Here is an 84,259-nt window from a genome sequence, read left to right on the forward strand (position 1 = left end):
GATCTGAACTGCATTTATCGTCATCTTATCGGTATCGGAAACAGCTCGTTTCTAGAAGCATATTGAATCGTGTTGCGGCAAAAATAAGATAGGCACTTTACATGAATGAATTACTGACGCAGTTACGTCGTACAGCCCACACTTTTGGCGAGCGAGTGGCACTCTCTGATAGAGATGGAAAATATACTTATTCGGGCTTGGTGACCGCTGTGGATAGCCTTGCTGAGGAGTTGAGTCAGCGAGGAATTAGTCGGGCCGCATTATTGGCAGATAATAGCCCGGCATGGGTCATTGCTGACCTTGCCTGCTTAAGAGCCGGCGTCACGCTGACGGCTATTCCCCATTTTTTCAGTGCCGAGCAGGTGGTAAATGCATTAAATAACTGTGCTGCTGAGGTTTTGATCAGTGACCGCGCTGCGAGTGATCCGCAATTGCGGGGGGTATTGTTCAGCGCGGGTGCTGTAACTGAATTTAAAAGTGTCGGTATGTTGCGAGGATTCCCGCTTACGGTGTCTGGTACCTCGACAATGCTGCCTATTAATACGGTAAAGATTGCTTATTCGTCTGGCTCGACGGGAGCGCCAAAGGGTGTTTGCCTATCTGTCGGAAATTTATACGGCACAGCTGAAGCCATCAATGATGCCCTAGCAAAGGTTTCGCTGAAAAAGCATATGGCAGTCCTGCCGCTGGCGACACTGCCAGAGAATATATCAGGAGTTTATGCAGCCTTGCTACGCGGTGCTGAAGTGGTAGTGCCGAGTTTGCAAAGTTTAGGTTGGGCCGCAGGCTCTGGTCTTGATATGAGCCTTTTCACCGATAGTATTAGCCTCTGGCAGCCTGATAGCCTTGTGATATTGCCACAAATCTTAAAAGAACTCATTGCGGTGGTCGAGCAAGGTGGCTGGGAGCCTCCGGTGTGTTTACGCTATGTGGCAGTTGGTGGTTTGCGAATATCATCGGATCATGTTCGCCAAGCACGGGATCTAGGTATACCCGTTTATGAAGGTTATAGCGTATCGGAATGTGGTTCTGTTGTTAGTTTGAATACTCCAGAGGCCGAGTGCCTAGGTTCGGCTGGTAAGATCTTGTCCCATCAGGTAGTAGATATTGTCGATGGCGAAGTGGTCATTAAGGGTAGCCTTTTCTTAGCTTATTTAGGTGGCGAGGCATTAGAGCCTGGTAAGGAATTTATGACAGGGGACCTCGGTGAAGTTGATGACGCTGGTTTTCTTTGGGTGAAAGGGAGAAAAACAAACTTGATTACGAGCAGTTATGGTCAAAAAATATCTCCAGAGTGGCCGGAGAGTGAGTTGCTTGCTTATGCTGGTGTAGCGCAGTGCGTAATAATTGGTGATGCTGAGGCCTATTGCAGTGCCTTGGTTTTTGTAAACCCCGGATATAGTTATGATGATATTGGGCGTTATATTCGTGAATGTAATCAACGCCTACCTGATTACGCACAAATCCGACGTTGGGCTGCATTGCCTAAGCGCCTAACGGCGGCGGATGGTTTGCTTACCGCCAGTGGCCGCTTACAGCGCGAAGCGATAGTTAGGGCCTACCCCGAATTGGTAGCGCATTGTTATCCTGGTATTGTCTATCCTATTGGTGGTGCTCAGCGCGCTTTTATTCCTTCAGAAAAGAGTGGTGATTGATTTGATAAAAATAATGACAAGAATTATTTTTTGAAATGTTTAATAAATTCATTCTAAGCCATGTATATATTTTTATAGCAGAATAAATTATTTTTTGAATTTTTCTATTTGTTAAAATAATTGTGGGTATTTCTAGGGTGAGATAGAAATATTATTTGTCCGAACTGATGTTTTCTTTAACGGTGTAGCGGAAAAAGACGGGGAAGGCGTTTTTAACAAAAACTTGTTGCTTCATCATGTGGCGCGCACTAACCCCCTTGCTTAATTGTATGACAACTCCTCGGGTATCTAAGCGATAAACTTCACCTTCAACTTCTTCGCTATCTTGATCATGAAATAAAATGTTGCCGCTAATTTTTTCACCTAGTGTCAGTGGTGCCTCAGGTTTATACGCTAATATAATGCCCAGCTCTGAGATTTCTAAAATACGGTAAGCCGTATCTTTATCTATCTGCAGAGGTGGTTGGGCAGCTTTCGGATAAGGTAAGCGAAAGAACCGGCGTAAATTATTAATTTTAGTTGTCATCTTTCCGTTTTACCGGAATTTTTTCGGTGTGTCGACAAAACGCGCTTAATTTATATAGGTATTTCTGCTGCACGCAATGCACGACGTAAGTTGGAGTAGTCGCTAGCTTGTGTTAGCACAGGTGGGTTTTCGCTTTCAGGTATGCAGCCCATCTCGACTAGCGCCCATTTAATAGGAATAGAGTTTGGATCTTCTAATAACGCTGAGTACAGTGTTTGAAGGTGAGCATCTAGGGCTTCTGCCGCTGCTGAATCGCCCGATTGGGTCAAGGTAAATAGTTTGTTAAGCAATACTGGGTTGACGTTGGCAGATATTGAAACACTACCACCGTATCCTGCTAAGAGTTGCTGGCAAGCACTTGCGTCATGGCCTGCGTAAAGGGTGAAATCTTGAGGCAGGTTTATCCCTAATAAAGTTGTGGCATCGCTGTTATCCATTGAGCCATCAATATAACCATTTATGCTGGATGATTGTGCCAGTTCAGCGATACTTTCGGGAGCCAGAAGATTATTAAGATTTGATTCAGCCCGAATAATGGCGGGGCATTGTGATGCTTTGGCTAAGGTCTGAAAATGTTCGATTAATTCGTTTTCAGAATAGGTTTTGTCTGTGGGCGCGGTGATCAATACTGCGCTGGCACCATATTCATTGGCAACGTCTGCTAGCTCAAAAGCATGATCGATGGTGTCACTACTTAAGTCGGCAATAATGGGTATGCGGCTGTCCGCTTGCCAGATAGCGCGACGCAGAAGCTCGGTGCGCTCTTCTGTATTCATATAAGCTGGGTGACCTGTGGAGCTACCAATAATCAGGGCGGTACTGCCGTTAGTTACATGCCAGTCCACCAAGATTTCCACCGTTTCATAATCTGGGGAGCCATCGGCATGGGTGGGTGTAATTAGGTCGACAATAATTCCATTAATCATGCTTTAAAGCCTTTTATTTTGAATGCAGGAATAAAGTATAGTCGTGAGAATAAGGCTTGTATAGTAAGTTGGCTGAGCTAAGTAAGATAGATTTTAAATGCGATATGTTGGTGCAAAAAATATTATTTTTGCTATTTTAGAGCACGCAGCAAATAGGTATAAAATACTTAGACAGAAGCATAAATTGTACGGTTGGACAACCATCGTTGTATGAGAGGTTTCACTCGTTCGGGGTGTTGTTGCATGATAATTTCTGCTTGCTGACGAACGCTATCTAGTAGTTCTGCGTCTCTTTGTAAATCCGCGATTTTAAACGTCATTAAACCAGTCTGCCGGGTGCCTAATACTTCGCCGGGGCCACGTAGTTGTAAATCTTGTTCTGCAATAACAAACCCATCAGTGCTGTCGCGTAACGCCGCTAATCGCTGTTTGCCGTTGCGGGACAGCGGTGATTGGTATAACAAAACGCAATAGCTTTGCCGACTACCACGGCCAACTCGACCGCGTAATTGGTGTAATTGGGCGAGCCCTAAGCGTTCCGCATTTTCGATGATCATCAGTGATGCATTGGGTACATCTACGCCCACTTCAATAACCGTCGTGGCCACCAATAAATGTAGTTTAGCCGCTTTGAATTCTGCCATGACGGCGGCTTTTTCTTTTGGCTTCATTCGGCCATGCACCAAACCGACCTTTAACTCTGGCAGTGTTTCTTTTAATAATTCCCAGCTAGATTCCGCTGCTTGGGCCTGAAGTTTGTCGGACTCTTCTATCAGTGTGCAAACCCAGTAGGCTTGTTGGCCGCTGGCGCAAACGGCGCGCAGGCGTTCCATTACATCGTCACGGCGGTCATTGGCTAGCACCACGGTATTCACCGGAGTACGTCCGGGAGGGAGCTCGTCGATAATCGAAGTGTCTAGATCAGCGTACGCGGTCATGGCCAAGGTGCGTGGGATCGGCGTGGCGGTCATAATTAATTGGTGTGGCTGACCAACATTGGCAGCGGCTTTTTGCTTTAGAGCGAGACGCTGATGAACACCAAAGCGGTGTTGTTCATCAATAATGACTAAACCCAATTTGGCAAATTCGACATCGTTTTGAAACAGGGCGTGGGTGCCAACGGCAACATGAGCTTCATGGCTGGCGATGGCATCACTTTGTAGCTGCCGCGCTTTTCCTTTTAGTTTGCCGGTAAGCCAGGCAACGTTGAGTTCTAATGGCTCAAACCATTGGCTAAAGTTTTGATAGTGTTGCTCTGCAAGAATCTCAGTAGGGGCCATGATGGCGACTTGATAGCCACTGCTTATGGCGCGTAGTGCCGCTAATGCCGCCACGGCAGTTTTACCGCTACCAACATCGCCCTGTACCAATCGCAGCATGGGAATTTGGCTGTGTAAGTCTTTGGCTATTTCTTTGGCGACACGTTGTTGAGCGCCGGTTAGGGTAAAGCCAAGTTGCGATAGAAATGTCTTTTGAAGTGCACTGGGGCCATTCAATGGTGGGGCACCAAAACGCTGGGTTTCTCTGCGCAATTCTTGCAGGGCAAGGTTATGGGCAAGAAGTTCTTCAAACGCAAGGCGTTGCTGGCTTGGGTGGCAACCGTCGTGTAATTGGCTTAATGACGCGTCAGTTGGCGGATGGTGTAAATAGCGTAAGGCGTCCGCTAAGGTCCAGTTATTTTTACTGATGTGTGACGGTAAGGCATTGCTAGGTAGCCACTCAGTGATGGGGTGCTGGTCTAAATACTGAAGGGCTTGATTACATAGTTTGCGCCAACTGGTTTGTGCAAAACCTTCGGTGCTGGGGTAAATGGGTGTTAGCCGTTCCTCAACGGCAATGGCGCTCCCGCTTTGAATAACTGTGTATTCGGGGTGATAAAATTCAAGGCCTCCGCTGCCACGCCTAGCCTCACCATAGCAGCGTATTTTGGTGCCAGGAATGAGCTGTGCTTTTTGTGCCGCATTAAAATGGAAAAAGCGTAGCGTGGTAGTGCCGGTATGATCTTGTAGTTTGCAAACCAAGCTGCGGCGGCGTCCAAATACAATATCTGACAGCAGTATGGTGCCTTCAAAGACGACATCGGCATTAAGTTGTAGCGCGGCTAATGGGGTTATACGGGTGCGGTCTTGGTAGCGTAAAGGCAGATGAAATAATAGGTCTTGCACACTAAAAATACTTAGTGCTGCTAGCTTCTCTTGTAAGCGCGGCCCCACTCCTTTAAGAGTGTTCACGCTAAGCTGGTGGAGTGCTTTGTTGGTCATTAGCTGCCGACCGACAACTGAGGCACGGCAGCTTTAATGGCTTTGCTGACAATATCTATGGCTTGGTGTCGAGGAAAGCTGGTACGCCAAGCCAAGGCCACGGTACGGGTTGGTGGGGTGGCGAAGGGGCGGGTGCATAATATGCCATCGCCATAGGGTGCAACCTGTGCCGCAGACCGCGGCAAAATAGTAATGCCGAGCTTAGATACCACCATATGCTTTAAGGTTTCGAGTGAGCTGCCCTCAACAACAGATTGTAACAGTCGGTCGCCATTGGCAAAGGTTTGCTGTAAGCCTGGGCAGGCCGCCATAACTTGATCACGAAAGCAGTGCCCTTCACCTAATAACAGGATATTTTCATGGATTAGATCATCGTGATGTAGCTCTGACTTGCTACTCAATGGGTGATCGTAGGGCAGTAATACCACAAAGGGTTCTTCGTAGAGTGCTTGTGTGACGACATCGGTTTCATTAAAAGGAAGTGCAACAATGATGGCGTCTAATTTGGATGAGCGTAATTTTTCTCGCAGTACCCCTGTTAAATTTTCTTCAATATACAGTGGCATATCGGGTGCATACTCTCTAATTAAAGGAATGCAGCGGGGGTACAGATAAGGTCCAACCGTATGAATGGCGCCAATAGCGAGGGGCGTGCCAAGCGGGTCTCGACCTTGATTGGCTAATTCGCGAATATGACTGGCTTGCTTGAGTACAACCTTCGCTTGCTGTACCACCTGCTTACCCACAGGTGTACTTTGGATTTTGCCGCGGCTGCGCTCAAAGAGTGAGATGCCCAAATCGTCTTCTAACTTTTTTATGGCGACGCTAAGCGTGGGCTGACTGACAAAACACTTTTCAGCAGCCCTTCCAAAATGACCAGTCTCTTGAAGGGCGATAATGTATTTTAACTCAGTTAGCGTCATTAATTATCCGATCTGTAATTGCGCCAACTATCTGGCGTGTTTTACTGCTGTTTTGATGCCCGTTGTTAATCGTATCTATTTTAGCGAGCATTAGGATTAAAACGTAACAACAATTTTCCCGACGTGGTCGCCGCTTTCCATGCGCTCATGGGCTTTGGTGATTTCTTCAAAGGTAAATACCGAATCAATAAGCGGCGAAAATTTGCCCTCGGCGATGAGTGGGTAAGCCTGCGCTTCAATTTCTGCCGCTATATTAGCTTTTTGCTCAGTGCTTTGAGCGCGAAGTGTTGATGCGGTAATGGTGAGTCTTTTCATCAATACGGGAACAAAATTTAACTCGGCATTAAAGCCGGTTTGAAAAGCAATAAAGACAATGCGGCCATCGTTGGCAGCGAGTTTAATATCTTTTTGTATATAGTCTCCACCCACCATATCTAAAATGACATCCATACCCTTGCCGGTGGGAATATCATGCAGAGCTGCAACAAAGTCATTGTCTTTATAGTTAACCGCTTTAATGGCGCCCAGTGCTTCACATGCACTGCATTTTTCAGCGCTGCCTGCGGTGGTATAAACATTGGCGCCTATGGCTTTGGCTAGCTGGATGGCCGTTGTCCCTATGCCGCTGCTGCCTCCGTGAACCAAGAAATTCTCACCTGATTTTAGCTTGCCGCGTTGAAAGACATTGTGCCAAACGGTAAATAAGGTTTCCGGTAGGGCAGCGGCATGGGTTATTGATACTCCCTTGGGAATTGGTAAGCACTGGGTGGCGGGAGCAACGGTATAGTCAGCGTAGCCACCACCGTTGCACAGTGCGCAGACCTTATCGCCGACTTTCCAGCGACTGACAGCTAGGCCAATGGCCACGATCTCTCCGGACACTTCTAGGCCTAAAACGGGGCTGGCATCTACAGGTGGTGGATATAAACCGTAGCGCTGCATAAGGTCTGGGCGGTTAATGCCCGCCGCGGTGACTTTTATTAGCACCTCGTTGGCAGCGGGTTTGGGCATGGCTTCTGATGCAATGCTCATACTGTGGTCGTCTTGATTAACATCAACGATACGGCGGGTAGCGGGTACAGTCATGTTGGTTCTTAACCTTATTGGGTGTGCGAAAAAATTTATAAAATAGTAGCTTGGTCTGTTATTGATAGCTGAGCCGATTCTGCAATTTACATTATCTTACCCTTACAATGGTAAGATTCGCACCGAGTAAAAGGAAGGAGCTTACTCAGTTTACGGTATAGATTATGACCGACTCAAAGCAGCATTCACAGCGAGAGAGACCAAACGATGGCTAAGAAAAAATCACTTTTAATTATTGGCTGTGGTGATATTGGCAATGGCTTGGCAGAAATTTACATGGCGCGTGATTGGCGCGTACAAGGTTTGCGCCGTCAAACGTCTAAGTTAGCTGATGGGGTTGAAGGCTTAGCTGCAGATGTTTGTGACCCTAGCACGCTATCAGCGCTCGGCCCGTTGCAAGCAGATTATGTGGTAATAACGTTAACTCCGGCAGGTGCCGGTGCAGAGGGGTATCGAGCGGTATTCGAAGACGGCTTAAATAGCTTGCTTGCTGCAATCAGTGAACCGCCCAAATTAGTGGTGTTCGTGTCCAGTACTGGAGTTTATGCCCAGGCCGAAAATGAATGGATAGACGAGCAAAGTGTAACGGAGCCTGACCGATACTCTGGGCAAAGCTTGTTGCGAGCAGAGCAGGCCATTGCAGCGACAGGCTGGCCCTATACCAATATTCGCTTTGGCGGAATTTACGGTAGTGGCCGTTTGCAAATGCTGAAGAAGGTTATAAGTGGTGATTGCGCGCCGGCAGAGCCACGGCATTACACCAATAGAATTCACCGCGATGACTGTGTTGGTTTTATAGGCCACTTAATCGACCGTGTTGAGGCCGGGAATGACGTTGCGCCTTGTTATCTTGGTGTAGATAACGAGCCAGCGAGTATTCAAGATGTACAAGCGTGGTTGGCCGCTGAATTGGCGGTAGAGTACGCAAGTAAAGGCCAGCCGATTACGCGTACGGGTAGTAAACGTTGTTCGAATAAGCGCTTATGCGATAGTGGTTATGTTTTGAAATACCCTACGTTTCGAGAAGGATTTTTACCGGTACTTGCCGAGTGGCGTGTGACCGAAGAGGCTTGATCAGCGCGGGCTAAATTAGATGGCTCCGCGCTTTAATAGTAAGGAAGTGCTAAGCCCTTTACAGGGCTAGAATGACTTCGACTTCAATCATCGCATTGCGTGGCAACGCGGCAACTTGCACGCAGGCGCGAGCGGGATAAGGTTGCTCAAAGAACTGAGCCATGACGTCGTTAACCTGCGCAAACACACCTAAATCAGTGAGTGAAATATTGACTTTGGCGGCGTCATTTAAGGTGCCACCAGCGGCAGATGCAACGGCAGATAAATTCTTAAATACTTGGGTGGCTTGTTCGGTAATACCACCCTCTATCATTTCCATGGTGGCGGGAATAAGTGGAATTTGGCCAGATAAATACACCGTGTTGCCTACCTTAACGGCTTGCGAATAGGTGCCAATCGCCTGAGGTGCATTGCTGCTTGAAATGATTTCTTTATTACTCACAAGAGTGTCCTTTAATAAGCGGCTAAAAGGGTCGAATAGCGCAGTGTTAATTCCGTTCTCTGGTCACTTTAATCACTGCTGGAATATTGCGGATTCGGCGCATGACATTGGCCAAATGCACGCGTGATCTAACGCCAACTATCAGGTGAATACTGCTGATTTTTGGGTTTTCATCTTCAACGCTGATCTTTTCTATACTGCCGTCAGCGCCATTCACTCGCGTTGCCAGTACAGCAATAATGCCGCGCTGTTTGGTGATCTCAATTTTCATTTCTACTGAGAAATCTCGATCGATACTCTCTGCCCAGCTCAGTGGTACAACACGCTCTGGTTGGCTGCTGAGCTCAATGCTGTTGTGGCAGTTTTCGCAATGCACCACAACGCCTTTTTCAGAGCTGATAATGCCGACAATATGGTCGCCGGGTATGGGGTAGCAACAGCGTGCAAAGTTAACCAGAAAACCTTCCGTGCCGTGTATCACCATTGATTGTCTAGTCAGCGGCGCGCGGAGTTTTTCGTCGTCGTCGCGAATCTCATCACGCAGGTTAACTAGCTGCCGAGCTGTTAAATAAGCAACGCGGTTACCCATGCCAATTTGCTCATAAATATTATCGGTAGACTTGGCGTGGGTGGAGTCGACAAGCTGATTTAAATATTTGTCGGGGATCGCAGCGAGATCTTCATCCATGCTGGCAAGGGCGCGTTCCAACATGCGTCGACCAAGGGTAAGCGCTTCTGTTTTGCGCTGATGCTTAAGGTAATGGCGAATACCGGTGCGGGCTTTTGCCGTTACCACAAAGTGCAGCCAAGCCGGATTGGGTTGGGCGCCAGGTGTGGTAATAACCTCTACCGTTTGGCCGCTTTGCAGCGTTTCTGACAGCGGTGCTAAACGGCGGTTTATCCTGCAAGCCACACAGCTATTACCAATATCGCTGTGTACAGAATACGCAAAATCAACCGCAGTGGCGCCAGCGGGTAATTCCATAATGTCGCCACGAGGAGTGAAGACATACACTTCGTCAGGGAATAAATCGATTTTGACGTTTTCGATAAATTCCAGCGAATCACCGGCGCGTTCCTGCATTTCTAAAAGGCCTTGTACCCATTGACGGGCGCGGGCATGGCTAGAGTTGCGCTTGGGCTCTTGCTCATTAGATTTGTATAGCCAGTGAGCGGCAATGCCGTTATTGGCCATTTCTTCCATTTCTTGGGTGCGAATTTGAATTTCAATCGGCACGCCTTCCAAGCCAAACAAGACAGTGTGCAAAGACTGGTAGCCGTTTGCCTTGGGAATGGCGATATAGTCTTTAAACTGCCCCGGCACGGGTTTGTATAAGCCGTGAACACAGCCCAATACCCGATAGCAGGAGTCAACGGAATCAACAACAATACGGAATGCGTAGAGATCCATAATCTCTTTTAGCGATTTCCGTTTATTGCGCATTTTGGTGTAAATGCTAAATAAATGTTTTTCGCGGCCAATCACATTGGCATTGTGGCCTTCTTCAGTAAGGCAATTTTCAATGTTTTCACGAATACTGGAAATGGCTTTTTTACGATTGCCAAAGCGTGTGCTAATGGATTTGCGAATACGTCGAGCGCGCATGGGATGCATCGACATAAAGCCTAAATCTTCAAATTCAACACGAATATTATGCATACCCAAGCGCTGGGCTATGGGCGCATAAATTTCCAGTGTTTCACGGGCAATACGGCGGCGCTTATCAGGGGGCATGGCGCCCAAGGTGCGCATATTGTGCAGTCGGTCGGCTAGCTTTACCAAGATAACGCGAATGTCTTTGGCCATCGCCAAAGCCATTTTTTGAAAGTTTTCGGCCTGTTGCTCAGCTTTAGATTGAAACTCAATACGGGTCAGCTTAGAAACGCCATCAACCAGTTCGGCGACCACATCGCCAAATTGATTGCTCAAGCCCTGTTTGGTGACGCTGGTATCTTCAATGACGTCATGGAGCATTGCCGCCATAAGGCTTTGAGCGTCCATGTGCATTTCAGCAAGAATGGTGGCAACGGCCAGAGGGTGCGTTACGTATGGCTCGCCACTTCGGCGGTTTTGGCCTTCGTGGGCTTGCTCGGCGTAATAGTAGGCGCGCCGAACCTGATTAACCTGTTCGGTGGCGAGATAGTCAGAGAGAGATTTTGCTAGGGCGTCAATTGATCCTGCAGGCACATTTTTGCTTGGGCTAGGATTAAAAAAACTGTATTGATGCATTGGCGCCCCTGTTAGACGCAGAATTACAGTGCTGCGGCGCCTAACTCAGCGCTGAGGTCCAGCTCTGGTTCTTCTACGGCGGCGTTGGCGGCCATCACTTCTTCGCGAGTAATTTTGCCATCGGCAAGCTCACGTAAAGCAAGTACTGTTGGCTTATCGCCTTCTTCAGGTACTAGCGCGTCTTTTCCGCCAGTGGCAATTGCGCGAGCACGTTTGCTTGCTACCATTACTAATTCAAAGCGGTTATCGACGGCTTCAAGGCAGTCTTCAACAGTAATTCGGGCCATGATGTATATCCTGCGTACTAAATAAAATCAGCGCACAAATTGTGCGCTGTCAATTAACTAACAGTCTAACAAATAGCTGGCGCTTATGACAGTAGTGCAGAAAGTAAAGCTTGGTGACGTAATTGCTGATTGGCAAGGGTGAGGCGGTGGCTGCGAATAATCGCGCCTAAGTCAGCTAGGGCAGTGTCGAAATCGTCGTTAATTACCACATAGTCACTCTCAACATAATGTGACATTTCCGCAACAGCAGCATCCATGCGCCGTTGAATGACGGTGTCGTCGTCTTGGCCTCTGCCGGTTAATCGTTCATTAAGCGCCTCTTTAGAGGGGGGCATAATAAAAATAGCGACGGTCTTGGGCATTAAATGCTTCACTTGCTGGGCACCCTGCCAGTCTATCTCCAGAATCACATCCTCCCCAGCGGCGAGTTGCGACTCAACCCACTGTTGTGACGTGCCATAGAAATTATCAAATACCTGCGCGTGCTCAAGAAAAGCCGCTTTATCTAGCATTGCCTGAAAATCGCTATGGGAGACAAAGTGATAATTAACACCATCTTGCTCGCCAGGTCGCATAGCGCGAGTAGTGTGAGAAACTGAAACCCCAAGCTTGGGCGTACAATCTAGCAACTTGGCAACCAAGCTGGTTTTACCCGCGCCAGACGGGGCTGAAATGGTGTAGAGCGTACCTTGACTGAGCATAGCGAAGGGGCGTCCTTTGTTATCGTGTTCGCAATGGAATGGCGTTAAGCAGCTTAGCGATTATACGGTTTGATCGTAAGGGCGTCACGGCCTATCAACTAACACGCTTAGGCATGGCAGTATTTGTTGTTGTAGTGAGCATGGGGGTAAGTCTATTTGATGCTTTGGATCTAAGCGGTCTAGACCCTAACAGGTGCAATAGGATTACAGGGTGTTACCCAATTCAGTAAAAACGCATGGGCGAGTAGCCAAGTCTGAGCTTTTAGGCGCGGAAAAGTGCGAAGTTTTACATTTTTAAGCGCATAAAAGTGTATTTTGGCGGTTTCTGGCACTCAGTTGCTCGTAGCATCCACCGAACTCTCCAGCGGTACATGATATGCCTCAATACTGGATATTAATCCTATTTCGATCATAAAAATGGGAATATAGTCCCTTTGGTTGGTGTTATGGCAAAGTGTGATTTACACAATATGCTGTTTTCAAAGCAGCGAAAAATTCTCGTCCATTTAGGTGAGGACTTTTTATTAGCTATGAAGCAACGTGGTTTTACTAAAAAGCTATTGTGTGAGCGAACTGACTTTGATCATAAAACCGTAAACAAAGTCTTCGCAGGTGATCCGGGGATTACTATTGGCACTTATTTGTAGATCATGGCCGTATGGGAAAGTACAACCTATAAGCGAAGTAAAATTCACTACGTCGATTAGCGATGAAATAGCAATATCAATCGATGTTGCTATTAATCCAGCCATTAGTATAAAAGGGAAAGTATGCAACAGGTCGGGATTTACGAACAGCTAATAACAGAGCTAATTTCAAGCAGGATAGATCGTGAGCATTTTTATGTTGGCGAGCGAGAGTTAAATGGTAGTGAAGCATCAATCTGGTTATCACGTTTTTTATCACATATTCTTGAATACGCTATAGACTCTGTTCATGCTGGCGATGACCGTCTCCAACAACAAATTAAACTATCGAATGAATTATTACTTTGGTTAAAGACACAGATTCAAGATAAAGACTTTATTGACGATAATTTACTTGCTAGCCAAGGTAAGATCCTAACGGCATTGTATGAGCTAGAAAACCCCGTTTCTGCTGATCTAAAGAACTATATTAAAGACATTTTTCCTTTAACCGGATTGACACAAAGCGAACTTTTTTGTGGCAGTAACGCCGGATTGTCGCTTGAATCTGAGCTAAAAAGGGAAATTTTATCGGCGGATAAAATATATTGGTTAGTCTCTTTTATTAAGTGGGCGGGGATTCGGATATTTCGTAAAGAGCTTGATGAATTTACATCAAGCGGCCGTGAGTTAAAAATCATAACGACTTCTTATATGGGTGCTACTGACGCTAAAGCCGTTGAGTATTTGGCGAGATTACCTAATACCGAAGTCAAGCTAAGCTATAACACCGAGCGCGAGCGCTTACATGCAAAAAGCTATTTGTTTTTGCGCGATACTGGCTTCCATACAGGTTATATAGGTTCGTCAAATCTTTCCCATTCTGCCCTGACTAATGGCTTAGAGTGGAATTTAAAAATCACCTCCCAAGAAATTCCACATATTATTAGTAAATCATTGAGCACATTTGAAACCTACTGGGCGTCAAATGATTTTGAGATATTTAATGGGGATGCCAAAAGTACTGAAAAACTAAATCGAGCGTTGAGGCAACAGCGTGGAAGCTATGAGCAAGAAGCTACACACTTTTTTGATATAACACCGTTCCCACATCAAAGTGAAATATTAGAGCAGCTTGCAGTGGAGAGAAGTATTCATCGGCGATTTCGCAATTTGGTTGTGGCAGCGACGGGCACGGGAAAAACGCTTATCTCTGCCTTTGATTTTGCTAATGTTCTGAGAAAAAAGCCGGATGCAACTTTCCTGTTTGTGGCCCACCGTGAAGAAATTTTGAAGCAAGCAAGGTCCGCTTACCGAGGCGTGTTACGTAATAGTACTTTTGGTGAGCTGTGGGTTGGAGGTCATACACCAGACCATTATCGTCAGCTTTTTGTTTCAATTCAGACCCTTAATAATCAACTAGAGAAACTGACCTTAACCGCAGATTATTACGACTACATAGTTATGGATGAGGTACATCATATTGCAGCAGATAGTTATCGAGCGGTGCTAGCACATTTTTCACCTTCAATATTGTTAGGCCTCACAGCCACCCCAGAGCGTCATGATGGCGGCGATATTCTGGCTGATTTTGGTGGGGTTGTTGCGGCGGAAATCCGTTTGCCGGAAGCGATTAATCGTCGTCATCTTTGTCCGTTCCAATATTTTGCTATTGATGATGATACTGACTTACGAGCTGTTTCATGGAGTCGGGGACGTTATGATATTGCTCAATTAACTAAGCTTTATACTTATAATCAGGCGCGCTTTGATAAGATTCTCTTGAGCTTACGCGACATCATCACCGATATAACGGACATGAAGGCGCTTGCATTTTGTGTGAGTAGAGAGCACGCACAATACATGACAAAACAGTTTTTGCTGAAAGGGGTAAAAGCCGATGTGCTGACCAGTGATAACAGCAATGAGCGTCAGCGAAAGCAGCAAGCGATTCGTTCAGGCTCAATCAATGTTCTTTGTGTGGTGGATATATTTAATGAGGGCGTCGATATTCCAGAGGTTGATACCTTGTTGTTTCTACGCCCGACAGAAAGTTTAACTGTCTTCTTGCAACAGCTTGGTCGAGGTTTACGATTAGCTGATGACAAAGAGTGTTGTACGGTTCTAGACTTTGTTGGTAATTCTCGCCCTGAGTACGACTTTGCCAACAAATTTAGAGCATTGGTGGGTAAGGGGCCTCGGGCGATCAGTGATGAGATCAAGCAAGGTTTTCCTCATGCACCACTTGGTTGTCGTATTGAGCTAACTAAACGGACTCAAGAAATAGTTCTGAGTAATATTCGTCAAGCGTCGCTAACGTTGAATCGGCTGGTAGCTATGATTCGACAATACCCCCAGCATTCAACATTGCCACTAACTTTGGCGAACTTCTTATTGCAGCATCCTCATATTGACCTGAATGAGCTTTATAAACGGGGAAGTTGGATGGAGCTTGTTAAGCAAGCGCAAGATCAAGTCAATGAAAGTACGCCAGATGAAAATCTATTAAAAATGCTCAAAAAGGCAGTCCACAATCGTATTTTGACTTGTGATGACCACATCTACTTAAACTTCTTAAAGCAACTTTGCCAAGCCGATTTTTTAGTAGCGGATGTTGCTCATCGGTATGCCTTGATGTGCCATTACGACTTTTGGCAGAAACCTGGTGTAGAGAGTGGTTTCGATTCGATTGTTCAGAGTCTTGCTGCCCTAAACTCTCTGGGTATAAAGGCAGAATTACTAGATATGCTTAATTGGCAGCTTGCACAAACTAAGCATGAGCAGGCAATGATGGATAATTTGCCTGATGTACCTTTGAGGCTTCATGCTCGTTATGTTCGTGAACAGATATTAGTAGCATTTGGTGCGACGACGTTTGAACGACAGTCGCCAGCACGTGAAGGTGTGCTGGTGATCAAAGATCAAAATATTGAGTTGATGTTTGTCACCTTGAATAAAAATGAAAAGCAATTTTCACCTACCACTATGTACCACGATTACGCGATCAATGAAGAGCTTTTCCATTGGCAATCTCAGAATAGCGCGAGACCTGATAAAGGGCGTGGTAAAGATTATATTCAACATAAAGACGTTGGAAAGCGTCTATTTCTATTTGTGCGCGAGCAATCCAAAGATGAATATGGGCGCACAATGGGCTTCGTCAACTATGGCGAAGTCGACTATGTGTCTCATACCGGTTCTCAGCCGATGAACATTACATGGAAACTCAAAATTCCGATGCCACATTTTATGTGGCAACAAGCGGCCAAGTTGGCGGTAGGATAGGTTTGTTTATGATGTAATAACTACTAGTAACGGGTCTCTGTAAATCGAATTGGGCGAGGAAAATAAAAAAGCCCTACATTTACAGGCTCTTCACCGGCAACACAGGGCTTCTTGGTCATTTTCGGTATACCGATTTTCTTACTTGTCGAAATCTATTCAATATTCTGGATCTGCTCTCGCATCTGTTCTATCAGTACTTTGAGTTCAACGGCGGCCTGGGTGCTTTCGGCAACCACCGCTTTTGATGATAGGGTGTTGGCTTCGCGGTTGAGTTCTTGCATAAAGAAGTCGAGTCGACGGCCGTTGGCGCCACCTTTTTTAAGGACACGTCTTACTTCTGTGACGTGGGTGTCTAGCCGGTCAAGTTCTTCGTCTACGTCAGCTTTTTGAGCAATGAGTGCTACTTCGGCTTCGAGGCGGCTAGGGTCGAGTTCGGTATTAAGGTCGGCGATACGTTGCTGAAGTTTGTCGCGTTGGGCTATGACGATAACGGGCATCTTCTCGCGAATGTCAGCCACGATTTTATTTATGGATTCTAGGCGCTGTTCGATAAGGCCAGCCAGTGCTTCACCTTCGCGTTGGCGGGTGGCGAGGTGTTCATCCAGTGCATTGCGAAAGCCTTCTAGCAATTGTTTGCTGAGGGTGTCGTTGTCGAGGCTTTGCGGCTCGAGTACGCCGGGCCAGCGCAGTAGTTCTAATATATTGACGGGTGCAGTGTGTGCTATGTGGGCTTTGAGCCCATTGGCGGCCTCTAATATTTGGCTTGCGAGTTTGTCATTAAGTTGAAGAGACTGTTCTTGGTTTTGCAGTTGAACGCGTAAAGCGCATTCTACTTTACCGCGTTGCAGTGCTTTGCGCAGCGCATCGCGAAGGCTGGGTTCTAGCTGTCGCCAGTTTTCAGGTAGTTTGAATGAGAGCTCTAAATAGCGGTGGTTAACGGATCGTATTTCCCATGTGACGCTGCCCCAGGAATATTCAAAGCGCTGGTGCGCAAAGGCGGTCATACTGCTGGTAGTCAAAGGATTCCCCTGCTTTTATTAACGTTTAGGTGAGTAGTGTAAGCCGAAATGACCTGTGAAGGCGAAGCGTTCAGGTCAAAATTTGCTGTGTGTGAACTGGGTGCAGTGATGGTTTGGTGTTCGGCTTTTTATATTTTGCGTTATTACCGAGAGGCGCTGTTCCAATTTTTGGGTTCTTTGTGGGAGTTTTAACCAGTTGTTGGCGGCTAAAGGTTATACTGTTGGCTTCAGATAAGGAGAAGTTTATGACTGTAGTCCGGCCGAGCGAGCGAGCTTACGACGAGAAGCGCGCTGTGCGCATAACCCGCAATTTTACCTGCCATGCCGAGGGTTCTGTTTTAATTGAAATGGGCAATACCAAGGTGATTTGTACTGCCTCCGTACAGAATAGTGTACCGGGCTTTTTACGCGGTAAGGGCCAGGGTTGGGTGACGGCGGAATACGGTATGTTGCCGCGCTCTACGGGCAGCCGTATGGATCGCGAGGCGGCGCGAGGTAAGCAAAGTGGCCGTACCCAAGAAATTCAGCGCTTGATTGGTCGTTCTTTACGCGCGGCGATCGACCTTAATATGCTGGGTGAGAACACCATTTATTTAGATTGTGATGTTATTCAGGCTGACGGCGGTACTCGCACGGCATCGATTACCGGTGCCTATATTGCGCTGGCTGAGGCGGTTGGCAAATTACGCGCCGATGGCTTGATTGATGATAATCCACTCCAGCAACAGGTGGCAGCTATTTCAGTGGGTGTGTACCAGGGCGTGCCGGTTTTAGATTTGGATTATGCCGAAGACTCTACCGCAGAAACCGATATGAACGTGGTAATGGATGATAACAATGGCGTTATTGAGGTTCAGGGCACGGCAGAGGGTGCCACATTTAGCCGTGATGAAATGAACGCAATGATGGATTTGGCTGAGAAAGGAATTGCTGAGCTGGTTGCAGCACAGCGTGAGGCACTAGCCTAGCGTGGGCTGATAGAGAGCCCTAGAAAGGGCTCTCTGGTAGTTCAAAATCATAGTCCATGATCAGCGGTGCGTGTTTGCCAAATTGTTGGACTTTATAAATGGCACCGTATTCTACCCGTGGAGTGATGTGTTCTGAGGTGATCTGCATGTCTACGCGCCAGCCGTTGCTGCCGGGTTCGCCGTCAGGCCACCAACTAAACTCGTCGGCATCATTGTTTACCAGGCGGAAGGCATCAGCGTAATGTTGCTCGCGGAACAGTCTATCAAGCCATTGTTGCTCTTCTGCTAAGCTGCCGGGTTTGCCGTGATTGCCCCTCACATCTTGAATGTCGATGGCGCGGTGGGCGATATTCCAGTTGCCGCAAATAATAAAGTCACGGCGCTTGTTACGCACTTTGGTTAGGTGATTTAGATATTGCTCAAAAAACTGATTTTTACGAATTAATCCGGCGCTATCACCTTCGTCGGCAGTGGGGGCAAGCAAGCTGCCAATGCTGATGTTGTCGAAGTCGGCTTGGATGTAAAGGCCATCCATGTCGAAGTCTAAAAACCCTAGACCGGTCATAATAGCTTTGGGTAAGTTGCGACAATAAATAGCAACGCCATTATGTTTGCCGTCGGCAGCATCAAAGAAGTAGGGGTTATAGTCGCGGGGGAAATAAACGTCATCGCGGAGTTTATACTCGGCAATGCCAATATTTTGGATGCAAATTATGTCTGCATCTTGCTTGGTGACCCAGTCAAAAAAGCCTTTTTTAGCAGCATCTACAATGCTGTCAGCGCAAAAGCTGATGATTCTCATGTGTTTCCTATCGCGTCGATAATAGCCGGTGGGTTGGCTAAAAGATTGCAGTCGCCGAACTGGCGGGGCCAGCCCTAGATGCGTAAATACTTTAAAATTAGCGTGTGCTGGATTTTAGGTATAACTAAGTGGTTAGACTACAATGAAACCCCAGCGACAACAATCGCAGCGGTTAATATCTACCAAAAAACTCCTTATTTTTTAGTCCTGACGTGTGTAGATCAGCACATTTGTACGCACTTTGCGTCAAATCTACGGTTTTTAGTAGTAGCAACCTAAAACACCCGCGTAAAATGGCAAGTTGAAACGATCATCGAAATTTTGAGGGTAAAGATGAGTATCCAAGAGTACCAGCAACAATTTATCAAACAAGCCATTGCCAGTGAGGCACTTTGTTTTGGTGAATACACACTTAAATCTGGTCGTGTAAGCCCGTATTTTTTCAATGCAGGCCGATTCTACAGCGGCGTAGCGCTGGCAGCCTTGGGGCGCTGCTACGCGGATGCGATTGTGGCGTCGGGTGTCCAGTTTGATGTCTTATTTGGCCCTGCGTATAAGGGGATATCGCTGGCGGCGGTAACGGCATGTGCTTTGGCCGATCACCATCAGCGCGATGTGCCCTATGCCTATAACCGTAAAGAGAAAAAAGATCACGGTGAAGGTGGCAGTCTTGTTGGCGCGCCCTTGCAGGGTAAAGTGCTGATTATTGATGATGTGATTACTGCCGGCACAGCGATTCGCGAAGCTATTGCGATGATTGAGCTTGCCGGTGCCAATGTTGCTGGTGTGGCTATTGGCTTAGACCGACAAGAGCGTGGCCAGGGTGAGCGTTCTGCAATTCAAGAATTAGAGCAAGATGCATCTTTAGCGGTTATTAGTATTGTTGGTTTGAATGATATTGTTGATTATTTGTCGACTGCAGCGAGTGATCAGGCTTTGGTGGCGCGTATTAATGCGTATCGAGATCGATACGGTGTTGAGGTATAAGTGCATGAGGCATGTTGTACAAAAAAAATGATTGGGAGTGGATAGGTGTCGTGGCTGTGAGTCCATGGGCGGTATTGGTTGTGTTGCTATGTGCGGGGGCGTCTGAGGTGTCTGCGCAAGCGCTCTATTACCGCTACCCCAACGCTGATGGCACTGTTGTTATTGATAGCAGTGTGCCACCAGAGGCGGTGCCCAGAGGTTATGACGTCATTCGTATAGATGGCTCCGTGGTAAAAACAGTGGCGCCCAAGTTGAGTGAGGCCGAGAGTCAGGCGCGCGCTCAGGAACTGGAAATTGCGGCTGCAAGGGCAGAGGCCGAAGAAAAAATACGTAAATGGGATGAGTCTTTGCTGCTGCGCTATAGCAGCGCTCAAGATATTGAAGTTGCCAAAGTGCGCGCGCTAAATGATATTAAAGTGCGCGTATCCATTTTGAAAAGTAATTTAACCACCATCAAGCAGCAGATCTTAAAAAATCAAAGTGAAGCGGCAGAACTGGAGCGGCGAGGCCAAGTTGTGCCGAGTGAGCTTGTCGACACCTTGGCGTCATTGCGACGTGAGGTGACAACAACAGAGCAGCATATCAATGGTCGCCTTGTGGAGCTGGAGGAAACCACCAGTAATTACGAGCGAGATAAAGCGCGTTTCCAGCATTTGCAGAGCCGAGCCGAACAGCGGCTACGCTACTACTCACCAAATAATAAGTAAGCGGCGGGTATTCTTGGTCTTTAGCGGCTAGCGAAATATCGCGGCGCTGAGTTGCTGCCACTGCTCATCCCAATGCTCGGTAGGGCGACGTTTAAAATCACTGCGCACAAATTGGCCAATGCGTCCTTCTGCCGCAGAAAGTAACAAGTTGGCGGTGCTATTGGCGGTGATTGTGGTGCGTAAGCCTTCGCGAATTTCAGCTTCTCGTAAAATGGTCTTTAGCTGAGTCTCTAAGCGGTCGTAAAATTGCACTACGCGGCCACGTAAACGTTCGTTTTCTCCTGCTAGGGCATCGCCATTGAATATCCGGGTAATGCCGGGATTGCGCTCGGTGAAGCCCAGTAAAAGCTGCAAAATATGGCTTAATTGCGCCATGCTTTGGCTCTCTTCTTTCATTATCAGCGCTACGCGGCTGAAGATGGCATCTTCGACAAACTCGATGAGACCTTCAAACATTTTGGCTTTACTAGGAAAGTGCCGATAAAGTGCTGCCTCTGATACGCCAACTTCTGCGGCTAGTTTGGCGGTGGTAATGCGGGCGCCGGGTTGGGTTTCTAGCATGGTGGCTAGGGCTTGCAAAATTTCATCGCGTCGTGATGGACGTTTGTTCATAGGGTGTAAATAACCTTATTTGCCGGTATGGCCTTCGTGGTGCTTAATCGAGTAGTTGGCTGACATTGGTGATGAGCGTACCCACACCCGTGTTAGTAAAGATTTCTAGTAGTACCGCATGAGGTACGCGGCCATCAATAATATGCGCGCTGGTAACGCCAGCGTTTACTGCTTCTAAGGCGCAGCCGATTTTGGGGAGCATGCCGCCGTAAATCGTACCGTCAGCAATTAAGGCGTCAACTTGTTCTGTGCTGAGGCCGGTAAGTACTTCACCAGATTTGTCCATTAGGCCAGCGATATTGGTCAGCAGCATGAGCTTTTCAGCTTTTAAGACTTCGGCTACTTTGCCGGCAACTAAGTCGGCGTTGATATTGTATGAGGAGCCATCCGGTCCTACGCCAATAGGGGCAATAACGGGGATGAAGTCGCTATTGGTTAGCATGTTTAATACTTCGGTGTTGATTTCTGCAACTTCGCCCACGTGGCCAATATCAATGATTTCAGTCTTGGCTAAATCTGGGGTGCGCTGAGTTACTTTGAGCTTTTTGGCGCGAATTAATTGGCCGTCTTTGCCCGTTAAGCCAATGGCTTTGCCGCCGTTGCGGTTTAAAAGTGACACAATTTCTTTGTTGACTGAGCCGCCCAATACCATTTCTACCACATCCATGGTGGCGGTGTCGGTCACTCTCATGCCGTCGACAAAATGGGATTCAATCGCCAGGCGTTTTAGTAAGTCGCCAATTTGTGGGCCGCCACCGTGAACGACGATAGGGTTCATACCGACGAGCTTCATCAAGACGATGTCGCGGGCAAATTGCTCTTTGAGCTTGTCGTCGATCATGGCGTTACCGCCAAATTTAACGACGATGGTTTTGCCGGTAAAGCGCTGAATATACGGTAGTGCTTCGGTAAGAACGCGGGCAATATCGCCTGCGGCGGAGCGACTCATGGACATAACAAGGTTCTCGAAAAGTCGGTGGTGTTAAAAAAAGACGCCTATTAAAGACTATCTGCCAGCGTGGGATCAATCCTTAGGAGCAAATCCTTAAACTCATTTTGTATTCGGGCCATAGATGCTTCGCTATCGGCCTCAAATCGCAGGGTGATTGCTGGGCCGGTGTTTGAGGCGCGAATAAGTCCCCAGCCGTGTCTAAATTCAGCCCTTAGGCCGTCGATGTCAATGAGGGCAGCATCACTGAAGTTTTGATGTTCAATGAAGGTTTCTATCAGGGCAAATTTACGATCATCGGCGACAGGAATGACGATTTCTGGGCTACTAATGAGTGTTTGCAGGCTGTTTAGGGCGTCATCCATGGTTGTGCCCGATAGCGTTAGTATCTCCAGCAGACGTGCAGCGGTGTACATTCCGTCATCAAAACCATACCAGCGTTCTTTGTAAAAAATATGCCCAGAAAACTCGCCACCCAGCAGCGCGCCGGTTTCTAGCATTTTCTGTTTCATATAAGAGTGGCCGCACTTCCAAATGGTAGGTCGGCCACCGGCGTCAACGATAAGCTCTGAGAGTAAGCGGCTACATTTGATGTCGAAAAGAATTTCGGCCCCGGGATTGCGCGAGACCATGTCGCGGGCGAGCACCATAAGCAGCTGATCTGCCGACGGGCACTGGCCTTGTGCGGTCACAATGGCAACCCGGTCACCGTCGCCGTCAAAGGCGATACCGAGGTCTGCATTGTGCTCGCTTACCGCCGTTTTAAGGGAGTCTAAGTTGCTGGCTACGGTGGGGTCGGGGGCGTGGTTGGGGAAGTTACCGTCTATTTCGCAGAATAGCGGTATTACCTCACAGCCCAGCTCTTCAAATAATATTGGCGCAATATTGGCAGTTGCGCCATTACCGGCGTCAATCACAACTTTGAGCGTTTGGGCGATGACCACATCACTGGTTACTCGGTCAATATAGCGCTGCTCAATACTGTCGTTAGTTAATGTGCCTTGACCGCTGTCAAAATGTTGGGCTTCAATGCGGCGGCGCAAGGATTGTATGTCGGCGGCGCTAAGGGATTTGAATTCTAGGCTAATTTTCATGCCATTGTAGTGGCTGGGGTTATGGCTGCCGGTAATCATAATGGCATTGCCAATGTTCAAGTCTTGGCAGGCGTAGTGAATCATTGGCGTGGCGATTAGGCCTAAGTCGGTCACGTCAATGCCAGTGCTGAGCAGGCCTTTGCTGAGGGCGTTGTGAATGCGAGGGCTGCTTAAACGGCCATCTCGACCTAGTAATAATTTGGTTTGGCCACGGCTTAATGCTTCGCTGCCCACTGCTCGGCCCACGGCAAAGCAGGTGTTGTCATCTAATTCAGTGTCGGCGATGCCGCGAATATCGTAGGCGCGGAAACAGTTTTTGGCGACGCTAGATGTTGGTGGTGGGCTTGTTTTGGCAGGTTTGCCACTACCTAATTCGGGGAGCGGTGGCGCGTCGTTTGGCGCTGGGAAATTGTCCCGATTGGAGCGACTTTTTTGTTGTGTGGCGGCTAATTTTTTGGCCAGTGCCTGTTCAAGGCTAGGTGGTTCTGGCGCGGCTTTTTTCTTTGCGGCTTTTGCTTTTTCAGTACTAGAGATGGCTGGGATTTGATAGCTACGCACAAAGAATATGGCGTGACTGGCGGCAATAAGGGCAAGGCAGAGCGCGCAGATTAGCCATAGTAGCGTGGTGTCTGAGCTTAGATTGAGTACAGTAATTTCTTGCGGGTAGACTTGCAGTGTCCAGCCAGGGACGGGCAGTGAGCGACGCTGCATTGCCTCGGGGTAGCTAATAGATGACGGTTTAATCACGCTGTCACGACGTGTTTTGTAGGTTTGAATGAGCTCATTGCTGACCGCATTTCCCGCTAGGCTGCTCAGCATTTTCTCAAAAAATTTGGCGTCAAACGTGACGTATATGGCGCCCTGATTACCCACAACGTGAACGAATGAGATTAACCACTGCTTGTTGTGTTTATAGGCTTCGATAATGAGAGATTGTTTGTCGATGCTTTTACGCAACATATCAATTTCAATATTATTGCGCAGGCGTTGGGTTTCGCTGCGTTCGTCAGCGATGCCCTGCGAGCCAAGATAAATAATTTTACTGTCTTGTGCCTCGGGAAACGCGCGCTGTAAGCTTTGTGCAAAAATACTGTCGTCGGCAATGCTGCCTTGCTTTAATGCGGCGATAAGTTCGGGGTTGCGTGTTTGCTCTGTTACGCGCTCGCCAAGTTGGGCGATGACGTCGCGCACAATACCGCGTTGGTGGTCAGCGATATTTGAGGTGACGGTATCTATACGCTGGTTAAGCGCGCGGGGTTCTTCAACAGATTGAATCCAATAAAACGCCCCACAGACTAAGCCGATGCAGAGTATTGCTGAAATGACGATGTCGCGCTGATTGGCAGAGAATCGAGGTGCGCGTTTAACATTGTTGCTGTCGGCAGCGGATGTCTTTTTTCTCATGTTGCTATTAATCTGACCCTTGGCGAAGTAGCGTCTACGTTTATGGTGAAGACCTTGATTACCTTATAATGGTAGTGCTTGCCTAGTCTGTCTAGCTTTTCGCAGCAAAGAATTTCTCTGCTATAAGGTTGATAAGTTGCGCTGCGAGCTGACTCTTACTCATTTGTGGAATAGTGTGTTGTCCCTCTTGCCAGATTGCCGTTACGGCATTTTCGCTAGAGTTGAAGCCGATATCGGTATTAGAAACGTCGTTGGCGATAATTAAATCGAGGTTTTTTCTTTCCAATTTGCCACGGGCGTAGCGTAGCAGGTCTTGTGTTTCGGCGGCGAAGCCAATGGTGATCGGGCGCTTGGCGTGGTTGGCGACGGTGCTGACAATGTCTGGATTGCGAACCAACTCAATATGCATGGTGTCATTGTCTTTTTTGATTTTTTGGTCTGCAGCTATGGCGGGGCGATAGTCTGCTACAGCGGCGCAGCCAATAAACAGTTGGCAATGATCAAGGGTCGAGGTGGCGGCCTCTAACATGTCTTGGGCGCTGGTCACATCAATGCGGGTGACTCGCTCGGGGCAGGCTAGGTTTGTAGGGCCACTAATCAGCGTTACGATAGCGCCGGCGTCGGCTGCCGCTGACGCGAGCGCATAACCCATTTTGCCAGAGCTGTGATTGCTGATGTAGCGCACCGGGTCAATGGCTTCACGAGTTGGGCCAGCGGTTATAGTGAGCTGTATGCCGTCTAAGCGTCGCGTTTTAAATACACTGGCAGCGTGTGCGGCCAGCTCTTCGGCCTCTAGCATTCTGCCAGGGCCAATGTCGCCACAGGCTTGTGCACCAGCCGCAGGGCCAAAGAGGGAAATATTGCGCTCGATTAATACCTTGGCATTCGCTTGCGTGGCAGGGTCGCGCCACATGCCGTGATTCATCGCAGGAGCAAGGGCAACGGGGGCAGAAGTGGCAAGGCATAGGGTGGTGAGTAAATCGTCTCCTCGGCCATTAGCTAGCCTAGCCATGAAGTCGGCGCTGGCTGGGGCAACAAAGATAAGATCTGCCCATCTCGCCAATTCAATATGTCCCATACCGGCTTCTGCTTCGGGGTCGAGCAGTGTGGTGTTTACCGGGTTGCCAGACAGCGCTTGTAATGTCAGGGGAGTAATAAACTCCATTGCCGCTGAGGTCATTACCACGCGTACATCCGCGCCGTGGTCTTTTAGGCGTCTGATAAGTTCGGCGCTTTTATAGGCCGCAATGCCGCCGGTGACGCCAAGAAGGATGTGCCGATTACTGAGTTGTTTCATATCGCTGTGTCGCAATTGCTTTGTATGGCGTTATTATGAAGCTTATCGGCGTTGCAAACTACCGTGTGAGTTTTATGCTGATTATCCATGTTCACCAAGGAGGGTGTAATGGCGATTACAGATTGGCCGAAAGATGAGCGGCCGCGAGAGAAGTTGCTGCAAAGAGGCGCTTCGGCACTGGCTGATGCAGAGTTGTTGGCGATCTTTTTACGTACCGGTGTTACTGGCAAGTCTGCTGTGGATTTGGCGCGAGAATTATTGCAAGAGCATGGCGGGCTAAGTGGTCTGATAGCGGCTAGCCGCACGCAGTTTTGTGCTTCACATGGCTTGGGTGACGCAAAGTTTGTGCAGCTACAGGCGGTGGTGGAAATGTCGCGTCGGTATTTGGCTGAGGAGCTTCAGCAGCGGCCGGTATTCAGTAGTGCAGCGGCAACACGGCAATTTTTGGCAGCGCAGTTGCGGCATGAGGTTCGGGAAGTGTTTGCGGTGATGTACCTCGACAACCAGCACCAGCTGCTTTGCTATGAACCCTTGTTTTACGGCACGATTGACGGCGCAGCGGTGTATCCGCGTGAGATTGCACGACGAGCACTAGAGTTACATGCCGCCGCACTGATCGTGGCGCATAATCACCCTTCAGGGGTTGCTGAGCCTAGTGATGCAGATATTCGTATTACGCGGCGTATCCGTGAAGCCTTGGGTTTGCTAGATATGCGACTGCTAGATCACTGCGTGGTGGCGGGTCCAGAGGTGATTTCGCTGGCCGAGCGAGGTTTGTTGTAAGTAAAATTTTACGGCAAAACTTGCTTGCTTCTTGTTCTTCTGGTATAAAGTCGCGCTCCATTTGGGCCGTGTCCGGGATGCCATAATTTCTCAGGGCACCCGAGTATTGTCAGAAACACGCGGCGGCCCGGTTTGAACCTGATTTTATAAACCTTTGTAGCGTTACTGCGATTAAGGTTGAAGAGGCGACTATCATGTCTAGAGTATGTCAAGTTACTGGCAAGCGTCCGGTAACAGGAAACAATGTTTCACACGCAAAAAACCGCACTCGTCGTCGTTTTTTGCCAAACCTGCACAGCCACCGTTTTTGGGTTGAAGCAGAAAAGCGTTTTGTTACTTTGCGTGTTTCTAGCAAAGGCATGCGTATCATTGATAAAAAAGGTATTGAGACTGTGTTAGCAGATCTTACTGCTCGCGGCGAAAAATACTAAGGAGACTAATCATGGCTAAGAAAGGCGCAAGCGATAAAATCCGTTTAGTTTCAAGCGCGGGTACAGGTCACTTCTACACGACCACTAAAAACAAGCGTAACACTCCGGATAAATTTGAGTTTTCAAAATATGATCCAGTGGTACGTAAGCATGTAATGTACAAAGAAGCGAAGATTAAGTAAGGCTTATAAGCACACTTGATTCACTGCTTTATAAAATACCGCGCTTGTCGCGGTTTTTTTGTGCCTGTTATTTGAAAAGTTTCTATTCTCATTGCCAGCGTGCTGAGCCCCGTCCTTCACTGTGCGTGTTAGGGGTTAAACCCTTAAGCCAAGCGACACTTGCTGCATTATTGCTTTAGCCGGCAATATTTCAACGCAGGTGGTTTCGCTGACTCTCCCGTCGTTTTACCTACGTTAATATTCTTTCTGCGGTAACGTTTGGCGATTGTTGCTGCCGAATACCCGTCGGGTGTGGCTGTGCTCGCTATATTCCGCCGTCTTTTTTTGCGCTGAGCAAGTTCAGCGGTGACAACCGCTCGCAAAATGGGTTTTACTCAATACGTTGCAATGTAATTAGCGTATTGATGCCCTGTGCCGCAGCGGATATGGATCTCAATGTGAATAACAGAATGCCGTGCTTTTGTTGGCTCTGGTCTCTGTGTCTATTAAAGGAGTAACTTAATGATACGTTTTACCTTAAATGACAAGGCCGTTGAGCTAGACGCCGATGGTGAGATGCCGTTGCTGTGGGCATTACGGGATATGCTGCAGATGACCGGTACTAAATTTGGCTGTGGTATGGCGCAGTGCGGTGCCTGTACTGTACATATGGATGGCGCAGCTATTCGAGCCTGTGTTATGCCGCTGTCGGCGATCGCCAATAAAAACATTACCACCATTGAAGGTTTATCGGTCGATGCCAGCCATCCGGTGCAGCAGGCGTGGGTTCAACACAATGTGCCCCAGTGTGGTTATTGTCAGTCTGGACAAATTATGAGCGCAGTGGCGTTGTTGCAGCAAGACCCTAATCCAAGTGACGAGGACATTGATAATGCCATGCAGGGTAATATTTGCCGCTGTGGTACTTATCCGCGGATAAAAGCCGCGATTAAGTCCGTCGCTTCTGGGCAAGTGATGCCAGCAAACTACGAACTCGTTAGCAATGCGGGAGAAGATGCATGAAAAGCGTTAATAACGTGCAGCAGCTTTCGCGTCGCGACTTTCTAAAATTTACCGGTATTGCGGGCAGCGGTTTAATTCTGGCAACCACTTTGCCATTGGGCAATGTGGCCTTTGCCAGTGAGGCTGAAGGGCAGCAGGCTTTTAATTTATTTGTCAGTATTGCGACCAACGGCCGCTGTTTTATTATTTGTCATCGCAGTGAAATGGGGCAGGGTATTCGTACTGGGATTCCACAAATTATTGCCGAAGAACTTTGTGCCGACTGGGCGAACGTCGAGGTAGTACAAGGTTTGGCTAACGAGCAATACGGCAGCCAAAATACCGATGGCTCGCGTTCGATCCGAAATAACTATCAACGACTGCGTGAAATGGGCGCGGCGGCGCGCACAATGCTGGAACAAGCGGCCGCCACTATCTGGAGCGTTGAGCTAAGCAGTGTGTATGCTGATCAGGGCTATGTGATTCATAATGCCAGCCAGAAAAAACTGGGCTTTGGTGAATTAGCCGAAGCGGCGGCAAAGCTGAGTGCACCTGACCCCAGTACATTGACCTTTAAAAATCCCAAGGACTTTACCTTCATTGGCCAGGCGATGGCGTCGGTCGATCTTGAGCAAATGGTCAATGGCGAAGCCGTTTTTGGCCAAGATGTTGTCATTCCCAATATGGTTTACGCGAGTATTGAGCGCAGTCCCGTGACCGGCGGCAAAGTATTGAGCTTTGACAAACAGGCCGCCTTAAAAATTGCCGGTGTGATTAAAGTTATTAAAATGCCAGAGCAAAGTTTACCTGCGTTATTCAAGCCCATTAATGGTGTGGCTGTTATCGCGAGTAATACTTGGGCCGCGCTGAAGGGCCGCAAGGCCCTAAATGTGCAGTGGGAATTGGGTCAGCATGCTAGTCATGATTCCGCCAGCTACCTCAATGAGCTGCGTGAACGGATCACTAGTCCAGGCAAAATAGAGCGCAGCAAGGGCGATGCCTACCAAGCGTTAGACAACGCCGCAGTTAAAATTGATGCCACTTACACTGTGCCCTATCTCGCTCATGCACCAATGGAGCCACCTGCAGCCACGGCGAGCTACAAAGAGGGTTTCTGTGAAGTTTGGACATCGGTGCAAACCCCGCAGCGGGCGCAAAAAGTGGTCGCAGAGGCGCTGGGGCTCAATACCGAGCAAGTTAAAATTAACGTGACCTTTTTGGGTGGCGGCTTTGGTCGTAAATCCAAACCTGATTTTGCTGTTGAGGCCGCTATCTTAGCTAAGGGCATGGCTAGACCGGTGAAAGTGACCTGGAGTCGGGAAGATGAAATTCGCCAGGGTTACTACCATGCAATTAGTGCGCAGTATTACAGTGCCGGCTTTGATCAAAATAAACAACTAACAAGCTGGGTACAGCGTACAGCCTTTCCCAGTATCAGCTGGACCTACACTGGGCAGACGGATGAGCCCCAAGCGGGTGAGCTGGGCCTCGGTTTTATCGATGTGCCACTGGCAGTAGAGAATCTAAGCTGCGAGACGCATAAAGCAAAGGCTCACGTTCGTATCGGTTGGCTGCGCTCGGTGTGTAATATTCAGCACGGTTTTGCTATTGGCTCGTTTGTTGATGAAGTGGCAGCCGCTAGCGGAAAATCAACCCATCAAACATGGCTGGATCTGTTGGGGAATGAGCGTTATAGCGATACCGAGAATCAAGGCTTTGAATTTTTGAACTACGGTGAATCTGTCGACGAGTTCCCGCTTGATGTTTCTCGACTCAAGCAGGTCCTAAATTTAGTGGTTGAAAAGTCTGGCGCCACATCACAAGCAAAGGGAAATGAAGCGTGGGGTATTAGCGTGCATCGCAGTTTTGTCGCTTATGTCGCGGTGGCTACCAAGGTCCGGGTGGTTGACAATAAGGTGACTGTTTTAGAAATGCACAATGTGATCGACGCTGGCCGTGTGATCAATCCAGACCGGGTTGCTGCGCAAATGGAGGGTGCGATGATATTTGGTTTGTCACTGGCGCTGATGGGCGAAATTGCCTTTAAATCAGGTGCCGTAGAGCAATCCAATTATCATGACTACCCGCTGCTCAAAATGCCGCAAAGCCCCTATATTAAAACCTATATTATTGAATCTACGGAACCGCCCGCCGGCGTTGGTGAACCCGGTGTTCCACCGGTGGCGGCGAGCTTGGCGAATGCGATATTCCACGCCACCGGCACGCGTATTAGGGACTTACCGATCAATAAACATTTTGGTGTTTAGAGCTCGATAGCTTTTGTTAAAACATTGTAGCTATAAAATATCGTATTATATTGCGATATTATTATTTGAGATGGTATGGGTTGATTATTTTTTAAATATTAAAAAATCCGTAAAATGTGCTGTGTATTTTTAAATGTTTAGGTGGTCTGTTTTGTTAAAGCTTGGCAATGACTTGATGTTTAAACACAGCTCTCTTAGTGCGGTATTAATTTTAGGCATAAAAAAACCGCGCACTGCGCGGTTTTTTTATGTCTCTTCTCTTAATTTGCAACAATGAGGTTGTCTTTAACCTCTTTGACATGATCAAAGCCTTTGGCGATCTCAATAGCGAGATCATGTGCGGTATCATTGTTAACGCTGCCTGTTAACACCACAGTGCCATTCTTGGTGTCCACGTCAATACTGGTGGCCTCAATACTGTCGTTTGCCGCATACTCAATATTAATGCCGGCGGTGGTGCTTAAGTCATACCAGGTTCGACTAAATTTTTTGCCGGTCGCCTCTACCTTGCTGACATGGCGTTCATCTACCGTAATCTGGTTGTCGACCGAATCAACGCCGTCGACGTTCTGTGCAATTTGCTCTGCGAGTTCTTTCTTAAGGTCGCTATTAACGGTGCCGCTTAGAATGACCTTGGCTTGGCTAACGTCGGTATTTATCGCGAAGTTGTTGAGTTCGCTGTTTAGCATAAGCGCTGTTTCAACCTTGCCGTCGAGCCAGGCGTCCTTAGTTTTTCCTTGCCAGTCAGAAGCGATGGCTGGGGCTGTGATAATAGATGAAAATATGACGACAGTTGCAAATGTTTTTTTGGTTTTCATATCGTTCTCCATGATATTAGTAGATAAAAAGCGTATCTAATTTATTTCAAGAAGTACTTTTTTTGAGATTATCTAATTGCTTTTCTGCTTCGTCTTTTGCTAAGCCGTAACGCTCTTGAATGACACCGATGAAGCGCTCATTGTTAGCGCGGGCGTAGTTGATGTCATCGTCAGTGAGATCGGCCCACTGTTCCTTAATTTTGCCTTTTAACTGCTTCCATTTTCCTTCGGTAATGTCATGGTTCATAAACACTCCATTTGATAATGAATCAATCTGTTCTCAACGATATTGCAAGAACATTGTCGCCTTGCTTTTGTAAGTCAGAGCAATGCGACACGTATCGCGGCGTAGTTGTTTTGATTCTTAATCAAAGCAACTTTTATAGCCGCGTTACTAGTTCTGACTTTGTAATAAAGAATAGTTCACATTAAATTTAAATTAATGGCGTGGAGCAGGTTTCACGATGATGATTTTTAAATAATTATTATTTTGGTAAATAAAAGTAAATTTTTAATTTATTACGTATATTTATATTTTTAAGTGCTCTGTTTGATTGAAGCGAAGTAGTGATTTTGTGTTTAAACACAGCTCGCTAAATGCGGTGTTGCTTTTGCTGTATTTTGGCCACTGGGTTGTATCATTGTGGAGGAGGTGGGCGAGGGCAATGCTGATGGCCACGCCGTGAGACACAATGACAACCGTGTCTTTGTGATGTTTTTCTCTTATCTCATCAATGGCCGCGAGCATACGGTCTTTAACTGCATTTTGTGACTCACCATTTGGGCTGCAAAAATCTGGCTGGTGAACTAGGTTGTGCAAGGTATTATTGCCAGTGCTGCTCAGCGATTCATAGGTCTCTCCCTCCCAGTCACCAAGGTCTAATTCCATTAAACGCGGATCTAAATTTAGCGGGATGTCAAAGCGCTGGCTGATAGCTTCAGCGGTGATACGGGCGCGTTGCAATGGGCTGCTATAGATGACGGTTGGTGTAATATATTGCTCAAAGTAAGCACCTAATTTCTGAGTTTGTTCATAACCTTCCGGTGTTAATTCGGTATCCGTTTGACCGTGCCAGACTTTATCAATATTGGCATAGGTTTGTCCGTGACGGACAAAGCAAAGGCGGTCGGAGTGAATTAAGCTCATAAGTGCATACCTGTTTTGGGGAGGCATGATTATATCGTGAATTACAGTTTTAGGTTCACCCCAAATTGCAGTTCCAATGCGTTTGCGTTCTCCCAATCTAGCGAGTCGGTGCGCAGCGCAAGGTGAAGATAGCGGCCACTGAGATTAATGCCCCAGGCACTGCTGCGGAAATCGTAATTGAGTTGCCACTTGGTATTATGCCACTGGCTTTGGTAGCCGAGTCGGGGAAAAACCTGGCGGTCGTAGGCAAATATTTCACTGTTTAGCGCTCGCCCTGGTGCAAGTTGAAAGCTGCCGCTTAAGGTGTAGCGGGCAGCTAATCGTTGGGTTTGGTCGCGGTATCGTTCAATTCCGCTTACCGTGGGTTTGGTGTCTATATTGCCGTTTGGGTCAAAGGCAATATTATTAGTATCAGCGATGGCTGTGGTATAGGTGAGGTCGCGGTATTGAATATAGGAGAGTATGTCCCTGCCGCTAAAACCCAGGGAAATCTTATCTAATTGCCAGCTTAGGTCGATGTCTAGGGACAGGCCGTGTCCATCGCTATCTTCCTCGGGTCGCTCCAGTAATGTATCGCGGCTATAGCCATAATTTAGATAGAGTTGAGCTTGATAGCTGTCATCTACAGTATTTAACTGGCCATTTAAATAACCGTCTGTCGTGTGGGTGGCCCGTAAATAATTTAAGCGAGTTTTTATATTGAGCTGGGTATTGAACTGATATTTATATGCAGCGCCCAAGCCCCACGCACGTAGGTGATTGGGTCGTAGATATATATCGTAATGGGTGTTTTTGGGAAGAGCTAAATCATTACGCAATAAATAGGCTATTTGCCCAGTGTCTTTATTGAATTTCAGGTAATAGTCATAGCGATAAAAAAAACTAAATTCGACATTGTCTTCTCGAAATCCAATCTCAAACTGATTATGGGTAAACGCGTAGCTTCCAGACTTGAGTGGCGCACCCTCAAGATCGTGAATCATTTGTTCAATAGGAGCGGCTTGGCTGTAACTCAGGCTGTTAATAAAAGAGTAGTATTCGGTTTCTGTTGTGGCAAAACTAAGGAGTGGGCAACAGCTTAAAAGCGTTGCAATGATAGCTCGCATAGATAATTCCAAAGCTATGTTAATGACAAGTATGGTAATAAAAAAGGGAGGCGACTGCCTCCCTTATGAGCCCATTTTATCCCTTACATCAAGGTTTCAAAGCTGCCATCTGAGTAGCGAACAATAGGCGTGCCTGAGTCGTCACTCACATCAGCAAATTGCTCGTCATCAATGGAGATCGTGCCACTCACGGAGGTTTCATCATCCACGTCGGTCTCGGTTAATACAAGAACAACATCGTTGTGGTTGCTTAATGAAACTGAGTTTCCACCTTCATATACCAAGTTTAGCTGATTACCACCGTAACTTAGATCAAGACTACCTTCGCCCGTCTCAAGGCCGGTACGACTTGCGCTAAAGTTAATATTAACGTCATCGGCGACACCACTAAGGTTTATGTCAAAGATGATGCTCAAGCTGGCCATTGCATAGTTTGAGGCGGTTTCTCCTGTTTCACAATCGTAGGAGTAAGTGAACCCATTTGTGGTGCTGTAACTGTCGTCATAATCGCAACTCTCGGTCGCATTTGTCAGGCTCGCGGCCAGTGTCGCATTGATGGTATTGCCATCAGTGTCACTAAAGTTGCCTGATAGCGTTAAGTCGAGACCGTCTAGTGACGTCGATTCGGTGTAGTTTTCAGAATCTGAGTAAATCTGTTCGCTATAGCTATTCTCGTATGTGCCGTTATCCGTAAAGTTAAATGAGTCAAATTCAATACTCATGGCGCCGCTAAATGTAACGGGATTGTCGCCGTCTAATTGTTCTAGGGTGACGCTGAGCTCCGCGCTGGCATTTTCGACAGTGGTGGTGGAGTCCCAGGCCTCGCTCTCGCTGGTTAGTGTTTCGTTTTCGGTGATTTCTTCGCTATAGCTGAATTCAGCGCTCAGTGATGAGCCATCGTCAATGGAGAGTTTGGCTGCACTGCTTGCCACGCTTCCTGAGAGTGTTAAGTCGATGTTGGCATTACCCGAGTCATCGTATGTGGTGCTGCCATCATTGTTAACGGTTTCGGTGCTATTTTCAGTGAATGTAGTTGCGTTAACCGCATTTAAAGCGAGTGTCACCGAGGTTTCGCTAACGCTCAAGGTTTGGTCTACCTCATAAGTTTCTGTATCACCGGATACACTGATGTCTACGGTGATGCCGTCTGTGCTTGATGAGCTGGGTTTGGTGCCCTCAGCGTCTTCGTATTCAGCAACGGCATTGGCGATTGCGTTTAAGGCAAGGCCCATCGCCTCGGCGACGATATCACCGTCTCCTGCCAAGACCTCTGCGGTAAGCTCAATTTGGTCAGCAAATGCCGCTTGATTGTCGGTGATAACACCGGCGTTGGCGAGGTCGCGTACTTGTTTTACAAAGGCTTTGGTGGCGAGTAGTCCTTCACTACCAACATCGTCTGGGATATCACCTTGGCTTGCTGTGGTATCACCATTTTGCTCAGCATCCGCTTCGGCGGCGGCAATATCCGTACTAGCAGCATTAAGCTCTTCGTCGTCATCGTTAACGCCATCAACGTCTTTTATATTGTCGAGGAGGGCAATCGCTTCTTCTAACATCTCTTCGATGGTGATCGAGGCAGATGCTGTGGTTTCCTTGTCTGCGATGCCACCGTTTACAAATTGATCACTTAGGCTTGCAACGGCATCCTCTAGTGACAGACTGTTGTCGCCACTGAGGGCGGCAGCAATGGCAGCGGCTGCTTTCAGGTTGTATTCAAGTGCCGCTTTGGTGGCGCCGTTAACGGCATCAGCATTGGTAATGTCGACAATGGGTTGATCAATTAGACCGCCGCTAATACCTAAGCGGTTTGCTACCTGGGCATTTGAGGCAAGCGCAGCATCAGAAGCGTTTGCGCCACTGATGACCTTTTGTAAGGTTAATTTTGAGGCAATATCGGTAAGTGGAGTAATGTTGACGGAAATGGTGTCGCTACCCGCGGCCGCAGGCAGTGTCGCTGCCATCGCAAAGTCTGACTCCAAAGGGTAAGTGTCACCGAAAACGATTGGCGTGCCACCTGTGTCAGTGCCACATTGCGCGATATCGCAACGCATGGTTGCGCCATCTTCTGCCGTAATTTCAATATAAAGCGCCGTACCGGCCACATAACTACTATTGAGTGACAGGCTGTATGTGCCGTCTTCAATGGTGAGAGCGGGTGAGGCTAACGGCGTTGTTCTGTCGATACTACCGTCAGCATCAATGGCGTAGGCGTTAACGGTACCGCCGATAATAATACCCTTGGAAGCTGTGCCGCCAACACTGCTGCTAGCGCTTGATGAGCCGCCACCTCCGCCGCCACCGCACGCGGTGAGGCTGGCCGCGACAGCTAAAGAAAGTAGGTATTTTTTAAATTTAGGTTTTTGACGCATGAAGAGCTCCTTGTACACCTATATCGTTAGCATAACTTTTTGCCTTCTTCCTTGAAGAGCAGAGGGCTCCGCCAAAAAGTACTAATACTTCTGCTATGTCGCAGTTATCTAACTAGGCATTTAATAATTTTTATAAGTTGCGGTGCTATGTCATCAGGAGGAACAAGAATGGGCTACTTTTAAAAACACATTTTTATTCGCGACGGTGATAACACCTTAGGCACTATTAAGGTTTAGCGCCTAAGGTGGGGCATATCAAGTTTTTTGAGTAAATGAATTGAATTAACTTTGAATGCAATATTGTTTAATTACGGCTTGAAGCACATCAACAGTCGGCTGTATTTGGTCTAGCGCCATAAACTCATCTGGCTGATGAGCTTGGTCTATCGAGCCTGGCCCCATGACAATAGTTTGCATTCCCAGTTGTTGAAAAAATGGGGCTTCGGTTGCAAAGCCAACGGTAGCTGCAACTTGTCCTGTGAGCTTTTCTACTAGGGCGACAAGTTCAGAATCGGCGGGTTCTTCGTAGGCGGCAAGTCCAGGCATTAAGGCGCGTAAACCAATGTTGATGGCGCGGCGTTCCGCCACGGGGGTAAGTACTTTTTGAATTAGTCCATCAAGCTCGTTGTTGTCCATGCCGGGGGTGGTGCGGATATCAAAGTGAAGCTCGCATTGGCCGCAGATGCGGTTGGGGTTGTCACCGCCGTGAATACAGCCAAAATTCATGGTTGGAGTTGGTACTGAAAATCCGGGGTGCTGGTATTTTTCTGCCAGTTCTTTTCGTAGTTGCATTAGGCCGCTCATGACCTCGTGCATGGCGTCCATGGCATTATTGCCTAGCAATGGGTTTGAGGAGTGCCCAGAGCGACCGGTTATTGTAATCCCCTTCATGACGATACCTTTGTGGGCGCGCATGGGGCTTAGGCCGGTAGGCTCACCGACAATCGCATAGCGGGCGCCAGATACATCTGACTGTACTAGCGAACGAGCGCCATCCATGCTGCTTTCTTCGTCTGCGGTTGCCAGTATGATTAATGGCGCGCTGAGCGGTTTATCTAAAAAGGGTTTCAGGGCATCAATCACAATGGCAAAGAAGCCTTTCATGTCGGTGCTGCCAAGGCCGTATAGCTTATTGTCGCGTTCAGTAAGGGTGAAAGGGTCACTATGCCAAAGTGATTCGTTGAATGGCACTGTGTCCGTATGGCCAGCTAGCACTAAGCCACCGTTGCCGCTGCCGAGGGTGGCGATTAAATTGGCTTTATCTTTTTGCCCTGAGATGGGTTGAATGCGTACTTTAAACCCCAGGGGTTCTAGCCAGGAGGCGAGCTGTTCGATAACGCGAATATTACCCATGTCACAGCTGGGCATGGTTGAGCTAACAGAGGGGATTTTGACCAATTCTGTCATCATCGACAGAATACTGGGAGTGCTTGCTGATTTTGCCACGAAGAGTCCGCGCTATTTTGCCAAGTAACGGACCATTGTAGCGAGTCGCGCAAACAAAAGCAGTGGCTTTGTTTGCGCGAGGGCTTTATTTGAGGATTAGCTAAAGGCTGCTTTTAAGATAAAGAAGAAGACAATAGCGAGTCCTGCGCCCGCCGGTAGAGTGATGATCCACGACATGAAGATATTGCGAATCACACTGAGGTTTAGTGCCGCAATTCCCCGTGCTAAACCAACCCCAAGAACGGCACCCACTAAGGTGTGAGTGGTTGAGATAGGTAGGCCTGTTGCAGAGGCGACAACCACGGTAGATGCGGCGCCTAACTCGGCGGCAAAACCACGGCTGGGGGTTAGTTCCGTGATTTTGGTGCCAACCGTTGCGATAACTTTAAATCCGTAAGTGGCTAAGCCAAAGACGATACCGCCAGCTCCCACTAATAAAACCCAAGCGGGTAGGGCAGATTTGGATGCGATCTCACCGCCAGATTGAATAACACTCACTACAGCGGCGACGGGCCCGATGGCATTGGCTACGTCATTGGAGCCGTGAGCAAAGGCCATGGCGCAGGCTGTGAAGACCATTAACACGGCAAACATGCGCTCAACGCCAGCAAAGCGTGAGCTTTCCTCGCCTTGCGATGTGTCTTTAATCCGGCGCAAGAACATTTGCCCGATGCCGGCGACGATAACGCCGACTACCGCTGAGTAGGCTAGGCATTCATTGAAATTCAAACCTAGACCAATATGTTTTAAGCCTTTGGTCATGGTGACCATGGAGATCATAAAGCCGACTAAAAACAGATAATAAGGGATGTATTTCTTGGCGGCCTCAAAGGGTTTGGGGGCGTTTAGGATGAGGCGTTGCGCACTAAGAAATAAACCGAAGGACATGGTGCCAGCCAATACCGGCGATACGACCCAGCTAGCAACAATTTGCCCCACCTTACCCCATTCGACGGCATCGGTGTCAATGCCAACAGCGGCAAAGCCGACCAGTGCGCCAACGATTGAGTGGGTGGTAGAGACCGGCCACCCCATAAGGCTGGCTACAAAGAGCCAAACCCCGGCGGCAAGAAGCGCAGACAGCATGCCAAAGACCAGTAGGTCGGGGCTGTCAGCTATAAATCCTGGGTCAATTATTCCTTTGCGTATCGTGTCGGTTACCTCGCCGCCGGCAAGGTAGGCACCGCAGAATTCGAAGACCATGGCGATTAATATCGCTTGCTTGATGGTCAGTGCTTTTGCACCAACGGAGGTTCCCATAGCATTGGCAACGTCATTGGCACCGACACCCCAAGCCATGAAAAAACCAAATAGGCAGGCGAGTATCAGCAATATTTGCCCGTGTTCAGCAATGAGTGACATGTTAAATCCTTATCGTAAATACCGTGCTTTACGTGTTAGCGGGCGATAACAATTTGCAGGCGTGAACCTACTTTTTGTGATTTGTCGGAAAGTTCGCCAATTAAGTTGATGGTTTGATATAGGAACATGACGTCTACTGGAGGAAGTTCTTTTTCGATGCGGTAGAGTGCAGCGCGAATATCTATTTGAAGTTTGTCGGCAGAGTGCTCAAGGCGGTCTAGCTCTTCAATTAAAGTTTCTACCAATTTGACTTCTCTGCCGCGAAATCCGGTTTCCAGCAGCTCATCAAGCTCATCAATGGCTTTTAATGCCTGAGCGGATGTGGCAATGGCTAGGTCAACATAGTCGACCATCATGCTTGCTAATTCCTTGGGTATTGTCATTTCCCGGCCTAGCATTAAACCGGCAATATCTTTGCTGCAGTTGGCAATTCGATCTTGCATGCTGACAAGGTCGAGTAAGTCTGAGCGGGGTACGGGGAGGAATAAGTTGTTTGGTAATTGCAGGCGTACTTGCTTTTTGAGTTTGTCAGCTTCGTTTTCTAAATCAACGATAACTTGCTGTGCTTCGCTGGCTTTGTTCCAGTCGCCGTTAAGAGCAGCTTGAATAAAGGGTTGAAGCGCGGCAGCACAGGCTTGGGCCTGTTTCATGTGTTCTTGGATCGGTTCAAAAGGGGATTTTCCGAACAGATTATTAAGTGAATTTAGAGGCACGGTGCGACTCCTGCTTGTCGTCGGTCGTAAAGAAGTGCGAATTATACGGTGGACGCTTACGGCTAACCAGTAAATAAAGGCAGCATGTATCATTGCATTTGCTTGTTAAGATTGTGTGACTTGCCATAATGGTGTGGAAAATCTTGATAGGGTTTACGTTTTTATGTCCGGCAAAATAGTCAAAACAGGCCCGTTAGATACGTCGTTTTTATTGAAAAAATTGGTAGATGACGGCGTGTTAGATTCCGCTGTGGCCAAGCGGATTCGGCCTAATCCGCCTTCTGTAGGCGATAAAACTCAACATGTTTTGAGCTACCTTGTGAGCGCCCAATTACCTGATGCGAGCCGCGCTGGGCGACTGCTCAATATGGATCGCTTATTAGAATGGTTGTCAGGCTATTGTGATCAGCTACCGCAGCGCATTGACCCATTAAAGATTGATGTGCCCGCTGTTACCGAGGTGATGTCCTTTGCCTTTGCTCAGCGCCATCGGATTTTGGCGGTAGAGGTGACACCACAAGAAGTGGTCATTGCCGGTGGCGAGCCTTTTATTTCTGCATGGGAAAACGATTTACAACAAGTGGTGCGCCGACCAATTCGGCGGGTACTTGCAGACCCAGAAGCGATAGATCGATTTACGGTCGAATTTTATAGCTTGGCAAAATCCGTGCGCGGGGCTAGTGGTAATAGCAAGCAAAGCGGCCATGTTAACGCCAACCTTGAGCAATTATTAGAAATTAGCAAACTCAAAGATGTCGACGCGAATGATGGCCATGTCGTCAATATAGTCGACTGGTTATTGCAGTATGCCTATGATCAGCGTGCGAGTGATATCCATATTGAGCCGCGTCGTGATCAAGGTAATGTCCGTTTCCGAATTGATGGCGTGTTATACAATGTATACGAATTACCTGCGTCGGTCCTCACGGCGGTGGTGAGCCGCTTGAAAATTCTTGGCCGCATGGATGTGGCAGAAAAACGTCGGCCACAGGATGGTCGATTAAAAACCAAAAATTCTGCTGGCGATGAAATTGAGCTGCGCCTGTCGACCTTGCCCACCGCGTTTGGTGAAAAAATGGTGATGCGCATTTTTGATCCAGAAGTGTTGCTGCGCAGCTTTGATGAGCTGGGTTTGCGGGGCGATGATCGTCAGCGCTGGAACAGTATGATTCAGGCGCCTCATGGCATTGTCTTGGTCACCGGCCCAACAGGTTCAGGAAAAACCACCACGCTGTACTCTAGTCTTAAACAGATTGCGACCAGCGAGGTGAATGTCTGCACGATTGAAGACCCCATTGAGATGGTCGAGGACGCCTTTAACCAAATGCAGGTGCAGCACAATATAAACCTTGATTTTGCCGGTGGGGTGCGCGCCTTACTTAGGCAAGACCCAGATATTATTATGATTGGCGAGATTCGCGATCTAGAAACGGCAGAGATGGCGATTCAAGCAGCACTGACCGGTCATTTAGTCATCTCTACGCTCCATACTAATGATGCCCCCTCGGCAGTAACCCGACTTTTGGAATTAGGGGTTCCCGCGTATTTGATTCGTGCGACAGTGCTGGGCGTCATGGCACAGCGTTTGGTTAGAAGTTTGTGTCCGCATTGTAAAGAGCCCGTTGCCTTGGACGAGGCGGCATGGGCTACCTTGATAGCACCATGGAAAGTTAACCCTCCGGCGGAAACCTATCATGCTCCCGGTTGTTTAGAATGTCGAAATACCGGGTTTTATGGTCGTCAGGGCATATACGAAATATTGTCGGTTGAGGGGCAGATTCAGGCAGCTATTGGCGATGATGTTGAGCTTGAAAATTTGCGCAGAATGGCCATGAAAAAGGGCATGCGCACGCTCAGGTTGAGCGGTGCCCAAAAAGTAGCGAGGGGCGAAACCACCATTGCTGAGGTTTTACGGGTTGCGCCTCCAGTACAGATGAGTTGAATGAACAATAATAAACGCTAAGGGTTTGCGGAAATGACACTGCCAAGTGGGTATCAACGGTTAGAAATCTCGACAGAAGAATTGCCAGCAGTATTGGCCGAAGAAGTCGAGCTGCATTGGCTGAATCTGTTCGAGCGCTGTGAACCGGCGCAGCGAGCGTGGTACCAGACGTTTTCAGCGTCAGATTGCCGGCAGCAATTGTTAACGGCTTTTGCGTGCAGTCCGGCCCTGGCAGAGCTGTGTGCACGACATCCAGCATGGCTGCCAGAATTAATACTAAGTAAGGAGATTGAAACAGCGTTGCCAGAGAGTGCGTGGCGTGATGCGCTGCGTCGCTTATGTGCGGAGTGCGATAATGCTGATGCACTTGCCAAATGTCTTCGAGACTTTCGAAATCGGCATTGGTTGCGCATTGTGTGGCGGGATGTAAACCGCTTAGCGACACTGGAAGACACCCTAAGGGATTTGTCTGCGCTTGCCGATGCTTGTGTTGATGAGGCATTAACCGTATTGCATCAGCAGCTGGTAGCCGAGCGCGGCGAGCCACAAGCTGCCGATGGCACACCACAGCAGTTGGTGGTTATTGCAATGGGTAAATTGGGCGCAGGGGAATTAAATCTGTCCTCTGATATAGACCTTATTTTTGCTTACCCTCATGCCGGTAGTACTGTTGGCGCTAGCCGCAGCGATGATAACCAAGCGTTTTTTATTCGCCTTGGTCAGCGCCTAATAAAAGCGCTGGATACCCGAACGCCCGATGGTTTTGTGTTTAGAGTGGATATGCGTCTGCGTCCCTATGGGCAAAGTGGCCCGCTGGTAATTAGTTTTGATGCGCTTGAAGAGTATTATCAAAATCAAGGTCGTGACTGGGAGCGCTATGCCTTAATTAAAGCGCGATGTATTGCTGGGGATCGCGATGAGGGTGAGCGTTTACTTACTCAGTTGCGGCCCTTCGTTTACCGCCGTTATTTGGATTTCTCAGCCATCGAATCGCTGCGAGATATGAAGTCGATGATTCAGCGTGAGGTTGTCAGGCGTCAGCTCCAAGATAATATTAAACTCGGTTCTGGTGGCATTCGTGAGATTGAGTTTATTGCCCAGTGTTTTCAATTGATTCGTGGTGGTCAGGAGCAGGCATTACAAGCACTTCAGTTGCAAGTCATCCTTCCAGAGCTGGCCAATATGGCTTACCTTCCGTCGCAGGTTGTAGACGAATTGCAGCAGGCATATCGCTTCTTACGCAATACTGAGCACGCGATTCAAGCGTGGCGAGACGAGCAAACTCAGCAGCTGCCGGATTCTGGTGTCGCGCTAACAGCCCTGAGTGTGGCGATGGGGTTTGGTGATGATATTGAGGCATTCCAACAATGTTTGGCCCAGCATCGAGAGCGCGTTGCAACTCATTTTGCGAATGTGATTGCACCGCCGGAAGTGGAACCTAGCGTTCAGCATCTAAGTAATAATCGCTGGCGAGCCATGCTCGATGATCTAGATCAAGACAAAGTGCGTGACACCTTGGTCGAGGCGGGGTTTGGTGACGACGCCACAGAGGCGGCCCGCTTGCTGGTTGCCTTGCTAGGCGGTGCTAGCGTGCTGCGAATGCAGAATCGTGGTCGTGATCGCTTATATGACTTTCTACCGCTGATCTTAGAAGATTTGTGTGAGGCCGATTCACCTGCGGCCACCTTGCTGCGAGTGATTCCGCTCATCGAAGCCGTACTCCGTCGAACTGCTTATTTAGTGTTGCTTATAGAAAACCCCGGCGCGCGTGGGCGCTTGGTCAAGCTCTGTGATGCCAGTCCTTGGATTGCTCGGCAACTGTCCGCGCAGCCGGTATTGTTGGATGAATTATTGGATGCCGATAGTTTATACACCGTGCCGGAAAAAGCGGGTTTGGTCAGTGAGCTTCGGCAGCGTCTGCTGCGCATTGAAAAGGATGATTTAGAAGCACAGATGGAAGCCTTGCGACATTTTCGTTTGGCTCATGTTTTGAAAGTTGCGGCGTCAGAGGTCACAGGTAGCTTACCGTTAATGAAGGTGAGTGATTATTTGACTTATATTGCGGAAGTAGTACTTGATGCTGTATTGGATATTGCTTGGCAAAACTTAGTTGATAAGCATGGCAGCCCGGTGCCGCTGGGGGATGATCAGCGGCATTTTCTTATATTGGGTTACGGTAAGTTGGGTGGCCTAGAGCTGGGTTATAGCTCAGATCTTGACCTCGTGTTTTTGCATGACTTGCCTTCTGATTGTGTCAGTGATGGCGACCGGCCTTTGGATGCGGGCTCGTTTTTTACGCGATTAGGTCAGCGCATTATTCATATTCTTACCGCGACGACTCGGTTGGGGGCTTTGTACGAGGTCGATATGCGTTTGCGACCCTCCGGTAATTCTGGCTTGTTGGTGTCCTCCTTCACGGCATTTAGTGACTACCAGCACAGCCAGGCATGGACATGGGAACACCAGGCCTTGGTAAGAGTGCGAGCGGTGGCGGGGGACGAAATACTAGCTCAAAAATTCAATACGCTGCGGGCCGAAATTCTTGCTAAATCGCGCGACATTTTGGTGCTTAGGGACGAAGTCGTCGGAATGCGACAGAAAATGCGTGACCACCTGCTGTCTGCGAGTGATAAAAATGCAGAATTTGACCTTAAACAAGGTACAGGAGGTATCGTTGATATTGAATTTATGGTGCAATATGCCGTTTTAGCATGGTCACAACAACACCCACCGCTTACTCATTACACTGATAACATTCGCATACTGGAATCCTTGGCTGAACAAGGGCTGGTTTCAGCAGCGGATACCCGGATACTGATTGACGCTTACAAGGCGTTCCGCAGTCAGGCGCATCGCCTCAGCTTACAAGAGCAAAAAGGGTTGATAGCCGATACGGCACTGGGTACAGAGCGGGAAATTGTCAGCCGTTTCTGGCAGCAACTGATGTTGTCTCCATAATAGTAATTGCCTGTATTTGTTGAGGAGTAAGACGCGATGTCTATGGCTGATCGTGATGGCCTGATTTGGTTTGATGGTGAAATGGTTCCTTGGCGTGATGCGCGGGTTCATGTTTTAACGCACACGCTGCATTACGGAATGGGTGTGTTTGAGGGCGTGCGAGCGTATCAAACAAAAGATCAAGGTACCTGCATATTTCGTATGCAAGAACATACTGACCGTTTATTCCGCTCTGCACATATTATGCGTATGGACATGAACGTGACGAAAGAGCAGGTCAATGAGGCGCAACGTGCGGTTGTTCGTGAAAATGGCTTAGAGGAAGCGTATTTGCGCCCCATGTGCTTTTACGGCTCAGAAGGCATGGGTTTACGTGCTGACAACCTTAAAATGCACACCATTGTTGCAGCATGGGACTGGCCTAGTTATATGAGCCCTGAGGCTCGTGATATGGGCATAAAAGTACGTTGCTCATCTTACACGCGCCACCACGTAAATATTTCTATGTGTAAGGCCAAAGCAAACGGCCACTACATCAATTCGATGTTAGCGTTGCGTGAAGCCTTAGATAGCGGCTGTGAAGAAGCGTTATTGCTAGACAATGAAGGTTATGTTGCAGAAGGCAGCGGCGAGAATATCTTTATTGTTCGCAACGGAAAATTGTTTACCCCTGAGTTAACGAGCTGCTTGGATGGTATTACGCGCAATACTATTTTCGAATTTGCCAATGAACTGGGCTTAGAGGTTGAGGAAAAACGTATCACTCGTGATGAAGTATACGTGGCCGATGAGGCTTTCTTTACCGGCACAGCGGCAGAGGTCTTGCCAATTCGTGAGCTTGATGGGCGTGTTATTGGTTCGGGTTCCCGCGGTCCGGTGACTAATTTGCTGCAAAATATGTATTTTGATCAAGTTAAAGGGCGCCGTGAAGAGTTTCCTGAATGGCTGACAGCCGTACGCTAATTAGCCCCTTCATTACTTGTTGCCGCAGCTTTGCTGCGGCAGCTACTGCTTGTCTTCTTTTAGTTTGTATCTGCATTCACCGCGAATAAGTACTTCGTTTAGTACGGCGTAGTTATCCATGATTACATAGCCTGCGGGACAGTATTCTTTAAGCTTAGGGTTTTGCTCTAAATCGCGAAGTGCTTGCTGTATTAGTGATTCATTGTCTTTACTGGGCTTATCTGCGCCGTTGCCACGTCGATTCCTATTCGTTATTGCGCGTGTTTTTTCGCGAAATAAAGGTTGGCTATAAGTGAAGAGTCGAATATCGCCGGTTTTTATTGAGGAGGTAAATTTTCCTGCAGGTTTTGGCCTTTCAGGGTTGTTGCTGCAGCTTGTAAGCCCTAAAAAAACGACGAATATAAAAATATAGGGGTAAGAATTTAAGCGTCGCTGCATTATGAAAATATTCTCTATGGCGAATTTTGAGCAGTTTTGAGTTTAACATGACAAAGTCTTAATGCTAGATGATTGGCTCGTTAATCATCGTTGCTAGATTTATATCCACCTCGTGGTTAGAATCCTGTTACTACACGAACGGCATTCACCCTATTTAGTATCTTGCAGCACTAAATGTGACTCTCGATATGACCTCTGTAGCCATAAAAGGGTTCCGCATTTATAGCGCGGTGCACAGAGTTTTGAAATAGCCAGAATCCGAATAACCGTAATCACAATAATAGCGACATCGTTTTTATGCCGTCAGATTCAGCCATTGCAACCCAGTCTTCTATTCAGCCAGTCAAAGCTGATGTTACCCCTCTGAAAGAGGCGCGGCCAAGGCGGGCCCTAAAAGTATGCTTACTTGGCTATCGGAGTGCGCCTTACGGCGGTGGCCAGGGCATTTATCTTAAGTACCTAAGCAAGGCACTGGTGGACGCGGGGCATCAGGTTGACGTGATTTCAGGTCAGCCCTATCCGCACTTAGATTCGCGTGTGAACCTAATCAAAATGCCGGGGATGAATTTGTTTGAAACGGGCTTGGGCTCAATTCGTCCTCATCATCTTACGTCGTTAACGAATATTTACGAATGGATGGGCAAGCTCACAGGTGCATTCTCTGAGCCCTATTGCTTTGGTCGCCGGGTGCTGAAATATTTAAAAGAGCATGGCCGTCACTACGATATTATCCACGATAACCAGTGTTTAAGTTATGGCATGCTGGCTTTGCAAAAGCAGGGCTTTCCACTGATTACAACCATACATCATCCTATCACCAGTGATTTGAATATCGCCTTGAAGGCAGCTAATTCATGGACTGAGCGCGTACTAATTCGCCGCTGGCACAGTTTTTTGATTATGCAGCGTAAGGTGGCTCGTGAGCTGCATCATGTGGTGACAGTATCAGAGCGCTCCCGTATGGATATTGCTGCTGCATTTGATATGCAGCCTGCGGGAATTAGCTTGGTTCACTGCGGCATTGATACCGAAGAATTTAAGCCGCTCGATCATATTGTTAAGAACCCCAATCGAGTGATGGCGACGGTGTCGTCAGATCAGCCCCTTAAAGGGATGCGCTATTTGCTAGAAGCGGTGGCTGCCGTCGTACCAAAATACCCAGACCTTGAGCTGCTTTTAGTGGGAACACCAAGAGAAGACGGTGAAAGTGGCCAATTGATCCGCAAGCTGGGTATTTCAAAGCATATTCGGGCTGTTAGCGGTATTAGCACTGAAGACCTTGTGAAATATTATAACGAGGCCTCTGTGGTTGTGGTGCCCTCGGTATACGAAGGATTTGGTTTGCCAGCTGGAGAGGCAATGGCCTGTGGTACGGCGTTGATTTCTACCGACGGCGGTGCGCTACCCGAAGTCGTGGGTGATGCGGCGATACAAGTCCCAGTCCGCAATAGTGCCGCTATAGCTGAGGTTTTAGAAACCCTATTGGCATCACCGGCATGGCGGGATGAGTTGGCTGTAGCTGGCCGAGCAAGAATTGAAGAATTGTTTTGCTGGACACGCGCAGCTCAGCAAATGACGAACTACTACTGGCAGGTGATACAACGTGAAAACGGTTGATTTTCGTCATTTTAAACTTAATTCAGGCGATAAAATTTTAGATTTGGGTTGTGGTGAAGGTCGGCATGTTATTTCGGCCTATGTCGAGGCAGATGTCACCGCTATTGGTGTTGATTTGTGTTTGCGTGATTTGCAAACCGCGCAGAGTCGATTCACTGATTTCTGTGTGAATGATCAAGCTGATAGAGCTTTTGGTTTGGCTAATGGTGACGCCATGCAATTGCCGTTTGCGGATAATACCTTCGATAAGATTATTTGCTCAGAGGTCTTAGAGCATATTCCCGATTATCATGCGGTTCTGGTAGAGATCGAGCGGGTGCTTAAACCCGGTGGCTTATTCTGTGCCAGCGTGCCCAGAGCGTGGCCAGAAAAAATATGTTGGGCGCTCAGTGAGGCTTATCACAAAGTAGAGGGTGGCCATTTACGTATTTTTAAAGCCAGCGACCTGCGTAAACAAATACAGAGCTTGGGTTTTCGGTTTTACCGTCGACATTGGGCACATGCCTTGCATTCGCCATACTGGTGGCTGAAATGCGCGTTTTGGAACAACCAAGACGCTAATCCCATCATTAAGCAGTACCACCGATTTCTAGTGTGGGACTTGATGGACAAGCCACGGTTTACACGAACCTTAGAAGCTGGGTTAAACCCAGTATTAGGTAAGTCAGTCGTAATGTATTTTGAAAAGGCCAAAGTGCTATGAGTGGACTGTTTTTGAGCAAAGGCCTATTCCCAGAGGAGTTTTTTAGGCCGACGGTAGAGTTTTTGCTACGGGCTCAGCAGGCAGACGGCAGCATTCCTTGGTTTGATGGCGGCCATTGCGACCCTTGGGATCATGTTGAGTCGGCAATGGGGCTTAGTATTGGCGGAGAATACACGGCAGCAGAAAACGCTTACCGCTGGTTAAAGAATTCTCAACTTGACGATGGCAGTTGGTGGGCAGCGTATCGGGCTGGTGAAGTTGAGAACCAAGAGCGTCGTGAAACCAATTTTGTTGCGTATATTGCTACTGGTATTTGGCATCATTATTTAATCAGCAAAAACACGACGTTTTTACGTGAGATGTGGCCCTGTGTTCAAGGAGCGATTGGCTTTGTGCTCCAGCAGCAATCCTCCCATGGCGAAATAAATTGGGCGGTGAATGCTAAGGGCGAATCGATGGTTGATGCGCTTGTTACCGGTTGCTCATCTATTTATAAAAGCCTTGAATGCGCGGTGAATATTTCGGTTGTTATCGGCGACCCACGCGCAGATTGGCGAGATGCCAGAGTTGCATTGGGCAATGCTCTCCGTAACAAGCCAGAGCGTTTTGATCGCACTTGGGAAAGCAAATCTCGCTACTCCATGGACTGGTTTTACCCCGTGCTTACAGGCGCCGTGCCTGCGGCTAAAGCCGGTGCGCATTTGCAACATCGCTGGGACGAATTTGTAGAGCAGGGTATGGGTTGCCGCTGTGTATCAGACGAGCCTTGGGTGACTGTAGCCGAGTCCTGTGAATTAACTATGGCCCTGCTGGCTGCTGGCGATCACGCCCGTGCAGTGATGGTGTATAGCTGGTTACATCAGTGGCGCGACAGTCGCGGTGAATACTGGACTGGCTATCAATTTGTTGAAGACCTTTTGTGGCCAGACGAGCGGCCAACATGGACCGCGGCGGCTATTCTGCTTGCAGCAGATGCGCTCACCGAGCACACTGCCGCTCATCATTTATTTAATCAAGTTCGTCTTTTAGATGTGAGCGCGGCAAGTCGTCAACAACAAGCTGGTCGAGTACGGTCTTGGTGATTTTCTCAGTACGTCAAAAATAAGTGCCTGAGTGACGCTAGCTGGAAAGTACTTAGAAAATGGATTGTAGTTTGAGGTATAGGGATATCCGCAAGTCAATATGCGCCTGCATGCCTATTCTGCTTATACACTTTAGCGGTGTTATCTGAAAACAGATTGCCAATGCTCTACGACGAACATTATAGTTGCGGCAAAATATTACGGTAAGCTCCCTAGGCTGGCTTTCCACTTGCCCCGCCTCCCCGTAGTATCAACAAAGATTGTATTCAACGAAGGTCTGACTTTATTCATGAAGTATTTGATTACTGGCAACGCGGGCTTTATTGGTTTTCATGTTGCAAAAACACTGCTCGCGCGGGGTGATTCGGTTGTTGGCATAGATAACGTCAATGACTACTACGACACCAGCTTGAAGGAAGCGCGTCTACGTGAACTGGAAAAGGTTGCACAGCAGGGCTTCGAAGAGGGAGCAAAACCCGAATACGAATTTATACGGGCTAGTATTGCCGATAAACCGGCCTTGGATGCCTGTTTTGGGCGCCACCAGTTTGATCGAGTGATAAACCTTGCGGCTCAGGCCGGGGTGCGCTATTCCATTGAGCATCCAGAAGCCTATGTCGAAAGTAATCTGATCGGTTTCGCTAACTTGCTAGAAGCCTGTCGCAATGCCAAAACACCACACCTTACCTATGCCAGTACAAGTAGCGTATACGGCGGCAATACCACCATGCCATTCAGTGAAGATCACAGTGCAGATCACCCTTTGCAGTTCTATGCGGCCACTAAGCGTGCCAACGAATTGATGGCGCATAGCTACAGTCATCTGTTCAAGTTGCCCACCACGGGCCTTCGCTTTTTTACGGTGTACGGCCCTTGGGGTCGCCCGGATATGGCACTGTTCAAGTTCACTAGTTTGATCTTGCAGGGTAAGCCAATCCCCGTATTCAATCACGGGCATCACAGCCGTGATTTCACGTATATAGATGACATTGTTGAGGGTGTGATTAAATCTAGCGATCAAGTCGCAGATGCCGACCCCAATTGGTCGCCGGCTGCCCCCAACCCTGCCACTAGCAATGCGCCTTATCGTATTTTCAATATTGGCAATGGTAATCCCGCGCAGTTGTCAGAATATATTGATGCCTTGGAGGAGGCGCTGGGCAAGAAAGCTCAGCGCGAGATGCTACCCATGCAAGCGGGTGACATTCCTGATACCCACGCAGACACCCACAAGCTACAACAGGCGACGGGCTACAAGCCTGATACCAGTGTGCGTGAAGGCGTACAGAAATTTGTGGCGTGGTACCGAGATTACTATTCCGTTTAATCGCTATTGATGGCGCGCTGGTAAGCCGATGTAAGCGCTTGCCAGTTGTCTTCCGAAAAGCAGAAAGCGGGGTGGCGCCCTTGGAGTTTATTTAGCGAACGGTGCAGGCGGGCCACATTGGATTCTGCATCTTTGCGGGAAAGGGGGGTGCGAACTTCTCCTTTGTCAAAGTCGACCAGATAAAATTTTTCCTTGTCGGCCAGCAAAATATTGCTGGTATTTAGGTCGGCATGAAACACGTTCAATGTGTGGAAGCGCGCGATTAATGTTCCTAGTTTTCCCCAGAGCTCGTTGCTGAGCGGCTGTTCACAAAGTATTTCGGTGAGATTTTTTGAGCCCGGCACCCGTTCGGTGATGACCGCACCGCGATAGGCTATTGGAGTTATGCCGGTGCAGCACGCTGCCACGGGTCGAGGTACCGGCAGTCCTAGCTTGTGGGTGGCATCTAACATATGGAATTCTCGCCATACGCGAGTGTTTTTAAGGCGACAGTAGCGGTAAGTTTTTGCAATCCAACGTCCGATGAGACCGCCGCGATGATATTGCTTGAAAACTAGCTCCAGCCCGCCGTATTGGAACATCACAGCCGTACCCCGTTCTAGTTTCTGGCCGCCACTATTCGCATGAAGCCACTCGAGTTGAAATAGCTTTCCGCAGTTGGCATCCACTAGCTCATCATCGTAGATGACCGTAGCTAGCCCGCTTTTGAATAACCTATGCACCACGTGCCGTCCTTTAATTCTACTGGGTGTGCGCTTATTGTTATCTGCGGCGCCCCCGTTCCATGAAAGTTGTTGGTATTCTATCGTTAATCGTGTCTTCGTCCCAGCCCAGAAGTGAGCGAATGGGATAATCTTCGGGTATAATCTTTGGCAAGCGAAAAAGGGTCGGCTACCCTTATTTCAGGCTCATCAGGTTCCGCTAGCCACTAATTATCATGCATGGGGACCAACTGAGTTGGCTGACTATGCTTGCCTTGCCACCCACCGTATACAAGATAACGCCATGCCGAATACTCTCAATCCCGATTCAAAGAAACATTGGTCGGATTTTATCGTTAGTCGATTTCTGCGCCTCGCCGCCAGCGGCTTAGTGCCTGCCTCCCTATTCCAAAAGCCGCTGCCAAGTAAAACTCAGCGCGCAGCGCGCAGCGGCAATTTGAATATTGAAATTGTCAGCCACTGCTGGCAATACTCGCACTTTCTAAGTTATCAGTTGAGTTCTTTAGTTCTCTTCCCGCCGACTAAAGCCACGGTAACGATGACGGTGTATTACAACAGTGAAGACAGTCGGACAGCGGCCGTTCTCGAATTTTTTGCAAAACAGCAGGTACCGGGTGTGACTTGGCACTGGTGCGAACTGCCGAAAGAATCCTTGTTTCGCCGTGCTATTGGCCGGAATCAAGCGGCTTTAGCTACCAAGGCAGACTGGATTTGGTTTACCGATTGCGACTTGATGTTTCGTCAGCACTGTTTAGACCAATTGGCAGAATCGCTGCAAAGTCGCAACGACTGCCTAGTTTTTCCTCTGCGTGAGCGCATCACTTCGCTGCTGGAAGACGACGACCCAATGTTGAATCTCGATCCTAAGGATTTGCAGGTCATTGATATCGATGATTCCCTATTTATCGAACAAACCCGTGACCGCGCTACTGGCCCACTTCAGATTGCCCACGGCGATACCAGTCGCGCAGGAGGCTATTGCAATAGTTTAACTTACTATCAGAAGCCCGCCGCGAGTTGGTGTAAAGCCCATGAAGATCGCGCCTTCCGCTGGTTGTTAGGTACCCAGGGCGAGCCATTAGATATTCCCGGGGTATATCGAATTCGCCATGTCAGCAAAGGCCGCTATACAGGCAGCAAGCTAAACACACAGTTACGCAGCGGTGTTCGCAAGGCCACAGATAGGCATTAACACTCGCTCGAGTTTGTTACTTAGTACTAGCTAGGTGGTTTCATTTATAAAATGGGCTAAATGCATTGCGCATTTGGCCCTTTTTGTGTGGTGTAGAAAAAGAGGGCCTTTGTTGGGGTCTATTGCAGTCTGGCTCACCGATGCCAATAGACCTTAGGAGATATTGCTTGGCACCAGCGCTTCAATTTCATCCACTGTGCGCGCTAGGGCGCCATTGTTTCGTGACACCACTTTCTGCGCTCTGTCTCCAATGGCGATACGCTCATCTTTGTCTTTGAGCCAAGCAGCTACTTTATTGGCAATCTGTTGAGCGGATTCTGCGACGACTAGGCCGCCGGATTCTTGAATCAAACTGGATACTGTACTGAAATTATGTAGGTGCGGCCCGCTGACTGTAGGTACTCCCCAGGCGGCAGGTTCGATCATATTGTGCCCACCGATGGGTACCAAACTCCCCCCCATAAAGGCGACATCGCAAGCGCCGTAAAAATACAGCAGTTCACCCATGGTATCGCCTAGCAACACCTGAATGTTGGCATCGGGAGCAATGCCCTCGCTGCGGCGCACGGTATTCAGGCCTCGCTGACGGCATAGTCGAGCCACATTGTCAGAGCGCACCGGATGCCTTGGAACCAAGACTAATAGTAAATCGGGGAAGCTTTTGCGCAGAATGTCATAGGCATCTAAGACCTGCTCTTCCTCTCCTTCGTGGGTACTTGCCGCTAGCCATACTTGCCGCTTAGTTTGGTTACGCCATTGGCTGGCAATTGTTTGCGCTTCATTGATTACATTGGTGTCGAGATGTAGGTCGAACTTTATATTGCCCACGGTATTAATCCGTGCTGCAGGCACGCCAAGAGTGACAAAGCGCTCTGTATCTGCGGGGTACTGGGTGAGTACTCGACTGAAGTGGCGCAACATATTGCGGCTCAGGGCGGAAAAACGGGCATAGCCCTTGGCGGATTTGGCACTTAGGCGGCCATTTACAAGAACGGTAGGTATATTGTGTTTATAACAAGTTGCCAGCAGGTTCGGCCATAGCTCGGTTTCTATAATCAACAAAATATTCGGTTGTAAGGTGTTAATAAACGGGCGCAGAAATTCGGGTAAATCGAAGGGTATGTAGTAGTGGAGTAAGCGTTCGTTTAGAACGGGCTCTAGGGCTTCACGTACCCGCTGAGACCCAGTTGGGGTTGTGGTTGTCACCAACCATTGCCAATGCGGATGGCGTTCGGATAGGGCTTTTATCAATGGAATGGTGGCCAGGGTTTCACCAACCGATGCCGAGTGTATCCAGACTAGCGGCGCGGGGCTATTGTCAGGTGCGTTAGTGATATTTTCGCGGGAGTCCACTAGGCCAAAGCGCTCACGCCAGCGACTACGATACGTGGAATCAGTTCGTCCGCGCCGCCATAGATGCAAAAGCATCAGTGGCAAGGCTAGACGAAAACACCAAGTGTACAAAATGTGCATTAATTCAATACCAGCTTGGGGGTTTGTTGACGATTCGCTTTCACCCCTAATATCCGATTATGATCGGAGAGATCCTTTAAAAGCCTTATCAAAATGATAGGTGGCGTCAAAGATAACAGTTTTTTCAAGTCGCCAATTCTAACAGGAGGTAGCAAATATAAATATGCTATCTGTCTCGATCCAGAAAAAAGCTGACTTTGCATTAATGCCGATTTATGCAAAAACCACTGTCGATCAGAGAATGATAAGTCCAGGGGGATAAAGCGTTTTGAGTAGAAATTAATTGCTGATTCTGGCTAAATGCAGCGGTGATAAATTGACTCGGTGATGTTCTCGGAGAGATACCAACGTCTCAACAATAGCCAATACTAGTACTCATTATGAAATTTTCTCGTTCTGTTAAACCATCGCGCCAACTGCCAATTACTGTAAAGCGATATAATACTTTAGTGATTGATACCCATGCCAAAAAAGCTTGGCTTGATGGCAAAAAACAACCGCTAAATCTCGGCCGCTGGATGTTTTATTTACCGCGCGAGCAACTTAAGTGTTTTCACGCGACCGAGGGTATGACTGATTGCATACATGCCCTGCGGCCAAGCGAATTACAATTACTCAATACTGAGGCCAAAGTTGGCCGTTACACCATGGGCGAGTGGTCGCTAGCACTCCAAACCCCCATTAATCGCCGTTTGGCGGAAATATGGGTCGTCAGCGCGCGACTGTGGCAGGCAGGGCTAGGGCCTCAGCCACTGGGTGTTGTTAGGGTTGATCAGGTTACCCGCGATGGTGAGAATGTCGGGGCAAGCTGTGGGATTCTCAAACAAAATGTGGCGAAATTACCGAGAAAGTTAGATTGCCGAATTGAGCATATTCGCGATGCTGGTGTTCAACCCGATAAAATCTTGAGTTGTGTCAGGCAGCAACGCCGAGGTTATGTGATTGATTTATGTTCGGTGGTTGGCTGCCAGCCTAGCAATGCTGAAAATGAGGTTACAGAATTACTGACGGCCTTGAATGGAAGAGAAAAACGATGAAAGCTTATTACAATTGCTTGAGAAAACACTCAAAACACCAATTAATGAGAATTATCATTCCTTAACAAAAACTCGGCTTTTGAATGCGCTATGGTTGGTGCCATACATTGATACCCTTAGTCCTCTTGGTATTTGAGTGTAAGAGGAATGAGGGTGTTTTGGTTTACTGACTTTCTAGCTTACTTATTCGTGGTACTGATAAAACGATCGAATACCTGCAAGGCCTCATCTTCGCTGAATAAACCGTTGGTAACATTTGGCCAATGGCTTACGTCGTTTCTTTGTACTACCACGCTTGAACCCGGCTTACTGTTAAATACAACTGGGATACGTTCCAAGCCCAAGGCAAGAAGCGAGACATAGCGATGGTTGCCTTTGTGGCATACCCACACCCAGTCGTTTTCTGACACCAGAAATTGCCCCGTCAAGTGCCCGTGCATATAGGGTAAATAGCCATTTTTTAGTATCAATTGGTGGGTTTTAACGTGCCGTTGGTATTCCAACTCACCCACACCTTTTGATACCGGCCCGTAGAACTGACATCCATAATCTACATTGGCATCAAGTCCGTAGCGTTTAGGATACTTGTAGCGTAATCGCCGTTGTTGGGCATCCATATTACGCCAGTTGCTTTGATCAGCCGCAGCCCACCAGGGTAAAACCGCTGCATCCGGATGTAATTTAGAGGACTCACTATCGGCTAAACCGAGTACCACCGCCATAGATTGCGGTTGAAAGCTCGTATAATGCCGTTCCATTGCTGAGCCGGCGAAGTGCTGGTGGCCTTGATCGAACTCTCGCAAGGTTTGTACAAAGGGGTTGTTCTTGGGGTGTAGGCCCAGCAGGCTCGAACGGGTTTTGTCTCTGGGCACCAAGAAGACATCAGGTTTATTGGTAGAATTTTTTAGGTTTTGGTATTCGGCAGGGCTTTTTGTTGCAAGGTCGATTTCTGTACTTTGTTTGCGCCGGCCTTGTTCTCGCCAGAGGGTAAAGCGGTTAGATACGGAGCGTTGTGCCGGGCTATAAAAATCATCCATTGCTAGGGTTGGCGCCTTTGGTTTTTACAGGGGCAAGTTGACTTGCCAATTCTTCCATTGCCACGATGGGTATATCTAGTTTTTGGTAAATCTCAGCTAATTTAGATGAGGCGTCTTCATCTTGTGCTAAAGCAAAGATCGGCATAGTGGGGCGCAGCCATTTCGCGGTTAACAACACCGAAGACACATCGCCAACAATGGCGCATTCAGCGTTGAGTAATGGCACTAATAACTCCATCCCTACGCTGCTATCTAATACTTGAAAACCGGGGAAGGTTTCGCTGAGAAGTTCAGGCTTGCTAATACGGGGGTGGGGCTTAATCGCCATTTGATCAAGGGAAAACATAGTTTTAAGTTGCGTGGCAAGCTCGGCGTAACGATGGCGTTGTTTAATAAAATACGCTTCATAGGGTAGTGTCAGCACTAAGCTCACATGATCAAGCAGTGTTTGTTGATCCTTATCTAGGGCCGCGATAGTGCGAGCCATATCTAAGAATTTCTCATCGCTGAAGGCGGCAACATCGATGGGTAACAAGGTTTTTTCCTTCAGGCGCGGATGAACCAAATCAGGAAATGCCACGCAGGCGGTCGCAATCCAAGGTGATGAGCCGGTAGTTAAGGCATTCTTCCACAACTCTCCGTATAGCAACTTTTTAAGCAAGGGATCGATATAGCGATGCTGAATGGAATGCATAGACTTGTGGCCAATATACGTTACCGTGCCTTCATCCATATAGTAAGCATCGGGTTTTTTACCCTGGGTTACTAGCCAATACATGGCAGATTGAAACTCAGGTCTGCGGTCGTTGCCAGTATAAATGGCGACTTCTTGTTGATCGCCAAATAAGGTTTGATAACTCGCAAACCAGCTTTTACGCGCCGTAATATTAAGCTTGCCGGTACGCTCTGCCAGGTAGGCTACCTTGCCAAAAATGTCAGATGATTGCTCTGCAGCACCGCCGTATTTCTTTAAAAAGGTTTGTGAGCCGGGCACCATAACTGCAATATTAAGATCATCTTGGTGTTGCAGAGCAATACTGCTGGCCACGCAGAAATGCAAGGGAGAGGAAATAAAATAATAACGATGCATTAATTTCTCAGTTTATCAATCTAGCGAACACATGGATTCAACGTGTTGAGTCTCAGCTGCATACACCAACAACATGATCAAACATGGCTTCAATTTGCGCTTTGGCCTCAATATTAAAGGATTTAACGCACTCAGTGTAATCTGAATATTGCTCGACCACCTGCTGCAATTGAATTTTAAGGTTCCCTGGGCGTGAATTGTCGAATTTAAATAATGCTAGCGGCAGGCCGACTTCCTCAATCAAGGCTTCACTTTTATGTGAATTAGAAGAAACCAGAAGCATAGGCACCTGTTGCTGTAAGGCAAAGCACAAAGCATGGTAGCGTGCGGCACAAACACCGCGATACGATGCTAAAGACTGCAAAAACTCATCACCATTGTTAGTCGCTTTAGCCAACACTTTATAGCGCGCTGGCACATTGGTGTTCACACGTTCAAATAACCACGGATAAAGAGCCGACTTCAGTTGCCTTCCCCAATCTCGGCTGCCTCGGGAAAAGCTCGGTTTCCTTGTTAGTAGCGTTCTAAATTCACACTCGGGATCGGCTTGGCAAATCGACAAGGCTTTTTCATCCCACTCCTTTAGAACTGAGTCTGTAATCATGTAGCGTGAACGCTGGCTATTAGAGTAATCAGGGTAGTTATAAAAGGTAAGATCCGGCGCATAACCCGCTTCGATACCCATGGCAACAAGTTGAGCTTGGCTGCGTCGATCACGGGTAAAAACGGCAGAGAATTGTGAAAGTAAAGGCCGCCACTGCTCGGGATCGTTGTCTTGCCATAGAGCGTTGAGTAAAACAATTGGTCGTTTTTTGCACAGCAGCCCCATTATTTCAAACAAGCGATTGGTATTGCGGCTGTTGTGGTGTAGCGAACCTTCGCCATTGACCACTATCAAATTGGCTTCGGCAATGGCATTGCGGTGTTGTTTAAGATGTTGGGCTTGGGCGCTAACTGGCAAAGAACCACTGCACTGCCAGCCGCGTTTCTCCATGGCTAAATGAAGATTCGCCATTACTCGCCAGCCGCCATGGTGATTATCGTAGCGGGTGTCGTTGACAACAAAATAGGTTTTTTTCGACACGTCTAATTGCCCTTATGTACATGGTATTGATTGTACACAAAACCACTCTTGAGCTCGATTAATCAACCTTATCGGGGGTGCCATTGAGATTGTGTGGGTGTTCTGTCGCTTAGATACACTCTATCTTGATGAGTTTGTGAATATGTACGGCCATTAATCAGGGGGTAGTAACTTGGGGCATTCCAATATGGCACTCTGATTAGAGCCGTGCCATATTGGTTGGTAGGTCAGTGCTTTTAACCTAGTCGTTTTTCTCTTTGTCTTCAGTCACCGCCAGTTGAGCCTCAAGTTGCCTTGATACCGTGTGGGGTGACTTGGTGTTTTTGGCTAAAAGGCGATATGCCATTGGAATGACAAATAGTGTTAAGAATGTTGCTGAGCTAACCCCAAAGACCACGACAATACCGATAACATAGCGTGATTCGCTGCCGGGTCCTGACGATAATATTAATGGTACTGCCCCCATAATGGTGGTGAAGGCGGTCATTACAATGGGGCGTAAACGCTGGCGAGCAGACTGTAAAACCGCATCATCAAATGCTAATCCTTGATCACGTAATTGGTTGGCAAATTCCACCAATAAAATACCATTCTTAGCCGCTAAGCCAACCAGCATAATAAGTGCAATTTGGCTGTAAATATTTAGACTTTGCCCACTTAGGTAAAGTCCGGCTAGGGCGCCAGCGATGGCAAGTGGGACGCTAAGTAGAATAATAAAAGGGTGAATAAAGCTTTCAAACTGCGCTGCAAGAACCAGAAATACCACGAGTAGAGCAAGGGCAAAGGTAAAGTACACCGCGTTTCCGGCTTCACGATAATCGAGAGATTCACCTTTGAAATCAATGGTTGCATTAGGGAAGTTGTCTGCGGCAACTTTTTCTAGGTAGGTAAGGGCTTCACCAAGTGAGTAACCATTGGCTAGGTTGGCATCGATAGTGATTGCGCGTACTCGGTTATAGCGATTAAGTACGGCGGCATCGCCTCGTTCCTGCAGGCTGACAAGGTTGCCAAGCGGGATTAGGGTGCCGGTAGTTGCCGAGCGAACATAGATATTACTTAAGTCCTCTGGGCTGTGCTGAGAGCTGGGTTCGCCTTCTAGAATAACGTCGTATTCTTCGCCGCCCATCATAAAGGTTGTCACCCGCCGCGAACCAAGCAAGGTTTCTAGGCTGCGGTTTATTTCGCTGGCATCGACACCCAGTGTGGCAGCGCGATCACGGTTTATGGTGACAGCAAGTTGCGGTTTGGTTTGGCGGAAGTCGCTATCAATACCCAGTAAGCCGGGGTTGGTTTTCGCTTCTTTAATGAGTAGATCAGACCACTTGGCAAGGTCTTGGTAATTACTGCCGCCAATGACAAATTCCACTGGTTTACTGAAGCCGCCACTCAGGGATTGGGGCAAAATGGGGTACACGCTCAAACCCGTAAAGCCATTCAATCGCTGGCGAATTTCGGCAACCACTTTGGTAACGTTTTCTCGCTCACCCCAGGGACTAAGAACGATAACGCCATTCGCTTCGTTGTAGATGTCTGCACCGCCTCGGCCACCGGGTGCGCGAAGCAATAGGCGCTTAACAATGCCGGCATCAACCATGGGCATTAGGCGTTTTTCTATTTCGCCTAGTTGTCGAGTAACATAATTATAAGAGGCACCTTCAGGGCCACGAATGACCAAAAACATCACGCCGCGGTCTTCTTTAGGTGCAAATTCTGTGGGGACTTTTTGAAGGAAAAAGCCGCAGGCACCAATCGTCATGGCAACGGCAAGGGCGGCGATGATGGAGTGTTTCATACTGCCGGCTAAAAGTTTGCCGTAGCGGCTTTCCATACGGTGAAGAAGGCCTTCAACAAAATTACCTAGGCTGCCGTGGATGGCATCTTTACGCAGTACTTTAGAGCAAATCACCGGTGACAACGTCAGGGCGACAAGGCTTGAGAACACTACCGCAACCGCCATGGCGACGGCAAACTCGCCAAATAAGCGGCCCACATCACCATCGAGAAAACTAATGGGCACAAATACTGCAACGAGAACGGCTGTGGTTGCAAGGACGGCAAAGCCAACTTGGCGGCTGCCACGGTAGGCGGCAACAAGGGGTGGCTCGCCGTTTTGGAGGCGGCGATGGATATTTTCCAGAACAACGATACTGTCATCTACGACGAGCCCGATGGCGAGCACGAGGGCGAGTAGGGTAAGTAAGTTAATGGTGTAACCGAGTGCGTATAACACCGTGAATGTCGCAATTAGCGAGACCGGAACCGTAACGGCCGGAACCAGCATTGCGCGAAAATCACCTAGGAATAGAAAGATAACGAGCACAACTAAGACGGCGGCAATCGCCAAGGTGCTGTAAACCTCAGATATGGCACGGGCTATGAACACTGAGCTGTCAAAACTAGAGTGCAATTCAATGCCATCGGGGAGGGATTGGCGAATTTTGATGACTTCAGCGCGAACCGCTTCAGCTACGGCAAGGGTGTTGGATACGCTTTGTTTTACTACCCCTACACCGACCATGGGTATACCGTTACCCTGGAAGGATTGGCGATATTCGGCAGCGCCCAGCTCCACTCTGGCAACGTCACCCAATCTGGTGAGATAGCCTTGTTCGTCTCGCTTTACGACGAGGCCTTCAAAATCTGGAGGGCTGAGGTAGTGGCGATTAATTTTGACGACAAAGTCACGCTCTAGTGACTGCAAGGTCCCGGCGGGAAGCTCCACATTTTCACGGCGCAATGCGTTTTCAACATCGCTCACGGTGAGTTGACGAGCAGCGAGTGACTTTCGGTCTAGCCAAATTCGCATTGCGTATTCTGGGCCGCCACTGATGCGTACTCGAGCAACCCCGTCGAGCACAGCAAGGCGATCGACAATATGACGTTGAGCGTAATCAGCAAGCTCTAGAATATTATGCTGCTCCGACGATAAGTTGTGCCACATAATGACTTGTTCGTCGGCATCGGTTTTCTGAACCTCTGGCGGGTCGGCTTCTTCTGGGAGGTCTGCAACAACCCTTGCGACTCGGTCGCGTACATCATTTGCTGCGGCATCCACATCCCGAGATAATTTGAATTCAATATTGATGGAAGAAAAGCCATCGCGGCTACTTGAGTTAATGGACTTGATGCCCTCGATGCCGGCAATGCGTTCTTCAATAATTTGGGTGACGCGTGATTCCACTACTTCCGCAGAGGCACCGACATAAATTGTGCTAATGGAGATAATAGGCGGGTCAATATCGGGGTATTCCCGTAACGCTAATCTATCAAAAGCTAGCAAGCCAAAAGCCACTAATAACAGGCTAATTACAATGGCAAAGACAGGGCGTTTTATGGCGGTGTCAGAAAGCAACATCGGTTAGTTGCTCCCTGTTGTGTTGTCCGCAGACAGGGTAACCGTTGCGCCGGGTTGCAGGGTCGCGTAACCCTCGTAAATGAGTTGTTCTCCGGCACTGACGCCATTGAGAATTTCAACAAACCCCGGCTTTCTAATACCGAGCTCTACTGGACGACGCTCCGCTTTTTGTTCGTCAGTTAAGATCCAAACATAATGCTGAAGCTGTATGCTTTGCAGTGCAGACTCTGGGGCCATGATAGCCTCATGCTCGTCGGTAATTAAGGACACCAGCATGAGCATGCCGGGCTTTAGTAGCTTATTAGGATTGTTAATGAGTGCACGGGCGGTGATGCTTCTATCTAGTGGGTTAATGCGAGTAGCAATGGCCGAGATGGTGGCATTAAAGTCTTGTTTCAAGGCTTCGCTGTGGGCAACCACGGTTTGCCCGGTGGCAATGGCTGAGATGGCGAGGCTTGGCAACTGAAAGTCTAGGCGCATAACGCTGATGTCGTCTAGGGTAGTTATGCTCGTGCCGGGGCTCACGAGTGCGCCGGGGCTGAGAAGCCGCAAACCCATTACGCCGCTGAAGGGCGCTCGAATATTTCGTTCGGCAAGTAGTGCTTTTATTTCCTCAATTTTGCTCTCGGCGCGGAGCTTGGCCGTTTGTCGTTGATCGTATTCTGTTTGTGCCGCCGACTGTGTCGCAATTAAGCCTTGCAGGCGGCTTAGCTCGCGTTCTTGTTCTGCTAGGTCAGCCTTTGCGGAATTAAGCTGCGCATTTTCTACATCTTGCTGTAGGGTAATTAATAATTGTCCAGACTTGACGGTGTCACCGTCGTTAAAGTGCAGCGCGGTGATTTTTTCAGTCACATTACTGCTGATATCAATAGACTCTTTAGCGAGTAGTGTTCCCAGCGCTTGAACGTGATTTTGTATGCTTTCTGTTTTTAATGTGCTTACTTTCACGGATGGTGGTGGCTTGCTTACGGCGGTGGCATTGTCAGCTGGGCTGCAGGCAGCAAGAAAAATCGCGATGCTGCCAATAGCCAGCAATTTATAGTTTGCGCTAATCAAGACTGCACTCCATTGTGTGTATGTTAGTTGCGGGGAAGAGGGGTATAGACCCTTAATGTAACGGTTGATTCACTCAAAATCACTTTTTTATGAATTAAACTTACTGGGTACATTCTTGGTGCGAAAAAGCGCACTCAGCAAGTGCGTAAAGCATTGCCGAGGTGCGTTTAAATCTCTCTATATACTACAAGCTAGTATGTGTTTTTTAGCTGCGATTGTTTATACGGTTTTCAGCGCGCTTAGCTGCGCTAAGGACTTGTTCCGGCGCAGTGCCGCCAATGTGATTACGCGCATTCACTGAGCCTTCCAAGGTGAGTACGTCAAACACATCGGCACTGATATCACTGCTGAATGTGCGCAATTCATCTAGCGTCATTTCAGATAAATCTTTGTTTTCTGCAATGCCATAGGCAACAGATTTACCGACGACCTCATGGGCATCCCGAAAAGGCAGGCCTTTGCGAACCAAGTAATCTGCTAAATCAGTAGCCGTAGAAAATCCTCTCATTGCCGCTTCGCGAGTCACGTCTTCGTTAACGGTAATGGCGGGTATCATATCGGCGTAGGCTTTTAGGCAGTCTTTTACGGTGTCAATAATATCGAATACAGGTTCTTTATCTTCTTGATTATCTTTGTTGTAGGCCAGCGGTTGCGACTTCATCAGGGTGAGTAGGCTAATTAGGTGGCCGTTTACTCGGCCTACTTTGCCGCGGATTAATTCAGGAACATCCGGGTTTTTCTTTTGCGGCATGATTGACGAGCCCGTGCAAAAGCGATCTGGTAGTTCAATAAATTTAAATTGTGCAGAGGTCCAAAGCACTAGCTCTTCACTAAAGCGAGAAAGGTGGGTCATCAGCAGGCTGGCGGCGCTGGCCAGCTCAATGGCGAAGTCACGGTCGCTGACAGAGTCTAGGGAGTTTTCTGTTGGGCGATCAAAGCCGAGAAGTTCTGCGCTGTAATGGCGGTCAATTGGATAGGTGGTGCCGGCAAGTGCGGCGGCGCCAAGTGGGCACTGGTTTAAGCGAACGCTGCAGTCTTGAAAGCGGCTGTAGTCGCGCTCTAGCATTTCATTCCAGGCCAGCATGTGATGACCAAAGGTGACGGGCTGTGCAGTTTGTAAATGCGTGAAGCCGGGCATAATCGTGCTGGCTTCTCGTGTGGCCAGCTCAACTAAGCCCTGTTGTAGACGACTAAGTTCTTTGTTGATGAGAACAAGCTCGTCGCGCACGTACAGACGTATATCGGTGGCAACTTGGTCGTTACGTGAGCGACCAGTGTGTAGTTTTTTGCCGGTAATACCGATTTTGTCAGTTAGACGTGCTTCGATATTCATGTGCACATCTTCAAGGCTAACCGACCATTCAAACGAGCCCTCAAGTATTTCTGCGCGTATTTCTTCTAAGCCACTCTGAATGTCTTTAAGTTCTGCCGCTGTTAATACGCCGACTTTTTCAAGCATGGCCGCGTGGGCCAGCGAGCCATTAATGTCGTGATGATAAAGACGTTGATCAAAACTGACTGAGGCTGTGAAGCGCTCTACAAATTGGTCAGTGGGCTCACTGAAGCGACCGCCCCAAGGTTTGATGCTTGCTTCTTTATCACTCATTGCATTGTGTTCCTGTATGACTAATTGGCCTAGCGTGGTTGAGTTTATGACCCACGATGGAAAAGCTCGCCATTATAGCAGTTTTCCTGTGTTTCGCGCGCAGGGATTGGGTTGCCACTGGAGTGGTTAATACAGATGTCACAATCGCTAACCATACTGGCGAGCTTAAAAACGTCTGTTATCCGAGGAAGCAAAATGAGTGATGTCACGTCTCCCCGCGCCAAACTCGTCGAAATGCTTTGGCAGCTTAAAAAGACTTACGACAAGCAAGGTGATAAGGGCGTACGTTATATTCACTTTAATACCTTGTTGAACGACCCCGCATACCGCAAAGAACTCATCGATCAGGCTGCTATTAGCAGTAATCCTGATATTCAAGATCTGGGTTTGGCGTTGCTTAAAATCAACACAAATACCGCGCTTACTAATAGCCGCCACGAGCGTTCACCGGTGGCGGTTAATCCTGATATTGCAGAAACCGTAGGCTATAAGTCTGAGCGGGCAGAAAAGCCACCGCAGGGTTCTGGCCGCCAAGTGTTGATTGGTGTTGCCGCTTTGGTGTTTATCGCAGTGTTGGTGATGGCTATTTTCAGCGGCGATATTAAGAAGGCCATGGCGGGTAAGGAGGTGGTAAGTGGTTCTTTACGCGGTGAGCAAGTGTGGACCAGTGATAAAACGTGGGTGCTAGACGGTATTGTTTACGTTGAGGCGGGAGCGAGGCTTGTCATCGAAGCCGGTACGGTCGTTCAAGGTCGGCCCGGCAGTGCCTTATTAATTACTCGCGATGCACGTATTTTGGCGCGGGGTACGGCAGTAGCGCCTATTGTATTTACCAGCTCTGTTGCCGCTGGCAAGCGTCAAGCCGGTGACTGGGGTGGCGTAGTGCTATTAGGAAATGCACCTGTTAATTCAGCTGATGCTCAAATAGAGGGCCTAGATGCGGGTGATACGCGCGGTATGTTTGGCGGTAGTGATGTCAGCGACAACTGCGGAATTTTGGAATACGCACGTATAGAGTTTGCCGGCTATGAAGTGTATGCCAATAGCGAGCTAAACGGCCTTACGCTCGGAGGCTGTGGTAGCAAAACGATTATTCGCAATGTGCAGGTGCATCGCGCTTTAGATGACGGTATTGAGATTTTTGGTGGGACGGTAGATATGCGCCATATTCTCATAACGGGTGCGGCTGACGACTCCTTGGATTGGGATATGGGCTGGACTGGCCGTGTTCAGTTTATGCAAATTCAGCAATATGCCGGTATGGGCGATAATGCGATTGAGGCGGATAATCGCGAGGGTGCCTACCAGGTTGAGCCAGTATCAGAGCCCACGCTCTATAACGTGACTTTGCAGGGCATGAATAGCGATGAAAAATATCAGCGTGGTATGACGCTGCGCCGAGGCACCGGTGGTCACTTTCATAATATGATTATTACTGGTTTCTCTGGTGAAGCTATTGATATTAAGGATATTGAAACCGTGGCTCGGATTGAGGAAGCCAAATTAAGTTTCGGTGGCTTATTAATCAGTGATATTGGCGTTAACGGCAGCCGCTTTTTTGCTGAGGAGCTTGGCGAGCAAGATGACGATGGCGGTTTGGATGAAGCGATATATCTGTCGCCGTCAGCCAGTTTTAACGATAGCCCGCAATTTTTAATGCCGAACAAGCGTGAAGCTAGCCCAGATTTTCGGATCGCTGCGTCATCGGCTGCCAAAGATAATGCGGTTGCTGTTCCACAGGGCGAGTTTTGGGATGAGGCGGCCAATTATCGCGGGGCGATGCGGCCTGGTGCCAGCCCTACCTGGGCTGATGGCTGGACCGCTTTTCCAGAAAAGTAATTCCATGTGATTTCATTGCACCACTGAGCGGATTGCTTCGGCGTATCCGCTGTGTCTACAGCCTGCTATGCTTTACAAAACAATTGTAGGGTGTGTGTCGTGTTGGCGGGTAAAAACAAAACACAGCTAAATTCAACATTGCCTGAATCGGCACCGCGAGTATCGTTTATTGGTGACCTAAGCAGTCCGCAATCCCTATTGGTGATGGTGCTGTTAGGTTCGCTATTGGCGATTATGTACACCCTTCTAAAATCAGGCGTGCAGTATTTTGACTGGGTACTGCTTGGCCTCTCCGGTATGTTTACCATCTGGTGCTTGCTGGGTGCTGCGTTTATTTTGCATTTGTTAAAACCTGTTTTTAATAGATTAAGCACCGCGGCAACGGCGAGTTGCTGCTTTCTTATCTGTTTGCTTTGGGTCTCCTGTGTCGCGGTATTGGGGCAGTGGTTTATCCATGGCAATTTGCATGGTGTCACGTGGATATTCGACGGCTGGGCTATCCTTGAAGTATTAATTGTGGCCGCCGTGTTGCTGGGTGTGGGTATTCGTTACGCGTATATAAGTTTGCAGTATCGACTGCGTGAGCAAAGTAGTTTGCATGCCCGCCTAGATGCTTTGCACGCAAGAATTCGCCCGCACTTCTTATTTAATAGTTTAAATAGTATTAGTAGCTTAATTAGCTCTTCACCCGAAAAAGCGGAGCAGGCCGTCGAGGACTTGGCGGCGTTGTTTAGAGCAAATTTACAAAATGGTATGAGTATTGTGAGTTGGTCTGAGGAGCGTGACTTGTGTGAACGCTATTTACGTATTGAGCGCTCACGTTTAGCAGAAAGGTTGCAAGTAAATTGGCAGCATACTGATTTAGATGGCGATGTACTCGTGCCCTCCTTGTTGTTACAGCCCTTAATAGAAAATGCGATAGTCCATGGAATACAGTTATTACCTGCGGGTGGGGTGGTAAATATAGTGGCTTTCAAGAACGATGACATGATTGAAATAGAGGTGAAAAATCCCGTGCCGACAGCACTTTCTAGTGGAGATGGTAATGGCATGGCTAGTGAGAATATTCGCCTGCGCCTGCAGGCCCTGTTTGGTGATCGCGCGAATTTTAGTGGCCAATTAAGTAACGGCCAATATCGGGCAAAAGTGGTATTTCCAGCATTAAATGCAAGTAGCGAAGGCCTATTATGAAGGTACTTATTGTTGATGATGAGCCTTTGGCCCGACAGCGGGCAATACGCTTAATGCAGACCTTAGACGATATTGAAATTGTTGGCGAAGCTGCTAATGCAGAACAGGCAATCGTAGAGATAGATAGGCTTGAGCCCGACGCATTATTACTCGACATTGCTATGCCTGGAATGAGTGGTATTGAATTGGCGCAACGCTTAGCTGAGCGTGAGTCGTCACCGGCAATCGTGTTTTGTACAGCTTATGATGAATATGCGATTGCTGCATTTGATGCGCAAGCGGTCGGTTATCTATTAAAACCCATTCAGCGAGACAAGCTAACGGCGGTATTTGGTCGACTTTCTCGGCTTAACGCTGCGCAAATAGCTGCGCTAACGGCACTGGCCCCTGCGGCTCAACGCACCCAGCTTGCTTCCAACGGGCCGCAGGGCGTGAGCTTGCTGCCGATCGCGGTGGTACGTTATTTTCACGCCGATAACAAATATGTCAGCGCAGTGCATCCGGGAGGGGCGCTGCTTATTGATGATAGCCTGCGTGACCTTGAAGAGGAGTTTTCAGGGCAATTCATAAGAGTTCATCGCAATGCTCTAGTGGCGCTTAAATACATACAAGGTATTGAGCGTCAGGGCGTTAATAGCTATCGCGTGCTGCTGCAAGATATCGAGCAGGGGCCAAAAATTAGTCGGCGTTATTTGCCGGCTATACGGGCGCGCCTAGCTAACGGCATATAGTGAACGCCGTAAAGTAATGGTTTTCGGTTTTTTCAGCGCCATCGCTGGCGTATGATAGTGGCCCCTCATCGAGTTTTACGGAAATATTCATGTCCGACAATGTCATTCGCATCGCTACCCGCGAAAGTTTATTAGCCCTTTGGCAGGCTGAATTTATCAAAGCCGAGCTGCAAGCGGCACACCCCGGTTTAGAGGTGGAGCTACTCGGGATGACTACCCGGGGGGATCAATTATTAGATTCTCCACTCTCTAAAATAGGCGGCAAAGCGCTGTTTGTGAAAGAGCTTGAGCAGGCGCTTCTTGATGGCCGTGCGGATATTGCCGTTCACTCTATGAAAGATGTGCCAATGGCCTTTCCTGAAGGTCTGGGCTTGGCCATTATCTGCGAGCGTGAAGATCCCCGCGATGCCTTTGTAAGTAATCACTTTGCTTCGGTTGAAGAATTGCCGCAGGGGGCGAGGGTGGGGACGTCTAGTTTGCGCCGCGAATGTCAGTTGCGCTCCCAGCGTCCAGACCTAAAAATATCCAGCCTGCGAGGAAATGTGCAGACTCGCTTACGCAAATTAGATGAGGGTGAGTTTGACGCTATTATTCTTGCTGCAGCAGGTTTGATTCGTTTGAAGTTGGAAGACAGAATCGCATCATTGATGTCGGTTGAAACTAGCTTGCCAGCATGTGGGCAGGGAGCTGTAGGCGTTGAGACCCGTATTGCCGATGAGCGAGTGAATGCCTTGTTACAGCCTCTGCATCACAGCGTAACGGCAGAGCAGGTTATGGCCGAGCGCGCCATGAACGCTCGTCTAGAAGGTGGTTGTCAGGTGCCTATTGCCGGGTATGCGATTGCAGATCCTAAAAACCCTGATCAGCTTTGGTTGCGCGCTTTGGTGGGCGAGCCCAGTGGAAAGACCATACTTGCCGCTGAGCAGTGTGGCCCTAGAGAGCAAGCCGAAGCGCTAGGTATTGCGGTGGCTGACTCTCTTCTGGCGCAGGGTGCGGGCGCTATTTTGCAGGCAGTATATGGCGATAGCAAAGCTTAGTGACCTAAGAGTCTTAGTCACGCGGCCAGAAGATCGCAGTGCAGACTTTGCTGCCGCGTTAAGGGCTGCTGGGGCAGAGGTTGTTTTGCAGCCGCTGCTAAATATTGCGCCTTTGACTGCAGCAGAGCACGGTGCGGCAATGCAAAAAAGTCACAGTATTCTGCTGAATCTTGATGAATACCAGCGGCTTATTTTTATCAGTGTTAATGCTGTGCAGTTTGGTGTGGAGCAGATAGAGCAATACTGGCCACAGTGGCCGGTGGGTATCGAGGTCTATGCCATTGGTGCGGCGACAGCAGCGGCATTAGCAGATCGAGATGTCACGGTGCATCAGCGCGCTTTGGCAATGAATAGTGAAAGTTTACTCAGCTGTAGCGGGCTGCAAAATGTTGCGAAGTCTAAAATATTGATTGTTCGCGGTGTGGGTGGCAGAGAATATTTGGCTGAAGAGCTAAAGAAACGCGGAGCTTTGGTCGATTATGTTGAATGCTACCAGCGTTGCAAACCAAGTATCGATGGCGAGCAGTTGCGAGAGGTGGTGTCAGCTAGGCGCGTAAATATGGTCGCGCTGAATAGCGGTGAAACCCTTAGCTATTTTACTGAGTTAATGGGCGAGGAGGCTTTTAGCTATCCAATTTTAGTGCCTGGGGCTCGAGTTGAGGAGCTAGCGAGAGCACAGGGGTATTGTTCTATCGTGCAGGCAGAAAATGCCGGTACGGAGGCAAGCATTACTGCGTTGGAGTGCTATGCTAATAACAATACACCGATATAACATTAAGTAGATGTTGAGAGAACATAATGAGCGGCGAAAAACCGGAAGATAATAAAGAGATTACAAAGGTAGAGGAGCAGGAGCCTGCGGTTGTTAGTGTTTCTGAACCGCCCTCCAGTAAAAAGACTGCAGAAAAACCATCAAGCAAACCAGCGGACAAACCAAAGAAAAGCAGTAATGTGCTGGGCTTGCTGGCCTTGTTAATTGCCATTGTGGCATTGCTTGTGGTGGGCTGGATGTATCAGCAAGACCAGCTGAATGCAGCGCAAACCCAAAATTTGAGTAAGAGTGTTACGGCAGAATTACGCTCCCTAACGGCATCACAGGCAGAATTCAATGCCTTAATAAGTGCTCAGCGTGAAGCCTTAGCGCAGCTGCGAAGTGATAGCAGTGCTCGATTAGATGCGCTGAGCCGTCGGAGTCAGGGCTTGGAGGTTACGGTACAGTCTCTGGCCACAGTGGATCGTAGAGATTGGTTGTTAGCTGAAGCCGAGTATCTTTTAAGGCTGGCCAATCAACGCGCTCAGTTAAGTCGTGATCCTCGCTCAGCGGCGCGTTTATTGAGCAGTGCCGATGAGATTTTACGTGATCTTGATGATGCCGCTTTGCATCCGGTACGTGCTGAATTGGCAAAAGAAATTGGCGCTTTGCAGCGTAGCGCAGAACTTGATGTAGAGGGAAACTATTTAGCGTTGCAGGCCTTGGCGCTTGAGGCAGAGAAACTCAAGATCTATAAAGCGCCGAGTTATGAGCCTGTGGTTGTAGAGCAAGAGCAATCTGGTTGGCAGCAACGTTTAGAGGGCGGTATCACCGCCGCGTGGGAAAAATTACGCAGTTATATTCGCATTCGTCATCACGAGCAAAATTTCCGTGCACAACTCGCCCCAGAACAAGAGGCGGCGTTGCGTGCAAGTTTGCAGCTGATGTTTGAACAAGCGCAATTAGCCCTGCTTGCTAACCGACCCGCACTCTATCAGCGAGCGCTGGAAAAATCGGCGGCGTGGCTGAATCGCTATTATCAACTAGATGAGCATCGCGACGCATTGTTAGAGCAAATTACAACGTTGGCCGCGGTACCTGTGGGTACAGAGATAGCGGATATTTCTGCTTCGATGGCAAGTTTAAAAGAATACATAAAAAGTAACCGCTGGCAGAAAGAGGCGCGCCAATGAAAATATTCATTGCGATCCTTTTAACCTTGGTGGTGGCGGCAGGATTAGCGGCAGCCATTCAATATGATCCTGGCTATATTCTTATTGCCTATGGGCAGACCACGGTTGAAATGACGATCTGGGTGGGATTGGCGGTGTTGGCCATCGTTATTATCCTCTTCTTTATCGTGTTTATAAGTTTACGCCGTGGCGCCAAGGTGTCGGACAATATAGGTAGTTTTTGGAGTAATCGCCGAGCCCGCCGCGGACGGAGTCACACAACATTGGGCATGATTGCCTTTATTGAGGGTAATTGGGAGCGCTCAAGGAGGCTGCTGACCGATGCGCTTAAAGGGAGTGACGCACCTTTAATCAATTATTTATTGGCAGCGCGCGCTAGCCATGCTTTGGGAGATACTGCGTCTAGCCGTCGTTACTTGGGGCTAGCTGAAGAAACCAGTGCTAAGGCGAGTATCGCTGTCGCGCTGACCCAGGCGGAAATGCAAGTCGACAACGGTCGTCTTGAAGAAGCATTAGCAACATTAACGCGGGCTCGTCGCAATGCGCAACGGCACCCCTCAGTACTGATTTTATTGAAGAAAGTGTATTTAGGGCTAAGTGACTGGAGTTCTTTACTCGAGTTGCTGCCCGATTTACGTAAGCACAATATTTTGCCAGCAGAGAAAATTGATTCTTTAGAACGCCAGTCATTAATGGGTCAATTGGAACAAGCCGCGTCGCAAACCGATGTGGCTGCGGTTCAGCAGTGGTGGAAACAAGTGCCTAAGCTGTGGCAAAAAGACACGGATTTAGTATTAAGCTATGCACGCTCACTCAGTGCTATTGGTGAAGATGCCGAGGCTGAGAAAGTAATACGCCAAGCGTTAAAGCAGAATTGGTCATCTGAGCTGGTATTGTTCTATGGTCGTGTTGCAGGTTCAGACTTAACACGTCAGCTTAGTACCGCCGAGGCCTGGCAGAAAGAGCATGGCGCTGACCCCGCATTGCTATTCAGTTTGGGGCGCTTATCGTTGCGTAATGAGCTGTGGGAAAAAGCGAAAAATTATTTTGAGCAGTCCTATCGTTTAGCGCCTTCGGCGGAGCTAGGTTTTGAGCTGGGCCGATTGCTGAGTAATATGGGCGCGTTGGCAGAGTCAGAGCAGTACACCCAGCAGGCTTTGGAATTACAAGGGCAGTCATTGCCGTCTTTACCACAGCCGCGATTAGCGCAGTAATTGAAGTAGACGTGAATTTTTGATGATGGCCTTAAGTGGGTCATCTTTCAAGGAAGGGTATGTGAATATTGAAGGTCTAGAAAAAATGCTGGCCAAAGGCAATGACAGCGCAATGCTGCGTTTTGGCTTGGCAAAGGCGTATTTTGATTCACAGCCAGAGCTAGCTGTTGAGCATCTGCGTGAATGTGTCGCTTTAGACCCAGATTACTCTGCTGCGTGGAATTTACTGGGCAAGGCCTATGTGCAGACAGGGGATAAGGTGAGCGCCGAGTCGGTGTGGTCCACCGGCCTGGATGTCGCAATTCGTAAGGGTGACAAGCAGACGGAAAAAGAAATTACGGTGTTTTTAAAAAAATTACAAAAGTAAGTCCTCTGTTTTCACCTTATCTTTAGCAGTTTTACGCCCTCTTACAGCAGTTTTTATTGTCAATGTGCGACATTCACTGTTTTTACTTTGTTTCGTAGATGAACTTCCATAGTATTGAATGCGAGCGCATTTTCCCGTTTAGACGCAAATGGCATTACTTTCGCTATTTTCGGTAACAAATTGATGTAAGAAGGGGCAAATGTGCGCGGCAATACCTGATGTAATGCGCAAAAAAGTTCATCGAAATGCAGTTTGCGACTTTGGTATGTTAAGCGGATTTTAATAGAACATAATAATCTGAATGGGAGTGCAGTGACATGAATAGCAGTGTAGATATTCCAGAAAATATTGGCCAATCATCCATATTGCGGACCGCATTTGATGCCCAGCGAGAGGCTTATCTTGCCGCGCCAGTGCCTGATTTTGCTCAGCGTAAGCAAGACTTGCTTGCCTTAAAAAGAATGATTAACGAAAACCGCGAGGCGATTGTTACCGCAATTTCTGAGGATTATGGCAATCGCTCGCGACACGAAAGTTTGTTTGCCGAAATCATCACCGTAACGGATGGTATTAATAGTACCATTAAAAAGATGAAAGGCTGGATGAAGGTTCAGCGCCGTCACGTGGATCAGATGATGTTTCCCGGTGGTAAAAACCGTGTGATACCTCAGCCTCTTGGTGTTGTCGGACTCATTATTCCGTGGAATTTCCCCATTAATTTAAGTATGAGCCAAATTACAGCGGCTTTTGCAGCGGGTAACCGCGCAATGGTGAAAATGTCGGAGAATTCCATTGCACTTACCCGCTTATTGATTTCTATTGCGCCTAAATATTTTCCACCTGAAAAACTGGTTTTCTTCGAAGAGACTGGACAGGTCGGCATTGAATTTTCGACCTTGCCCTTCGATTTACTGGTGTTCACTGGCTCTGGTCAAACAGGCCGCTCAGTAATGGCCGCAGCAGCTAAAAACTTAACCCCCGTTGTGTTGGAGTTGGGCGGGAAGGCGCCAGCTATTGTCGACCCAGATTACTCATTAGAAAAAGCCGTAGACCGTATTCTATTTGTTAAACAATTTAATGCGGGCCAGATTTGTACCAACGTCGATTATGTTTTTGTTCATCAAAGTAAAATCGAAGAGTTTGTTAGTGCGGCCCAAGCTTGGGTGAAAAAACATTGTCCAGATATTAACAGCCCTGATTACACCTCTATTATTGATAATCGATCTTTGCAGCGTCTTGAAAACACCTTGGAAGATGCGCGTAGTAAAGGTGCGCGGGTTATCAATTTACATGGTGATCAAACTAGCGATCCTGTGACACGTAAGATGCCGCTGCATTTGATTTTAGATACTTCGGCAGAAATGAACATTCGCTGCCGTGAAACATTTGGGCCTCTGTTGCTGGTGCTTGGCTATGACCAGCCTGAAGAGGTAATCGATTATGTAAATGCCAATGATAGACCATTGGCGGTGTACCCCTTTACCAATAAGCGCGCCTTACAAGATTTGTATATTGAGCGAATCATGTCTGGTGGTGTTACGGTAAATGATGCGTTGTTCCATGTTGCCCAGCACGACATTCCTTTTGGGGGTGTGGGTCCCAGTGGTATGGGTCATTATCATGGTTACGAAGGCTTTGTAACGTTCTCAAAACTGCGGCCAGTATTTTACCAAGCCTCGTTTTCAGCCATGAAGTTCCTGCGCCCGCCTTATGGCCAATTTGCGACGAAGTTTTATGACTTCCTGGTGAAATTTAAAAGCTAAGTGATTTAGTGTATTGGTTCACGGCGTTGAGCGGCTGTTCGACGCTGTTGTGTTTGAGTGCTGCTATTCATTGGCATTCTGTGCTTACCTAAACACAGCTTAGCCGTCATGCTTTGGTGACATAATAAACCACCCCTATGAGGAAATAGAATGAGCTTCCTCATAGGGGTGGTTTAGTAATAAAAATAATTAATTTCTAGTTTAAAGAACTGACCCTAACATGGGTGTAACAGTATTAAGCAAGCCAGTTGCTACTGGTAATAACCCTCCGGTAATGTCTGATACAATGGGTATCTCCCCGTTGCCTAATAGGCCTATAGATCCTGTTAGTGTTTCTAAGCCAGGTAATACTGTGTCTACAGTGCCGAACACAACAGGTACTACCGGTTCTACAACACCGCCAACCAGTCCAGTAACGACAGGAACGACGCCACCGACAAGTTGAGTGCTTGTTAAACGCTCTACTAACGGGAGTGTATTATCCACAAGACCAAGGGCAAGAGGAACAACGGGTTCTAGAACACCGCTTGTGAGCCCCGTGACGGCAGGCAGGAGCCCGCCAACAAGGCCGCTATCCAAGCTAAGTGCGTTCCCCAATAAACCAGCAACGGCATTGTCAGAATGTGCGCTGGTGTTAAATGATAATATTAAAATAAATGCAAAAATCTTAGTTTTCATCTCAAAAATCTCCATTTGGTTTTTCACTATGACACAAAGCATAAAATGCTTATCTGTTGTTTCGCAATATTGATGCCACTCGGTTAATAATATTTATATAGCTCGGTTATCGTGATTTATAATGAGATATTGATCACAAAATGCGCTTAAACATTCATTTTATATGCATAATTACTAATGTTGTTTTATTGTTTTATGCCTATAAAAACAGGGTTTTGCTAGATTTTGGGGCGATATAAGCAAGGTTTTGTCAAAGGGGTGCAATACTATAGTGAGTTACTTAACTCGCTGGGATACATAAATAAAAAGATGGGAATTAGGCTTCTAACACTCATTTTAGTTGCTCTGTGTTTTAGCTATGACACATAGGTGGTTTTTTGAATAATAATTTTTTCGTCATTGTTGTCGTGCTGTTAGAAGTATTAGAGGAGGGTGTTAAATAGAAGTTTTATCAATGAGAACCATGAAAACCACTGCCGATTTATGTATAGGGGTTTACTTTTCTGCTGCATCTGGCTGCTTTACAGAATTAGTCAGTCCACTTTTTAGGGGGCTGCTGCGGCGTGATCATGGGTTCAAATAGGCGGGTGTACAGGTTTTAGCTTGAGAGCCTGTTTTTGATTACAATCTGCGCTGCAATAATAATACGTAACTTGAAGGTAAATGTTTTATGGCTCTTCCTAGTGAATCTCACGCGTGGGTTATTGACCACTACTTAGATAACAAGCTTGATGGCTCAGAGCTGCGATGGCAGTCGCGGTCTTTATCAGCGCTAGCGTCAGGACAGGTATTAATCAAGACTTGCCTGCTTTCGCTCGATGCATCAAACCTACTTTGGCTCAGTGAAAAAGAAGATTATCTTCCGCAGCTACAAATTGGAGATGTTATGCGGGGCAATGTGATTGCTCGTGTAGAGGCTTCGATGCACCCGGGCTTTTCAGAGGGAGACTATATTCTTAGCCTTCAAAGTTGGGCTGACTATATGGTGGTAGATGGCGATAGCTTATTAGGGGATGGCATCACGGTTAAATTCACGCCTCACCCAGAAATACCTTTAGATGCTTATGTTGGCACTTTGGGAATTACCGGTTGGTCTGCTTATATTGGCATGATGGAAATAGGCAGATTGACGGCAGATGATTGCGTACTAGTTAGTGGCGCGGCTGGGGCTACAGGCATTATGGCGGCGCAAATTGCCAAAGCGGCTGGGGCAAAGGTGTTTGGTTTGGCCGGTGGAAGTGATAAATGTGAGTTTTTGACAAAAGTGATTAACTTAGATGGGGCTATTGATTATAAGGCGAGCTCTGATTTACAGCAGACAATATCAGAATTGATACCGGAGGGTGTTGATGTCTTTTTTGATAATGTGGGTGGCGAAATTCTTGATGCGGTATTGCCAAATATGGTGATTAACGGCCGCATTGTGGCGTCAGGTAGTGTGTCGCAATACGGAAAGTCCAACGCGTATGGCATCAAAAATCTACCTCTAGTCACTACCCGCCGGTTGCGAATGGAGGGGTTTTTAATATTGGATTATCTTCACCAGATAACGGGGGTACTCTCCACAATGGAGCGCTGGCTGCTCGAAGGTAAGTTAATGAATAAGAATCATATTCTTGAAGGGTTGGAGCGTGCGCCTGAGGCGCTTCAAACATTAATGAACGGTGGTAATGTTGGGAAGTTAGCAATCTACCTAGCTGATCATTAAATTTATTGACGGGCATTAATTCGTGATTTTGTTTCGGTGCCTAAAAGCTGGCAAGCGCAAATAAACAAGCAGAATCTCGTGAAGCTGCTTGTTTATTTGCTGTAGTCAAAATAATGCTGAAAAATGCGATTTACGATGATGTGTCTAGTCGTTGGCTTTCTTAACGAACTCAGATTTAAGCATCATTGGGCCTATACCTTTAATGTTGCAGTCAATATTGTGGTCTCCTTCCACTAAGCGGCCAATTTTTACTTTGGTGCCGATTTTGGCCGTAGTAGAGGTGCCTTTAATTTTAAGGTCTTTTATCAAAGTTACATTGTCGCCCTCGGCTAATAGATTGCCGTTGGCATCTTTAATGATAAGGGCATCCTCATCTTGTGACTCTTCTGATGGGTTCCACTCATAGCCACACTCTGGGCAAGCGAGTAGGGCTTGAACTTCGTATACATAGCTCGATTCACATTTTGGGCAGGGCGGTAAGCTACTCATTATTTATTTCCTTTAAGTGTCATAAAAAAACAGTGAAATCATTTAAGCCGAGAGACTTAATAAGTGGGGCTAAGGCATTAAGGTCTTTATGGGTAATGGGCTTGTCTTCATTATCTGCAAAAACATAGGCCTTGTTGTCTTTGTCGTGCAGCATAACAAACCATTGATCTATATTCCCGGGGCTGACCCTTACCTGGGCTTCTTTCCACGCGCCAGCCTTTCCGAGTGCAATGGCATTATCGAGTTTCATTGTGCTGTGGTCTCCATCAGCGCATTGTCTATTGCCTCATCTAAGGTAGCAAAGGACATTGATAACGGATTGCGTGTGTCTTTTTGTGTTTTCGCAAGGGTTTTTAAGGGCTGGAATTGCCAGCTAGCAAAACGCACCTTGGTATTGTTTTTCTCACATTGACTTAGTAATAGTTTGATTGCGGAAAGACCCCCAGCATCTAAATATGCGCTGTATTTCATGTAGATTATTAGCTCGTCTATATCTTCTATTTGTTGGCTTATTTCGCCAACAATACGGTCTGCTGCCGCAAAAAATAACGGCCCTCGAATTTTCAAAACTTTAACGTTACTGTCTAAGTTTTTATTAATAAAATTTGAACCCGTGGTGATATCGACAACATCGGTAAGTGAGGCGATTTCCTTCATAAACAGGAGTGAGGCCAATACAATACCGACACTAATAGCGATGACCATATCGAAAAATACGGTTAATGAGAGGCAGGTGAGTAATACCAAAATGTCACCGAGTGGGGCTGTTTTAATGAGACTTATGGACTTGCCCGCTTCACTCATATTCCACGCAACCACCATTAGCATGGCTGCCATAGCAGGCATTGGGATATAGGCCAATGCAGAAGAGAGAACAAGTAAGCCAAGCAATACCACCAAGGCGTGAACAATGGCGGCAATAGGCGACACCGCGCCAACTTTAAAATTGGTGGCTGATCGTGCTATGGCCGCTGTGGCAGTGACGCCACCAAAAAATGGAGTAAGGATATTTCCTATCCCTTGTCCCAGTAGCTCACTATTAGCGCTATGGCGCTTACCTGACATGCCATCAAGAACGACGGCACAAAGCAGCGATTCGATGGCGCCAAGCATTGCAATGGCAAATGCCGCAGGCAGTAATTCAGATATTAAACTTAAAGATAGCGTTAGTGTTTGGCCGTCAGGTCCAGGTCTGTTCCAAGGCCATTCTAAAGTGGGTAAGTAGGGTGGAATGCCAGGGGCAGAAGAGCCATCGGGAAGCAAATAATGAAAGCGGGAGCCAATAGTATCTATTTCTGCGCCTAGGGAGTTCAGTAAAACACCCAACAAACACGAGAATATGAGTGCAGGCAGGTGTGGTGGAACCGGTGTGCGAAGTCGTGGCCAAAGCATCATTATGGCCAGTGTGAAGATTGCAAGCGCACTGCTAGCCATATCAATTTGGGAGAAATGGCCAGCAATACTACTGAGCTTGCCTAGGAAGTGTTCGGGCATGTCATGGATTTGCAACCCCGTAAAGTCGGTGATCTGTAAAACCGCAATGACAATGGCAATACCGCCGGTGAAGCCTAGCGTAACTGATTCTGGGATGTACTCAATAAACCTGCCGAGCTTGGCGTATGCCATGACAATAAGAATACCGCCGGCCATAAGAGAGGCGAGTAATAAGCCCGCTAGGCCGTACTTTGCTGCCAATGGATGTAGGATGACGACAAATGCTGCTGTTGGCCCTGATATGCTGAAGCGGCTACCGCCTGTTAACGCGATCATTGCGCCAGCAATAAACGCGGTGTAAAGACCATATTGCGGTGCGACACCACTCGCTATTGCCAGCGCCATTGCCAAAGGAATAGCAATGATGCCTACGGTCATACCGGCAATCACGTCTTTCAACAGGTGCTCGCGCTTATAGCCGTCAGTCAGCGCCTCGCGAAGTGCAAAACCCATTTTTAATGAAAAGAGATGTGCGCGGTGAGTCAAGTTGAATCCTCCTCTTTTAGAGATTGAGGGTCATCCATGGCAATTAGATGTAAATGTAATGAGCTTCATTAATTAACTACTTTGGGCTAATGAGTTTGTATCTTCATTACTGAGTATGATAATTACATTATAATAATATTATCATTTAACCCTATTGTAAGTCACATTTAGATTTCGCTAGGCACAAAAGCGCGCGGTGCTATTTAGTCGTGAGGTGTTAATGGTCAGTAGTCGAAGGTGCCGCGCTAGCTGCACGGTGTTAATTGGGGAGAGGTTTACAGGTATGTCACAGTATTAAGCGTTGACGCAAAATCAGCGGTATAGGATGTGAAGCAAGCGAGGAGTAGGTGGCTTAACAGGTGAATTGCATTGTGCTGCTAACTTTCTTTTTTGCTTACGGTAGCTTGGGTGTTATAGCTTGCACCATGCTCAGCTAAATAACCGCGAATGAGCTGGCGAACAACCTGGGACGGAGTGAGGTCTTGTGCGGCGCAAAGCTCTTCAAGTGCGGCCTTTTTGGCTGGGTCAATCAATACCGTTAATCGTGCTGTTTTAGATTCCAAAATGCTCTCCATTATCATTCAGTTATAACTTAATGATAATTCATCGCTAGGGGATGATCCACCATATTACGGCATACCGCTTTTATCTTTCTGTCTTTCCAAGCTTATAGAGAGGCTCGTGATTTTGTTGTCTTTTGTGTGAGTGAGTGTACAGACGTATTTTTGGGTACGTGTTAGCCCAAAGATCGATACCGGCATAAATAGAAATTCAGCTTGTGAGGCAATCTTGAATGTAGCGGTTGAGTTTGATTTTACATTGGCGCATAAATTCTCTGGTGGCACCGTATGAACGACCTAAAATGTCTGCCACAGCGCTTAGCTCAAGATGGTCATCCATAACTAGTGATAAGGCAAAAGTACTCTCAGGTTCGGTACGGGTAAATTGGTGCATTTGGCCCTCTATACAGGCTTTCAATCGAGCTTCATCAATATCAGCAGAGCTAAAGGCAAGGTTGTCGTCAAATTCAGATAATGCAACCTTCGGCGTGCTTCTTTGTTTATCGGTGAGCATTGAGCGGGTTACGGCCCATAGCCACCCTCGACCCTTGCCGCAGGGAGTAAAACTGGAAGAGCGGCGTATCAAGGCAATAAAGATTTCATGCATTAAATCTTCGGCTTCGCTGTCTTTAATCCCGCGAATAGTAAGGTAGAGCTGTATCTTTGCCGAAAATTCCAGATATAGCTTAGCGACGGCCGCTTTGCGATTTGGCCCAGCAGATTGCATTGCCACAATGAGTGCATCAACCTCGACGTTACTCAGGGCCATGGTTAACCTCGATGCGGACGTCAATTATTTCATCTATCGGCCACGGTTTATCAGCTTGGTCTTTGGGTAGCAGCTCAATCCACGCAAGCTGGGCTTGAGGCGTGCTAATGAGCAGCGTCCATTGATTGCTGTTGTCTGTTGGTTTTAGCCGTAGGTTATTTATTTTTGCTGATTTAATGGCATTCCACTGGTCGGTGGTGAGTGACAGTGAACGGCTTATTTGGTTAAGTGCGTTGCTTTGAGTGGCGTCAGCATTTTTCTTTGTTAGTGCTTCGCTTTGTATCAGAGACGATTTTTTTTGTGCTAGTGCCGCAGGGGGCGGCGCGGCAGAAAATTGGTGGCTGGGTGCAGGTGCTTGCCTTTCGTAGGCCAAGGGGGCATAACTATCGGCTGTCGAGGCGACATCTTTCTCGGTCAGTTCATAGCTGGATTCTAGCGGAGCCCGATTTGGAGGTTTAAATGCCCCTTGATCAATGGCGAGAGTTAATCCTAAAAGAACAGCAGCGGCGAGCCCATAGCGTGGCAGGTGGCTCTTAAAGCGGTTTTGAGTGCGGTACAAACCCTCACTTTCAAGTCGTTGATGCAGTCTTTGTAGTGCCAACTCGTCTGGTGCCGTTTCTTTGGCGGCAGCGTTTAAGCCTGAGCGCACGCTTTCAAAAACAAGCCGCTCTGTATCGTTATCCGATAAAGAGGGCTTGTTCAGTTTGGCAAGCCAATTGTCGATATCTTCACTCATGTGCTACCCATGTCGTGTTAAGGCGCTCTAGTAGCTGTACAAACTCTTTGCGCTTATCGTCCTCTGTTGTGCGCAAAATAGCCTTTGCTCTTAAAAGTGCATTGGCTAGGCTTGATGTGCCTTTATATTCTGAGTCAGACATGACCAAGCTAAATTCCGCAGCTGCGGCGGCCCACTGTAAGTCAGTAGAAGCGGTGTTAATGGGCTTTGCTTGGGTATTCAAAATATGGTCGAATTCGACACTTTTGTTTTCGTCTGGTTGTTTGTATCTCACTTTAACATAGCCTAGCTCCATTGCTTCGGTACCAGTGGTATGGCTCGCAGGGTAGCGGCGTGCAATATCTGGGGTGGGGCCATTACCTGTGGGAATGATCTCGTACAAGGCCACAACCGAATGGCCGGCCCCAATTTCACCGGAGTCCTTTTTGTCATCGCGGAAGTCTTCGGCATGCATTACCCGAGATTCATAGCCAAGTAATCGATACTGCGCTACAGCGGCGGGGTTAAATTCTACCTGTACCTTCACATCCTTAGCTGCAATATGCAGTGTCCGTTTTAGCTCAGTTTCAAAAAGACGTTTTGCCTCTGCATCTGAATCTAAATAATGGGCAATACCATTGCCGGCTTCAGATAAAACCTGCATTTTTGCGTCTTGGTAGTTCCCTGTTCCCATGCCAATAACCGATAAAAATACGCCGCTCTCACGTTGTTGTTCTATCATAGATTTTAGCTCGCCATCGCTACTTGGACCCACATTAAAATCACCGTCGGTTGCCAAAATGACAAGGTTAGAGGCATTTTTGTCGAACTGTTGTCTTGCGACATCATAAGCTAATTGAATACCGGCACCACCGGCAGTAGAACCGCCTGCTCTTAGCTTGTTCAATGCATTAAAAATTACATCGCGCTGGGCAACGGCGGTGGGTTGTAAGACTAAGCCGGCGCTTCCCGCGTAGGTCACAATGGCCACTTGGTCATCTGGGTTTAAGTTAGAAAGTAAAACTTTAAAACTGCGAATTAACAGTGGTAATTTATTTGGGCTGTTCATTGAGCCTGAGGTATCAAGCAGAAAAGTAAGTCGGGTGCCTTGAGTGCTAGTTTCTGTGTTATCAACGGCTTTAACCCCGATCATCGCTAAGCGATGGTTTGGGTTCCATGGCGCGGCGGCATAATCAGACATTACTGCAATGGGATGTTTGCTTGTTGGTGAGGGAAAACCATAATCAAAATAATTAACGACTTCTTCCAAGCGCACACTTGCTGGTATGGGGCGATGCCCCTGATTGATCTGGCGGCGAATATTGGCGTAGCTTGAAGAATCCACTTCTAGGCCAAAAGTGGATAAGGGTGATAAAGCGACAGACATAAAGCGGTTATCGTTTCTTGCAGCATAACCCTCTCTGCTTAATGGGAGGGGCATAGCTCTATCGTGCATCGAAGGCGATGCTGCATAAAGAGCCCTCTCCGCCATTGGCTTGCTTTTGACAGCTAGGCCAATGGGGGCGATATTATCGGTTACCTGCTCGTAGCCCTGTTGGCCTGTTTTAGTTTGGTTTTTTGAAAGGGCGGGTTGACCTAATTCTTTTTTACCAGGCGGCACATTTTGATCAAAATCATTAATGGCGTGCTTGCCGTAATCAATAGAGTTTGAAGTCGCTTCCTTGATAGGGGTTGAAGGGGGGGCGCGCTGATCAGTAATGAAATAGGCGGTGGCTAACACGATAACGAGAAGCGTGGTTATTTTAGTGAAGGATGTTTTCATGGCTTTACTCTCTCTAAACGACATAATGGATACAGAGAGGTAAACGAGTGTGAGGACGAAATGTCAGGGGCCGCGTTAAAATTTATTTTGAAAAGTAATACAGCTTTCTTTGTGGGTGGGATAATTTACGGACTGTCTGCGTTTGGAGGCTAAAATTGCCCCCAAGTAAGCGGCAGGTCAGTTGTTACACGCAGCTCAGAACATCGAGTGTACAAATTTGGGTACAGTGCAGCGAGAACCGCAGGCTCCTCATCATTAAGGGGGGACACAGGCATTCATTAAACTGATGTTGCGAAGACCAGTTTAATGGAGAACACCGATGTCCCACGCAGGAAGAATTATAGGCATACCTGGCCTTGAGATTGAACGGGTAATCCGTAGAAGAGGAATCCAAGTTTGGGCAAAGCCTGTTTACAGGCCACTTTGCAAGCATTGTCAGAGCAAGAGTTTGCGTATTAAAGCGACCCATTTAAGAACGGTGAAACACACCCGTCAGGGCAATCAAGTAATGACCTTGCATTTGCGGGTGCCCAAGTACCATTGCCAAGTCTGTAGGCGCTATTTTCGCCATTCCTTTACTGGCATTCGGCCTCGTTTCCGTGCTTCTGAGGCATACCGGTTAGAAGTCTTCGAAGCGCACGATGGTGGCGTAACCCAGCGTAAGTTATCGCGGACTCATCAGGTCAGCCCAGCGACCGTAGAGCGCTGGTATCAGTTCCACATCAGGCAAAAGAGATCCGAGGGTGACCGACGCTACTGCCCTCGAGTGCTCGGTATTGATGAGCATTTCTTTACCCGTAAAAAGGGCTATGCCACCACCTTTACAGACCTGAAGCATCACAAGGTCTTCGATGTGAAGTTGGGACGCTCTGAACCGAGCTTACGCCGCTATTTAAAGGGGCTTGAGGGGCGAGATCGTGTTCAAGTAATGGTGATGGATCTGTCAGAAACCTATCGCAGTATTGCACGTCGCTACTTCCCCAGCGCCACCATCGTGGCAGACCGGTTTCATGTGGTGAGGCTGATTAACCAGCACTTTCTAAAAGTCTGGCAACAGCACGATCCAGAAGGCAGAAAGAACCGAGGTTTGATCAGCCTTATGCGTCGGCATCAGTGGAATTTAAGTGATGAACAGCATGCTAATCTCATGAACTATCTGGCGACTTACCCAGTACTACAGGCGCTGTATGTGGCCAAACAACGGCTCATCCGATTTGTACTACTTAAGACACTGGCAAGGAAAAGAGCGAAAGCTAAATTGCCGGCGTTTATGGCCTTGATTGAAGAGCTAGGGGCCAGCCCGCTACATAGCTTAGCTAGAACATTGCGATCATGGTTACAGC

General features: G+C 47.9%; 72 protein-coding genes. 32 read left to right on the plus strand and 40 right to left on the minus strand.

The window, feature by feature from the left end; translation table 11 throughout:
• Positions 1-101 precede the first annotated feature (101 nt).
• Positions 102-1,655, plus strand: coding sequence for an AMP-binding protein (locus AELLOGFF_RS17415; protein WP_159270279.1), 1,554 nt, complete (start codon positions 102-104; stop codon positions 1,653-1,655).
• 151 nt (positions 1,656-1,806) lie between these two features.
• Here AELLOGFF_RS17415 and AELLOGFF_RS17420 read toward each other — a convergent pair whose 3' ends face one another.
• The 5 genes from AELLOGFF_RS17420 to AELLOGFF_RS17440 all read right to left on the minus strand — a co-directional run bounded on the left by AELLOGFF_RS17420 (position 1,807) and on the right by AELLOGFF_RS17440 (position 7,377).
• Entirely contained in the window at positions 1,807-2,181 is a 375-nt protein-coding gene (locus tag AELLOGFF_RS17420; protein WP_159270280.1) for a hypothetical protein, read from the minus strand.
• Positions 2,182-2,231: 50 nt separating this feature from the next.
• Entirely contained in the window at positions 2,232-3,107 is an 876-nt protein-coding gene (locus tag AELLOGFF_RS17425; RefSeq protein ID WP_159270281.1) for a dihydrodipicolinate synthase family protein, read from the minus strand.
• A 167-nt stretch (positions 3,108-3,274) separates the two neighbouring features.
• The gene (gene recG, locus AELLOGFF_RS17430; protein WP_159270282.1) at positions 3,275-5,368 is read right to left on the minus strand and encodes an ATP-dependent DNA helicase RecG; all 2,094 of its coding nucleotides are present in this window, start codon (positions 5,366-5,368) and stop codon (positions 3,275-3,277) included.
• On the minus strand, positions 5,368-6,291 hold the full coding sequence (locus AELLOGFF_RS17435; protein WP_159270283.1) for a hydrogen peroxide-inducible genes activator: 924 nt from the start codon (positions 6,289-6,291) through the stop codon (positions 5,368-5,370). The genes recG and AELLOGFF_RS17435 overlap by 1 nt, the downstream gene beginning before the upstream one ends.
• Before the next feature lie 96 nt (positions 6,292-6,387).
• On the minus strand, positions 6,388-7,377 hold the full coding sequence (locus tag AELLOGFF_RS17440; RefSeq protein ID WP_159270284.1) for an NAD(P)H-quinone oxidoreductase: 990 nt from the start codon (positions 7,375-7,377) through the stop codon (positions 6,388-6,390).
• Positions 7,378-7,584: 207 nt separating this feature from the next.
• Here AELLOGFF_RS17440 and AELLOGFF_RS17445 point away from each other — a divergent pair, with 207 nt between their 5' ends.
• Positions 7,585-8,451 (plus strand): NAD(P)H-binding protein, encoded by an 867-nt coding sequence (locus AELLOGFF_RS17445; RefSeq protein ID WP_159270285.1) that lies wholly within the window; start codon positions 7,585-7,587, stop codon positions 8,449-8,451.
• Positions 8,452-8,509: 58 nt separating this feature from the next.
• Here the strand turns inward: AELLOGFF_RS17445 and AELLOGFF_RS17450 are convergent, their stop codons facing one another.
• The 4 genes from AELLOGFF_RS17450 to gmk form a co-directional block, all read right to left on the minus strand.
• Positions 8,510-8,893, minus strand: a complete 384-nt coding sequence (locus AELLOGFF_RS17450; protein ID WP_159270286.1) for a RidA family protein — start codon at positions 8,891-8,893, stop codon at positions 8,510-8,512.
• Between the two features lie 46 nt (positions 8,894-8,939).
• On the minus strand, positions 8,940-11,123 hold the full coding sequence (locus AELLOGFF_RS17455; RefSeq protein WP_159270287.1) for a RelA/SpoT family protein: 2,184 nt from the start codon (positions 11,121-11,123) through the stop codon (positions 8,940-8,942).
• 23 nt (positions 11,124-11,146) lie between these two features.
• Positions 11,147-11,410, minus strand: a complete 264-nt coding sequence (gene rpoZ / locus AELLOGFF_RS17460; RefSeq protein WP_159270288.1) for a DNA-directed RNA polymerase subunit omega — start codon at positions 11,408-11,410, stop codon at positions 11,147-11,149.
• 83 nt (positions 11,411-11,493) lie between these two features.
• A complete protein-coding gene (gmk, locus tag AELLOGFF_RS17465; protein ID WP_159270289.1) occupies positions 11,494-12,111 on the minus strand; it encodes a guanylate kinase in 618 nt (205 codons plus the stop codon).
• A gap of 446 nt (positions 12,112-12,557) precedes the next feature.
• On the opposite strand from gmk, the gene AELLOGFF_RS17470 reads away from it, so the two are divergent.
• Both AELLOGFF_RS17470 and AELLOGFF_RS17475 read left to right on the plus strand, forming a co-directional pair.
• Entirely contained in the window at positions 12,558-12,758 is a 201-nt protein-coding gene (locus tag AELLOGFF_RS17470) for a hypothetical protein (RefSeq protein ID WP_235035680.1), read from the plus strand.
• A 123-nt stretch (positions 12,759-12,881) separates the two neighbouring features.
• Positions 12,882-16,022 carry a DUF3427 domain-containing protein gene (locus AELLOGFF_RS17475; RefSeq protein WP_159270290.1) on the plus strand — a complete coding sequence of 1,047 codons (3,141 nt, stop codon included), beginning with the start codon at positions 12,882-12,884 and terminating at the stop codon, positions 16,020-16,022.
• A 152-nt stretch (positions 16,023-16,174) separates the two neighbouring features.
• Here AELLOGFF_RS17475 and AELLOGFF_RS17480 read toward each other — a convergent pair whose 3' ends face one another.
• Positions 16,175-17,026 (minus strand): YicC/YloC family endoribonuclease, encoded by an 852-nt coding sequence (locus AELLOGFF_RS17480; RefSeq protein ID WP_159270351.1) that lies wholly within the window; start codon positions 17,024-17,026, stop codon positions 16,175-16,177.
• Between the two features lie 260 nt (positions 17,027-17,286).
• Here AELLOGFF_RS17480 and rph point away from each other — a divergent pair, with 260 nt between their 5' ends.
• A complete protein-coding gene (gene rph, locus AELLOGFF_RS17485) occupies positions 17,287-18,009 on the plus strand; it encodes a ribonuclease PH (RefSeq protein WP_159270291.1) in 723 nt (240 codons plus the stop codon).
• Between the two features lie 19 nt (positions 18,010-18,028).
• On the opposite strand, the gene AELLOGFF_RS17490 is transcribed toward rph, so the two are convergent.
• Positions 18,029-18,811 (minus strand): exodeoxyribonuclease III, encoded by a 783-nt coding sequence (locus tag AELLOGFF_RS17490; RefSeq protein WP_159270292.1) that lies wholly within the window; start codon positions 18,809-18,811, stop codon positions 18,029-18,031.
• A 333-nt stretch (positions 18,812-19,144) separates the two neighbouring features.
• On the opposite strand from AELLOGFF_RS17490, the gene pyrE reads away from it, so the two are divergent.
• Together pyrE and AELLOGFF_RS17500 are read left to right on the plus strand one after the other, a co-directional pair.
• Positions 19,145-19,798, plus strand: a complete 654-nt coding sequence (gene pyrE, locus AELLOGFF_RS17495; protein ID WP_159270293.1) for an orotate phosphoribosyltransferase — start codon at positions 19,145-19,147, stop codon at positions 19,796-19,798.
• Positions 19,799-19,809: 11 nt separating this feature from the next.
• Positions 19,810-20,505: a hypothetical protein gene (locus AELLOGFF_RS17500; protein WP_159270294.1), complete on the plus strand. Its 696-nt coding sequence runs from the start codon at positions 19,810-19,812 to the stop codon at positions 20,503-20,505.
• Positions 20,506-20,532: 27 nt separating this feature from the next.
• On the opposite strand, the gene slmA is transcribed toward AELLOGFF_RS17500, so the two are convergent.
• The 4 genes from slmA to coaBC form a co-directional block, all read right to left on the minus strand.
• Entirely contained in the window at positions 20,533-21,117 is a 585-nt protein-coding gene (gene slmA, locus AELLOGFF_RS17505) for a nucleoid occlusion factor SlmA (protein ID WP_159270295.1), read from the minus strand.
• 43 nt (positions 21,118-21,160) lie between these two features.
• Entirely contained in the window at positions 21,161-22,072 is a 912-nt protein-coding gene (gene argB, locus AELLOGFF_RS17510) for an acetylglutamate kinase (RefSeq protein WP_159270296.1), read from the minus strand.
• Positions 22,073-22,116: 44 nt separating this feature from the next.
• Positions 22,117-24,564 (minus strand): phosphomannomutase/phosphoglucomutase, encoded by a 2,448-nt coding sequence (locus tag AELLOGFF_RS17515; RefSeq protein WP_159270297.1) that lies wholly within the window; start codon positions 24,562-24,564, stop codon positions 22,117-22,119.
• 91 nt (positions 24,565-24,655) lie between these two features.
• Positions 24,656-25,861: a bifunctional phosphopantothenoylcysteine decarboxylase/phosphopantothenate--cysteine ligase CoaBC gene (gene coaBC / locus AELLOGFF_RS17520; RefSeq protein ID WP_159270298.1), complete on the minus strand. Its 1,206-nt coding sequence runs from the start codon at positions 25,859-25,861 to the stop codon at positions 24,656-24,658.
• Positions 25,862-25,969: 108 nt separating this feature from the next.
• Between coaBC and radC the strand changes: the two genes are divergently transcribed.
• From radC to AELLOGFF_RS17545, 5 genes are all read left to right on the plus strand, one after another.
• A complete protein-coding gene (gene radC, locus AELLOGFF_RS17525) occupies positions 25,970-26,644 on the plus strand; it encodes a RadC family protein (protein WP_159270299.1) in 675 nt (224 codons plus the stop codon).
• A gap of 194 nt (positions 26,645-26,838) precedes the next feature.
• The gene (rpmB, locus tag AELLOGFF_RS17530; RefSeq protein WP_159270300.1) at positions 26,839-27,075 is read left to right on the plus strand and encodes a 50S ribosomal protein L28; all 237 of its coding nucleotides are present in this window, start codon (positions 26,839-26,841) and stop codon (positions 27,073-27,075) included.
• An 11-nt stretch (positions 27,076-27,086) separates the two neighbouring features.
• Entirely contained in the window at positions 27,087-27,257 is a 171-nt protein-coding gene (gene rpmG, locus AELLOGFF_RS17535; RefSeq protein WP_008252729.1) for a 50S ribosomal protein L33, read from the plus strand.
• Positions 27,258-27,758: 501 nt separating this feature from the next.
• Entirely contained in the window at positions 27,759-28,259 is a 501-nt protein-coding gene (locus AELLOGFF_RS17540; RefSeq protein WP_159270301.1) for a (2Fe-2S)-binding protein, read from the plus strand.
• Entirely contained in the window at positions 28,256-30,505 is a 2,250-nt protein-coding gene (locus tag AELLOGFF_RS17545) for a xanthine dehydrogenase family protein molybdopterin-binding subunit (RefSeq protein ID WP_159270302.1), read from the plus strand. Before AELLOGFF_RS17540 ends, AELLOGFF_RS17545 begins: the two co-directional genes overlap by 4 nt.
• 260 nt (positions 30,506-30,765) lie before the next feature.
• Here AELLOGFF_RS17545 and AELLOGFF_RS17550 read toward each other — a convergent pair whose 3' ends face one another.
• The 8 genes from AELLOGFF_RS17550 to AELLOGFF_RS17585 all read right to left on the minus strand — a co-directional run bounded on the left by AELLOGFF_RS17550 (position 30,766) and on the right by AELLOGFF_RS17585 (position 39,466).
• On the minus strand, positions 30,766-31,323 hold the full coding sequence (locus AELLOGFF_RS17550) for a BON domain-containing protein (protein WP_159270303.1): 558 nt from the start codon (positions 31,321-31,323) through the stop codon (positions 30,766-30,768).
• Between the two features lie 46 nt (positions 31,324-31,369).
• Positions 31,370-31,570, minus strand: a complete 201-nt coding sequence (locus AELLOGFF_RS17555; protein ID WP_159270304.1) for a CsbD family protein — start codon at positions 31,568-31,570, stop codon at positions 31,370-31,372.
• A 282-nt stretch (positions 31,571-31,852) separates the two neighbouring features.
• Entirely contained in the window at positions 31,853-32,470 is a 618-nt protein-coding gene (locus tag AELLOGFF_RS17560) for a histidine phosphatase family protein (protein WP_159270305.1), read from the minus strand.
• 41 nt (positions 32,471-32,511) lie between these two features.
• Positions 32,512-33,576 (minus strand): hypothetical protein, encoded by a 1,065-nt coding sequence (locus tag AELLOGFF_RS17565; protein WP_159270306.1) that lies wholly within the window; start codon positions 33,574-33,576, stop codon positions 32,512-32,514.
• Between the two features lie 83 nt (positions 33,577-33,659).
• Positions 33,660-35,945: a hypothetical protein gene (locus AELLOGFF_RS17570; RefSeq protein WP_159270307.1), complete on the minus strand. Its 2,286-nt coding sequence runs from the start codon at positions 35,943-35,945 to the stop codon at positions 33,660-33,662.
• 282 nt (positions 35,946-36,227) lie between these two features.
• Positions 36,228-37,391, minus strand: a complete 1,164-nt coding sequence (gene argE, locus AELLOGFF_RS17575; RefSeq protein WP_159270308.1) for an acetylornithine deacetylase — start codon at positions 37,389-37,391, stop codon at positions 36,228-36,230.
• 96 nt (positions 37,392-37,487) lie between these two features.
• Complete coding sequence (locus AELLOGFF_RS17580; protein ID WP_159270309.1) at positions 37,488-38,753, minus strand: inorganic phosphate transporter; 1,266 nt, start codon at positions 38,751-38,753, stop codon at positions 37,488-37,490.
• A gap of 35 nt (positions 38,754-38,788) precedes the next feature.
• On the minus strand, positions 38,789-39,466 hold the full coding sequence (locus tag AELLOGFF_RS17585; protein WP_268818574.1) for a TIGR00153 family protein: 678 nt from the start codon (positions 39,464-39,466) through the stop codon (positions 38,789-38,791).
• 163 nt (positions 39,467-39,629) lie between these two features.
• Between AELLOGFF_RS17585 and AELLOGFF_RS17590 the strand changes: the two genes are divergently transcribed.
• Genes AELLOGFF_RS17590 through AELLOGFF_RS17600 form a run of 3 tightly spaced genes read left to right on the plus strand, consistent with a single transcriptional unit; the run spans position 39,630 to position 45,329 of the window.
• On the plus strand, positions 39,630-41,408 hold the full coding sequence (locus tag AELLOGFF_RS17590) for a GspE/PulE family protein (protein WP_159270311.1): 1,779 nt from the start codon (positions 39,630-39,632) through the stop codon (positions 41,406-41,408).
• A 33-nt stretch (positions 41,409-41,441) separates the two neighbouring features.
• Positions 41,442-44,366, plus strand: a complete 2,925-nt coding sequence (gene glnE / locus AELLOGFF_RS17595) for a bifunctional [glutamate--ammonia ligase]-adenylyl-L-tyrosine phosphorylase/[glutamate--ammonia-ligase] adenylyltransferase (protein ID WP_159270312.1) — start codon at positions 41,442-41,444, stop codon at positions 44,364-44,366.
• A gap of 36 nt (positions 44,367-44,402) precedes the next feature.
• Positions 44,403-45,329 (plus strand): branched-chain amino acid transaminase, encoded by a 927-nt coding sequence (locus tag AELLOGFF_RS17600; protein WP_159270313.1) that lies wholly within the window; start codon positions 44,403-44,405, stop codon positions 45,327-45,329.
• 42 nt (positions 45,330-45,371) lie between these two features.
• On the opposite strand, the gene AELLOGFF_RS17605 is transcribed toward AELLOGFF_RS17600, so the two are convergent.
• Positions 45,372-45,767: a hypothetical protein gene (locus tag AELLOGFF_RS17605; protein ID WP_159270314.1), complete on the minus strand. Its 396-nt coding sequence runs from the start codon at positions 45,765-45,767 to the stop codon at positions 45,372-45,374.
• A 297-nt stretch (positions 45,768-46,064) separates the two neighbouring features.
• Here AELLOGFF_RS17605 and AELLOGFF_RS17610 point away from each other — a divergent pair, with 297 nt between their 5' ends.
• The 4 genes from AELLOGFF_RS17610 (at position 46,065) to AELLOGFF_RS17625 (ending at position 50,496) form a co-directional block, all read left to right on the plus strand.
• Positions 46,065-47,384: a glycosyltransferase family 4 protein gene (locus tag AELLOGFF_RS17610; RefSeq protein ID WP_159270315.1), complete on the plus strand. Its 1,320-nt coding sequence runs from the start codon at positions 46,065-46,067 to the stop codon at positions 47,382-47,384.
• Positions 47,371-48,087 carry a class I SAM-dependent methyltransferase gene (locus AELLOGFF_RS17615; RefSeq protein ID WP_159270316.1) on the plus strand — a complete coding sequence of 239 codons (717 nt, stop codon included), beginning with the start codon at positions 47,371-47,373 and terminating at the stop codon, positions 48,085-48,087. Before AELLOGFF_RS17610 ends, AELLOGFF_RS17615 begins: the two co-directional genes overlap by 14 nt.
• Positions 48,084-49,169, plus strand: a complete 1,086-nt coding sequence (locus AELLOGFF_RS17620; protein ID WP_159270317.1) for a prenyltransferase — start codon at positions 48,084-48,086, stop codon at positions 49,167-49,169. The genes AELLOGFF_RS17615 and AELLOGFF_RS17620 overlap by 4 nt, the downstream gene beginning before the upstream one ends.
• A 289-nt stretch (positions 49,170-49,458) precedes the next feature.
• Positions 49,459-50,496, plus strand: coding sequence for an NAD-dependent epimerase (locus tag AELLOGFF_RS17625; protein ID WP_159270318.1), 1,038 nt, complete (start codon positions 49,459-49,461; stop codon positions 50,494-50,496).
• Here AELLOGFF_RS17625 and AELLOGFF_RS17630 read toward each other — a convergent pair.
• On the minus strand, positions 50,493-51,218 hold the full coding sequence (locus tag AELLOGFF_RS17630) for a 3-deoxy-D-manno-octulosonic acid kinase (protein ID WP_159270319.1): 726 nt from the start codon (positions 51,216-51,218) through the stop codon (positions 50,493-50,495). The genes AELLOGFF_RS17625 and AELLOGFF_RS17630 overlap by 4 nt on opposite strands.
• 283 nt (positions 51,219-51,501) lie before the next feature.
• Here AELLOGFF_RS17630 and AELLOGFF_RS17635 point away from each other — a divergent pair, with 283 nt between their 5' ends.
• Entirely contained in the window at positions 51,502-52,410 is a 909-nt protein-coding gene (locus AELLOGFF_RS17635; RefSeq protein WP_159270320.1) for a glycosyltransferase family A protein, read from the plus strand.
• Positions 52,411-52,563: 153 nt separating this feature from the next.
• Here AELLOGFF_RS17635 and waaA read toward each other — a convergent pair whose 3' ends face one another.
• A complete protein-coding gene (waaA, locus tag AELLOGFF_RS17640; protein WP_159270321.1) occupies positions 52,564-53,883 on the minus strand; it encodes a lipid IV(A) 3-deoxy-D-manno-octulosonic acid transferase in 1,320 nt (439 codons plus the stop codon).
• A 380-nt stretch (positions 53,884-54,263) separates the two neighbouring features.
• On the opposite strand from waaA, the gene AELLOGFF_RS17645 reads away from it, so the two are divergent.
• On the plus strand, positions 54,264-54,920 hold the full coding sequence (locus AELLOGFF_RS17645) for a hypothetical protein (RefSeq protein ID WP_159270322.1): 657 nt from the start codon (positions 54,264-54,266) through the stop codon (positions 54,918-54,920).
• Between the two features lie 179 nt (positions 54,921-55,099).
• Here the strand turns inward: AELLOGFF_RS17645 and AELLOGFF_RS17650 are convergent, their stop codons facing one another.
• The 6 genes from AELLOGFF_RS17650 to argH form a co-directional block, all read right to left on the minus strand.
• Positions 55,100-55,957 carry a hypothetical protein gene (locus AELLOGFF_RS17650; RefSeq protein WP_159270323.1) on the minus strand — a complete coding sequence of 286 codons (858 nt, stop codon included), beginning with the start codon at positions 55,955-55,957 and terminating at the stop codon, positions 55,100-55,102.
• Positions 55,950-57,047: a polysialyltransferase family glycosyltransferase gene (locus tag AELLOGFF_RS17655; protein ID WP_159270324.1), complete on the minus strand. Its 1,098-nt coding sequence runs from the start codon at positions 57,045-57,047 to the stop codon at positions 55,950-55,952. The genes AELLOGFF_RS17650 and AELLOGFF_RS17655 overlap by 8 nt, the downstream gene beginning before the upstream one ends.
• A 52-nt stretch (positions 57,048-57,099) precedes the next feature.
• Positions 57,100-58,131 (minus strand): polysaccharide pyruvyl transferase family protein, encoded by a 1,032-nt coding sequence (locus AELLOGFF_RS17660; protein WP_159270325.1) that lies wholly within the window; start codon positions 58,129-58,131, stop codon positions 57,100-57,102.
• A 241-nt stretch (positions 58,132-58,372) separates the two neighbouring features.
• Positions 58,373-61,486, minus strand: coding sequence for an efflux RND transporter permease subunit (locus tag AELLOGFF_RS17665; RefSeq protein WP_159270326.1), 3,114 nt, complete (start codon positions 61,484-61,486; stop codon positions 58,373-58,375).
• 3 nt (positions 61,487-61,489) lie between these two features.
• Positions 61,490-62,542 carry an efflux RND transporter periplasmic adaptor subunit gene (locus AELLOGFF_RS17670; RefSeq protein ID WP_159270327.1) on the minus strand — a complete coding sequence of 351 codons (1,053 nt, stop codon included), beginning with the start codon at positions 62,540-62,542 and terminating at the stop codon, positions 61,490-61,492.
• Between the two features lie 205 nt (positions 62,543-62,747).
• On the minus strand, positions 62,748-64,148 hold the full coding sequence (argH, locus tag AELLOGFF_RS17675; protein ID WP_159270328.1) for an argininosuccinate lyase: 1,401 nt from the start codon (positions 64,146-64,148) through the stop codon (positions 62,748-62,750).
• Between the two features lie 195 nt (positions 64,149-64,343).
• Between argH and AELLOGFF_RS17680 the strand changes: the two genes are divergently transcribed.
• The 9 genes from AELLOGFF_RS17680 (at position 64,344) to AELLOGFF_RS17720 (ending at position 74,234) form a co-directional block, all read left to right on the plus strand.
• Positions 64,344-65,987: a hypothetical protein gene (locus AELLOGFF_RS17680; RefSeq protein WP_159270329.1), complete on the plus strand. Its 1,644-nt coding sequence runs from the start codon at positions 64,344-64,346 to the stop codon at positions 65,985-65,987.
• A 99-nt stretch (positions 65,988-66,086) separates the two neighbouring features.
• Positions 66,087-67,178, plus strand: coding sequence for a sensor histidine kinase (locus AELLOGFF_RS17685; RefSeq protein ID WP_159270330.1), 1,092 nt, complete (start codon positions 66,087-66,089; stop codon positions 67,176-67,178).
• The gene (locus tag AELLOGFF_RS17690) at positions 67,175-67,909 is read left to right on the plus strand and encodes a LytR/AlgR family response regulator transcription factor (protein WP_159270331.1); all 735 of its coding nucleotides are present in this window, start codon (positions 67,175-67,177) and stop codon (positions 67,907-67,909) included. Before AELLOGFF_RS17685 ends, AELLOGFF_RS17690 begins: the two co-directional genes overlap by 4 nt.
• Before the next feature lie 89 nt (positions 67,910-67,998).
• Positions 67,999-68,946, plus strand: coding sequence for a hydroxymethylbilane synthase (hemC, locus tag AELLOGFF_RS17695; RefSeq protein ID WP_159270332.1), 948 nt, complete (start codon positions 67,999-68,001; stop codon positions 68,944-68,946).
• Positions 68,927-69,718, plus strand: a complete 792-nt coding sequence (locus tag AELLOGFF_RS17700) for a uroporphyrinogen-III synthase (protein WP_159270333.1) — start codon at positions 68,927-68,929, stop codon at positions 69,716-69,718. The genes hemC and AELLOGFF_RS17700 overlap by 20 nt, the downstream gene beginning before the upstream one ends.
• Positions 69,719-69,744: 26 nt before the next feature.
• The gene (locus tag AELLOGFF_RS17705; RefSeq protein WP_159270334.1) at positions 69,745-70,890 is read left to right on the plus strand and encodes a uroporphyrinogen-III C-methyltransferase; all 1,146 of its coding nucleotides are present in this window, start codon (positions 69,745-69,747) and stop codon (positions 70,888-70,890) included.
• Positions 70,887-72,104, plus strand: a complete 1,218-nt coding sequence (locus AELLOGFF_RS17710; protein WP_159270335.1) for a heme biosynthesis protein HemY — start codon at positions 70,887-70,889, stop codon at positions 72,102-72,104. Before AELLOGFF_RS17705 ends, AELLOGFF_RS17710 begins: the two co-directional genes overlap by 4 nt.
• 61 nt (positions 72,105-72,165) lie before the next feature.
• Complete coding sequence (locus tag AELLOGFF_RS17715; RefSeq protein WP_200842773.1) at positions 72,166-72,471, plus strand: tetratricopeptide repeat protein; 306 nt, start codon at positions 72,166-72,168, stop codon at positions 72,469-72,471.
• Positions 72,472-72,788: 317 nt separating this feature from the next.
• Positions 72,789-74,234 (plus strand): coniferyl aldehyde dehydrogenase, encoded by a 1,446-nt coding sequence (locus AELLOGFF_RS17720; RefSeq protein ID WP_159270336.1) that lies wholly within the window; start codon positions 72,789-72,791, stop codon positions 74,232-74,234.
• Positions 74,235-74,435: 201 nt separating this feature from the next.
• Here the strand turns inward: AELLOGFF_RS17720 and AELLOGFF_RS17725 are convergent, their stop codons facing one another.
• Entirely contained in the window at positions 74,436-74,912 is a 477-nt protein-coding gene (locus AELLOGFF_RS17725; RefSeq protein ID WP_159270337.1) for a hypothetical protein, read from the minus strand.
• Positions 74,913-75,582: 670 nt separating this feature from the next.
• Here AELLOGFF_RS17725 and AELLOGFF_RS17730 point away from each other — a divergent pair.
• Entirely contained in the window at positions 75,583-76,620 is a 1,038-nt protein-coding gene (locus tag AELLOGFF_RS17730) for an MDR family NADP-dependent oxidoreductase (RefSeq protein WP_159270338.1), read from the plus strand.
• Positions 76,621-76,764: 144 nt separating this feature from the next.
• Here AELLOGFF_RS17730 and AELLOGFF_RS17735 read toward each other — a convergent pair whose 3' ends face one another.
• From AELLOGFF_RS17735 to AELLOGFF_RS17765, 7 genes are all read right to left on the minus strand, one after another.
• Positions 76,765-77,109: a zinc ribbon domain-containing protein YjdM gene (locus AELLOGFF_RS17735; RefSeq protein ID WP_159270339.1), complete on the minus strand. Its 345-nt coding sequence runs from the start codon at positions 77,107-77,109 to the stop codon at positions 76,765-76,767.
• 19 nt (positions 77,110-77,128) lie between these two features.
• On the minus strand, positions 77,129-77,359 hold the full coding sequence (locus AELLOGFF_RS17740) for a hypothetical protein (RefSeq protein WP_159270340.1): 231 nt from the start codon (positions 77,357-77,359) through the stop codon (positions 77,129-77,131).
• Positions 77,356-79,089, minus strand: a complete 1,734-nt coding sequence (dauA, locus tag AELLOGFF_RS17745) for a C4-dicarboxylic acid transporter DauA (protein ID WP_159270341.1) — start codon at positions 79,087-79,089, stop codon at positions 77,356-77,358. The genes AELLOGFF_RS17740 and dauA overlap by 4 nt, the downstream gene beginning before the upstream one ends.
• Before the next feature lie 377 nt (positions 79,090-79,466).
• The gene (locus AELLOGFF_RS17750; RefSeq protein WP_159270342.1) at positions 79,467-79,652 is read right to left on the minus strand and encodes a ribbon-helix-helix protein, CopG family; all 186 of its coding nucleotides are present in this window, start codon (positions 79,650-79,652) and stop codon (positions 79,467-79,469) included.
• A 208-nt stretch (positions 79,653-79,860) separates the two neighbouring features.
• Positions 79,861-80,418 carry an RNA polymerase sigma factor gene (locus AELLOGFF_RS17755; RefSeq protein WP_159270343.1) on the minus strand — a complete coding sequence of 186 codons (558 nt, stop codon included), beginning with the start codon at positions 80,416-80,418 and terminating at the stop codon, positions 79,861-79,863.
• Positions 80,405-81,154, minus strand: coding sequence for a hypothetical protein (locus tag AELLOGFF_RS17760; protein ID WP_159270344.1), 750 nt, complete (start codon positions 81,152-81,154; stop codon positions 80,405-80,407). Before AELLOGFF_RS17760 ends, AELLOGFF_RS17755 begins: the two co-directional genes overlap by 14 nt.
• Positions 81,147-82,916: a vWA domain-containing protein gene (locus AELLOGFF_RS17765; RefSeq protein ID WP_159270345.1), complete on the minus strand. Its 1,770-nt coding sequence runs from the start codon at positions 82,914-82,916 to the stop codon at positions 81,147-81,149. The genes AELLOGFF_RS17760 and AELLOGFF_RS17765 overlap by 8 nt, the downstream gene beginning before the upstream one ends.
• Before the next feature lie 448 nt (positions 82,917-83,364).
• Here AELLOGFF_RS17765 and AELLOGFF_RS17770 point away from each other — a divergent pair.
• Positions 83,365-84,259, plus strand: an 895-nt coding sequence (locus AELLOGFF_RS17770; RefSeq protein WP_235036467.1) for an ISL3 family transposase, incomplete at its 3' end; no start/stop codon positions are given.

This window comes from Zhongshania aliphaticivorans, from assembly GCF_902705875.1.
In the GTDB taxonomy this organism is placed as follows: domain Bacteria; phylum Pseudomonadota; class Gammaproteobacteria; order Pseudomonadales; family Spongiibacteraceae; genus Spongiibacter; species Spongiibacter aliphaticivorans_A.

Coding starts and splice junctions, on each gene's coding strand:
- AELLOGFF_RS17415 (WP_159270279.1), top strand. CDS start 102: ATGAATGAATTACTGACGCAGTTACGTCGTACAGCCCACACTTTTGGC.
- AELLOGFF_RS17420 (WP_159270280.1), bottom strand. CDS start 2,181: ATGACAACTAAAATTAATAATTTACGCCGGTTCTTTCGCTTACCTTAT.
- AELLOGFF_RS17425 (WP_159270281.1), bottom strand. CDS start 3,107: ATGATTAATGGAATTATTGTCGACCTAATTACACCCACCCATGCCGAT.
- recG (WP_159270282.1), bottom strand. CDS start 5,368: ATGACCAACAAAGCACTCCACCAGCTTAGCGTGAACACTCTTAAAGGA.
- AELLOGFF_RS17435 (WP_159270283.1), bottom strand. CDS start 6,291: ATGACGCTAACTGAGTTAAAATACATTATCGCCCTTCAAGAGACTGGT.
- AELLOGFF_RS17440 (WP_159270284.1), bottom strand. CDS start 7,377: ATGACTGTACCCGCTACCCGCCGTATCGTTGATGTTAATCAAGACGAC.
- AELLOGFF_RS17445 (WP_159270285.1), top strand. CDS start 7,585: ATGGCTAAGAAAAAATCACTTTTAATTATTGGCTGTGGTGATATTGGC.
- AELLOGFF_RS17455 (WP_159270287.1), bottom strand. CDS start 11,123: ATGCATCAATACAGTTTTTTTAATCCTAGCCCAAGCAAAAATGTGCCT.
- rpoZ (WP_159270288.1), bottom strand. CDS start 11,410: ATGGCCCGAATTACTGTTGAAGACTGCCTTGAAGCCGTCGATAACCGC.
- gmk (WP_159270289.1), bottom strand. CDS start 12,111: ATGCTCAGTCAAGGTACGCTCTACACCATTTCAGCCCCGTCTGGCGCG.
- AELLOGFF_RS17470 (WP_235035680.1), top strand. CDS start 12,558: ATGGCAAAGTGTGATTTACACAATATGCTGTTTTCAAAGCAGCGAAAA.
- AELLOGFF_RS17475 (WP_159270290.1), top strand. CDS start 12,882: ATGCAACAGGTCGGGATTTACGAACAGCTAATAACAGAGCTAATTTCA.
- AELLOGFF_RS17480 (WP_159270351.1), bottom strand. CDS start 17,026: ATGACCGCCTTTGCGCACCAGCGCTTTGAATATTCCTGGGGCAGCGTC.
- rph (WP_159270291.1), top strand. CDS start 17,287: ATGACTGTAGTCCGGCCGAGCGAGCGAGCTTACGACGAGAAGCGCGCT.
- AELLOGFF_RS17490 (WP_159270292.1), bottom strand. CDS start 18,811: ATGAGAATCATCAGCTTTTGCGCTGACAGCATTGTAGATGCTGCTAAA.
- pyrE (WP_159270293.1), top strand. CDS start 19,145: ATGAGTATCCAAGAGTACCAGCAACAATTTATCAAACAAGCCATTGCC.
- AELLOGFF_RS17500 (WP_159270294.1), top strand. CDS start 19,810: ATGTTGTACAAAAAAAATGATTGGGAGTGGATAGGTGTCGTGGCTGTG.
- slmA (WP_159270295.1), bottom strand. CDS start 21,117: ATGAACAAACGTCCATCACGACGCGATGAAATTTTGCAAGCCCTAGCC.
- argB (WP_159270296.1), bottom strand. CDS start 22,072: ATGTCCATGAGTCGCTCCGCCGCAGGCGATATTGCCCGCGTTCTTACC.
- AELLOGFF_RS17515 (WP_159270297.1), bottom strand. CDS start 24,564: ATGAGAAAAAAGACATCCGCTGCCGACAGCAACAATGTTAAACGCGCA.
- coaBC (WP_159270298.1), bottom strand. CDS start 25,861: ATGAAACAACTCAGTAATCGGCACATCCTTCTTGGCGTCACCGGCGGC.
- radC (WP_159270299.1), top strand. CDS start 25,970: ATGGCGATTACAGATTGGCCGAAAGATGAGCGGCCGCGAGAGAAGTTG.
- rpmB (WP_159270300.1), top strand. CDS start 26,839: ATGTCTAGAGTATGTCAAGTTACTGGCAAGCGTCCGGTAACAGGAAAC.
- rpmG (WP_008252729.1), top strand. CDS start 27,087: ATGGCTAAGAAAGGCGCAAGCGATAAAATCCGTTTAGTTTCAAGCGCG.
- AELLOGFF_RS17540 (WP_159270301.1), top strand. CDS start 27,759: ATGATACGTTTTACCTTAAATGACAAGGCCGTTGAGCTAGACGCCGAT.
- AELLOGFF_RS17545 (WP_159270302.1), top strand. CDS start 28,256: ATGAAAAGCGTTAATAACGTGCAGCAGCTTTCGCGTCGCGACTTTCTA.
- AELLOGFF_RS17550 (WP_159270303.1), bottom strand. CDS start 31,323: ATGAAAACCAAAAAAACATTTGCAACTGTCGTCATATTTTCATCTATT.
- AELLOGFF_RS17555 (WP_159270304.1), bottom strand. CDS start 31,570: ATGAACCATGACATTACCGAAGGAAAATGGAAGCAGTTAAAAGGCAAA.
- AELLOGFF_RS17560 (WP_159270305.1), bottom strand. CDS start 32,470: ATGAGCTTAATTCACTCCGACCGCCTTTGCTTTGTCCGTCACGGACAA.
- AELLOGFF_RS17565 (WP_159270306.1), bottom strand. CDS start 33,576: ATGCGAGCTATCATTGCAACGCTTTTAAGCTGTTGCCCACTCCTTAGT.
- AELLOGFF_RS17570 (WP_159270307.1), bottom strand. CDS start 35,945: ATGCGTCAAAAACCTAAATTTAAAAAATACCTACTTTCTTTAGCTGTC.
- AELLOGFF_RS17580 (WP_159270309.1), bottom strand. CDS start 38,753: ATGTCACTCATTGCTGAACACGGGCAAATATTGCTGATACTCGCCTGC.
- AELLOGFF_RS17590 (WP_159270311.1), top strand. CDS start 39,630: ATGTCCGGCAAAATAGTCAAAACAGGCCCGTTAGATACGTCGTTTTTA.
- glnE (WP_159270312.1), top strand. CDS start 41,442: ATGACACTGCCAAGTGGGTATCAACGGTTAGAAATCTCGACAGAAGAA.
- AELLOGFF_RS17600 (WP_159270313.1), top strand. CDS start 44,403: ATGTCTATGGCTGATCGTGATGGCCTGATTTGGTTTGATGGTGAAATG.
- AELLOGFF_RS17605 (WP_159270314.1), bottom strand. CDS start 45,767: ATGCAGCGACGCTTAAATTCTTACCCCTATATTTTTATATTCGTCGTT.
- AELLOGFF_RS17610 (WP_159270315.1), top strand. CDS start 46,065: ATGCCGTCAGATTCAGCCATTGCAACCCAGTCTTCTATTCAGCCAGTC.
- AELLOGFF_RS17620 (WP_159270317.1), top strand. CDS start 48,084: ATGAGTGGACTGTTTTTGAGCAAAGGCCTATTCCCAGAGGAGTTTTTT.
- AELLOGFF_RS17625 (WP_159270318.1), top strand. CDS start 49,459: ATGAAGTATTTGATTACTGGCAACGCGGGCTTTATTGGTTTTCATGTT.
- AELLOGFF_RS17635 (WP_159270320.1), top strand. CDS start 51,502: ATGCCGAATACTCTCAATCCCGATTCAAAGAAACATTGGTCGGATTTT.
- waaA (WP_159270321.1), bottom strand. CDS start 53,883: ATGCACATTTTGTACACTTGGTGTTTTCGTCTAGCCTTGCCACTGATG.
- AELLOGFF_RS17645 (WP_159270322.1), top strand. CDS start 54,264: ATGAAATTTTCTCGTTCTGTTAAACCATCGCGCCAACTGCCAATTACT.
- AELLOGFF_RS17650 (WP_159270323.1), bottom strand. CDS start 55,957: ATGGATGATTTTTATAGCCCGGCACAACGCTCCGTATCTAACCGCTTT.
- AELLOGFF_RS17655 (WP_159270324.1), bottom strand. CDS start 57,047: ATGCATCGTTATTATTTTATTTCCTCTCCCTTGCATTTCTGCGTGGCC.
- AELLOGFF_RS17665 (WP_159270326.1), bottom strand. CDS start 61,486: ATGTTGCTTTCTGACACCGCCATAAAACGCCCTGTCTTTGCCATTGTA.
- argH (WP_159270328.1), bottom strand. CDS start 64,148: ATGAGTGATAAAGAAGCAAGCATCAAACCTTGGGGCGGTCGCTTCAGT.
- AELLOGFF_RS17680 (WP_159270329.1), top strand. CDS start 64,344: ATGAGTGATGTCACGTCTCCCCGCGCCAAACTCGTCGAAATGCTTTGG.
- AELLOGFF_RS17690 (WP_159270331.1), top strand. CDS start 67,175: ATGAAGGTACTTATTGTTGATGATGAGCCTTTGGCCCGACAGCGGGCA.
- hemC (WP_159270332.1), top strand. CDS start 67,999: ATGTCCGACAATGTCATTCGCATCGCTACCCGCGAAAGTTTATTAGCC.
- AELLOGFF_RS17700 (WP_159270333.1), top strand. CDS start 68,927: ATGGCGATAGCAAAGCTTAGTGACCTAAGAGTCTTAGTCACGCGGCCA.
- AELLOGFF_RS17705 (WP_159270334.1), top strand. CDS start 69,745: ATGAGCGGCGAAAAACCGGAAGATAATAAAGAGATTACAAAGGTAGAG.
- AELLOGFF_RS17710 (WP_159270335.1), top strand. CDS start 70,887: ATGAAAATATTCATTGCGATCCTTTTAACCTTGGTGGTGGCGGCAGGA.
- AELLOGFF_RS17720 (WP_159270336.1), top strand. CDS start 72,789: ATGAATAGCAGTGTAGATATTCCAGAAAATATTGGCCAATCATCCATA.
- AELLOGFF_RS17725 (WP_159270337.1), bottom strand. CDS start 74,912: ATGAAAACTAAGATTTTTGCATTTATTTTAATATTATCATTTAACACC.
- AELLOGFF_RS17730 (WP_159270338.1), top strand. CDS start 75,583: ATGGCTCTTCCTAGTGAATCTCACGCGTGGGTTATTGACCACTACTTA.
- AELLOGFF_RS17735 (WP_159270339.1), bottom strand. CDS start 77,109: ATGAGTAGCTTACCGCCCTGCCCAAAATGTGAATCGAGCTATGTATAC.
- AELLOGFF_RS17740 (WP_159270340.1), bottom strand. CDS start 77,359: ATGAAACTCGATAATGCCATTGCACTCGGAAAGGCTGGCGCGTGGAAA.
- AELLOGFF_RS17755 (WP_159270343.1), bottom strand. CDS start 80,418: ATGGCCCTGAGTAACGTCGAGGTTGATGCACTCATTGTGGCAATGCAA.
- AELLOGFF_RS17760 (WP_159270344.1), bottom strand. CDS start 81,154: ATGAGTGAAGATATCGACAATTGGCTTGCCAAACTGAACAAGCCCTCT.
- AELLOGFF_RS17765 (WP_159270345.1), bottom strand. CDS start 82,916: ATGAAAACATCCTTCACTAAAATAACCACGCTTCTCGTTATCGTGTTA.